Source organism: Bradyrhizobium cajani (assembly GCF_009759665.1).
Classification (GTDB): Bacteria; Pseudomonadota; Alphaproteobacteria; order Rhizobiales; family Xanthobacteraceae; genus Bradyrhizobium; species Bradyrhizobium cajani.
The window spans coordinates 1-112,489 of sequence record NZ_WQNE01000008.1 but is presented as its reverse complement, the minus strand read 5'-3'; the positions used below and the strand labels follow the sequence as shown (position 1 = coordinate 112,489).

Below are 112,489 nucleotides of genomic sequence, written 5' to 3'. Positions count from 1 at the left end.
GCCGCCGCCGATCACGACGATGCGGCCCGCCGATTGCGCGCGCAGGATCGAAGGTGCAGCGAGCGATGTGGCCGCGGCGGTGATGCCGAGGATGGCATTCCGCCGTGTCACCGGCGCATTCATGGGCCTTGTCCGGAAAATGCCGCGGCGGCCGTGCGGCCGCCGCGGTCTTTGTCAGGCGAAGGTGATGTTCTGGTCGCGCAGCGGCACCGAGCGGATGCGCCTGCCGGTGGCCGCAAAATAGGCGTTGAGCACCGCCGGCGCCGCGACGCCGATGGTCGGCTCACCGACACCGCCCCAGAACCCGCCACTCGGCACCATCACCGTCTCCACCTTCGGCATCTCATTGATGCGCATCGAGTTGTAGGTGTCGAAGTTGGTCTGCTCGATCTTGCCGTCCTTGACGGTGCAGCCGCCGTAGAACAGCGCGGAGAGGCCATAGACGAAGGAGCCCGCGACCTGCCGCTCCACCTGCGCCGGATTGACGACGTAGCCGGGATCGGTGGAGGCGACGATGCGATGCATCTTGATCTTGCTGCCGTCGGTCACCGAGATCTCGGCGGCTCCGGCGACATAGCTGCCATAGCCCATGACCTGTGCGATGCCGCGATAGACGCCTTGCGGCGCCGGCGTGGTCCAGCCGATCTTCTCGGCAACGGCATTGAGCACCGCGAGGTGCTTGGGGTGGTTGCCCATCAGCTTGCGGCGGAATTCGAGCGGGTCCTGGCCTGCGGCCTGGGCCAGCTCGTCCATGAAGCACTCCATGTAGATCGCGTTGTGATTGACGTTGACGCCGCGCCAGAAGCCGGGCGGAACGTGCGGGTTGCGCATCGCATGCTCGATCAACAGGTTCGGCACCGAGTAGCCGAACGCAGCCTCGCCCGATTGGGCGACGCCCTGGAATGCGGCCGGGTCCATGCCGTTCTGGAGCGCGTCAGGACGCAGCGAGAACAGGATCGATTGCCCGGACAGGCGGTAGTGCAGCGCGACCAGATTGTTGTTGGCATCGAACGCGCCGGTCATCTTGCACTGGGTGATCGGGTGATACCGGCCGTGCGCCATGTCCTCTTCGCGCGACCACAACAGCTTGATCGGCGTGCCCGGCATCTGCTTGGCGATGATGACGGCCTGGCGGACATAGTCGGTCTGGCCGCGCCGGCCGAAGCCGCCGCCGGGCATCACCTTGTGCACGTCGCACTTTTCCGCCGGCAGGCCGGACGCCTCCAGCACCGCTGCGAACGCCGCCTCGCCATTCTGCGTGCCGCACCAGACCTCGCATTTGTCTGCCGTGTAGAGCGCGGTGGCGTTCATCGGCTCCATCGTGGCGTGGTTCTGGTAAGGGTAGCTGTAGACGGCTTCGACTTTCTTGGCGGCGCCGGCGATGGCCGCCTTCGCGTCGCCGTTCTTGTTGCCGACATAGGCCGGCTGGTCGTTGTTGAGGCCCTCGGCCAGCCACTTCGCGATCGACTCACTCGAGACCTTGGCGTTGTCGCCTTCGTCCCAGACGATCGGCAGCGCCTCCAGCGCGGTCTTGGCGTGCCACCAGGTGTCGGCAACGACCGCGACCGCGGTATCGCCGACCTTGACGACCTTCTTGACGCCCTTCATGCCGGTGATCTTGGCTTCGTCGAAGCTCTTCACCTTGCCGCCGAACACCGGGCAGTCCTTGATTGCGGCGTTCAGCATGCCCGGCAGCTTGACGTCGACGCCGTAGATCATGGTGCCGGTGGTCTTGTCGGCGGTGTCGAGCCGTTTCACGCCCTTGCCGATCAGCTTCCAGTCCTTCGGATCCTTCAGCTTGACGTCGGCGGGCGGCGTCAGCTTCGCCGCAGCCTCGGCGACCTTGCCATAGGTCGTGGTCCTGCCCGACGGCGTATGGGTGATGACGCTGTTGGCCGCCGTGCATTCAGACGCGGGCACTTTCCAGGCATCGGCGGCGGCCTGGATCAGCATCACGCGCGCGGTGGCGCCGCCCTTGCGGACATAGTCCTGCGAGGAGCGGATGCCGCGGCTGCCGCCGGTCGAGAAATCGCCCCAGACGCGCTTGCGGGCGACGCTTTGGCCGGGCGTCGGATATTCGGTCGTGACCTTGGTCCAGTCGCATTCGAGTTCCTCGGCGACGAGCTGGGCGAGGCCGGTCAGCGAGCCCTGACCCATCTCGGAGCGGGCAATGCGGATCACCACGGTATCGTCGGGCCTGACCACGACCCAGGCGCCGATCTCGGGCGAGCCGTCGGCGGCGCGGACCACGGCGGGGCCGCCGAAGGGAATGTCGAGGCCGATCGCAAGACCGGCACCGACCGCGGCCGTACCGATGACGAAGGCACGGCGATTCATCTTGGGAGAAACATGCTGATTCATGTGGCGGCTCCTCAGGCGCTTGCGATCGTGTGGATCGCCTCGCGCACCTGCTGGAAGGTGCCGCAGCGGCAGATGTTGGTGATGGCCTCGTCGATGTCGGCGTCGGTCGGCTTCGGCTTCTCGTTCAGCAGCGCCGCCACCGCCATGATCATGCCGCTCTGACAATAGCCGCATTGCGGCACGTCCTGCGCGATCCAGGCTTCCTGCACCCTGTGCAGCGAATCCCCGGATGCGAGCCCCTCGATCGTGGTGATCTTCTTGCCCTCGGCCTCGCTGACCGAGACACCGCAGGAGCGAATCGCGGCGCCGTCCATGTGAACGGTGCAGGCGCCGCATTGTGCAATGCCGCAACCGTATTTGGTGCCGGTCAGGCCGGCATTCTCGCGGATCGCCCAGAGCAGCGGCGTGTCCGGCTCGACGTCGAGTGTGAAGTTTTTTCCGTTGATTGTTAGGTTTGCCATCGCAGTCCCCTGATTGGCCCAATCCACCGATTGAACTCAGGGGCGCAATGTGTCCGGCAAACTGGAACCATTCAAATCAACAGTCCGAGGGGTGATTGCCGAAGATTGTGGCGGCCGCGGGAAGATTTTGGATCGGGCGGTGTTGTGAGCCGTCCTGAAATCGCCGCAACTAGGCTCCGCACCCCCTCCCTGAACGCCGCCATGTGGCCTGGCGCGACGGTTCCGTCCGGCGACAGTTTGTCCATTTTGCCGGGGTGCAAGACTCGGACGCTTTGGTACACTGGACCGAGTCAACAGGAGTTCCATGAACGTGCCGAGTCCCTGCAACGTGCTGATGCTCTACCCGCTATTCTCGGCAGAGTCCTTCTGGACCTTTGGCGAATCCTGCAAAGTGCTGGGCGTCAAGCGACCTGCGGCCCCTTTGGGGCTGATCACCGTTGCCGCGATGCTGCCCGAGAGCTGGACGGTCCGGCTGATCGATTGCAACACCGCAGCGGCACCCGTCAGCGATGACGATCTCGCCTGGGCCGACGTCGTCTTCACCGGCGGCATGCTGCCGCAGCAGGCCGACACGCTACACCTGATCGAGCTCTGCCGCGCGGCGGGCAAGCCGGTTGTCGTCGGCGGGCCCGATCCAACATCCAGCCCCCACATCTATGAGAGGGCCGACTTCCGGGTGCTTGGCGAGGCCGAGAGCGTCATTGACGAATTCATCGCGGCCTGGGACAGCGGCGCACGGTCCGGCGTCTTCACCGCGCCGAAATTCCAGGCCGACGTCACCAAGACGCCGGTGCCGCGCTTCGACCTGCTCAAGTTCGAGGACTATCTCTATCTCGGCGTGCAGTATTCTCGTGGATGTCCGTTTACCTGCGAGTTCTGCGACATCATCGAGCTCTACGGACGCGTGCCGCGGACCAAGACGAACGAGCAGATCCTGCGCGAGCTCGATACGCTCTACGGGATGGGCTATCGCGGCCATCTCGACTTCGTCGACGATAATTTCATCGGCAACAAGAAGTCGCTGCGGCTGTTCCTGCCCCAGCTCGCCGAGTGGCAGCGCTCCCACGGTTACCCGTTCGAGTTCTCCACCGAAGCCTCGGTCAACCTCGCCGACGATCCGGAACTGCTGGAGCTGATGGGGGCGGCCAATTTCTTCGGCATCTTCGTCGGCATCGAAAGTCCGGATCCGGCGACCCTGGTCGCGATGCGGAAGAAGCAGAACACGCGGCGCAACATCGCCGAGAGCATCCACAAGATCTACGCCGCCGGCATCCTCGTCACTGCGGGCTTCATCGTCGGCTTCGACAATGAGAAGGTCTCGATGGCTGAGGCCATGATCGACTTCATCGAGGAGGCGGCGATCCCCGTCAGCATGGTCGGCCTGCTCTATGCCTTGCCGAACACGCAGCTCACGCGCCGCCTGGAGCGCGAAGGCCGGCTTCACCCGGGCCACGATGTGGCGCCGACCATCGGGGCCGATCAATGCACGGCCGGCATCAATTTCGATCCGGTGCGCCCGCTGCGCGACATCCTGATGGACTACAGGCGGGTGCTGGAGCACGTCTACAGTCCGGCTGCCTATGCGGGACGCGTCGACCGCTTGATGACGCTGCTCGACCGTTCGCGGCAGCGCCACGAGCTCGCGGAAGGCGACATCCGCGCCAAACTCGGCGCGATGGAGACGGTGCACAAGGTGGTCACGGCCCTTCCCGAAGCGCGCGGGCCGCTGTGGCAGACCTTCATGAATTGCGCCAAGCGCGACACGTCATCGGCGCGCATCGCCGTGCAGATGATCGCCGCCTATGCCCATCTCGGGCCGTTCTCGCGCAAGGTCATCGCTGCCATCGATACGCGACTGGCGGCGCTGGACAACGAAACCGTCACTGCAGCGACTGTCGATGTGACGGCGGCTTGACACTGGCCTGAGGGGCTACTTCACCGCCAGCCGCAGGAAGCTCATCACGCTGCCGAGCGCGGCAAAGCCGGCGCCGAGCGCCAGCGCCAATGTCGCGCCGTCGTGGCCCGCGAGTGCGAAGCAGGCCGCGGCGAGTGCCGCGCCCGTGGTCTGTCCCGTCAGGCGCGCCGTCGCGACGATCCCTGAGGCGCTGCCGCTCCTGTGCGGCGGCGCGCTTGACATCACCGCCTTCATGTTCGGCGCCTGGAAGAAGCCGAACCCCATGCCGCAGATCACCATCCGCCAGATGATGTCGGCGATGGCCGGATTGGCCGGCAGCATTGCGAGCAGCGCCATGCCGAGGCCGAGCAGCACGAGCCCGATGCCGCCGAGCAGGCCGACCGCATGGCGGTCGGACAGGCGTCCCGCGATCGGCGCCATGATGCCGACCACCAGCGGCCACGGCGTCATGAAGAACCCGGTCTCGACCTGCGAACGTCCCAGCACGTCCTCGAAATAGAACGGCAGCGAGACGAAGGCGAGGCCCTGCACCGCGAAGGAGCAGACCGCGGTTGCCGCCGACAGCGCGAACATCGGTCGGCTGAACAGATCGATCGGCAGCATCGGTGCCGGATGGTCGGCATGGCGGCGCGTCAGGATGAAGCCGAGCGCGAGGGCCGAGACCAGCTCGATGCCCACGACAACCGGCGACAGGTTGTGTGCCGCGCTGCCGATGCCCGTGATGAACAGGCCGAGGCAGGCTGCGGCGAGCAGCGCGCCGAGAAAGTCAAAGCCATGATCGGCGCGCGGTGTCTTCGGCAGCATCGCAAAGCCGATGCCGATCGCCACGAGACCGAAGGGAATGTTGACGGCGAACAGCCACGGCCACGGGCCGATCGCGAGGATGGCGGAGGCGATCGAGGGCCCGAGGGTGAAGGCGGTCGCGACCACGAGCGCGTTGTGGCCGAAGCCGCGGCCCTGCATCCGGCCGGGATAGACGAAGCGCACCAGCGCCGTGTTGACGCTCATGATGCCGCTGGCGCCGAGGCCTTGCAGCACGCGCGCCACCAGCAGGCTCGGCAGCGACCACGCCACCGCGCAAAGCAGCGAGGCGATGGTGAACAGGATCAGGCCGCCGAGATAGATGCGCTGGTGCCCGACGATCTCGCCGAGCGCGCCCAGCGGCAGCAGCGTCGCGACCAGCGCGATCTGATAGACGTTGACCACCCAGACCGACTGCTCCGGCGTGACATGCAGGTCGGCGGCGATGGCGGGCAGGGCGATGTTGGCGATCGCGGTGTCGAGCGAGGCCATCGCCAGCGCGGTGAAGATGGCGGCGATCGCCCAGCGCCGCTGCGCGGCCGGAAGGCCGTCGGCGATGGGGCGGTCAGGCTCGCGCGCGGCGGCAGGTAACGTGATTGTCATTGCCTTGCGCGGCGCTCCGGCGGTGTGGCTACAGGGACTTTCGGCATGTACTACGGCCGGGCGCGCTGCCACAGGCATATGCTTGCATGCTGTGTATGCGCGAAGCTCAGGCGATGATGCCGTGCGCTGGCGTATGATCGCGCGAGCGGCTGCAATGTCAGGGGATCGCCATGCAAATCGTCGTTCTGCCCGGTGACGGCATCGGACCGGAGATCACTGCCGCGACGTCGGGCGTGCTGCGCGCGGCCTCCGAGCGCTTCCAGCTCGATCTGCGCCTCGAGGAGCACGCGGTCGGGCATGCGAGCCTAAAACAGTTCGGCATCACCGTGCGTCCCGAGCTGCTCGACATCGTCCGCGCCGCCGACGGGCTGATCCTGGGGCCGACCGCAACTTTCGACTTCAAGGACGAGGCGCGTGGCGAGATCAACCCGTCGCGGCATTTCCGCAAGACGCTCGACCTCTACGCCAACATCAGGCCCGCGCGCACCTATCCAGGGCGGCCCGGCCGCCTCGGCGATTTCGACCTCGTCGTGGTGCGCGAGAACACCGAAGGGTTTTATGCCGACCGCAACATGGAGCAGGGCAATGGCGAGATGCTGGTCACGCCTGACGTCGCGATCTCGCTGCGCCGGATCACGCGGGCGTGCTGCGAGCGCATCGCGCACGCCGCCTGCCGTCTGGCGATGAAGCGGCGCAAGCATCTGACCATCGTGCACAAGGCCAATGTGCTGAAGATCGGCGACGGCATGTTCCTCGACATCTGCCGCGAGGCGGCCAGGGCCTATCCCGGCCTCGCGGTCGACGACGTGCTGGTCGACGCCATGATGGCGCATGTGGTGCGCAACCCCGACCGCTTCGACGTCATCGTCGCCACCAACATGTTCGGCGACATCCTGTCCGATCTCACCGCCGAGCTCTCGGGCAGCCTCGGCCTCGGCGGCTCACTCAACGTCGGTGACAGCTACGCCATGGCTCAGGCCGCGCACGGCTCGGCGCCCGATATCGCCGGGCAGGACGTCGCCAATCCGGTGTCGCTGATCCTGTCGACGGCGTTGCTGCTGGCCTGGTACGGCGAGAAGAGCGGGGCGGTGCGCTTTGAGGAGGCCGCGCGCGCGATCGAGGCGGCGGTGGCGAGAGCGATCGGCGAGGGCAGGGCGACGCGCGACGTCGGCGGCAGGCTCGGCACCATCGCGGCGGGTGCGGCGATCGCGGAGATCTTGCAGGCGGAGTGATGTGCCTCTCCCCGCGAGTCCGTCTGTCACCGTGAACGCGGAAGCTGCCCCTCACCCCAACCCTCTCCCCGTAAGAACGGGGCGAGGGAGCACTGCTGTCGCAGTTAGGTCCAAAACAAAAAGTCGAAAAACAACCCCATGCACAGTAGAAAGCCCCTTGATCGATAAGGTGTTTTCGAGCCGCGTCGGCGGCGGCAATCCCGGACGTGATCACGTTGACACGTCGGGCAAAACACCAGCAAGATGACACCCTGGCACCGATCCGCGAAGAGACCCAGCGTGCGCGCCGATATGGCGCGACGGACGCTTCAGCGATGGTCGTCGTCCTTGCCCGACGGATCGTCGGATGACCGCTCGCCGTACTCAGCCCTGAGCTTCGTAAGGATCGACGGCAACGTGTCTTGCTCTGTCGCGGTCGCGTCGTCTCTCTGCCCCCGGAGGCGCCGTAGCTTGCTGCGGAGCACGTCATAGGCTTCCAGAAGGGGCGGGGTCAGTGAGAAGAAGGCGCCGAGCGCGATCGCGATGATCACATGGCGAAGCGAGACGGGGGGATCCTGGTCGGGCGTAGCGTCATTGCGGCGAACCGGCACCGGCGCGAGACCGCCCGTCCTGCGGTCGGTGCCGGACGGCCGCGACTTCCGCGGCGGGATCATGACGATGACAAAAAGGATGTTGAGCAACAGCCAGATGCCCAGAATGATAAGCAGCGTACGCATGAATGATCCCGGGGTAGCACGGCCCGACCAATGGCAATGTGGTTTCGAAACAATGCATTTACAAAGGTAAGGACGCGGCATCGCGGCCTGGTCTCGTCGTCTGCGAAGCCCGCTACGCGACGTTTATCTCAACAAGGTGAGTTAGGCCGGTCTGGTCCCGCTGAATGGATAAATCGAGGGTATCGAATCCCGCCGCCGCCGTGATCCTGCGAAGATCCGCGGCAGAGCGATGAATCAGCTTCCAGTCTGCGATGGCTTCCATCCACACACGAAATGGATTCCCCGAGGCGATATTCGTGAAGACGATCGACCCACCCACCCTGAGAAGGCGGCGACGCAATTCCCCCAGAATGGCAATGATCGTTCGATCATCGAGATATTCGAACAGATAGCCGCAGACGATGACATCGAACGGTCCTTCGTCCTGGACCCGTCGAATCGCCTGCCTCGCGTCTCCGCAGAAGATGTGAACATCGCAATGGCGGCTCAGTCGCTCTTCAGCGAGGGCCAGGGCTTGCTTGTCGGGATCCACGAGAACGACCGTGGATCCCGTAAATCGATGTGGTGCGATCCGGAAGTCGGGACCTCCGCCACAGCCAATTGACAGGATGCGCCCCGGCGTCGTCGCGCACATCTTGAGGTACTGCCACCAGATCCTGTTTCGATGCTGTTGTGCAATGGCGGTGTTGAGTGCGTACCATTGGATCCAGTCGCCGGGATCGGCAGTGGTCGGCAGGCTCGAGCCGGCCGCGAGCAATTCGACTGTTTCGAAATCACCGGGATAGCCCCGTGGCCACTCCTGAAGTCTGCGGACAAACGAGGAGCGGGCGTGGATACGAAGGGCCGGTGCCAGAAGCCTTTGAACATTCGGTGAGTTCCAGGCCGGAGCCGGGAGCTTGGCCAGGGCGCAGCAAAGCGCGTGCATCTGAGAGATCGTTCCGTGCATCGCCGCCGCTGGATCTCTCGGCACCAGCTCAAAAAAACGGCAGAAGTCACCCACCGCCCGATCAAGCTGCTCCAAATCAATTTCCCTGAGCGCTTCGTTCATTGTCGTCCCGATCTCCCATGGTTGGGACGAGAGTGACGAAGGTCGGCCATACGGGCATGACCCAGGTGGGTCATGCCCGCGGAATTGCTTGAGAATTCAACGCCCGCAGGACGTCAACTTGGCCCCGGTGGCAATTGACAGCGGCAGGCAAGTATCAAAGGATTGTTCGAATTTGGAGGATGTTTTTCCCGGGTGATTGGTTTTGATGCGTCTTGATTTCGAACAGTTGGAGCGATCGAAAGCCCGGTTGGGCGAAGCGGTGCTGGACCCCGGCCAGTGGATATCGGTCCTGGAAGACATTTGCTCCGCGGCCGCGACATCAGGTGCGGGCCTGCTCCAGAGTGATGTGCGGACCTCCGATGTCCCCGTGACGCCGTCGGTGAAGGAGGCTTTCCAGGGTTACTTCGCCGCCAACCTTCACGTGGAGGACGTTCGCGCCATCAGAGGTGTTCCGCTGTTGCTGTCCGGCAGGAAGGTTCTGCGCGATCAGGATCTTTTTTCCTGCGAGCGTGAGATGCTCGAAAATCCCCTTTACAGGCATCTTGGACAGCTCGGATTCCAATGGTGGTCTGCGATTTCCTTTCAGGCAGGGCCGGCATTGTGGGCCCTCGCTCTGCAGCGCAAGCGTGAGGAAGGAGCCTTCGAAGAACATGAGTTGAAGGCGTTTGCCTTGCTTTCGGAGGCGCTGACCGAAGCCGCCACGCTGTCCCATGCGGTGGGAAGGCAGGTCTTGTTGGGATCCCTAGGCGCTTTCGACTCGATCAACGAGCCGGCGCTGTCAATGACCAGCATGGGGCGGGTGCTGGAGCTCAATGCTGCGGCGACCGAAATCTTCGACACCGACTTTCGCGTCCATAACAACAGATTGTACATGCGGGACGGCAGGGCAACGCGCGCTCTCGATGCGCGGCTGGCCAACTCCGATCGGGAGCTCCGTCTTCGCCCTGGCAGCCGCATTGGCAACATCATCGTTGCACGGCGGGAGACCAAGCGTCCGATCGTCATCAAGCTATTGCCCGTGCCAGGGGCCGCTCGATCGCCATTTCTGGGGGCGAGGTTCATCCTGACGCTCACGGACCTTGAGGTCGTTCGCAAGTCTGAAATCGAGTTGCTCGCAGCAATCTTTGCGCTGACGGTCGCCGAGGCAAAGGTGGCGCGACTGATAGCGGCAGGATGGTCGCCAGAAATGATCGCAGATGATTTGGCATTGTCCCGGGAAACGGTCCGCAACCAGGTCAAGGCGGTCTTCAGCAAGACGGCGACGCATCGACAGAACGAGTTGGCGGCTCTGATCGGTCAAATGCGCAATCTCTAGCCGCGATGCTCCGCTGTCGACCTTTGGCCGGCGCGTCAGGGCGAACTGATGCCTCCTAGAACTGGTACCTCCGCAGCCCCCCATCCACCGGGATCACCGTGCCCGTGATGTACCGCGCCACGGGTGACGCCAGGAACACCGCTAGGGCGGCGAGATCCTCCGGCTCGCCCCAATAGCCGACGGGAATCTCTTCCTCCGCAAAGCGCTCGCGATAATCCGGCGGGTAGTTGCGGCGGATCTGTTCGCTCATGATGCGGCCGGGCGGGATGCAGTTGATGGTGATGCCGTGCTCGCCGATCTCGCGCGACAGGCCCTTGGCCCAGGCGTGCACGGCGGCCTTGGCAGCGAAGGCGGCGTTCAGGCCTTCCGGCTCGGACTTGCCGGTGATGTTGACGATGCGGCCCCATTTGCGTTCGATCATCTGCGGCAGCAGCGCATGCGCGATGCGGCGGTAGCTGGTGAAGTTCAGCGCGATCGCTTCGTCCCACTTGCTGTCGGGCGCATCGACCGGCAGCGGGCGGCTGCCGCCGGCATTGTTGACGAGGATGTCGACATGGCCGAGCTCCTTCAATGCGAAGGCTGCGATGTTCTCCGCGGCGTCCCCGGTCATCACGTCCTGCTCGAACGGGGTGATAAGCCCACCGCCGACCTCTTTCACCAGCTCGGCGAGCAAGTCGGTGCGTCGCGCCACGCCGACGACGCGCACGCCTTCGGCAGCCAGGCCCTTGGCGATGGCACGGCCGATGCCGATGCTCGCGCCCGTGACGACTGCGGTTTTCGATTTGAGCCCGAGATCCATGGTCAACGCTCTCTTGATTGCTTCTTTGCTTGTTGCTCGTTTCCCGCCCTGTCCCGCCGGCCTTGCGAATTGCCTGAGCGGGACGAGCAGTGGTAACCAAGAGCTTCGGCGAAGGAAACACGAAAAAGAAAAGGCGCGAGCGATGGTCTGGGATCCGCAGCAATATCTGAAGTTCTCTGGCCACCGGCTTCGGCCTGCCGTCGACTTGTTGATGCGGATTCCGGATTTCGCTCCCCGCGAGATCGCCGATCTCGGGGCGGGCGCCGGCAACGTCACGAAGCTGATCAAGGAGCGCTGGCCGGATGCGACCGTAACCGGCGTCGAGGGCTCGGCCGAGATGGTCGCGGCCGGCCGCAAGGCTGCTCCCGACGTGGAATGGACGCATGAAGACCTCGGCCAGTGGCGCCCGGCGAAGCAGTATGACCTGGTCTATTCCAATGCCGCACTGCACTGGTTGCCCAATCATGCGGCACTGTTTCCGTCGGTGATGGAGAAGGTGACGCCAGGCGGCATGCTCGCGGTGCAGATGCCGCGCAACTTCACCGCGCCGTCACATGTGCTGATCGGCGAGACCGCGCTGAACGGACCGTGGCGGACCAAGGTCGAGCATCTCGTGACGCCACCGCCGGTCGAGGGGCCGGCGTTCTATCACGACCTGCTGGCGCCGCTCTCGGCGAACATCGACATCTGGGAGACCGAGTATCTCCAGGTCCTCGAAGGCGAGAATCCCGTGAAGGAATGGACGAAGGGGACCTGGCTGACGCGCTATCTCGATGTCTTGCAGGGCGACGAGAGGGCCGCGTTCGAAGCGGCCTATGGGATGCGCGTCGCAAAGGCGTATCCGAAGAATGCGGCGGGGCAAACGCTGTTCCCGTTCCGGCGTCTCTTCATGGTTGCTCAGCGCAAAGGTTAGGTGCAGTGCCGCAATGCGGCATAAGTGCTCGCTCCCTTGGACTGAAGTGGATGCCGGGTTGCGCATGTCGCGCTCGTCAAGATAACTTGGCTAGCGCAAATTGGGCTTAGGTCTAGTTGTTCGGGTGGCGGATTGCTGCCACTACTGAAATCGGAAAACAAAAAGAACCCGGTTTTAGAGGTTGTTGGGAGGTACCTTCATGCGCAAGCTGCTTCTTGCGGTCGCCGCTGCGGCTGTTCTCTTAACCCCTGCCGTTGTCCAGGCTCAAAGTGCGATCGTCATCAAGTTCAGCCACGTCGTCGCCAACGATACGCCGAAGGGGAAGGGTGCGCTGAAGTTCAAGGAACTCGCCGAGAAATACACCGACGGCAAGGTCAAGGTCGAAGTCTACCCGAACTCCACGCTCTACAAGGACAAGGAGGAGATCGAGGCGCTCCAGCTCGGCTCGGTGCAGATGCTGGCGCCCTCGACCGCGAAATTCGCGCCGCTCGGCATCAAGGAGTTCGAAGCGCTCGACCTGCCCTGGCTGTTCAAGGACGACCAAACCTATTCCAACGCAATGAAGGGCACGGTCGGCAAGTGGCTGTTCCAGAAGCTCGAAGCCAAGGGTATCACCGGGCTCGCTTATTGGGACAACGGCTTCCACATGGTCTCCTCCAATCGTCCGCTGACGAAGCCGACGGATTTCCAGGGACTGAAATTCCGCATCTCGGGATCGAAGGTCGCCGACCAGTATTTCCGCCTCGTCGGCTCGATCCCGCAGATCATGGCGTTCTCCGAAGTCTACCAGGCGCTCCAGACCGGGGTGGTCGACGGTTGCGAGAACACCGCGTCCAACTATCTGACGCAGAAGTTCTACGAGGTGCAGAAGGACATCACCGTGTCCTATCACGCGCATCTGCAATATGCCGTCATCGTCAACTCGAAATTCTGGTCCGGACTGCCGCCCGATATCCGCACCCAGCTCGACAAGGCGATGGCGGAGGCGACCGACTACACCAATTCGATCGCGCGCCAGGAGAACGAGGATGCGCTGGCCGAGATCAAGAAGACGGGCAAGACCACGCTGCATTATCTGACCGATGCCGATCGCAAGGCCTGGCAGGAGGCGATGCAGCCGACTTACAAATGGGCAAAGGGCCGGGTCGGGCAGGAGGTGCTCGATCTCGTCGCCAAGGAACTCGACGTCAAGATGAATTGACGGCCGCGCCCTACCAAGAACATACCGACGGTCGGGGGTGGAACGCACTCCCGGCCGTTGCGCTTGAATGACGAGCCGATGCTGGGGGGACCAAGTTGCTGCGTGTGCTGAATCGGGTGCTCGATCATCTCGAGGAATGGCTGATCGCGACGATGATCGCGGCGGCAACGTCGCTCATCTTCGTCGCGGTGCTGCACCGCTACGGGGCCGGCCTGTCGATCGACATCGCCAAATGGGCGGAAGCCCGCAACCTGGCCTTTCTTGCCGTGCCCGCGCGCGCGGCGTTCAGCTGGCTTGCCTCGCTCGACCTGTCCTGGGCGCAAGAGCTCTGCATCTACATGTTCATCTGGATGGCGAAGTTCGGCGCCGCCTACGGCGTGCGCACCGGCATCCATGTCGGCGTCGACGTGCTCGTCAACATCCTTCCCGGCGGATCGCGCCGTCGCGTCATCACCTTCGGACTGTTGTGCGGTGCGCTCTTCACCGCCATCGTGGGCTATTTCGGCGCCGCCTTCGTCAGCCAGATGTGGCAGACCGGCCAGCAGTCCAACGACCTCGAAGCGCCGATGTGGATGGTGTATCTCACCATCCCGCTCGGCTCCGGCCTGATGTGCTTCCGCTTCCTGCAAGTGGCGTGGTCGTTCTACCGTACCGGCGAGCTGCCGCATCACGACATGGCGGGCGTCGAAGGCGTCGAGGCAGACCCGGTGCATCCGGCCCCGGTCACGCCCAGCCAGGTCGTGCGCGACGAGCGCAGTCCGCTCGGCTGGATCCTGATGCTGCTGCCGGTCCTTATCGTCGCCCTGTGCTTCGCGCATGCGGGCCACGTCATCACGCTGCCGCATGGCCTGCGCGTCTTCATCGTGTTCGCACTCCTGCTCTCGCTGATGCTGACGGGCATGCCGATCTCGATCGCGCTGGGTCTGACCGTGCTCAGCTTCATGTTCACGCTGACCGACGTGCGAACGGAATCGGTGGCGCTGAAGCTGTTCACCGGCATCGAGAATTTCGAGATCATGGCGATCCCGTTCTTCATCCTCGCCGGCAATTTCCTGACCCATGGCGGCGTGGCGCGCCGGATGATCACCTTCGCAACCTCGCTGGTCGGCCATTGGTACGGCGGCCTCGCCCTCTCGGGCGTGGTGGCCTGCGCGTTGTTTGCGGCAATTTCCGGCTCCTCGCCGGCAACCGTGGTGGCGATCGGCTCGGTGATCCTGCCGGCGATGGTCGCGCAGGGATTTCCGAAGCGGTTCGGGGCGGGTGTGATCACGACCTCGGGCTCGCTCGGAATCCTCATTCCGCCGTCGATCCCGATGGTGCTCTACGCGGTCTCGACCAACAGCTCGGTGGGCAAGCTGTTCATCGCCGGCATCGTGCCGGGGCTTGCGCTCGCCACGCTGCTCGGCATGACGACATTCTATCGTGCCTGGCGCAACGACTATCCGCGGATGCGCAAGGCGACGTTCCTCGAACGTCTCGATGCGTTCCGCAAGTCGATCTGGGGCATCCTGCTGATCGTGATAGTGATCGGTGGCATCTACAGCGGCCTGTTCACGCCGACGGAAGCGGCCGCCGTCAGCGCGGTCTATGCCTTCATCGTCGCGGTGTTCATCTACAAGGACCTGAAGCTGCGCGACGTGCCGCGGGTGCTGCTGTCATCGGCGAATCTTTCGGCGATGCTGCTCTACATCATCACCAACGCAGTGCTGTTCTCGTTCCTGATGACCTACGAGAATGTGCCGCAGGCGCTCGCGCAATGGATGATCGACCAGGGCCTGGGATGGATCGGCTTCCTGCTCGTCGTCAACCTGCTGCTGCTGCTGGCCGGCAACGTGATGGAGCCGTCCTCGATCATCCTGATCATGGCGCCGATCCTGTTTCCGGTCGCGATCAAGCTCGGCATCGATCCGATCCATTTCGGCATCCTGATGACGGTCAACATGGAGGTCGGGCTGTGCCATCCGCCCGTCGGCCTCAACCTCTATGTCGCCTCCGGCATCGCCAAGATGGGCATCACCGAGCTCACGGTCGCGGTGTGGCCGTGGCTGTTGACGATGCTGGCCTTCCTCGTGGTGGTGACCTATTGGCCGGGTCTGTCGTTGTGGCTGCCGCGATTGTTGGGGATGTAGCGGAAAGGGAACGTCGTAGCCCGGATGGAGCGCAAGCGTAATCCGGGACTTTCGGCGCCAGGATCGACATCCCCGGATTGCGCTGCGCTCCATCCGGGCTACGCATCGCTCCGCTTCACGCTGGCGCGGTCGACGCTCGACGAAGTGATCGCGAAACTGACGGGCTTTCCGGCAACCCGATGCGCCCCGCCGAGCTGATGGGCCTGATGGACGAATTCCCGAGGATGTTCGAGATCGTCGAGCCGAAGCGGGCGGCGGTGGTGTAGGGCTGCGCCGTTTCTCAGGTCTCCGTCATTGCGAGCGCAGCGAAGCAATCCAGAATCCCTCCGCGGGGACATGCTGGATTGCTTCGCTACGCAATGACGTGTTGATGGAGCGGGCGCTACACGCTCGCGCTGTCGTCCCGGATCTGCGTTTCGCTTGTCCGGGACGACAGTTGTGGTTGGGACCGGCTACTCCGCGCTGCTCACCAGCTTGATCCGCGGCGCCTGTTCCTCGGCGAGGCTGCGATAGGCCGCGAGATAATCCAGCGCCATCCGCCGCGCCGTGAAGCGCGTCTCGAACTGCTTGCGGATGGCGGCGCGATCCAGTTGCGACAGGCGCTTGACGACGCCGGCTGCACTGATGACGTCCTCGACCACGAAGCCGGTGAGGCCTTCGTCGATGATCTCCGGCACCGAGCCGCGGTTGAAGGCGACGACCGGCGTTCCGCAGGCCATGGCTTCGATCATCACGAGGCCGAACGGCTCCGGCCAGTCGATCGGCAGCAGAAGTCCGAGCGCGCCGCTCAGGAAGTCCGATTTCTCGTGATCGCTGATCTCACCGATGAACTCGACCAGAGGATTGTTCTGGATCATCGGCCGGATCAGCTCGTCATAATAATCCTGGTCGGCGCGATCGACCTTGGCCGCGATCTTCAGCGGGATACCGCAATGGGTGGCGATCTTGATGGCGCGGTCGACACCCTTCTCCGGCGCGATGCGGCCGAGCACGGCGAGATATTCCTGCTTCGCCGGCTTCGGCGTCAGCAGGTTCTCGGGCAGGCCGTGGTGGATCGTCGTGACCCAGTTCGCCTGCGGCACCGGCCGCCGCTGCGCGTTCGAGATCGAGATCACCGGCATCTTCGAGAAGGTATTGAACACCGGCTGATGTTCCGGCAGGTCGAGCCGGCCATGAAGAGTGGTCACGAACGGTGTCGGCTGCCGGTGGAACAGCGACCATGGATAGTAATCGAGATGGAAGTGGAGGAAGTCGAACTCCTCGTCGTCACATTTTTGCCGCACGCGCTCCAGGAGCACCATGTGCAGGGCATTGGGGTCGCGCACGGAACCGTCGAGACGGAGCGCCCGCGGCCACAATGCTTCCAGTTTTCCCGAGGTCTGCGAATCGCCGCTGGCGAACAGTGTGACATCGTGTCCAAGGGCCACCAGCTCTTCCGTCAACCAATGCACCACCCGCTCGGTGCCGCCATACAGCTTGGGTGGAACAGCCTCCGTCAACGGAGCAACCTGCGCGATGCGCATCTCACCATCTCCTCTTTGCGAACATGAACGTAAAAAGCCCCCGCGTGTACGGCACCGGCAATGCCAGCCAAGGGAACGTTCCCGCACTTGCGAAGTTCCTTCCCCCAAACGTTACTTATTGGACACGTCCGGTCGTCGTCTCGATGCTGCCATCTCCTCTTCTCACATCGTCCGCATCCGCATGTCGTGATCGCTGGCCGACGGAACCGAGGCGAAGCGGCCGATGTTCAGTCGGATCGGTAACAAAAACTCGAAACAATCTCGCGGGGTCGCAGCCATATGGATCAGCTTTCTGGATACGCGCGCAGGCCATTTGCCTTTGTCTTGCGCTATCTCCGGCGTCGTCTCGCGTCGCATTTGGTGATCCTGACCGCTGTCGTTGCGGCCGTTGCCTGCTCCGTAGGCACGCAGTATGGCGTCAAGTCGCTGGTCGACAGCTTGTCGGCCGGTCCCGCGCATGGCGGCAGCGTATGGCTGGCATTCATTTTCCTCATGTCGCTGATTGCGGCGGACAATTTCCTGTGGCGGGTCGCGAGCTGGACGGCGAGCTTCACCTTCGTCCGTGTCACGGGTGATTTACGCCGTGACATATTTCGTCATCTGACGGGACATTCGCCGAGCTACTTCTCGGACCGGATGCCGGGCATGCTGACGAGCCGGATCACGGCCACCTCGAACGCGGTGTTCACCGTCGAGAACATGTTCGTCTGGAATGTGTTGCCGCCCTGCATTGCCACAATTGCGGCAATCGCGCTGATTGGAACCGTCAGCCCTTACATGGCGCTTGGCCTGATCGTGATCGCCGGCGGCATGGTGATCGCGATGTTCCATCTGGCGGCCGCCGGCAAGCCGCTGCACGACGATTTCGCCGACAAGGCCGCCGTGGTCGATGGCGAGATGATCGACGTCATCAGCAACATGCCGCTGGTCCGCGCCTTTTGCGGCATCAGCCATGAGCACGAGCGGTTCGACACGACGGTGAACCGGGAGCTCACCGCGCGCGGCCGCAGCCTGCGCTATCTGGAGAAGTTGCGGCTCACGCATGCCGGCGTGACCGTGGTGTTGACGGTGGCGCTGATGGCCTGGGCGATCACGCTCTGGCAGCGGGGCGAGGCGACCACGGGCGACGTCGTGCTGGTCTGCACCCTCGGCCTCTCCATTCTCAATGCAACGCGCGATCTCGCGGTGGCGCTGGTCGACGTGACCCAGCACGTCGCGCGCCTGACGGAGGCGATCGCGACGCTCCTGGTGCCGCACGAGCTGCGCGATCATCCGGATGCCGAGCCGCTGGTGAAGAGCGGCGCTGCGATCGCCTTCAACAACGTCACCTTCGGCTATCCCGGCGGCGAGAAGATATTCGAGCGGTTCAGCCTGCGCCTCCAGCCCGGCCAGCGCGTCGGCCTGGTCGGCCAGTCCGGGGGCGGCAAGTCGACCCTGTTCACGCTGCTTCAGCGCTTCTACGACGTCGACGAGGGCAACATCACCGTCGACGGCCAGGACATCTCGATGGTGACGCAGCTGAGCCTGCGCGAGGCCATCTCGGTCGTGCCGCAGGACATTTCCTTGTTTCATCGCTCCATCCGTGAGAACATCCGCTACGGCCGCCCCAACGCGACCGACGACGAGGTGCTGCGCGCGGCGATCGCGGCGCGCTGCGATTTCGTCGAGAGCATGCCGGAGGGCCTCGACACCATGGTCGGCGACCGCGGTGTGAAGATGTCCGGTGGCCAGCGCCAGCGCATCGCGATCGCGCGCGCCTTCCTGAAGGACGCGCCGATCCTGTTGCTGGACGAGGCGACCGCGGCGCTCGACAGCGAGTCCGAGGAGGCGATCCGCGAGGCGCTGTCGCGCCTGATGCGCGGCCGCACCGTGGTCGCGATTGCGCACCGCCTCGCGACGCTGCGCAACTTCGATCGCGTCGTCGTGCTGAAGGCCGGCAAGATCATCGAGGACGGTGCGCCTGATCGCCTGATGCAGGGCCACGGTCCCTACCGTGAGCTGGTGACGCAGGAGATGAGCCGTCTCGCGAAGTTCGCCGCGTAAATCCAACAGTCGCGTGCGCGTTGGTTGCGTTTCGAAATAAGCCGCAGGGGAGCAGCTCATGGCTACGGAAGCCGTAACCCAGATCATTGCCGTGTCGCAGACGGTGGAGGCCGTCGCGGAGCAGGCGTTCTACATTCCGATGACGGGCCCTGCCGCACGGCCGCGGCGCTCGCTCAAGCATGACGACACCTTCATCGTGCTCGACAGCCACGGCGACATCGGCGCTTCGGCGGGTGGGCCGGACGGGCTGTTTCACTACGACACGCGCTATCTGGCGCGGCTGGAGCTCGTGCTCGACGATCTCCAGCCGCTGCTGCTCGGCTCGAACCTGCGTGACGACAATTCCGCGCTGACCGTCGATCTCACCAATCCCGACATCTATCGCCAGGGGCGCATCGTGCTTCAGAAGGATCTGCTGCACATCGTGCGCACGATCTTCCTGTGGCGCGGAACCGCCTATCAGCGCATCGGCGTGCAGAACCACGGCGAGCTGCGCGCCGGCGTCGAGCTGACGCTGCTGTTCGACAACGATTTTGCCGACCTGTTCGAGGTCCGCGGCGAGCGACGGCCGCGGCGCGGGACCGGCACCAGCCGGCTGCTCGGGCCGACCGACGTGCTGTTCGAATATCACGGCCTCGACGACGCCGAGCGCACCACCGCGCTGCATTTCGACCCGCGTCCGACCCGGCTCTCGGTCAATGCCGCCACCTGGCAGCTCGAGCTGGACCCGCACCAGGCGAAGTCGCTGTTCGTCGCCGTGTCCTGCAACCGGCCGGTGACGCAGAAGCCGGCGCGGTTCTTCGCGGGTCTGCTTGCTCATCGCCGCGAGATGCGCCGGTCGACGATGGGCGCGGCGAGCATCGAGACCTCCAACAACATCTTCAACGAGGTGCTGTGCCAGGCCATGGCCGACCTCAACATGCTGATGACGGAGACGCCGCAGGGGCGCTATCCCTATGCCGGCATACCCTGGTACTCGACGACCTTCGGCCGCGACGGGCTGATCACCGCGCTCCAGATGCTGTGGGTCGATCCGCGTGTCGCAAAGGGCGTCCTGCGGCGGCTCGCGCATTTCCAGGCGAAGACGATCGATCCGCTTGCCGACGCCGCGCCCGGAAAGATCCTGCACGAGATGCGCGGCGGCGAGATGGCGGCGCTGCGCGAGGTGCCGTTCGCGCAATATTACGGCAGCGTCGATTCGACCGCGCTGTTCGTCCTGCTCGCGGGAAGCTATTTCGAGCGCACCGGCGACGAGGCAACGCTGATCGAGCTGTGGCCGGCGATCGAGGCGGGGCTCGCCTGGATCGACGGTCCCGGCGATCCGGACCAGGACGGCTTCGTCGAATATCAGCGCGCCACCGAGAAGGGACTGGCCAACCAGGGCTGGAAGGATTCCTACGACGCGATCTTCCATGCCGACGGCCAGCTCGCGGAAGGCAATATCGCGCTGGCCGAAGTCCAGGGCTACGTCTACGCGGCCAAGCTGTCGGCGGCGCGCTGCGCGCTGCGGCTCGGCAAGCCGGACCGCATGCGCAAGCTCGAGGCCGACGCCAAGGCGCTGGCCGAGCGCTTCGAGCAGGCATTCTGGTGCGAGGAACTCGGCACCTATGCGCTCGCCCTCGACGGCAGGAAGCGGCCCTGCAAGGTGCGAACCTCGAATGCCGGGCAGGTGTTGTTCAGCGGCATGGTTCGCGAAGACCGCGCCCGCCTCGTCGCCGCCGATCTGATGCGGCCGCATTTCTTCTCGGGCTGGGGCATCCGCACCGTCGCGCAGGGCGAGGTACGCTACAATCCGATGTCCTATCATGACGGGTCGATCTGGCCGCACGACAACGCGCTGATCGCACTCGGGCTCGCGCGCTACGGGCTCAAGCATTCGGTGGCGCATGTCTTCAGGGGGCTGTTCGACGCTGCAACCTACATGGACCTGCGCCGGCTGCCCGAATTGTTCTGCGGCTTCCGGCGCGAGAAACGGCGCGGCCCGACGCTCTATCCCGTCGCCTGCGCGCCGCAGGCCTGGGCCAGCGCGACGCCGTTCACGCTGTTGGAGGCGGCGCTGGGCATCGAGTTCGATGTGGCGCGCGGCGAGATCCGGCTGCGCAACCCGCATCTGCCGTCGTTTCTGAACGAGATCATCCTGCACGATCTGCGCCTGGGCGATTCCAGCGTCGATCTGCGGGTCAGCCGCCACGGCGACGACGTGGCGCTGGAGGTGTTGCGCACGCGCGGCCAGATCCAGGTGTCGATCGTGCTGGCGCGCTAGCGGAACGCGGCGAGGAGGGTGTGATGCGTGCGATCGGAGCGTTGATCCTGGGCGTGGCGATCGTCGCGGGCCTGACGGCCGCGATTTCGCGCGCCGCGGAGGAGCCGCCCGCAGGCCAGAGCGAGGCCAATGCGCCGGCGACGGCTCCGCCGCCGGCCTCGACCGTGCCCGTCACGCCCAAGGATGCCGCCCCGCCGCCGTCGGTGACGATCATCGGGGCGAGCGAGGCCCATGGCGTGCTCGGCCGCGACGTGCGCAGCGCAGCCGACGAGGACATGGGCCACGTCGTCGACGTCATCGTCGACCGCACCGGCCATGTCCGTGCCGCCGTGATCGATTTCGGCGGATTTCTGGGCGTCGGCAGCCGCAAGATCGTGGTGGATTGGAACGCGATGCGGTTCGGCAAGATTGCCAACAAGAAGGACAGCATCACGCTGGAGCTGACCAAGGCGCAGGTTGCGGCCGCGCCGGAGTACAAGGAAGACACGCCGATCGTCGTGCTCGGCGCGTCCGGCAGCCTTCAACCGCTGCGAGCGATCCAGTGAGGTGCCGGGAGGGCTGACCGCCTGTGCTGTTGTCGAGAAAGCCGAACCCTGCAGATCGCGGTGGCCGCGTTGAGCAAGACGACGTCGCCGCCGCGCTGCCGGCCGGCCTGCCGGCGCCCTCGCGCCAGAGCCTGCGCGGCCTCGACTGGTTCATCTTCTTCCTCGCCGACGTGCAGACCGGGTTCGGGCCGTTCATCGCGGTCTACCTGACGACGCAGAAATGGACCCAGGTCGAGATCGGCCTCGTGCTGTCGATCGGCGGCATCGTCGCCCTGATCGGGCAGATGCCGGGCGGTGCGATCATCGATGCCGCGAAGTCCGAGCGGCTGGTCGCGGCGCTTGCGATCGTGACCATCGGCTTCTGCGCGCTCGCCTATGCGGCGATGCCGATCTTCCCCGTCGTGATCGCGGCGGCCACGCTGCACGCGGCGGCAAGCTGCGTGCTGGGCCCGGCGATCGCGGCGATCAGCCTCGGTCTCGTCGGCCCGCTCGCGATCGGTGAGCGCCTCGGCCGCAACGCCCGCTTTGCCTCGCTCGGCAACGGTGTCGCGGCGGCGGTGATGGGCACGGCCGGGTATCTGCTGTCCAGCCGTTCGGTGTTCCTGGTCACGTTCCTGCTCGCGATCCCGACCCTGATCGCGCTGTCGCGCATCCGCGAGGAGGAGGTCGACATCGCGCGCTGTCACGGCGAAATGCCGCGCGAAGCGCCGGTTCCCGGCGACACGAATATCTGGCACCTCATCCGGCAGCGGCCGCTCATCGTCTTCGCACTCAGCGTGTTGCTGCTGCAACTGGCCAATGCCGCGATGATGCCACTGATGGCGAGTGCGGTGACGGCGCGGTCGAGCCAGTGGGCGACCGTCCTCGTCGCCGCCTGCATCATCGTGCCGCAGGCGATCGTGGCCCTGCTGTCGCCGACGGTCGGGCGCAAGGCGCAGCTCTGGGGCCGGCGGCCATTGCTGTTGATCGGATTCGGTGCGCTGACGATTCGCGGCCTCCTGTTCGCGACCGTGCGCGATCCGTATCTGCTGGTGCTGGTGCAGGTGTTCGACGGCCTCACCGCCGCGGTGTTCGCAGTGATGATCCCGCTGATCGTGGCCGACGTCGCCTTCGGCAGCGGTCATTTCAATCTGGCGCAGGGGATCGTCGGCACCGCAACCGGGATCGGCGCATCGCTGAGCACCGCGCTCGGCGGCTATGTCAGCGACAAGTTCGGCAACGCCACTGCCTTCATCGGGCTGTCTGGCGTCGCGGCGACCGGGCTGTTGCTGATTCTTCTGATGATGCCCGAGACCCGGCGCACGGCATGACCACAAGAGAAAATGGCCGGTCGAAACGGGTTCGGCCGGCCAAGTCTGGCAGGGAGGAACTGAGAAGACGATCAGGCGTCCAGATTGTGCAGGCGCGCCCGGTTGCGCAGCACGATCTGGCGGGCGCCGGAGAAGCCCAGAATGCCCTGGGCGTGAAGCTGTGACAGCGCGCGCGAGACGGTCTCGAGCGTGAGGCCGAGATAGTCGCCGATGTCGCGGCGGCACATCGGCAGCGCCATCATGCCGGCAACGGCGAGGCGGCGGTCCATTTCCAGAAGGAAGGTCGCAACGCGCTCCATCGCGGTCTTGCGGCCCAGCAGCAGCATGTGGTCCTCGGCGTGACGCAGCTCGGAAGCCGTCATGGCCCAGAGCTTGCGGGCGACTTGCACGTCGGTACCGGCGGCCTTCTCGAGGCTGGCGCGCTTCACGAGACGTACGGTGGTGTCGATGATGGCCTCGGCGGCAAGGCGGTGGGTCGGGCCGGATTCGAGGCCGAACACGTCGCCGGGAAGATGGAAGGCGCCGATCTGGCGGCGGCCGTCGGAGAGGAGCTTGTAGCTGCGCACCGCGCCGGTGACGACCTGGTAGACGTACTCGGCCGGCTCGTCCTCACCGTAGATCTCCTCGTCCTTGCGGTAGGAGAACTCCGTGGCGACGAGGCCGACATGGCCGGTGATCGCGCCGAACTGGTCGGAGACGGGATGGACAGGGGCAATCTTGCCACCGATCTGGGTGTTGATCGCCTTGGTGTTGAGTGTCTGGGTCAGCATCTGCGCCATCTCCGTTGTGATGAAGCATTGCTACCGGCGATCGCGCAATCCGGAAATTTCGCGCGTTATCTTAAGGAGGTTTACCTACGTAGAATCCCGTAGGGAGAACATGATCCACAAAATGTGCACCGGTTTTCGGAAAAATGCATGCACAAACAATGACCTGAAGCGCGATCAGGATTGCTCAGTTGCCGCGCCGGTCCGTGATGGCCCGGCGGATGCGCTTGATCAGGTTCTCGTCGAGGAGCGGCTTCAGGATGACATCTTTTATGCCCGCCGCCGCCGCTCGGGCGGAAATGTTGCCGTCGGGATAGCCGGTGATGAGGACCACGGGCGTATCGTCGTGGGATTGGCGCAGGCGGCCGGCAAGGTCGATGCCGTTGATGTCAGGCATCTTGTAGTCGATCACGTAGCAGTCCGCTCCCGCAGCGCCGCTCGCGTTGAGCAGCGCCGTGCCATTGCGGAAGGTCCGCACGGCAAAGCCGTCGATTTCCAGCAGGAAACGCAGGGATCCCAGAACGGCTGCATCGTCGTCGACCACATAGACGGTCGGTTTTGCGGAGGACGACGGCCGCGTATGGTGTGAGCTGACCTCGATCATGCTGCTTGACTAGCACGGGGCCAGGCAAGGGCCTTGACCTGCCTCAATCCTTGAGCATGCCTGCGCGCATCGCCAGCCGCACCAGCTCCGACAGGCTGCCCGCCTGCATCTTGGTCATGACGTTGGCCCGGTACACCTCGATGGTGCGCGGGCTGATGTCGTATTCGCGGGCGATCAGCTTGTTGGAGAGGCCCGCGATCAGCCCCTCCATGACCTGGCGTTCCCTGGGACTCAAGGAGGCGACGCGGGCGGCGACGTCCTGCGCGATGGCATCGCTCTTGGCGGCCGGCTCGGCCTGGCGGATCGCCGTTTCAATCATGGTGATGAGACGATCGTCCTCGAACGGCTTTTCCAGGAAGTCGACCGCGCCGAGCTTCATCGCCTCGACCGCGAGCGGCACGTCGCCATGACCGGTCATGATCAGGATCGGAAAAGGGCTGTTCTGCGCCTTCATGCGCTTCAGAAGCTCGATCCCGTCGAGCCCGGGCATGCGCACGTCGGAGACGACGCAACCGAAGGCGAGGCCCGGCAGCGTGTCGAGGAAACCTTGCGCGGTGTCGAACAGAGTCACCTTGTAGCCCGAGGAATCGAGCAGGAAGTTCAGCGAATCCCGCATCGCCTCGTCGTCGTCGATGACGTAGACAGTTCCCTTGGTGGTCATGGGCTAATTCTCATCGGCTGCCGGCAGGGTGAAGCGGAATGTCGCTCCGCCCGATGCGTTGCTCTCGGCCCACATTCGGCCGCCGTGAGCCTCGATGATCGAGCGGCTGATCGACAGCCCCACGCCCATGCCGGTTTCCTTGGTGGTGAAGAAGGTCTGAAACAGGTTTGGAATGACATCGCTCTGGAAGCCGGAGCCGGTGTCGGAGACCTCCACTTCGATCATGTCGTCCGCGACGGGGGTGTTGGCAACGACGAGCTCGCGCCGCTGCGACTGCGCCATCGCTTCCAATGCGTTGCGGAACAGATTGACCAGCACCTGCTGGATCTGCACCCGGTCGGCGAGGACGAGATCGGCGCCCGGATCGAGTCTGAAGCGGAGCTGCACGTTCTGCTCGCGCGCGCCGGCGAGCCCGAGCGCGCCGGCCTCCTCGATCAGCTTGGACAGGCTCTCGACCCGCTTCTCCGATTCGCCGCGGGAGACGAAGTCGCGCAAGCGGCGGATGATCTGGCCGGCGCGCAAGGCCTGCTCCGAGGCGCGGTCCAGCGCGCTTTCGATCTTCGGCGTGTTCGGATCAGCGCTGCCGGCGAGCAGCCGCCGCGAACCGTTCATGTAATTGCTGATCGCCGCCAGCGGCTGGTTGAGCTCGTGGGCGAGCGCGGAGGCCATTTCGCCCATCGCGGTCAGCCGCGAAACGTGGACGAGCTCCGACTGCAGCTCCTGAAGCCGCGCCTGGGTCTGCTGGTGCTCGGTGAGGTCGCGGACGAAGCCGGTGAAATAGGGCTCGCCGCCCGACTGCATCTCGCCGATCGACAGGTGCATCGGAAAGGTGGTGCCGTCGCGACGCTTGCCGGTCACGATGCGGCCGATGCCGATGATGTGCGGATCGTTGGTGGTGCGGTAGCGGGCGATGTAGCCGTCGTGGCGGGAGCGGTCGGGCTCCGGCATCAGGATGCTGACGTTCTGGCCGATCGCCTCGTGCTCGGCCCAGCCGAACAGGCGTTCGGCGGCCGTGCTGAAGAGCTGCACGATGCCGTGGCCGTCGATGACGATCATGGCATCGGGGATGGTCTGGAGGATGGAGCGCAGGTGGGTCTCGCGCGTGCGCAGCGCTTCCTCGACCTGCTTCTCCTCGTCGATGTCGAGAAAGATGCCGCTGAGATGACGGGCCGTCCCGGCCTCGTCCCGAATGAGCCCCGCCCGGGCACGGATCCATTGACCCGTGCCGGAGCTGCCTGCGACCTTGAAGGACACGTCGAGGCCGCCGCCACGCTCGGAGACACGCTTGATCGCGCTCTCCACGCGCTCCCGGTCTCTGGGCTCGAGGCGCGACAGGAAGAGCTCATAGCTCGCCGGCTGGTCCCACGCGACGCCGAGCAGGCTCCTGGCGGTGTCCGACCAGTCCAGTTCGCGCGTTGTGAGGTCGAGATCCCAGGTGCCAACGCCGAACCCTTCGATCCGGACCCGAAAATGCTCACCCCGACCGTCGTCTGGCGGATGCGTTACGCGGGTCGGCGACAAGCGATGACTCCCATCTTCGTGCGGCGGGGCAGGCTGCCGCGAACAGGCCGGCAATTTCGCCCATGGCCGGGCCAGAGGCAAGTTCGGATGTCTGATTTCACTGGCGGATTTCCCGCGGCATGGCGCCATGCGATTTGATCTATCTCATCCTGCCTTGGCTCGGCCGGGCTAGATTTCGCGCCAGTTCATTGCCCCGGAGAGTCCCGATGACATACGCGACCGTGATGGTCAGCCTGGCGCTCGACCAGTCCAACGAGGCGCGTCTTCAGCTCGCGGGTGAACTCGCCGAGCGATTCGAGGCGGCCATCGTCGGTGTCGCCGCGGCGCAGTTCGCGCCGCCTCTTTATTTTACCGACGGCGCCGCCGCCCAGGGGCTGATCGACGAAGGCGAAGCTTCGGTCAAGCGGCGGCTTGCCGATCTGGAGGCGCAATTCCGCGCTGCCATGGCAAATCGCGGCGGTCGCGCGGAATGGCGTAGCGCCGTGGATTTTCCCGAACGATTCGTCCTGGCGCAGGCGCGCTGCGCCGACATCGTCGTCAGTGGTGGGCAGAGCCCGGCCTTCTCCGACGCGTTCGCGCTCGCAAGTCCCAAGGACCTGGTGATGCAGGCCGGCCGGCCGCTGCTGGTCGTGCCCGACAAGGCCCGCTGGCTCGACCTGCGCAGCGTGCTGGTGGCCTGGAAGGATACGCCAGAGGCACGGCGGGCGGTGGCGGACGCGCTGCCGATGCTGCGCAAGGTGAGGGACGTCACCGTCGTCGAAATTGCGGAGCAGGGCGACGACCGTTCGGTCGCAATGGCCGGCGTCACCGACGTGGCCGCCTGGCTCGCCCGTCACGGCGTCGCCGCGAGCGCGCGGGTCGCAGAGGCCGTTCGGAACGAAACCGCCGCGGCGCAATTGGAGAAGGTTGCCGGTAACGTTGAGGCCGGCCTGATCGTTGCGGGCGCCTATGGTCATTCGAGGTTTCGTGAGTTGATCCTGGGAGGCGTCACCCAGTATCTGATCACGCAATCCGCCCGTTGCGTGTTGCTGTCGCACTGACGGTCGCCAAAAAGACGAATCGAGGAGGACGCGCCGTGTACAGATTTCTTGAACAGACGGTCGACGGCTACATGACGCGCAACGTCAGGACGGTGCGGCGCGATCTCGACATGCTCGAGCTGAGCGAGATGTTCGAGCGCGACGATTTCAACTCCTATCCGGTCGAGGACGACGGACAGGTGGTCGGCATCGTCACCAAATTCGACATCCTGAAGTGCTTCGCCTTCACGCCGAGCCAGATGCTGCCGCGCTATCAGGACCTGATGAGCCGCACGGTCGGCGACGTCATGACGCCAGAATTCATCTATGTCAGCCCCGACACGCGGCTGACGCGCGTGCTCCAGATCATGGTCGAGCATCGCATCAGGAGCATCATCGTGCTCGACGGCGCCCAGAAGCTGGTCGGCATCATTGCCCGCGAGGACGTCATCAAGGCGCTGAAGGCGACGGCGACGGGCTGACGCTATTCGCGCGACAAGACCCACATTGCTCCCGTGCTTTACGGGAATCTTGTTTCTCTTCCCTTCTCTCCTTGCGGGAGAAGGTGGCGCCCTCTCCCGCAAGGGGAGAGGTCACTTCAACTGGCCCGCCTCGCTCACATTGACAGAAATCCATCCATCTTGATTTCAATCAATTCCCCGCGAGGGTGAATGTGGTTTCTGGCTGCGTGTTCTTTCGAAAGAGAATCCGCATGAGCCAGCCCTCCATCTCCAAATCCATGACCATCGGTGAAAGCGGCCTGGCTGTCGTGTTCGCAGTCACCGCCTTCCTTTGCGTGATCGCCGCGGCCAAGGCGCTCGATGCGCCCTTCGCCTTCCATGCCGCGCTCAGCGCAGCAGCGAGCCTCGCCGCGGTGTTCTGCATCGTCAACCGCTACTTCGATCGCCCTGCGATGCTGCCGCCGGCGGAGATCAACGGCCGCCCCAACTACAACATGGGCCCGATCAAGTTCTCCTCCTTCATGGCGATGTTCTGGGGTATTGCCGGATTCCTCGTCGGCCTCATCATCGCCTCGCAGCTGGCCTGGCCCGCGCTGAATTTCGACCTGCCATGGACCAGCTTCGGCCGCCTGCGTCCGCTGCACACCTCCGCGGTGATCTTCGCCTTCGGCGGCAACGTGCTGATCGCCTCGTCGTTCTACGTCGTGCAGAAGTCGTGCCGCGTGCGCCTTGCCGGCGATCTCGCGCCGTGGTTCGTCGTGGTCGGCTACAACTTCTTCATCCTGGTCGCCGGTACCGGCTATCTGCTCGGCGTCACCCAGTCGAAGGAATATGCCGAGCCGGAATGGTATGCCGACCTCTGGCTGACCATCGTCTGGGTCGCCTATCTGCTCGTCTTCCTCGCCACCATCATCAAGCGCAAGGAACCTCATATCTTCGTCGCGAACTGGTTCTATCTCGCCTTCATCGTGACGATCGCGGTGCTGCATCTCGGCAACAATCCGGCGCTTCCCGTTTCCGTGTTCGGTTCGAAGTCCTACATCGCCTGGGGCGGCATCCAGGACGCCATGTTCCAGTGGTGGTACGGCCACAACGCGGTCGGCTTCTTCCTGACCGCCGGCTTCCTCGCCATCATGTACTACTTCATTCCGAAGCGCGCGGAGCGGCCGATCTATTCCTATCGGCTGTCGATCATCCATTTCTGGGCGCTGATCTTCCTCTACATCTGGGCCGGCCCGCACCATCTGCACTACACGGCGCTGCCGGACTGGACGCAGACGCTCGGCATGACCTTCTCGATCATGCTCTGGATGCCCTCCTGGGGCGGCATGATCAACGGCCTGATGACGCTGTCCGGCGCCTGGGACAAGCTGCGCACCGATCCCGTGCTGCGCATGCTCGTTGTCTCCGTCGCCTTCTACGGCATGTCGACCTTCGAAGGCCCGATGATGTCGATCAAGGTGGTCAACTCGCTCAGCCACTACACCGACTGGACCATCGGCCACGTGCATTCCGGCGCGCTCGGCTGGGTCGGCTTCGTCTCCTTCGGCGCGCTGTACTGCCTGGTGCCGTGGGCCTGGAATCGCAAGGGGCTGTACAGCCTGAAGCTCGTCAACTGGCACTTCTGGATCGCGACCCTCGGCATCGTCCTCTACATCTCGGCGATGTGGGTGTCCGGCATCCTCCAGGGCCTGATGTGGCGCGCCTACACCTCGCTCGGCTTCCTCGAATATTCCTTCATCGAGACCGTCGAGGCGATGCATCCCTTCTACATCATCCGCGCGGCCGGCGGCGGCCTGTTCCTGATCGGCGCGCTGATCATGGCCTATAATCTCTGGATGACCGTTCGCGTCGGCGAACAGGAAGTCCAGATGCCCGTCGCTCTTCAGCCGGCGGAATGAGGAGCTTCCCCATGTCGTTCTGGTCACGCCACCAAATCTTCGAAAAGAACTCGATCATCCTGATCGTCGGCATTCTGCTGGTGATCGCGATCGGCGGTCTCGTCGAGATCACTCCGCTGTTCTACCTCAAGAGCACGATCGAGGCGGTCGACGGGGTCAGGCCCTACACGCCGCTGGAGCTGGCGGGGCGCAACGTCTACGTCCGTGAAGGCTGCTATCTCTGCCATTCGCAGATGATCCGGCCGCTGCGCGACGAGGTCGAACGTTACGGCCACTTCTCGCTCGCCGCCGAAAGCATGTTCGACCATCCGTTCCAGTGGGGCTCGAAGCGCACCGGTCCCGACCTTGCCCGCGTCGGCGCCAAATATTCCGACGACTGGCACGTCACCCACCTGACCAACCCGCGCGCGATCGTGCCGCAGTCGGTGATGCCGGGCTATCCGTTCCTGAGTCAGACCGAGGTCGATCCGGACTCGATCACCGACCACATGCGCACGCTGAAGGCCGTCGGCGTGCCCTACACGGACGACCAGATCGCGAGCGCAGGCGCCGATCTGAAGGCCCAGGCCGACCCGGACAATGCCGGCGGCGACGCCTTCAGCAAGCGCTACGCCAAGGCCGTCGTGCGCAACTTCGACGGCAAGACCGGCACGCCGACCGAGATGGACGCGCTGATCGCGTACCTGCAGATGCTCGGCACGCTGGTCGACTTCAAGCTCTACAACGAGAAAGCCAATCTTCGCTGAGAAGGCATGAACGATGAAAGCTATCCTGACAGTCCACAATCTTGCGTCCGAGCTGGTGACGACGATCTGGACGCCGGTGTTCGTCGCGATCTTTCTCGCGATCATCGCCTACGCATTTTGGCCCCGTAACAAGGCTGCGTTCGACGAGGCGGCAAGCCTGCCGTTGCGGGAGGAGTGAGAGACCATGACCGATCATAGCGAAGTCGATACCGTCACCGGCAAGTCCACGACCGGACATGAGTGGGACGGCATCAAGGAGCTCAACACGCCGCTACCGCGCTGGTGGGTGATCTGCTTCTACCTCACCATCATCTGGTCGATCGGCTATTGGATCGTCTATCCGGCCTGGCCGCTGATCCAAAGCAATACCACGGGCGTGTTCGGATATTCGTCGCGCGCCGACGTCGCGGTCGAGCTCGCCAATCTCGAGAAGATCCGCGGTGACAAGATGGTTGCGCTGGGCGCAGCCTCGCTCGCCGACATCGAAAAGGACCCGGCGCTGCTGGCGCTCGCCCGTGCCAAGGGCAGGACCGTGTTCGGCGACAATTGCGCGCCGTGCCACGGCTCCGGCGGCGCCGGCGCCAAGGGCTTCCCGAACCTGAACGACGACGACTGGCTGTGGGGCGGCACGCTCGACCAGATCATGCAGACCATCCAGTACGGCGCGCGTTCCGGCCACGCCAAGACGCATGAAGGCCAGATGCTCGCCTTCGGCAAGGACGGCGTGCTGAAGGGCGACGAGATCGTCACGGTCGCGAACTATGTGCGGTCGCTGTCGGGCCTCTCGACACGCAACGGTTACGACGCCGCCAAGGGCGAGAAGATCTTCGCCGAGAATTGCGTGGCCTGCCATGGCGACGGCGGCAAGGGCAATCCGGAGCTGGGCGCACCGAACCTGACCGACAAGATCTGGCTCTACGGCTCGGACGAGGCGAGCCTGATCGAGACCATCAGCCAGGGCCGCGCCGGCGTCATGCCGGCCTGGGAAGGGCGGCTCGATCTCGCCACCATCAAGGCGATGGCGGTCTACGTCCACTCTCTCGGCGGCGGCAAATAGCAGGCCCGCACTCAATGGGTATCTGCGGGGGCGAACAAAAATGCCCCCGCTTGCGCTGGATCAACTGACGCGGCGGCACCGGGTCTAGGTTTAATCGCACCTCTTCGAGAAGCCCCAAGCGATGAACAAGACCGTGAACCCGAAAGACCTCATATCGGAAGACAACAACGGGCCGCTCTACGCCGCGCGCAAGAAGGTCTATCCCCAGAGCGTCAACGGCACGTTTCGCCGGATCAAATGGGGCCTGATGGCGTTCTGCCTCGGCGTCTACTACTTCCTGCCGTTCGTGCGCTGGAATCGCGGCCTCGGCGCCCCGAGCCAGGCCGTGCTGATCGATCTCCCCAACAGCCGCTTCTACTTCTTCTTCATCGAGCTGTGGCCGCAGGAGGTCTACTACTTCACCGGCCTCTTGATCGTCGCCGCGGTGGCGCTGTTCCTGATGAACTCCATCGGCGGCCGGATCTGGTGCGGCTATCTCTGCCCGCAGACGGTATGGACCGATCTGTTCTACGCGGTCGAGCGCCTGGTCGAGGGCGACCGGCGCGAGCGGATGAAGAAGGACAAATCCTCCGACCCGATGAAGCTCGAGCGCATCTCCGAGATCGTGCTCAAGCATTCGATCTGGCTGCTGATCGCCTGGTGGACCGGCGGCGCCTGGGTGCTCTACTTCAACGACGCGCCGACCCTGGTGAAGGAGCTCGTCACCTTCCAGGGGCCGGTGATCGCCTATGTCTGGATCGGCATCCTCACCGCGACGACCTATCTGCTCGCCGGCTACATGCGCGAGCAGGTCTGCACCTACATGTGCCCGTGGCCGCGCATCCAGGCCGCGCTCACCGACGAATGGGCGCTCAATGTCACCTACCGCTATGACCGCGGCGAGAAGCGTACTTCGGTCAAGAAGGCCGCCGAGCTGCGCGCGCTCGGCCAGCAGGTCGGCGATTGCGTCGATTGCTACCAGTGCGTCGCGGTTTGTCCGACCGGCATCGACATCCGCAACGGACCGCAGATGGAATGCATCCAGTGCGGCCTCTGCATCGACGCCTGCGACAACGTGATGGCCAAGATCGGCCGGCCGAAGCGGCTGATCGGCTACGACAACGACATCAACATCCATCGCCGCCAGGAAGGCAAGGCGCCGATCTACCGCATCGTCCGGCCCCGCACCGTCGTCTACAGCGCGATCATCGCGGCCGTCGGCGGCTTCATGATCTATACGCTGGCGACGCGCAGCCTGCTCGACGTCAACGTGCTGCACGACCGCAATCCGGTCGCGGTCAAGCTCAGCGACGGCTCGATCCGCAATGCCTACACGGTGCGGCTGCTGAACAAGAGCGGCTATGACCGCGTCATCGCCATCGACGCGCACGGCCCCGCCAACGCGACCATTCACGTCATAGGCATCGATTCCGTGACGCCGGACCGGCCGATGATCGTGATCCCGCGCGACTCGACCAGCGAGCTGCGGCTGCTCGTCACCGCGCCGGCCGAGAACAATCCGGAGAAGTCGATCCCCGTCCGCTTCCACGTCACCGATATCGGGCTCGGCGAGGTCGCTTCCGCCACCGACAACTTCGTCTCGCCTTGAGGAGTGAGGAGACTGCCATGGCTTCCAAGCCGCTGACCGGAACCAAGGTCTTCCTGATGCTGGTCGCCTTCTTCGGCCTCGTGATCGGCGTCAACGTGACCATGATGAAGCTCGCGATCGCGACGCTGCCCGGCACCGACGTCGACAGCCCCTATGCGGCGGGCCTCACCTATGACCGCGAGATATCGGCGGCGCAGGACCAGGCCGCGCGCAAATGGAAGGTCAACGCCCATATCGAGCGCCGCAACGACGGCGGCGCATTGGTTCAGGTCGAAGCCCGCGATGCAAGCGGCCAGCCGATCGCCGGACTGAAATTCGGCGGCCGCCTGGAGCGGCCGACCGACAAGCGCGCCGATCTCGCCGTCGAGCTGTCCGAGGCGGGCATCGGCGTCTATCGCGGCAACGCCGCATCCGTCGCGCCGGGCCAGTGGGACCTGGTGATCGAGGGTGAGGCACGGGGGACGCGCGTGTTCCTGTCGCGCAACCGCGTGATCCTGAACTGAAGGAATTCGTCATGCACGTCACGCGGGATTTCTCGCATTACGTCCGGGCCGCGGGCGAAGGCGTCCAGCATATCGACCTCGCGGTCGAAGGCGTTCACTGCGCCGGCTGCATGGCCAAGATCGAGCGCGGATTGTCGGCCATTCCCGACGTCACGCTGGCGCGCGTGAACCTCACCGATCGCCGCGTCGCGCTGGAGTGGAAGGCGGGCACGCTCGATCCCTCCCGCTTCATCGATCGGCTCGAGGAGCTCGGCTACAAGGCCTATCCGTTCGAGACCGAGAGCGCGGAGGAGGCCGAGGTCGCCGAATCCCGCTTCCTGCTGCGCTGCCTCGGCGTCGCCGCGTTCGCCACCATGAACGTGATGATGCTGTCGATCCCGGTATGGTCCGGCAACGTCTCGGACATGCTGCCCGAGCAGCGCGACTTCTTCCACTGGCTGTCGGCGCTGATCGCATTGCCGGCTGCGGCCTATGCCGGCCAGCCGTTCTTCCGCTCGGCCTGGCGCGCGCTGTCGAACAAGACCACCAACATGGATGTCCCGATCTCGATCGGAGTGTGCCTTGCGCTCGGCATGTCCGTGGTCGAGACCATCCATCACGCCGAGCACGCCTATTTCGACGCCGCGATCATGCTGCTGACGTTCCTGCTGGTCGGTCGCTTCCTCGACCAGAACATGCGGCGGCGGACCCGCGCGGTCGCCGGCAATCTCGCCGCGCTGAAGGCGGAGACGGCGGCCAAGTTCGTCGGCCCCGATGAAATCTCGCAGGTGCCGGTGGCGGCGATCCATCCGGGCGACATCGTGCTGCTCAGGCCCGGCGAGCGCTGCGCGGTCGACGGCACCGTGATCGAGGGGCGTTCCGAGATCGACCAGAGCCTGATCACCGGCGAGACGCTCTATGTCACGGCCGAGCAGGGCACGCCGGTCTATGCGGGATCGATGAACGTCTCCGGCACGCTGCGGGTGCGGGTCTCGGCGGCCTCGGAGGCGACTCTGCTCGCCGAGATCACGCGGCTGCTCGACAACGCGCTCCAGGCCCGATCGCGCTACATGCGCCTCGCCGATCGCGCCTCGCGGCTCTACGCGCCGGTGGTGCATGCGACCGCGCTGATCACCATCCTCGGCTGGGTCATTGCCGGCGCGAGCTGGCACGATGCGATCGTCGTCGGCGTCGCCGTGCTGATCATCACCTGTCCCTGCGCGCTCGGTCTTGCGATCCCCACGGTGCAGACCGTGGCCTCGGGCGCGATGTTCAAGTCCGGCGTGCTGCTCAATTCCGGCGATGCCATCGAGCGTCTTGCTGAGGCCGACCACGTCATCTTCGACAAGACCGGCACGCTGACGCTGCCCGATCTCGAAGTGATGAACGCAGCCGACATTCCCGCCGACATCTTCGATCTCGCCGGCCGTCTTGCGCTGTCGAGCCATCACCCCGTCGCCGCTGCGGTGGCGCAGGCCGCCGGCGCCAAGTCTCCCATCGTCGGCGCGGTCGAGGAGGCCGGGCAGGGCGTGCGTGCAACCGTGGACGGCGCCGAGATCCGTCTCGGCCGGCTGTCCTTCTGTGGCGCGGAGGCGCTGGTCACTGATGTGACCTGCCTCGATCCCGAGGCCTCCATCGTGGCCTTCAGCAAGGGCGGCGAACGGTTCATCCTGTCGGTGCGTCAGGGCCTGCGTCCGGATGCGCAGGCCGTGATCGCGGCGCTGAAGGCGCGCAATATCGGCATCGAAATCCTCTCCGGCGACCGCGAGCCGGCGGTGAAGGCGGCGGCGCATGCGCTTGCCATCCCCGAATGGCGCGCCGGCGTCACGCCGGCCGACAAGATCGCGCGGATCGAGGAGCTGAAGCGGCGCGGCGTCAAGGTGCTGATGGTCGGCGACGGCATGAACGATGCGCCGTCGCTGGCGGCGGCCCATGTCTCGATGTCGCCGATCTCGGCCGCGCATCTCAGCCAGGCCACCGCCGATCTCGTCTTCCTCGGCCGGCCGCTCGCCCCGGTCGTCGCCGCCATCGATTCGGCGCGCAAGGCGCTGCATCTGATGCGGCAGAACCTCTGGCTTGCGATCGGCTACAATGTCCTCGCCGGGCCGGTCGCGATCAGCGGCGTCGTGACGCCCCTGATCGCGGCGGCGGCCATGAGCGGATCGTCGATCCTGGTCATGCTGAATTCGCTGCGGGCCCGCAGCGCCTCGCGGGAGATCGTGTGATGGAGATCCTCGTCATCCTGGTCCCACTGGCGCTGGCATTGGGTGGAGCCGGTCTCGTCGCCTTCCTCTGGTCGCTGCGAAGCGGCCAGTACGACGATCTCGACGGCGCCGCCTGGCGCGCGATTGCCGACGACGAGCCGCCGCAGGAAGCGCCGGCCAAGCGCTAGCGCGCGATGAGATTGGGATGAATCGTCATGGCGCTTTAGGTTATTTTTGAGCATGATCTTTCCGGAAAACCGCTGCGCGCTTTTCCGGATCATGCTTTGGGCGCCGTTCATCGAATTGCCACAGGCCTTCCGGATCGTGAGTGGTCCGCAGTCGAAAGGCCCCGCAAGTGGTGTCCGCGAACGATTTGGAATCCGCCCTTGATCGGGTCCGCGCTAACGCTGCGGGACCGGTCGCCGGCGTGTTCGGCCCGGCTTCGGTGACCTGGCGGATGGACCGGGAGGCCGTGATCTTTCTCGGTGCCGGCCGAGCGCTGTTGCTGCAACTGGCCCATCCCTGGGTCGCCGCCGCCATTGCCGAGCATTCGAAAACCCTTGCCGATCCGATCGGCCGCTTTCATCGCACCTTCGACATCGTGTTCGCGATGGTGTTTGGCTCGCTGGACCGGGCGCTGCTGTCGTCGCGGCAGCTGTACCGGCGCCACAGCATGATCGTCGGCGAGATGCCCGAGACCGTCGGTCCCTTCGCGGCCGGCTCGCGCTACTGCGCCAACGACATCCCCGCGCTGCGCTGGGTCCATGCGACGCTGGTCGACACCGCGCTCATGGCGCACGATCTGGTCCTTCCGCCGCTCTCGGCCGAGGAGCGCGAGCGCTACTGGGCCGAGAGCCGCCTGTTCGGCGCCCTGTTCGGATTGACGGGGGATGACTTGCCCGCGGACTGGTCGGGCTTCGCAGCCTACACTGCGGCGATGGGGCAGGCGGATACGCTGACCGTCAGCCCGGCGGCGCGCGAGGTCGCCGCACAGATCTTTGGCGGCGCGCGTCCGTGGCTGCGGCCGCCACGCTGGTATCGCGCGCTGACCGCGCGCATGCTGCCGGAGCGAATGCGCGCAGGCTTCGGGTTCGAGCTCGAGGCGCGGGACATCAGAGCCGCCGACAACGCGCTGAGATGGATACGGCGCGTCTATCCGAAATTGCCGGACCGGCTGCGTTATGTCGGTCCCTACCAGGAAGCGCAGGCCCGGCTGCGCGGCGAGCCGCGACCCGACTGGATGATACGGTGCCTGAACAGGGCCTGGATTGGCCGGTCGCAGATGGACGCGCGCGGGAAGGGGTGAAGGCCTCCGCTCTTGGCGCCGTCGCCCTTCGAGGGCCGCTGAAGAAGCGGCCACCTCAGGGTGTGATAGAGTGCCGTGCGGTGCTTCCACACCGTCATTGCGAGGAGCCCTTGCGACGAAGCAATCCAGATCCCTCCGCGGAGACAGTCTGGATTGCTTCGCTGCGCTCGCAATGACGGAGGATGTGGAAGCGGCGTCGCGTCTCAGACGGACGCGAGCTTCCGGTACAGTGCGCTGTAGCAGCCGGCCGAGATGCTCCAGGAGAACGATCGTCCCATGGCGCTGCGGCGCATGGTGTCGAGCTGGTCCTGCGTCATGAACGCCTCGAACGCCCGGCGGACGCCGCCGAGGAAGGAATCGTGCGAGGGTCTTGAGAACAGGAAGCCGGTCTCGCCGTCGGTGATGGTCTCGGCAAGGCCGCCGGTCTGGTGTCCGATCGGCAGCGAACCGAAGCGCTGGGCGTACATCTGGCTGAGCCCACAGGGCTCGAAGCGCGACGGCATCAGGGTGAAATCGCTGCCGGCAAAGATGCGCCGCGCCTGCGCGTCATTGAAGCCGATCGCAACCCCGATCGCGTCGGGGCGGCGGCGATGCGCGTCGATCAGCGCCTGTTCGAGCGCCGGCTCGCCGGAGCCGGTGACCACGATCTGCCCGCCGGCATCGACGATCTCGTCGGCCGCCGCCAGCACGAGGTCGATGCCCTTCTGGTGCACGAGCCGCGCGACGATGCCGAACATCGGGCCGCGCGATACCGCGAGCCCGAACTGCTTGCGGACATAGTCCGCATTGGCCTTCTTGCCGACCCAGTCGCCGGCGCCGAATTGCTGGGCGAGCTGGGCGCAATAGCGCGGGTCCCAGCTCTCGTCGATGCCGTTGAGGATGCCGGTGAGCTCGGCAGCGTCGGAGCGCAGCCGCAACAGGCCTTCCAGCCCGCAGCCGAATTCGGCCGTGGTGATCTCGCGCGCATAGGTGCCGCTGACGGTGGTGAGGTGCGAGGCATAGACCAGTCCCGCCTTGAGGAAGGAGAGCTGGTCGTAGAACTCGACGCCGTCGATATGGAAGGAGCTCTCCGGTGCGCCGATCCGCCGCAGCGACTCCTTCGGGAAGAGGCCCTGATAGGCGAGGTTGTGAATGGTCAGGATCGACGGCAGCTTGGCGCCGCGCCAGGCGAGGTAGGCCGGCACGAGCGAGGCCTGCCAGTCATTGGCATGGATCAGGTCTGCTGCCCAATTCTTGTCCAGCTTGCCCATGGCCAGCTCAGCGGCTGCCGAGGCGAAGCGCGCAAAACGGATGTCGTTGTCGGGCCAGTCGCGTCCGGACTCGTCGCCATAGGGATTGCCGGGCCGGTCATAGAGTTGGGAGCACAACAGCACATAGACCGGCAGGCCGTCCTTGGTCGCGGCCCGTCCGAGCGAGCAGGCCGGCATCTCCGCAAACGGCGGACAGCGGCCAACGATCTGAATATGCGTGAGTTGCTCGATGATATCGCGATAACCCGGAAGCATGATCCGGATATCGGCGAAGGGACGAAGCGCACGGGGGAGCGCCGCGGAAACGGCGCCGAGTCCGCCGACGCGGACGAAGTCGTCCATCTCTGTCGTGACGAACAAGACCCTCAAGAACAGATGCCCTCTTCCGATCCCTCTTGCTGCTATGCAAGAACGGGTCCAGTTGCTCCAAGCTTTCCAGGCCCGTCCACGAGACGCATCGGATCGGTAAAGACTTTCCTACTCAGCCGCCGCCCTCTAGGGTCGGCGCACCAACAAGAGAGAACGTTGATCGTTCCTAAGGGACCCGAGGACGCAGGCATGCAGGTAGCAGATAAGCATGAGGGGACGACGACAAAGGCCTTCTCGGGCCTGCGGGTCCTGGATTTTTCGACCACCATCGCCGGTCCCCATTGTGCGCGGATGCTCGCCGACATGGGGGCCGAGGTCATCAAGATCGAGACCGACGGCGGCGAGACGATGCGGACCCGGCCTCCGCTGCGCAAGGGATGCAGCACCGTGTTCGGCCAGCTCAATGTCGGCAAGCGGAGCGTCGTGCTCGACCTCAAGTCCGAGGACGGCAAGGAGGCGGTCCGCCGGCTGGCCGCGACCGCCGACATCCTGGTCGAGAACTTCCGCCCCGGCGTGATGGGCCGGCTGCGGCTCGACTACAACAGTCTGCGCCCGGTCAATCCCCGGCTGATCTATTGCTCGATCTCCGGCTATGGCCAGACCGGCCCCTCGGCCGAGCTGCCGGCCTATGCCCCGGTGATCCATGCGGCTTCCGGCTATGACATGGCGCATCTCGCCTACCAGCCCGGCCGCAACCGCCCGGACTATTGCGGCATCTACCACGCCGACGTCGTCACCGGCACCTACGGCTTCGGCGCGATTGCGTCTGCGCTCTATCAGCGCACGGTCACCGGCCTTGGCCAGCACATCGACGTCTCCATGCTGGAATCGATGCTGTCACTGACGCTGATCGAGTTGCAGAGCTCGCAATTCGCGGTGAAGCCGCCGCCGCGGCCGATGTTCGGCCCGACCGAGACGGCGAACGGCTACGTCATGATCACCGTCGCCAGCGAGAAGACGTTTCAGGGATTGATGGGCGTGATTGGCCGCCCCGAATGGATCTCCGATGTTCGCTTCTTCACCTACGCCGCGCGGCGCGAGAACTGGGCCGACCTGATGGACGGTGTCGAAGACTGGTCGCGGCCGCTCACGACCGATGCGTGCCTCGCTGCGCTCGGCGCGGCCGGTGTGCCGGCCTCGGCCTATCGCACCGTATCCGAGCGCTGGCTGATCCGCAGCTCGCCCACCGGCAGGCGCTCTCGGTCGTCGAGGACGAAGGCGGCTCGTTCCGGGTCCTCAACCTGCCGTTCCGGATGTCGGGCGCGGACACGGCGCCGGGCAAGACGATGGCGGTGCTCGGCGAGCACACGCATGAGCTGCGCGAGGAGGTCGGCCTCGCCGACGACGCGCCAATTCTGTCGGGCAGAACCGCCGTGCAACGCTGAAGCCGGCGCGTCGTGCGGCAAGCAATGCGGCCTTGCGTCCGGCCGGCTTGTCATCATCGGCCGGCGTCAACTAGACAGGTCGAGGTTTGTCTCGTGCCGCCGGCCATGGCATGCTGGCACGACAACAAGAAACATGCGGGAGGACGCCGATGAAGAGTTTCAAGGTCACCGATTTCAAGGCGCCGCTGCAGGAGTTCGACGAGGCCACGCCGCAGCCGTCCGGCACGCAGGTGCTGATCAAGGTAAAGGCCGCCGGCGTCTGCCACAGCGATCTCCACATCTGGGAAGGCGGCTACGATCTCGGCCACGGCCGCAAGCCGCTGTCGCTGAAGGACCGCGGCATCAATCTGCCGCTGACGATGGGGCACGAGACTGTCGGCGAAGTCCTCGCCTTCGGTCCCGACGTGAAGCCGACCGACCAGGGCGATCTGAAAGCGGGCGATGTCGGCCTCGTCTATCCCTGGATCGGCTGCGGCAAATGCCCCACCTGTCTCGGCGGCGACGAGAACATGTGCCTGACGCCGCGCTCGCTCGGCGTCTATTGCGACGGCGGCTATTCCGATCACATGCTGGTGCCGCATCCGCGCTACCTGCTCAACCTCAAGGGGCTCGATCCCGCGACGACTGCGCCCTATGCCTGCTCGGGCGTCACCACCTACAGCGCGCTGAAAAAGGTCGAGCAGCATTTCGACACGCCGATCGTGATGTTCGGCGCCGGCGGTCTCGGCCTGATGGCGCTGTCGCTCCTGAAGGCGATGGGCGGCAAGGGCGCGATCATGGTCGACATCGACGCCAGGAAGCGCGAGGCGGCTGAGAAGGCGGGCGCGCTCGCGACCGTCGATCCCAAGGCGCCGGACGCGCTGGAGCAGCTCGCCAGGAAGGCGGGCGGACCGATCCGCGCGGTGATCGACCTCGTCGGCAATGCCGCCACGACGCAGCTCGGCTTCGATTGCCTGACCAAGGGCGGCAAGCTCGTCATCGTCGGCCTGTTCGGTGGCGGCGCCACCTGGGCGCTGCCGCTGATCCCGATCAAGGCGGTGACGATCCAGGGCAGCTACGTCGGCAATCTGCGCGAGACGCAGGAGCTGCTCGAGCTCGTGCGAACCAAGAAGGTGCCGCCGATCCCGGTGACGCCGCTGCCGCTCGCCAAGGCCAACGACGCGCTGCTGCAATTGCAGCAGGGCGCGGTGGTCGGGCGCACGGTGCTGACGCCGTAACCAATCCTCTCTCCATCGTCATTGCGAGGAGCTCTTGCGACGAAGCAATCCAGAATGTCTCCGCAGACGCAGTTCTGGATTGCTTCGCTTCGCTCGCAATGACGGCTTGGCTGACTCCATCTCTTGAGGCCTTCGAAATGTCCGCAAACAACGCCTTCCACATTGCCGTGCTCGCCGGTGACGGCATCGGTCCCGAAGTCATGGCGCCGGCGATCGAGGTGCTGCGCAAGATCGAGCAGAAATCGGATTTGCGCTTCCGCTTCACCGAGGCGCCGGCCGGCGCCAACAACTATCTCGCGACCGGCAAGTCGATGCCGGACTCCACGATCAAGCTGTGCGAGGACGCCGACGCGATCCTGCTCGGGGCCTGCGGCCTGCCGTCGGTGCGCTACCCCGACAACACCGAGATCGCGCCGCAGATCGAGCTGCGCTTCATCTTCGATCTCTATGCCGGCGTGCGTCCGGCGCGGCTGATTCCGGGCGTGCCGAGCCCGATCGTCGGCGCCGACAAGCGCGGCATCGATCTCGTCGTCATCAGGGAGTCCACCGAAGGCCTGTTCGCCTCGATGGGCAAGGGCGTCGTCACCCATGAGGACGCGCGCGAGACCATGGTGATCACGCGCCGGACCTCGGAGCGCTTGTTCGAATTTTCGTTCCGCCTTGCCGCGCGGCGCAAGGCGCGCGGCAAGCCGGGCGCGCTGACCTGCGTCGACAAGGCGAACGTGTTCAAGGCGTTTGCCTTCTTCCGCGGCATTTTTGACGAGATCGAGAAGAAACATCCGAACGTGAAAACCGACCGGCTCTATGTCGACGCCTGCTCGGCGATGCTGGTGAAGCGGCCCTGGGATTTCGACGTGATGGTGATGGAGAACATGTTCGGCGACATCGTCTCCGACATCACGGCGAGCCTGATCGGCGGCCTCGGCATGGCGCCGTCGGCGGACATCGGCGACAAGTACGCCGTGTTCCAGCCCTGTCACGGCACCGCGCCCGACATCATGGGGCAGGGCAAGGCCAATCCCACCGGCATGATCCTGTCGGCGGCGATGATGCTGGACTGGCTCGCCGACAAGCACGGCGTCGAGGGCGCGGCTGAAGCCGGCGAGACGATCGAGCGCGCGGTGGATCAGGTCTATGCCGGCGGCATCAAGCCGATGGAGTTCGGCGGCAGCAACGGCACCGCCGATATCACCAAGGCAGTGCTCGCGGCGCTGTAGTCGAGCCACGCGTGTGAGAAAGGGGCCTCGAGGCCCCTTTGTCGTTACCAGCGACGCCAGTGGCGGTGGCCGTAGTAGCCATAAGGCCGGCCATAGAAGCGGCGCGGACCGCCGTAATAACCATAAGCGCCATAATAGTTCGGACGCCACCAGCAACGGCCCCACTGATTACAGACCATACGGACCTGATCGACGTCCACAGCCGGGCCGCTTGCAATCCGATCGGCCTGCGGGATGCCGTTCGGCATTGCCGCGAGCGCCGAGCCCGACGCGAGCGCCACGCCGCCGACGGCAGCCAGACCAAGAACAGCAAACCTGAGTTTCATCGCAATCTCCCTCATTGTTGGCGAGAGAACTTTCGACAGATCAACTAGTTGCTATCGCGTCGCAGGCGCGCAGGAATTTAATCTTCCTGAATGACGGTTCAGATTCAGCGCCCCTGGAACTGCGGCCTGCGCTTCTCCATGAAGGCCTGCCGGCCCTCGCGAAAATCAGCGGAGTCCATGCACGCATTGCCGATCGCCTTGATCGCGCCCATGTCGCGCGCGCTTTCGTCCTTCAGCACCTGCGCGATGGTGATCTTGGCCGCCTTGATCGCGAGCGGGGCGTTCTGCGAGATCGTCTCGGCGATTGCCATGGTCTCGCCCCAGAGCTGATCCTCCGGGAACACGCGCTCGACGAGGCCAATGCGCAGCGCCTCCGCGGAATCGATGCGCATGCCCGTGTACATCAGTAGCCGCGCCCAGGACGGGCCGACCAGCGACACCAGGTGCCGCAAGCCGTCAAAGCCGTAGGCGATGCCGAGCCTGGCGGCGGGAATGCCGAACTGGCTGTCGTGCGAAGCGATGCGGATGTCGGCGAGCATCGCGACCTGCATGCCGCCGCCGAGACAGAAGCCCTGGATGCAGGCGATCGTCGGCTTGGGATAGTCGGCGAGCAGCGCACGCTGCGCGGCGCTGCGCTTGGCATATTCCTCGGAGGCGGCTGCGTTGTGGCGGGTCTTCTCGAACTGGCTGATGTCGGCGCCCGACACGAACGCCTTGCCGCCGGCGCCGCGCAGGATCACGACGCGCACCGCCTCGTCGTCGCGCAGGCTCGTCAGCGCCTCGCCAAATCCCTCCCACATCTCCAGCGACATCGCGTTGCGCTTGTCGGGATTGTTGAAGGTGATCACACCGACGCCATCGGCGGCATGCTTGAGGATCTTGCCCTCGGCGTAAGGTGTTTCGGTCGTGCTGAAAATGTCGGGCATCGCGCGCTCGCTTGTCGTTGGCGAGGCGCAATGTGCTGCGGAGGCGCTGCCGCGGTCAACGGCGACAGAGCGGCTTGCATCCGCCTGTGCTGCGATTGCATGGCCCGGCACGGCGACGGGCGTGCAAAGCCGGGGGTGCATGACAGCCAAATGGGCAAGAAAAAGGGGCGGTCAGGCCGCCCCGAGAAGTACGGGCCGCGCGCGGAAGGCGCGCGTGCCAGGTCTGATCCAATGGGGCCTCGTTCAATCCGGCCACGCCCCCGCGACGCGGCGGATTGAACATCGGCCGTAAAGGCCAGACCCTCGATCGGCTCAGCTTTCGTTCGCTGCGATCGATTCCATCAGCGAGACGAGCTGACGCTGCACCGTCTGATCCTTGATCTTGCTGTAGGCGCGCAGCAGGCGGAGGCTGAAGGCCGAGTCGAGGAAGAGCAGGCTCTCGACCTCACGCGCCTTGTTGTCGCCGTCATAGAAGAAGGTCACGGGCACATCGAGGGCGGATGCGATCTGCTGAAGCCGAGCCGCGCCGACGCGATTGACGCCCTTCTCGTATTTCTGAACCTGCTGGAAGCTGACGCCAAGCTTCTCGCCGAGCTCGGCCTGCGAGATCTTCATCTCGACGCGCCGCAGACGGATCCGCTTGCCAAGCTCAATGTCGGGCTTGCCGGCACTGCGCTGCTTCATTCTTTTCGCCGCTGTTTTCATACTCGTTCTCACCGTTCTTCGGTTGAAAATCCCCCGAAGAGCTGGGTCAGGGGTTCGCCCATATACGACTCCTTGAATTCATGCGGGTGCACGAACTCTTCCTTAAACCACGGGAAGCGAGCCGGATTGAAAGCTTCGATCAGCCAGTCAATCATGTGCCGCACGCGTGGGATCCTGCCGCTGCCGGGATGGTAGGACAGCCAGATATCCAGCGGTCGGTTCAACTCGACCTCCAGTGGAATCAACTTCCCGCCAAGCGCAATAGCGTAGCTCGGGAATACGCCGATTCCGGCGCCATTCGCGACAGCCCAGTAGTTGGCGCTTGAGACGTTGGTCTTCATGACCAGAAGGTCACGTTCCGAAACGCCCGGGAAGAAGCTCTCGAATGATTCCTTGGCGGCGAGCTGGTCGGCGAATTGCAGCACCAGGCGATGCCTGATCAATTCCGCCGCCGTGCGCGGCGCGCCATGTTTTGCGATGTATTTCTCGGAGGCCCAGAACATCAGATGCATGCGGCCGAGCCGCACCAGCTTGACGTCGAGCGCCGAGGGACGCGACAGATGGATGGCGACGTCGGCTTCGTGGCGGGAGACGTCGGCCGAGCGCATCGCGCAATGCAGGTCGACCAGAATCTTGGGATAGGCCTGCTGGAATTCGACCAGGCGTGGGGCGAGCCAGAACGTACCCAATCCCTCGGTCACGGCGACGCGGACCTCGCCGGACAGGACGTTCGCCGTCGAATCACTGGTGCGCAGCACGTCGAATGCAGCCGCCTCCATTTGCTCGACGGCGGAGACCACCAGTGCGCCCTCATCGGTCAGATGCGTACCGTGGACGTCGCGGGTAAACAGCGTGGTGCCGGTCTGGCGCTCGAAATCGTCGATCCGGCGGCGCACCGCGTTGATCGACAGCGAGAGGCGTTCAGCCGCCGAGCGGAAACTTCCGCATCGAACGACTTCCAGGAAGATGCGGGCCGCATCCCAATCCGAGAGGCCGCTGATATTTGTCTTTGGGCGTTCTTCCAATGGAACGCCCCTTTCCGCCAAGGAGTGCATACAAGTCCCTTCGGATTGCTAAACTGGCAGAATCTGGCGCAAACCACAACCACGGCGGGTTGCGGGGTGGCGAGTTTTGAACGTCATCCTTACTGCTTCGGGAGCGGTATTTGAATGCTGCCAAGGGCTGGGAATCGGGCGGATTGTCGTCCGAATGAGGGGTGTCGCGTGAGTTCCGGTGCGAGCCTTGACATGGCTGCGGGATTGTCTGCGCTGTCCGTAACGGACATTCTTGCGGGCGAGCGCGCTCCGCTTTGCGGGCTGGATCAATCGCTGCACGTCAGACGTTTCGCCCATGACCGAATCGTAATGAAGCATCGGCGCGGTGGCGCGATGTTCGTCGGAACTGCGATTTCCGGCCAGAAACTCGCTGAAATCATGTTCGGGGACGCGCGTACCCCGTGCTATCTTCGTCTCTCTATGGGGGCCGAAGGGATCGTCACAAACACTTCTCGCAGGCCGAATTGACGGAAAGAACGCCGTGTCGCATTCAGACGAACAGTTGCAGTCGGTGTTGGAAACGCTTGAGGAGTGCCGCAGGGCCCTCAACGCGTGCAACAGCCGTGAATCGGCCGAGCTGCTATCCATTGTCATCCTCGACGTGCGGATGAAACTCAAAGGAATCGACAGTGCCGATCTCAAGGCATTGTGCGACGAAATGCTGCGGAGCGCTGCGAGCGAGCCGCCGTCCCCTTCCAAGCAGACGCAGGACCAGCCCCGGCGTCCGCTGCTCCGCGTGGTGAAGTAGCCGCGCCGCCTGGTCTCGCTTTTTGGCGAGATTTGTGCGCGTCCCGATGCCGCATCTGTGATCGCAGACGGCATCGGGAGGAGCCTGGGTTTTGTGCGCATCAGTTGCGCATTCGCGAGCATCCGCTACACCTGAGCCGGTTCGGCTCCGGGCCGCGCGCACTCCCCGCGCGCGGTACGGGCGCCCCGAGATGGCTCCGACCGCACCATGCAAAATGTTTCGATCCCGGCGGCTCTGATTGCCGGCCTCGTCAGCTTCCTCTCCCCTTGTGTCCTGCCGCTGGTTCCGCCCTACCTGATCTATCTCACGGGCGCCACGATCGAGCATGTCGAGAGCGACGAGCCGGCCGCGGCCTCCAAGCGCGCGATCATGATGTCGGCGCTTCTGTTCGTGCTCGGCTTCTCCACGGTGTTCGTGGCGCTCGGCGCCAGCGCCTCGCTGATCGGCGGGTTGATCCGCGCCTGGTCGGCCGAGCTCTCGATCCTTGCCGGCATCGTCATCATCGTCATGGGCCTGCACTTCCTGGGATTGACGCGGATCGGCCTGCTGATGCGCGAGGGACGGCTGCCGATCCCGAAGCCGGTCGGGCTCTGGGGGGCCTACATCATGGGGCTGGCCTTCGCCTTCGGCTGGACCCCCTGCATCGGCCCGATCCTCGCCGCGATCCTCTCGATCGCCGCGGCGGAAGCCACGGTGACGAAAGGGGCAGGCCTGCTCGCGGTCTATTCGGCGGGCCTCGGCATTCCCTTCCTGATCGCCGCCCTGATGATCGAACAATTCTCCGCCCTGTTCGCGCGGATGAAGGGCCAGCTCGTCAATGTCGAGCGCGCCATGGGTGTCCTGATGGTGATCACCGGCATCGGCTTTCTCACCGGCGCCGTCTCCAATGTGAGCATCTGGCTGCTCGAGACCTTTCCGGCGCTGCAGACAATCGGGTAGGGCCGATAACTCACCGGCTCAGGACCGCACGCCTCCTCTCACCGCATCCGACGTCGGCTCCGGGAACGGGGATTGATAGAGCCAGGCGAGATTCTCGCAGAAGCGTTCCAGGCTGATCTCGCGCATGAGCTGATTGCGCAGCAACGCATGGACGCCCGAGGGATGATAGACGTGATTGCCGAGCTCGCGCGCGCCCAGCTGAACCCGCGCGGTTCGCAGTAGCCGGGCATTCCTGTATTGCTCCAGCGCGTGGTCGAGGTCGCCTTGCGCCTTGTCGAGTTCGTCAGCCAGACAGACTGCGTCCTCCAGCGCCATACAGGCGCCTTGCGCAAAATATTGCAGCATGGGATGCGCGGCATCGCCCAGCAGCACGACGCGTCCGTCGATCCAGCGATCGGTCGGATCGCGATCGCACGTCACCCAGGCCTTCCAGTCCTTGCCGTGATGAATGATCGCCTTGGCGCGGGGATGCACGTCGCGAAAGCCTTCGAGGACCTCGTCGTGGCTCACGGGCCTGGCCGCGACGGCCTCCACGGGATCGTTGTGGCAGGTGATGGCGAGGTTGAACACCTTCCAGCCTGACAGCGGGTAGTGCACGAGGTGACATTTGGCGCCGGCCCACAGCGTCGCCGCGTTCCAGCGCAGATCCTCCGGCATCTGCTCGGTCGGGATCACCGAGCGATAGGTGGTGTGTCCCGCGATGCGCGGCGCGCCGTCGCCGACCACCTGCTGGCGAATGCGGGAACGCAGCCCGTCGGCGCCGATCAGCAGACACCCGCTGATGCGCTCGCCCGACTTCAGCAGCGCCGTGGCCCGCGCGCCATTCTGCTCGTATCCGACGACGTCGCAGTCGGTTCGCAGCGTGACATTCGCATTCGTTTCGCAGGCGCGGACGAGGATGCCGTGCAGATCGCCGCGATGGACCACGGCATAGGGGTTGCCGAAGCGCCGGCGGAAATAGTCGGTCAGATCGATATTGGTGATCTCTTCCGCCGAGATTGCATCCATCAGGCGGAGTTGATCGATGAAAACGGCGATCGAGCGCGCGGCATCGCCGAGCGCAAGGCGATCGAAGGCATGAAACGCGTTGGGACCGAGCTGAATGCCGGCGCCGATCTCCTGGTAGCGCGATGCGCGCTCGAGGACCGTGACCTGGAAATCCTTCTGCGCGAGCGCGATTGCGGCTGCAAGTCCGCCGATGCCGCCGCCTACAATGATGATGGGGGCCTGTCGCATGTCCTCTCCTGCTTATCTACTTCCTTGATGTCTTGCCGCGCGGCAGGCTCGCCTTGCCGCGCGTCTCCGCGCGCTCGTCGCGGACGTCCTTCGATCGCGCCGGCGGCGCGACGGTGATCAAGCCGGCTTCGACTTCCTGCTCGAGCCGGTCGATGTTGTGATAGAGCTCGACCAGCACGCGCTTCAGCTCGGCCGCTTCCTTCGCGGACATGCTGCCGGTCACGACCTCTTCATAATAGGCGGCAAGCGGCATCAGCCGGCCTGCCAGTTCAGCGCCCCTGGGCGTCAAGGCGACCTGGAGGCTGCGCTGGTCGTTCTCCGGCCGGTCGCGCGTCAACAGGCCGACGCGGCTCATCTCCGCGACGATGCGCGAAAGCGTGGATACATCGGCCGAGGTGAGCTCGGCGATCTCGCCGAGGCGCAACGGATGGCCTTGCTCCGATAGCGCGGCCAGCACGCGATACATCGGCAGCGTCAACTTCTCGTGACGGATCACGCGCGTGAAGAGGTCGCCCATGCGTACGCCCAGCCGGGCGAGCAGATAGGGAAGCGAATTCGAAAATCGATACATCAGTTTAGGTCCGGGCTTGAATCCAGGCGGGAGAACTCTGCCCGGATTAAGCGCCAACCTTCGCATGTGCAATATTTGCGTATCAATCATTTGCAAATGCAACTTTATCATTGACAAGTATTTGCGCCCGGTGCTTTGCTTTGTCAACGCCGAAAGCAAAGCCGAAGGAATGACGTCATGCAGGGAAAGATCGCGCTCGAGGAGCACTTCGCGCTTCCGGGGACAGTTCAGGACAGCGCGGGCTTCGCGCCGACCGACGACTGGCGCGAGCTCGAGGCGCGGCTGCTCGACATTCACGACCGCCGGCTCGCGGAGATGGACGCGCACGGGATCGAGATGATGCTGCTGTCGCTGAACGCGCCGGCCGTCCAGGCTGTTCCGGACCGTGGCCGTGCGCTGGAGCTGTCACGCCGCGCCAACGACTTCCTCGCCGAGCAGGTCGCGAAGCGGCCGGATCGTTTTCAGGGCCTTGCAGCGCTGCCGATGCAGGATCCCGACGCGGCCGCGCGCGAGCTCGATCGCAGCGTCGGCACGCTCGGATTCCGCGGGGCGCTCGTCAATGGCTTCAGCGAGCTCGCCGGCGCCGATCATGCGATCTATTACGACCGCAAGGAGTTCTGGCCGTTCTGGTCGGAAGTCGAACGCCTCGGGGTTCCCTTCTATCTGCACCCGCGCAATCCGCTCGCAAAGGACGCAGCGATCTATGAGGGGCATCGCTGGCTGCTGGGACCGACCTGGGCGTTCGGCCAGGAGACCGCGGTCCATGCTCTCCGCCTGATGGGCTCCGGACTGTTCGATGCGCATCCGCGGCTCCAGATCATAATCGGCCACATGGGGGAGGGGCTGCCGTACTCGATGTGGCGGGTCGACAATCACAACAAGTGGATGCGGACCCAGAATGCCTATCCGGCGCGACGCAAGATCGCCGACTATTTCCGGGAGAACTTCTACATCACCACGTCGGGCAACTTCCGCACCCAGACGCTGATCGACGCCATGCTGGAGATCGGTGCCGACCGCATTCTCTTCTCCGCCGACTGGCCGTTCGAGAACATCGATCACGCGGCCGACTGGTTCGACAGCGCGGCGATTTCCGAAGGCGACCGCATCAAGATCGGCCGCGACAACGCGCGCGCCCTGTTCGGGCTCGGCAATGCAACGACCCAATCTGCCGCAGAGCAGAACGTGTCAGCAATCTCAATGGAGGAAACCCGTGAGCATCTCGTCCGAAATCGACGTGCATGAGGAATTGTCCGGCGCTCCGATCGGCCCGTTCCACAAGCTGCTCGGCGTCCTGATCACGCTCATCACGCTGTTCGACGGCTATGACACATTCAATCCCGCCTATGTCATCCACTACGTGGTCCAGCCCTGGGGCCTCCTGCCAAGTCAGGCAGGGTTTCTTGTGAGTTCGGGCCTTGTCGGTTTTCTATTCGGCGCGATCGGTCACGGCAGCGTGGCGGACCGCTTCGGCCGGCGCGGCACGTTGCTCGCAGGCTTGTGGATCGTCAACGTCTTCACGTTGCTGACTGCGGTGCTGGCGAACGATTTCTGGAGCTACTGCGCCTTGCGTTTCGTCACCGGGCTCGGCCTCGGCGTGCTGCTGCCGCTCGGGACGACATTCATCAACGAGCTCGCGCCCAAGCGGGTCAGCAACACATTCTCGCTGTGGGGCGTGACGCTGGGCTGGTCGCTCGGCGGCGTCTGCGCCGGTCTCGTCGGCGTCTTCCTGACACCGCAACATGGCTGGCAGATCCTCTACTACATCGGCGCGCTGTCGATTCCCCTGACCTTCGTGGCGCACGCCATCCTGCCGGAAAGTCCACAATTTCTGGCGGCCCGGTCGCGGGTCCCCGAGTTGCGTGCGCTGCTCGCGCGGCTGCGGCCCGAACGGGCGGCCGTCTACCGGAATGCGACGTTCGCATCGGATGACGATATGCGGCCGCAGAGCAAGATCGGCGCGTTGCTAAGCCCGCGCTATCGCCGCGTTTCGCTGACCATCTGGATCACGGCGTTCCTCAGCCTGTTCGCGATCTTTGGTCTCACCGGCTGGATTCCGACGGTCATGCTCAAGCGCGGCGAGACCTTTGCGGCATCGTTCGGCTTCGGCGCTCTGATGCAGGCGATGTCGTTCATCGGCGGCCTCACGCTTGCAATGCTGGCCGACCGCAATTTCTCGCTGACGCCGCGCTATCTCGCGACCTGGTGGGTGACCGGCGGCATTGCCGTGCTGGCGCTCGTCTTCGTCAGCGGTCACGGCGTCAATCTCGCCATCGTGGCCGTCGCGGGCTTCTGCATCATTGGCGCGCAACACGTCCTCAACAATTTCACCGCCGGCTCGTACGAGACTTGTTTCCGCGCCAGCGGCGTCGGAATGGAATTGGGCATCGGCCGGGTCGGCGCGATCCTCGGCCCCTATGTCATCGGTCTATTGCAGCAGGTGACCGGCGGCCCTGACGCCGTGTTCTGGGCGATCGGTGGCGCGTCCTTCGTCGGGGCGCTGGCGATCGGATCGCTCGGCGCTGCCGTAGCAAATCGTTTGCCGCGCGCTGATATCGCACCCGCGGAGTGATGAGGCGCGAGCCGATCGTCACCGGTTGCGCCTTGACCGACCGGACTTCACAAGAGGAGACCCGAAATGCCGATGCCAACTCGTTCCTTTACGACCACAGGCCCGCTCGATGCCTGCGTGCTCCTGTTCGCACGCATTGCGATCGCACCCCTGTTTCTCTACAGCGGCGTCGGAAAGGTGCTGGCATTTGGCACGACGGCGAGCCGGCTTCCCGGTGGGGCCGACGGATTCGGCGCGGTGCTGGCCGCGGGCGCGATCGCGGTCGAGCTCGGATGCGGTGCGGCCCTGCTGCTCGGCCTGTTCGCGCGTCCGGCGGCGGCGGTCCTGATCCCGTTCACCATCGCTGCCACGCTGATGTTTCACAATTTTTGGGCGGCGCCAGACGCGCAGGTGGTCATGCAGACCATCAACTTCCTGAAGAATCTCGGCCTGCTCGGCGCCCTTGCGCTCATTGCCTGCTACGGGCCTGGCGCCTATGCCGTGCGGCCGCTATCGGGCTCGGCTCAAACGATCGGGTAGAGCCCGTCTGCGCGCGATGCGCCGTCGGAGATAAGACGGAAGTCGCCTCGTTCGCACGTGATCGGGGCGCGGTTGAAGCGAGACAGTCTTGCGCTAAGCGTCAAATCGGGCGGGTAACCCGCGCAAGCGACATCGGCTGCGGCGTGCCGTACATGAGCGTGCGCCATAACCATTCGACCGGGCCAAATCGGTAGCGGCTCAACCACCACGCGCTGAAAGCGACCTGGGCAACATAGACGGCGAGGCCGATAGCCAGTGCTTTGCCGGCGCCGAGGTGGCCGAACAGCCCAAGGCCGTATCCATAGAAAATCCAACCGAAGATCACGGATTGGGCGAGGTAGTTCGTGAACGCCATGCGGCCCAGCGGCGCCGCCCAGCCCAGCAACATCTTTCCGCTCGCCGAATTGGTGATCGCGATGATGATCGCACCGTAGCCAAGGGCCATTAGAATTGTGTCAACCGGATTGGCCAGTGCGTCGAAACTCGCGTTCGTTACCGCGCCGGCCGCCTTCAGGAGGATCAAGACGGCGCCAAGGGCGATGCAGCTGGCTCCTGATGAAAACAGGAAGGTCCGATTCGGCTTTCGCAGGGCGCCGCTGCGCCAGGCGAGCGCGCCAAACAGAAACAGTCCCAAGGTGCGGGGGAAGATGAAAATGTGCAAGGGAGCGATCAGAGGGATTTCGCGAAGCCGGAACGCCAGTACCTGGCCGAAGTCACCCGTTGCATAGATGCGGTTCGCCTCCTGTACATTGTGCTGGATGGAAGCAAAGCTGGGAAACAAGCCAGGCGGTGACCATACCTGCATCGCGAGATACAGCCCAAGAAATGTCGCCGCGCCGCAGGCTAATAGCCAGCGGGGACCAAACAGGAATGGCAGGACGATCAGACCTGCAAGCGCATATTCGGTGAGAATGTCGCCATTCCAGATCAGGCACAGGTGAATCAATCCGAACATCAGCAACACGATCAGCCTGCGAACCAAGAGAAGTGCGCGGCGCGGATTGGTCGAAAGATGCTCGAACTGAATTGCAAGTCCGATCCCGAACAAGAGCGAGAAGAGAGCGAATGCTTTCATCTCGACAGCCAGCATCAGAACGGTCTCGACAACCCGGTCCAGCGGCGACGTGGATCGTCCAGGGGGCAGGAACTGCTCGAATATCGAGATGCGGAATACAGTGACCACGTTGATGACGAGAACGCCGAGCAATGCGACGCCACGAAGCACATCGATACTCTCGATGCGATCGGACGGGTTTGTCGGACTCGATCGTTTCTCATGGATCGGGTCGTGGAGCATTTCGACTGTGCCCCTTAATTTGCTGCGAAACGCGCCAGCGCCTCGCGGTCGATCTCGATGCCCAGTCCCGGTCCATCCGGGACCCGCACGACACCTTTCGCATGTTCGATCGGCTCTTTCAAAATCGCCTGCCGGATCGGATGTTCGGTGCGGTCGAATTCGAGCATCGGCTCGAGCGGTGACAGCGAGGTCGGCGTGTGCGAGGGCAGCACGGCGAGGAGCTGGAGCGAGGCGGCGATCGCGATGCCGGTGCCCCAGACATGCGGATTGTAGCGGATACCGAACGCGTCGCTCATGTCGGCGATCTTCTTGCATTCGGTGAGGCCGCCGGCCGCGCAGGTGTCGGGCTGGGCGATGTCGAGCGCGTGGGAGGTGAACAGGTCGCGGAAGCCGAAGCGCGTGAACTCGCACTCGCCGCCGGCGATCGGAATCGTGAGCGCGGATTTCACCGCGCGATAGCCCGCGACGTCCTCCGGCGGCACCGGCTCCTCGAACCATCCGATGTCGTGGCGCTCGATCATGCGGCCGAGCCGGATCGCCGCAACCGCGTCATAGGCGTGGTTTGCGTCGACCATCAGCGCGACATCGGGACCGATCGCCTCGCGGACCGCACGCGTGACCGCGGCATCCTCCGCGATTCCGAAGCCGACCTTCAGCTTCACGGCGCGGAATCCTTCCGCGACATAGCCGGCCGCTTCCTCCGGCAGGTATTTCAGCGGGTCGCCTGATTTGCGCCGGTAGAGCCCGGTCGCATAGGCCGCAACCTCCTTGCGCGCCGCGCCGCCGAGAAGCTGGTGCACGGGCACGCCAAAATGCCTGCCCTTGATGTCCCACAGCGCGATGTCGATGCCGCTCAGCCCCTGGATCACGACGCCTTTCTGGCCGTGGTCGCGCAAGCGCGCGTAGACCATCTGCCACAGCACGTCAGTGCGCAGCGGATCCTCGCCGATCAGCCATGGCGCAACGCTGGCAACCACCGCCGCCGTCATCCGTGCCGGCCCATAGCATTCGCCCAATCCGGTCAGGCCGTCATCTGTCTCGATCTCGACCAGCATCGCAGTGCGCGTATCATACCAGGCGCGGGAATAGGCGAAGGGCTGCGAGAGTTTCGCCTCGAGGATATGCGTGCGCACATTGGTGATCTTCATTCGCCGTTTTCCTTCCGTCCGGTCAGCGCGTCTCGTCCAGCGTGCAACTGACCGTACAGACCACGCCGCGCGGCAGGAAGTCGACGGTTGCCTCGCCGCCGAGCTGGTCGCGCGCGCTGCGCTCGATCAGGCGCGAGCCGAAACCGCGCCGCACCGGGGCCGTCACCGGCGGTCCGCCGATCTCGGTCCAGATCAGCCGCAGCCGCGGTTTGGACGGCTCGTCGATGACCTCCCAGTCCAGCGTCACCCGGCCGGTCTCGTTGGACAGTGCGCCGTATTTCGCGGCGTTGGTGGCGATCTCGTGCACGATCATCGAGAGCACGACGGCAAGCCGCGGCGACAGCGGCACCGCCGGGCCGGCCATCCGGATGCGCTCGGGACTGGCGAGCAGGAATGGCTGAAGCACGCGTGCAATCACCTCCTTCAGCTCGGAGCCCTGCCATTTCTCCTGGCTCAGGAGATTATGCGCCTCGGCGAGCGCGCCGAGCCGCCCCTCGAACTTGGTCCGCTCGTCGCGGCTGGCGCTGCGGAAGGTCTGCACCGCGATCGCCTGCATCAAGGCCAGCGTATTCTTGACGCGGTGGTTGAGCTCCTCGATCAGCAGATCATGCAGCATCTCGCCGCGCGCGATCGTGGTGGCCATCCGCACCGCGAAGGTCAGGCCGGTCAGCAGCAGCACGCCGCCGATCAGGCTGGCGATCGCGATGTCGCGCCAAAGCGGGGCGATCAGCGAGCTCTCGCTGACGCCAGCCACGACCGTCCAGCCGGTCAGGCGCGACCTGGCGAAGGCAGTGGACAGCGCGACGCCGTCGAGCGAAACGGTCGAGAGCGTTGCCTCCGGCGTGCGAGACATCGCATCGTACAGCGCGCCGGAAGCCTGCTTGCCGAACGTTTCGGCAGGGTTGGGCGCGCGCGCGAACACGCGCGCCTTGGTGTCCAGCAGCGATACCGTCCATTGGTCGTTCGGCCGTTGCTGCTCGACCAGTCTCTGGAATATCGCGATCGGCGGACTGAAGGAGAGCGCATAGGCGACTTCGCCATTGCGCAGGACCGGGACCTCGACGGTCACGATCGGCCGCTTCTTGGTCGATCCGACGAACAGGTCGGAATATTGCGGCGTCCTGCTTGCAAACACGCGCTCGACGATCTCCCGATTGTTGCGCAATGGCAGGTTCGCTGTTTCGGCCGTGACGGTCGAAAACAGCTGTTGGCCGGACCTGTCGGCCAGCAGCAGGACGCTGTCGTCGCCATACTGGCTGATGAAGCCGGCCGCCTGCTGGCGGAAGCCGTCGAAGTCACCGCTGCGCAGGGAGTCGCTGAGCGCGAGCACCTGCAAGCCGCCTGTCATCCGCTGCACTTCGGAATCGAGCACGAGCCGCATGCTTCGCACCGTCTCCAGCACTCGGCGCGTCGCGTCGCTGCGATCCTGGCGATAATTGGAATAGGCAAGGCCGACGGCGAAGACGATCAGCGGCAGCATCGTCCCCGCGACCAGGAGCGCGAGCCGAACCGGCAGGGTGAGCTTTGACAAGCGCGGACGTCCCGGTTCCAGCGCGGCGGCGCCGGATTATGATTTTGGAAGGACCATACGGGCGGAGCCTGCACTGCGCCACGATTTTCGTATCCGGCCGAGCAGTGCAAAACGAGCATTTTGCAGTGCAGTCCGGGACGCTCCCCGGCGCGTCAGCTCATGCCGATTGCGGTCAGGAGCAGACACATGGCGTAGACAGCCGCCAGGCTGAGCCCGACGATCCGTGCCTCGCGATGCGATGTCATGCGGGTGCCTCCGAGGGCGACCGCCTCACGCCTTGATCAATCGATTTCCTGAACGACGGTGCGCGAGCCGGGGTCGACCAGCATCACGCGATCGCCGGAGTAGACGTAACGATACTTCGTGAGCGACGGACCCCAGTCCGTCGGAACGGCCTCGAGCTCGACCTCGCTCGGCACCGTTGCGCCGACGATGATCTTCTCCTTCGTCACGACCGGCCGGACGCGGTGCTCTGTGACGTAGGATTTGATCCTGGTGCGGTATTCCGGCTCGATCTGAACCACGGCTGCGTGGCCGGTTCCGGTGGTCGTCACCGTGGATTGCGCGAAAGCGCCGGTCGAGATCAGGACCGCAGCGGCGGATAGCAGGAACAGCTTCTTCATCTTGTCCTCCTCTCGTGAATAGCGCCGCACCAACATCTCATCGTGGCTGACGTTCCTGGGGGAATAGGAACAAATTGCCATTTTTTCCCGTTCTTGAACCAGCCGGGCGGCAAACCCGGCAATCGGAGGAGGAGTACATGAAGCTGAGAATGGCGACAGCAGCCTTGATGGTTGCTGCAGTGACCCTGCCGGCGTTCGCGGCCGACGAGTTCTACGTCGTCCAGGACGTCAAGACGAAGAAGTGCACCATCGTCGACAAGAAGCCGACGGACACGTCCGTGACCGTCGTCAGCCCGTCGGGCATGATCTACAAGTCGCGCACCGAGGCTGAGAGCGGCATGAAGACCGTCAAGGTCTGCACCTCGAACTGAGCGCCAGGCCGTTGACGGCGAGCGGGTCTGTGCGTGCAGCGCACAGGTCCGCAAGTCTTCCATCTCCTGCAAGGTTGGGAGTCCACATGCGGCTTGCCGCGCGCCAGCGGGAGCTGCGAGTTGCAGTGCAACAGGTGGTGCGGGAGTAGCCCTGCGACGAAGAATACCTCCGGCGCACGCAAAATGACTTCCGTCCCGCCGACGTTTTTCATACGCTTCCCTCTCGCAAGCCGCATACCGGCTGCGCTCACGGCCCGGCGACAGGGGCGGAGCATCAAAGGGAGGGGAGACGATGAAGCGAAGATCATTTCTCGCTGGTATCGGTGCGACCACTGCGGCGGCCGTGATTGGCATGCCGTCGATCCTCAGGGCGCAAGCGCCGATCACGCTGAACGGCGCGGTCCAGTTCAACGACGACCATGCCTTCAACCGGGCGCTGATCCGGTTCGAGGAGCTGGTGAAGAAGTACTACGGCAAGCCCGTCAACTTCACGCTGCACAAGAACTCCTCGCTCGGCCTCGAGAAGCAGTATTTCGAGTACATGTCGCAGGGCAAGGCGGTCGACTACGGCATCGTCTCGCCGGCTCACATGTCGACCTTCGCCAAGGCGGCCCCGTTCATCGACGCCCCCTTCGTGTTCAAGGGCATCGAGCACATGAACAAGGTCGTCGAGGCCAACATCCTGGCGCCGGTCGCCGATGAGGTCGCGGCGAAGGCCGAGGTCGTCCTGATCGGATATGCCGGCGGCGGCATCCGCAATATCTTCGCCAACAAGCCGCTGAAGAATCTCGCCGATCTCAAGGGCCTCAAGGTCCGCGTGCAGGGCGCGCCTATCTGGTCGAAGACCTTCGCGGCCGTCGGCATGAGTCCGACGGTGATCGCCTATAACGAGATCTACAACGCGATCCAGAACGGCGTGATATCGGCCGGCGAAAACGAGGCGGCCGGCGTCGAGGCGATGAAATTCTACGAAGTGGCCCCGCATCTCAGCCTGACCCAGCACGCGGTATCGATCCGGCCGATCTGCTTCTCGGTGAAGACGCTGAAGACCTTGCCGAAGGATTTGCAGGACGCGATCATGAAAGCCGGCAAGGAGGCCGGCGACTACGGCCGTCAGCTCGAGTCGAGCGAAGAGGTGGTCAAGCTCGACACGCTCGAGAAGGCCGGCAAGCTCAAGCGCGTTCCGTTCGAGGAGCGGGACGCCATGAAGAAGCTCGCCGACCCCGTGATGGCCAGCTACGCCAAGGAAATTGGTGCGGAAGGCATTTTCGAGAAGATCAACGTCGTCTGAGGTCGCTCGGTCCGCCGATCATATTCCGGGCAGGCCCCGCTTCCTGCCCGGACCTGGCGGATCAGCTGCCGCACGGAGCCCCAATGTCTGACATGCCCGTCCCGTCCACACCGTCGCTGTGGCGTCGCGTCACGGTGGCCTATGCGAAATTGCTGCAATTCATGCTAGCCGCCTGCGTCGGCATCCTGGTTATTCCGGTCACGCTGCAAATCATCTCGCGCTACACGCCCTTCATTCCGTCCTACATCTGGACGGAGGAAATGGCGCGATTCCTGTTCATCTGGACGATCATGATCGGCGCCATGGTCGGTGTGCGGGAAGCGCAGCATTTCGAGGTCGACGTGTGGCCCGACCTGTCGCGGCGGTCGGAGGCCGCGGTGCGGATCCTCGCGCGGCTCGGCGTGCTGGCACTGGCGCTGGTGTTCGTATCAGCCGGCCTGGAGTTCACCCGCTTTGCCTGGAACAGAACCTCGGAACTGGCCGACCTGCCGCTTTGGCTGATCCACGTCGCCTGGCCGGTCACCGGCGCGACATGGATCGTCTTTGCCGGTGAACAGATCGTCGATGAAATGCGCATTCTGGTTGGGGCAGGGCGATGAGCGGCAATGTACTCTCCGCCGGACAGGCCGCGATGGTGCTGTTCGGGGTCTTCATCGGCCTGCTCATCGTGCGCGTGCCGGTCGCCTTCGCGCTCGGCCTTGCCTGCGTGCCGATCCTGCTGATCGAGCCGCGTCTGTCGCTGATGACGCTCGCGCAGGAGACCTTCAATGCCTACAATTCATTCATCCTGCTGGCGGTGCCGTTCTTCCTGCTGACGGCGAACCTGATGAGCATCGGCGGCATCACCGACCGCCTGGTGGCGCTGTCGCGCTCGATGGTCGGGCACTGGCCGGGATCCCTTGCGCAGATCAACGTCGTGCTGTCGGTGTTCTTTGCCGGCATCTCGGGCTCCTCCACCGCCGATGCGGCGAGCCAGTCCAAGATCTTCATCGATGCGCAGACCAAGGAGGGCTACGATCTCTCGTTTTCCATCGCCATCACGGCGGTGTCGGCGGTTCTGGCGGTCATCATCCCGCCGTCGATCCTCATGATCGTGTGGGGCGGGCTGATCTCGACCTCGATTGCGGCGATGTATCTGGCCGGCATCGTGCCGGGCCTGCTGATCGCGGGCGCGCAGATGGCGACGGTGCACGTCTATGTGGTGCGCCGCGGCTACCCGACCTATCCGAAGTCGACCTGGGTCGAGATGCGACGCGCCATCTGGCGGTCGCTACCGGCGCTGATGACGCCGCTCATCATCGTTGGCGGCATTCTGCTCGGGTGGTTCACCGCGACCGAGTCCGCCTGCGTCGCGGTGCTCTATTCTGTCGCGCTCTCGGCGTTCTTCTACCGCGAGACGGGCCTGCGCGAATTGTACAAGGCCTTGCTCGACACCGGGCGTCTTGCCGGCGTCGCGCTGTTCTGTGTCGGCACCGCAAGTGCGTTTGGCTGGCTGCTCGCCTACTACAAGATCCCGCAGGAGCTGCTGGCCAACGTCTCGACATGGGGCATGGGTACCGTCGCGGCCGGCTTCTTCATCTCGTTCTGCTTTCTGGTGGTGGGCTGCTTCCTCGACGCCATTCCGGCGATCATCATCGTCGGCACCGTGCTGGAGCCGCTCGCCAAGTCCGTCGATCTCCATCCGGTCCAGTTTGCGATCATTTCCATCGTATCGCTGGCCTTCGGCCTGGTGACGCCGCCCTATGGCTTGTGTCTGATGATCGCCTGTTCGATCGCCGGCGTGCGGCTGCGTTATGCCCTGAAGGACACGGTGATCATGCTGATTCCGATGCTGCTCGTGCTGGCGGCGGTCATCGTCTGGCCAAGCGTGTCGTTGCTCTTGCCGCGCCTGATCGTGCCGGCGATGCTCAAATGAGCGTCTGATATGGCGATCCCGCGGCCGACGGCTGCGGGATCCGATTTCAATGGCTTACAGATTGCTCTCGGTGATCGCGGCGTAGACCATGCTGCGCAGCTCGCGGCGGAGCGGGTAGGCGCTCGACGGCAGCACCTGCGTCATGAAGATGGTGACCAGCTCCTCGGCCGGATCGATCCAGAACGAGGTGGTGGCCGCGCCGCCCCAATTGTACTCGCCGGGGCTGCCGGCGATCAGCGTCTCGGCCGGACGCATGGTGACGGCGAAGCCGAGACCGAAGCCGATGCCGTTGTAGGTCGCTTCCGAGAACAGCGAACGCGATACCTCCGGCAGCGCCCGGCCGCCCGGGATGTGGTTCGTCGTCATCAGCGCCAGGGTCTTCGGTCCGATCAGCCTGACACCGCCGAGCTCGCCGCCGTTGAGCAGCGCGCGGCAGAAGGTGAGGTAGTCCGCGACCGTCGAGCAGAGGCCGCCGCCGCCGGAGATGAAGGAGGGAGGCGACAGGAACGAGCTCGTCGCCGGATCGTCCTGGAGCGTCAGGCCCTCGCGCCGCTGGCCGGCATGGAAGGTCATTCCGCCGCCCGGATCGGCGGAATAGCAGGCCGCGAAGCGATGCGCCTTGGAGGCCGGCACGTGGAAGTCGGTGTCGGTCATGCCGAGCGGGTCGAGGATGCGCTGCTTCAGGAACTGCTCGAACGGCATCCCCGAGATCTTGCCGACGAGGTAGCCGATCACATCGGTGGCAACGGAGTAGTTCCAGGAATCGCCCGGCGAGAACTCCAGCGGAATTTTTGCCAGGCCCTCGATCATGGTCTGGAGCGTGCCGGATTTCTCGACCTCGCCGATCTTTTCGGTGCGATAGGCGGCATCGACATTGGAGCGCTGCTGGAAGCCGTAGGTGAGGCCGGCGGTGTGGCGCAAGAGGTCGACGATCAGCATCGGCCGGGACGGCGGCCGCGTCAGGAACGCCGGCGCCGTGCCGGCGACGAACACGCCGAGATCCTTCCATTCCGGAATGTATTTGGCGACGGGCTCGTCGATCGCGACGAGGCCTTCCTCGACCAGCATCATGAAGGCGACGCTGGTGAGCGGCTTGGTCATGGAATAGATGCGGTAGATAGTGTCGTCCTTGACCGGCACCTTGCGCTCGACGTCGGCAAAGCCCTGCACCGAGCTGTGCGCGACCTTGCCGCGGCGGTAGACCAGGAGATGCGTGCCCGGAAAGCGGCCGGCGTCGATGTACCGGCGCTTCAGATGCGCGTCGACGCGGTCGAGCGCAGCCTTGGACATGCCGACGGATTCGGGCGAGGCGGGGGTGGGGGCGAGCATCAGTTCCTCCGGGCAGTTTTGTCAGGCGTTGATAGCCGAAATGGCAGGCTCATTCCAAGGGCGGTCGCGCTTACGCGGCCGGGTCGGCTGGTGTAGGCTGCACCTTGGAACGCCTCCAAGGAACCCCAAGGATACCTGATGGGGCCAACGAAAAAACTCAGGGCAAACCCACCATGACCCAGTTCAACGAGACCGAACTCACCGAAGCCGTGATCGCGAGCTTCGACAACACGCCGAATCCGCGTGCGAAATTCCTGCTCCAGGAATTGGTGAAGTCGCTGCACGATTACGTGAGCAAGACCGGTCTCACCTTCGAGGAATGGGAATATGCCATCGACTTCCTGACCCGCACCGGCCAGAAATGCAGCGACACCCGCCAGGAATTCATCCTGCTGTCCGACGTGCTCGGCGTCTCCATGCTGGTCGACGCCGTCAATCACCGCGACCGCGACGGCGCTACCGAGACCACGGTGCTCGGGCCCTTCTATGTCGGCGAGCACAAGGTGATGCCGCACGGGACCGACATCTCGCCAAACAATCTCAGCGGCGAGAAGATGTTCGTGCAGAGCCGTGTTACCGATCTCGATGGCAAGCCGCTGGCAAACGTCCCGGTCGACGTGTGGCACGCCGATGACGACGGCCTCTACGATTCACAGAAGCCGAACTACGACGCGGTCGGCGCTTCTGCGCGGGCGCGCTTCATCACCGATGGCGACGGGCGTTTCTTCTTCCGCACCATCCTGCCGTGCAGCTACCCGATACCGACCGACGGCCCGGTCGGCGAGATGATCATGCAGACCCGGCGCCATCCGATGCGCCCGGCGCATGTGCACTTCCTGGTCAATGCAAGGGGCTTCGAGCCGCTGATCACCCACGTCTTCATGGACGGCGATAAATATCTCGATTCCGATGTCGTGTTCGGGGTCAAGGACGACCTCGTCGCCAAGGTCGAGCCGCGCAACGATACGGCGATGCCCGACGGCACCAAGGCGAACGGGCGGTGGCATCTGATGAGCTACGAATTCCACCTCAAGCCGGGCGGCGGAATGGCGCCGAAGCCGCTCGGGGTGAAGGCCGGGGAGCCGGCCTGACGGCCCGTTGGGAGGACGCGGCAGTCTGCGCGCGTACGACGTCCGCTGTGTTTCCCAGAGCGGCGCGATCATCGGCGTCAGCGAGTTTCCGAGTTACGCCAACGCTGCCATCCCTGCCCCTCGGGCGACGTCTGAGACCCTATCGCGTCGTATCGGCGCCGTTTTCCTGATGCTAGGTTTCTCAATGGCAGGGAGCACCTGCTTCCTGCTCCAGACCGAACAGGAGGACGGCATGTCTGACAGCGTCTACAAGGTCATTGAACTGGTCGGTACCAGCAGCGACTCATGGGAGAGGGCGGCCGCCAATGCGGTCGAGCAAGCTGCAAAATCTCTCCGGGATCTTCGCGTTGCAGAGGTCGTCAAACTAGATATGCAACTGGATGCCAAGGGAAAAGTAGAGGCCTATCGCGCCAAGCTCAGCGTATCGTTCAAATTCGAGGGGTCCTGAGCCCTGAGCACCTCGCTCCGCGTTCGGGGCGAGGTGTCTCACTGAAGAAGGGCGCGTCGCGCGGCCCGCCGACCGGCGTTTGTGACCCATCTCGGAAGTAGTGCACTGGGCCCCGATATGCTTTGATGCCTGGGGACGGGAACTGCGACGCGTGGTGGCCCCATGTACATAGTCATTCGCAAGTACACCAAAGTACGTTCGGTTGCCGACGCTGCTCGCCGCGCCAAGAGCGGCATCGGTGAGATCCTGAGGCAATCGCACGGATTCAGATCCTACTATGTGCTGGATGGGGGCCACGGCGTTGGCGTCGCCGTGATGATCTTCGAGGACCGGGAAAGCGCCAATGCGGCGAACGCCAAGATATTGGAGTTTGTTCAGGCAAGTCTGCATGACCTCGACCTTGGAGATCCCGAAATCATTAGCGGCGAAGTTTTGCTGAATATGGAACCTGATGCGTCCTCGGGCATAAGGTTTTCGTAAGCGCCGCCAGTTGCGTGGGGTGCCGCTCCTTGCCGCCGCAGTCGATCTGATCGCCGTTGCATTGGAGCGATCGCGCCCTGGACATCCGGATGTCGTCCGTTGGGACTATTGAACTGCGATGCTTTTCGAGGAGTAACAACATGAAGCAACCCGCCTTCGAAACGTTTTTCGCCGCGGCGATCCGCTGGATGCCGCTCATGCGTATGGGCGCCGTGATGCCGCCCCGAGATCCTGATGAAGACGAGGAGGACGACGAAGACGACGAAGACGAGGAGGATGACGCTGACGAACCGGCAGTGGTGCGCGAGCCTGACGAAGACTAGACTAGCCGCCGTGTGGCAGTCGGCGTTATAATATCTTCCATGGGCTGGGATACGAAAGACGTAGCGCTGCTCAAAAGGCTCTGGTCCGCAGGACAGAGCGCGGGACAGATTGCGGGCCGTCTCGGGTGTAGCCGTAACGCGGTCTGCGGCATGCTAACCCGTTTGGGCCTGAAGCGTGGCCACAAGCCGCCGACAGCAAGACCCAAGATAAGACCGCCCCCGAAGCTGAGGCAGGCATCGTCGGCCGCCTCCGCCCGTCCAGCAGCAAAGAAGGTGTCGCGGATCACGGCGAAGAGGCAGCAGCCCAAGGAATTCAGTAAGCAGCAGCTTTACGCCATTCTGGCTGAGGCGGTCCGGAACACCGGCTAGGAGCTCACGCGAACGCCGTTACGCTCCGCGTCCGAGCGTAGTCCATCAACTGAAGACGCCAACCTACCTGCAATTAAACTGGCACTTGGTCGACTGATCCCGATTCCCCGGCCCAAATCTACCTAGGTATGGTCACTCCATACCTGCGCGCGATGGCGCCGACCAAGCGCTTGGTGCTACCGATACATCCAGGGTGAATGGCAACGGAACCGGCCCGCGAGCCGGCAGTTGCGTGACAAGGCCGGCGGCGTAGCGCCCGCCGGCCCTTCTTCTAGCGGCGCTTTGCCGCTCAACTGATGCTTACCGCCATGGTTGGTGCAGAGAGTACGCCATGAGAAACATCGCCGATCTCCTGATGCGGTTCTGGCAGGGCAGCCAACCCGCGTCCAATGCTCAGGTTGCGGTTATGGCTGACAACCGAGATCGATCCAGCATGGCTGATTTTGTCCGGATCCTGCAGGCCTACGATCAAGCCCGGTAGGCAGGAGCTAAAGGCGACCGCGTCAGTCCGTGACACGGACGTCCGAGCCAACCAAAGCCAAGATCTGAGACCGCGCCGCGTTCAGGTCTTCGCCCCATCCATTCATGGGCATTCGCGTCGATCGCGACGGCATCCACGGCCTGCGCCACGCACAATGCGATGCACGATCACCGATCGTGGTTGGGGACCCATTCTTCCGCGGTTGAGTCCCAATGATGGGTGTCGTCGAAGTGTTTCCAGGGTGGCCGCCTTGGCTTGCTTTCATCCTTCTGCCGGTTTGCATTCGGTGTGCGGAGTTGGACGACCAGCGCCCCGGCCATCATCACCCATTCGCGAGGGTTATATCGGGAGTTCCATTTGATTGCCGCGAGCATTGGATGCCTCCTACGAAGGAAGACGCCTTCCCGACATTAGCACGGGCCACGAACACTGGGGTGTAAACTACTTCACAGTCGGTCAATATCTTCGACATGGCCGCGGGCGATCGCTGCGCGGCGCTTGGCGGCCAGAAGCTGACGGTTCCGCCCTTAGGCGCTAACGCGCGTGCAGCAGCGCGAGCAGCACGACGACCGCGCAGGCGAGCACCGCGGAGGTCAGCTTCCAGAACATCAGCGGGCTGCGCTCCAAAAGGGGCGTGATCCGCGTGTTGAGATAAGCCGGATTGGGCGTGCGAAGCTCGAAGATGAATTCGGATAGATCCTCGTGCCGCTTGTAGGGATCGGGATGGAGCGCCCGCCTAAGCGCGCCGTCGACCCAGGAAGGCACATTGCGGTCGTCGTCGGCCGGGCGGTACTGAAGTCGCCGCACGTCCGTCTTGCGCCGGATCCTGGCAACCTGGGTGCCATAGGGCAGCTTTCCTGTCAGCATCTGGTAGCAAATCACGGCCAGGGAAAACATGTCGGACCGCGGCGAGCCGCCTTGCCCAAGAAAATACTCCGGCGCCGTATACTGGACCGTGCCCAGGATCTCGTCGGCGTCGTCGCGCGGCGCGGCCTCTGCGACGCCTGCCACCCTGACCGATCCGAAGTCGATGATCTTCGCGGTGCCCGTCTTGTCGATCAGGATGTTGTCGGGCCTGAGATCCTGATGCAGCATCTCCATGCGGTGGAAGGCGCGCAGACCGGCGGCGATCTGCTCGACCAGCCCGCGGACGGTTTCGAGATCGGGGCGCGGATTGTCGATCATCCACTGCTTCAGGGTCTGCCCCTCGACGAATTCGGTCGCAACGTAGAGGTAGCTGCGCCGTTTCGACTGTGACAGCGGCTTCAGCACGTGCGGGCTGTCGATCCGGCGCGCGATCCACTCCTCCATCAGGAAACGCTTGAGATAGGCGGAATTGTCGCGCAGGTCGATCGACGGCAGCTTGAGCGCGACCGACTCCTCGGTCTCGGCGTCGACGGCAAGGTAGATATGACTGCGGCTGCTGCCGTGGATCTCCCGGACGATCCTGTAGCCGTCGAACATCGCCCGCGGTTCCGGCAGCGGCGGTAGCGGCAATTGTGATGTCTGACTGAAGATGCCGGCCGGCTCGCGCTGCGGCACCGCGTCGATGCGGAGGATCTGGACGGTGATATTGTCGTCGCTGCCGCGCCGGTAGGCTTCCTCGACGATGGCTTTCGCCGCCCCGTCGAGCTCGCCTGCATGCTCGTTCAGCGCACTTGTGATGAAACGGGCGTCGACGAATTCGTAGGCGCCGTCGGTCGCCAGCAGGAACGTGTCGCCGGCCTCGACTTCGAACGCCTGGTAGTCGATCTCGAGTTGCGGATTGATGCCGAGCGCGCGGCCGAGATAGGTCTGCTCCGACGACACGATGATCCGGTGGTCGTCGGTCAGCTGCTCGAGTGCCTTGCCGGCGACGCGGTAGACGCGGCAGTCGCCGACATGGAAGATGTGCGCCGTGGTCGCCTTGATGACCATGGCGGTTAGCGTGCAGACATAGCCCTTGTCGCGGTCATAGGCGTATTGGCTCTTGCGCGTCTGCGCGTGCAGCCAGGAATTGGTGGCGTCCAGCACGCGGCGGGCGGACGTCTTCACCGTCCAGGACTCCGACGTGCAGTAATAGTCCATCAGGAAGCTCTTGACCGCCGACTCACTGGCGATCTGGCTTACCGTGCTGCTCGAGATACCGTCGGCGAGAACGGCCGAGATGCCCTTCAGGCTGAGCAGCGGCTCCTCCGGAATGAGGACGCCGTGAAAATCCTGGTTGATGGGCTTGCGACCCTTGTCGGAATGCTGGCCGACCGAAATCAGGAGACCGGGGGGCATCGTCATCACCAGGAAAGATGGGCTATCGCATCTGGCTTCTTGGCGACGGCCTGAGCGCACGCCTCGTCCTTCGAGACGACCGCTTCGCGGTCTCCTCAGGATGAGGCTAATCAACATCGGTGCCCGTTGAAACTGCTGCCGCGCACTCCGCCCTCATCCTGAGGAGCCCGCCAAAGGCGGGCGTCTCGAAGGATGGGCCGCAGGAACCGCGATAGCCCTGCTGGCAAAGCGGAGCCTCACCCTGGCTGGGCGAGGCTCCTCTGTCGAGACGTATTCGATCAGGCCGCGACGCGGGGCGCCGTCGCCTTGCCGGCCTGGCGCTTCGGCAGGGTCATGACGTGGGTGGTGTAGAGGGTCATGCCGGTGAAGGCGAGGCCGCCGACGAGGTTGCCGAGCACCGTCGGGATCTCGTTCCAGATCAGGTAATCCATGATCGAGAACTTGGCGCCGAGCAGCAGCCCGGACGGGAACAGGAACATGTTCACGACGGAATGCTCGAACACCATGTAGAAGAACACCAGGATCGGCATCCACATCGCAATGACCTTGCCGGGCACCGAGGTCGAGATCATCGCACCGACCACGCCGGTCGAGACCATCCAGTTGCAGAGCATGCCGCGCAGGAACAGCGTCGCCATGCCTGCCGCACCGTGTGCGGCATAGCCCAGCGTTCGGCCTTCGCCGATGTTTCCGATCGCCGCGCCGACCTTGTCCGGTGCCTGCGTGAAGCCGAACGTCGTGACGAAGGCCATCATGAAGGCCACGGTGAAGGCGCCGGCGAAGTTGCCGACGAAGACGAGACCCCAGTTGCGCAGTACGCCGCCGAGCGTGACGCCCGGGCGCTTGTCGATCAGGGCGAGCGGCGAGAGCACGAACACGCCCGTCAGCAGATCGAAGCCCAGGAGATAGAGCATGACGAAGCCGACCGGAAACAGCAGCGCGCCGACCAGCGGCTGGCCGGTGTTCACGTTGATCGTGACGGCGAACCATGCCGCCAGCGCGAGAATGGCGCCGGCCATGTAGGCCCGGATGACGGTATCCCTGGTGGACATGAAGATCTTGGACTCGCCCGCATCCACCATCTTGGTGACGAATTCCGAAGGCGCGAGATACGACATCAATGGTTCCTTTTGCTTCGTAAGTGAGATCGAGAGCGCGGCTAAACGTCATTGGCCGTGCGGGTTGCCTGCCGCGCAGCTGGGCCTGGAGAGGTTCAAAAGCTTTGGGAATCGCGTCACGATGACTTGGCCGAGAAGGGCCGTGAAGCACGTGAGCTTCCCGTTGCGGCCGTCAGAGGCTGCAACAATGCGGCAAGCCGCAGTCTTCGTTGACACCTGGGGATATGCAACTTGCGTGCCGCTAAGATGATTGGAAATTAATGAGGAATATCAATCACATTTGGTTCGGCGCGATTTGCCCCTTGTGCGCTCTGCGGCATCTTGCACAAGCGGATGCACAAGCTTTGTGCGCCGCACAAGGATTGAGCAAATCGCAAGTTTCGCATGCGGAACGTGCCTGCGACAGTCTGGCGCGGTCTCTCTAACAGGCTGATTATTCGTCGTTTTTCCACGTGTCGGGCTTGGCATGAAGCTTGAATAGTTCCAGGCCGACGCCATTGAAGCCGTCCCGCGAGACTTCTCATCCGATTTGCTGACGCCACCCGAACGGGGGTCTCCCCGTCGTGCGTTCGCATGCGCCAAAGCCGGCGCCACGGACGGACGGGCCGCTCGCGTGCACTGACGCCATCAATTCTGCAACGACGCAAAGGACGACACTGCCTATGACCAAGCGCATTCGCCGGCCCTCCGAGACCCCTGGCCTGAGCCGCCGTCAATTGTTGAAAGCCACCGGCTCGACCGCCGCACTTCTCGCCGCAGCAAAACTGAATTTCCCCGCCGGCGCCTTCGCGCAGGATGCAGGCCCCGAGGTCAAGGGCGCCAAGCTCGGCTTCATCGCGCTGAGCGATGCCGGCCCGCTCTTCGTCGCCAAGGACAAGGGCCTGTTCGCCAAATACGGCATGCCCGACGTCGACGTACAGAAGCAGGCGTCCTGGGGCACCACGCGCGACAACCTCGTGCTCGGCTCCGAAGGCAACGGCATCGACGGCGCGCATATCCTCACCCCGATGCCGTACCTGATCTCGGCCGGCAAGGTGACGCAGAACAACCAGCCGACGCCGATGTACATCCTGGCGCGGCTCAATCTCGACAGCCAGTGCATCTCGGTCGCCAACGAATATGCCGACCTCAAGCTCGGCGTCGATGCATCGCCCTTCAAGGCGGCGCTGGAGAAGAAGAAGGCGTCCGGCAAGGCCGTGAAGGCGGCGATGACCTTCCCCGGCGGCACGCACGACCTCTGGATCCGCTACTGGCTCGCCGCCGGCGGCATCGACCCCGACAAGGACATCGAGACCATCGTGGTGCCGCCGCCGCAGATGGTGGCCAACATGAAGGTCGGGACCATGGACTGCTTCTGCGTCGGCGAGCCCTGGAATCTGCAGCTGATCCATCAGAACATCGGCTACACCGCGGTCAACACCGGCGAACTCTGGAACAAGCATCCGGAAAAATCCTTCGGCATGCGCGCGGCCTTTGTCGACAAATACCCGAAGGCTGCCAAGGCGCTGCTGATGGCGGTGATGGAAGCCCAGCAATGGGCCGATAAGGCCGAGAACAAGGCCGAGCTCGCTGCCATCATGGGCAAGCGGCAGTGGATGAACTGCCCGGTCGAGGACGTGCTCGACCGCACCGCGGGCAAGTTCGACTACGGCATTCCCGGCAAGGTGGTCGAGAACTCGCCGCATATCATGAAGTACTGGCGCGACTTCGCCTCTTATCCCTTCCAGAGCCACGATCTCTGGTTCCTCACCGAGGACATCCGCTGGGGCAAGTACGAGGCGAATTTCGACACCAAGGCGTTGATCGCCAAGGTCAACCGCGAGGACATGTGGCGCGATGCGGCCAAGACGCTCGGCGTCGCGGCTTCCGAGATTCCAGCCTCGACCTCGCGCGGCAAGGAGACCTTCTTCGACGGCAAGGTGTTCGACCCCGAAAATCCGGCTGCCTATCTGAAGTCGCTCGCGATCAAGCGCGTCGAAGTCTGATGGAGCCCAGCGGCCGCCGTCAGGGCGGCCGCATCGCCCTTTGCAGCCGGAGAGATATTGCGATGAACATGCCTGCCACGAAAATTGAGGTTGAGACCGCAACGCCTGCGGCGATCGCCGCACCGGTCGTAACTATGACGCCGAAGCGCCCGCCGCGTGCCGAGGCCTACGCGCGCATGGCGAGGGAGACCGCCGTGCGCGTGATCCCGCCGCTGGTCGTGATCGCGCTGCTCACGCTGGTGTGGGAGCTGGTCTGCCGCCGCGCCGGCTCGGCACTGCCGCCGCCGTCAAGAGTGTTCAAGGACACCAAGGAGCTGATCCTCGATCCGTTCTTCGACCATGGCGGCATCGACAAGGGTCTGTTCTGGCATCTGTCCGCCAGTCTCCAGCGCGTCGCGCTCGGCTATTCGCTGTCCGCGGTCGCGGGCATCGCGCTCGGCGTGCTGGTCGGACAGTCGGTCTGGGCGATGCGCGGGCTCGATCCGCTGTTCCAGGTGCTGCGCACCATCCCGCCGCTGGCCTGGCTGCCGCTCTCGCTCGCAGCCTTCCGCGACGGCCAGCCGTCGGCGATCTTCGTGATCTTCATCACCTCGATCTGGCCGATCATCATCAATACCGCGGTCGGCATCCGCAACATTCCGCAGGATTACCGCAACGTCGCAGCGGTGGTGCAGCTCAACCCGCTCGAGTTCTTCTCCAAGATCATGATCCCGGCGGCCGCGCCCTACATCTTCACGGGCCTACGCATCGGCATCGGCCTGTCGTGGCTCGCCATCGTCGCCGCGGAAATGCTGATCGGCGGCGTCGGCATCGGCTTCTTCATCTGGGACGCCTGGAACTCCTCGCATATCAGCGAGATCATCCTGGCGCTGTTCTATGTCGGCATCGTCGGCTTCGTGCTCGACCGCCTGATCGCGGGCCTCGGCAAGTTCGTCACCCGCGGCACCGCGCAGAATTGAGGGAGAAGAGCACATGACCGCCTATCTGAAGCTCGACCACATCGACAAGATTTTTACCCGCGGCACGGCATCGACCGAAGTGCTGAAGGACATCAATCTGACGATCGAGAAGGGTGAATACGTCTCCATCATCGGCCATTCCGGCTGCGGCAAGTCTACCCTGCTCAACATCATCGCAGGCCTGACCGGCGCGACCACCGGCGGCGTGCTGCTGGAGAACCGCGAGGTGAACTCGCCGGGGCCCGATCGCGCCGTGGTGTTCCAGAACCACAGCCTGCTGCCGTGGCTGACCGTCTATGAGAACGTCAAGCTCGGCGTCGACAAGGTCTTCGCCAGGACCAAGTCCCGCGCCGAGCGTGATGCCTGGGTCATGCACAATCTGAACCTTGTGCAGATGGCCCATGCCAGGGACAAGCGTCCCTCGGAAATCTCCGGCGGCATGAAGCAGCGCGTCGGCATCGCCCGGGCGCTCGCGATGGAGCCGAAGGTGCTGCTGCTGGATGAGCCGTTCGGCGCGCTCGACGCGCTGACCCGCGCCCACTTGCAGGATTCGGTGATGGCACTGCATCAGAAGCTCGGCAACACCATTTTGATGATCACCCACGACGTCGACGAGGCCGTGCTCCTGTCAGACCGCATCGTGATGATGACGAACGGGCCGAGTGCGCGCATCGGCGAGGTGCTGGAGGTGCCGCTGGCGCGGCCGCGCAAGCGGCTCGAGCTTGCGGCCAACTCCACCTATCTGAAGTGCCGGCAGCGCGTGCTCGAATTCCTCTATGAGCGTCATCGCTTCGTCGAGGCCGCGTAAACGAAGGTTTAATGCGGAGGATATTCACGCCTAAATAATCGACATTCAGCTCAATCCTTGTGCGGCGCACAAGGATTGAGCGAATCGCAAAATTTACGTGCGAAATCGCCCTGCGAATATTTCGGGCAATTCGAATAACGTCCTGAAATCCCTGTATTTCCAGCGTGCGCGCAACTGGCACGGAAATTGAAACGTCTTTGCGCGACGCCAACGACGACGTCCCTCAACATCATCAATCAGCATCGTGAACTCGCCACCGGGGTGAAGCCTCGGAGCGTGCCTCCGTGGCCGGAGGCTGAGCCTGCAACGACGCAGCGGTGAGCCTGGAAGGGATACTCAATGACGAAGAATCCGACTTGGATTTCAGACTGGCGCCCCGAAGACGAGGCGTTCTGGAATGCGACTGGCAAGACTATCGCGCGACGCAACCTGATCTGGTCGATCGTGGCCGAGCATATCGGTTTCTCGGTGTGGCTGATCTGGAGCATCGTCACCACCAAGCTGCCGCAGGCAGGCTTCCACTACACCACCGACCAGCTGTTCCAGCTCGTCGCGGTGCCGGGGCTGATCGGCGCATTGATGCGCTTTCCCTATACTTTCGCAGTGACGACCTTTGGCGGCCGCAACTGGACCATCTTCAGCGCGGCGATCCTGTTCATCCCGACGCTGTCGCTCGCCTATTTCGTCAGCCATCCCGATACGCCGTTCTGGCTGATGCTGCTGGTTGCCTCGACCGCCGGTCTCGGCGGCGGCAATTTCGCCTCCAGCATGACCAACATCTCGTTCTTCTTCCCCGACCGGATGAAGGGCTGGGCGCTCGGCCTCAACGCGGCGGGTGGCAATATCGGCGTCTCCAGCGTGCAGCTCCTGACCCCGATCCTGATGACGCTCGCCGTCTTCAACCTGTTCCAGGCAACGCCCGTCGACGGCATCTTCCTGCAGAACGCCGGCCTGATGTGGGTGTTGCCGATCGCGATCGCGGTGTTCGGGGCGGTGTTCTACATGAACAACCTCACCTCGGCGAAATCGTCGGTGAAGAACCAGCTCGCGATCGTGAAGCGCAAGCACACCTGGATCATGGCGTATCTTTATATCGGCACGTTCGGATCCTTTATCGGCTACTCCGCGGCGTTCCCGCTGCTGATCAAGACGCAGTTTCCGCAAGTCACGATTGCGATCGCCTTCCTGGGACCGCTGGTCGGCTCGCTGTCGCGTCCGCTCGGCGGCTGGCTTGCCGACAAGATCGGCGGCTCGATCATCACCTTCTGGAATTTCATCGTGATGGCGGGTGCCACGGTCGGCGTGCTCTACTTCGTCGGACAGAAGGATTTCATCGGCTTTCTGTCGATGTTCCTGATCCTGTTCGTGACGACCGGCATCGGCAACGGCTCGACCTATCGCATGATCCCCTCGATCTTCCGCGAGGAGAACCTGTTCAAGGTGCGCGGCAAGGGTGATGCGGCGCGCGCGCTCGCACTGAAGACGGCCAGCATCGAGAGCGGCGCGGCAGTCGGCTTCATCGGCGCGATCGGTGCCGTCGGCGGCTATCTGATCCCGACCGGTTTCGGCAAGTCGATCGCCATGACTGGTGGCCCGCAGCTCGCGCTCGCGATTTATCTCGCCTTCTACGCCTCCTGCCTCGCTTTGACGTGGTGGTTCTATCTGCGTCGCAGCCCGCAGGGCGAAGGCGCGGCAAGCCTCGCCGAAGCAAGGGTGTGACACTTGGTACGAATCTCGCTTCTCCCCGTACGCGGGGAGAAGCATTGGCCGGAAAGTTTGACCATGAACTTTTTCCGCAATGGCGCGGACAAAGGCGGACTGTAACAGCCAGGAGATCATCATGACGCCCGAACAGATCACCCTCATCCAGCAGAGCTTTGCCAAGGTCGCGCCGATGTCCGAAGCGGCTTCCGTGCTGTTCTACGACCGCCTGTTCGAGGTGGCGCCGCCGGTGCGCGCGATGTTTCCCGAGGACATGACCGAGCAGCGCAAGAAGCTGATGGGCATGCTCGCCGCCGTCGTCGGCGGCCTGTCGAACCTGGAGACGATTCTTCCCGCGGCCTCCGCCCTCGCCAAGCGTCACGTCGCCTATGGCGCCAAGGCCGAGCATTACCCGGTGGTCGGTGCAACCCTGCTGTGGACCCTGGAGAAGGGCCTTGGCGAAGCCTGGACGCCCGAACTCGCCACGGCCTGGACCGACGCCTATGGCGTGCTGTCCGGTTACATGATGTCCGAGGCCTATGGCGCTCAGGCGCAGGCCGCCGAATAGGAGATGCTCTGTGAGTGAGCCACTTGTCATCGTCGGTAACGGTATGGCGGCTGCGCGGCTGGTCGACGAACTCGCCAAGACCGCACTCGGCCGCTACGCGGTTGCCGTCATCGGCGATGAGCCGCGGCTCGCTTACAACCGCGTGCTGCTCTCCTCCGTGCTGGCCGGCGAGACCGGGTCGCACGAGATCGAGCTCCGGCCGGCCGACTGGTGGCGCCATCGCGGCGTCACGGTACGCTACGGCTATCGCGTTGCCGAGATCGACACCGGTCGCCGCGAGCTGAAGATCGCCGGCGAGGAGAGCATGGAATATTCCAAGCTCGTGCTCGCCACCGGATCGACGCCGCTGCGGCTCAACGTTCCCGGCGCCGATCTTGCCGGCGTGCATACCTTCCGCGATACCCGCGACGTCGACCTGCTGCTGACGCTCGCCGCGGCGAAGAAGCGCGTCGTCGTGGTCGGCGGCGGCCTGCTCGGGCTCGAAGCGGCTTACGGTCTCGCCAAGGCCGGCGCGCCGGTGACGCTGCTGCACCTGATGGATCGGCTGATGGAACGGCAGCTCGATGCACCCGCAGCCGATCTGCTCAAGACGCTGGTCGAACGCAAGGGCATCCGCATCCTGCTCAACGCCTCGACCGCGCGCATCCATGGCGCGGGCCATGTCGAGGCCGTCGAGCTCGCCGACGGCAGCCGCATCGAGGCTGATGCCGTGATCTTCGCCGCCGGCATCAAGCCGAGCGCGGCGCTGGCGAAAGAGGCGGGGATCGCGGTCAACCGCGGCATCGTCGTCAACGACGTGATGCAGACGTCCTCGCCCGACATCTACGCGCTCGGCGAATGCGCCGAGCATCGCGGCACCTGCTATGGCCTGGTCGAGCCGGCCTATGAGCAGGCACGCGTGCTGGCGCGGCACCTGGCCGGCCGGCCCGCGGCCTATCAGGGCAGCGTGGTCTCGACCAATCTGAAGGTCTCCGGCGTCAGCGTGTTCTCCGCCGGCGACTTCATGGGCGGCGAGGGCAGCGAGAGCCTCGTGCTGAGCGACCGCAGGCGCGGCACCTACAAGAAGCTCGTCATCGCCGACGGCCGGCTCACCGGCGCCGTGCTGATCGGCGATACCGTCGATGCGCTCTGGTATCTCGAGCTGATCCGCAATCGCGACAAGGTCGCGGCGATCCGCACCGACATGATGTTCGGCCGCGCGCTGGCGCGTCCTTCCAAAGCGGCTTGAGAGAGCCGGCTTGATAAGGCAGCTTGATATGACGGCGATCGATCCAACCCTCCGCACCACCAAGACGACCTGTCCCTATTGCGGCGTCGGCTGCGGCGTGCTGGCGACGCCGGACGGCAAGGGCGGCGCGGCGATCGCCGGCGACCCCGAGCATCCCGCCAATTTCGGCCGGCTGTGCTCCAAGGGCTCCGCTCTCGGCGAGACCGTCGGGCTGGAAAGCCGGCTGCTCTATCCGATGATCCGCTGCAAGGGCGTGCTCGAGCGCGTCGCCTGGAGCGATGCGCTCGACCACGTCGCTCACCGCATGCAGCACATCGTAGCACGCGACGGCGCCGACGCGGTGGCGTTCTATCTCTCCGGTCAGCTTCTGACCGAGGATTATTACGTCGCCAACAAGCTGATGAAGGGTTTTGTCGGCACCGCCAATGTCGATACCAATTCGCGGCTCTGCATGTCGTCCTCGGTCGCCGGCCACCGCCGCGCCTTCGGCGCCGACACCGTGCCGGGCTGCTACGAGGATCTCGACCAGGCGGATCTGCTCGTCTTCGTCGGCTCGAATGCCGCCTGGTGCCATCCGGTGCTGTTCCAGCGCATGCTGAAAAACCGGCAGGAGCGCGGCGCGCGAATGATCGTGATCGATCCGCGCCGCACCGACACCGCAAGCGATGTCGACCTGTTCCTCGGCCTCAAGCCCGGCACCGACACCGCGCTGTTCTCCGGTCTGTTCGTCCATCTCGCCGACAATGGCGCGCTCGATGAGGATTACATCGCGAACAACACGTCGGGTTTCGACGACGCGCTGGCGCGCGCGCGCAACATCGCCGGCAGCGTCGCCGCGACCGCGCTGGCGACGGGCCTGTCCGAACAGGACGTCGCCACCTTCTTCAGGATGTTCCGCGACACCGAGCGCGTCGTCACGCTCTATTCGCAGGGCGTCAACCAGTCGGCGCAGGGCACCGACAAGGTCAACGCGATCCTGAACTGCCATCTCGCCACGGGGCGCATCGGCAAGCCGGGAGCTTCGCCGTTCTCGCTCACCGGCCAGCCCAATGCGATGGGCGGCCGCGAGGTCGGTGGCCTCGCCAACATGCTCGCCGCGCATATGGGCTTCACGCCGCCCGACATCGATCGCGTCAGGCGGTTCTGGAAGGCGCCGCGCATCGCCACCCATGAGGGGTTGAAGGCGGTGCAGCTGTTCGAGGCCATCAACCGCGGCGAGGTCAAGGCACTCTGGGTGATGGGCACCAATCCCGCGGTGTCGCTGCCCGATGCGGACATGGTGCGCGAGGCGCTGAAGAAGCTCGAGCTGTTCGTGGTGTCCGAGAACGTGCTCTCCAACGACACGGTCGAGGCGGGGGCGCATGTGCTGCTGCCCGCACTGGCCTGGGGTGAGAAGACGGGCACGGTGACCAACTCCGAGCGCCGCATCTCGCGGCAGCGCTCGTTCCTGCCGGCGCCCGGTGAGGCGCGCCCCGATTGGTGGATCCTCAGCGAGACCGCAAAGCGCCTCGGTTTCGGTGACAGCTTCAACTACAAATCCGCCGCCGACATCTTCCGCGAGCACGCCGCGCTCTCGGCGTTCGAGAACGATGGCAGCCGCGATTTCGACATCGGCGCGCTGACTTCGCTGACGGACGAAGCCTTCGATGCACTCGAGCCGGTGCAATGGCCGGCCCGCGAAGGCGAAGCGCCCGGCGAGCGATTCTTCGCGAAGGGCGGCTTCTTCACCAATGACGGCAAGGGCCGCTTCGTCGCGCCGGAGGTGCCGTCGTTGCGCGGCGAGACCGGCGCATCGCGTCCCTTGCGGCTCAACACCGGCCGCATCCGCGACCAGTGGCACACCATGACGCGCACGGGGCTCAGCCAGCGGCTGGGCGCGCATCTGCCCGAGCCGTTTGTCGAGATCCACCCCGATGACGCCAGCAAATTCGGCATCGTCCATGACGGCTATGCCCGCATCACCACCGATTACGGCCAGTGCATCCTGAAGGTCGTCGTCAGCGAGCGTCAGCAGCGCGGCACATTGTTCGTGCCGATCCACTGGAGTGCGATGAACGCCTCGCACGGCCGCATCGGCGCGCTGGTGCAGTCGTTCACCGATCCGTTTTCGGGCCAGCCGGAGTCCAAGGCGACGCCGGCGGCGATCGCGCCATACGAATACGTCTTTCGCGGTTTTGCGCTGTCGCGAAAACCGCTCGATCTGCCGCAGAACTTGTTGTGGACCCGTGTCACGGTCGCCGGCGGCTTCGGCTATCTGTTCGCCGACAATGCGGATCTGTCGCGCTGGCCGGCCTGGCTCGACGGCGTCGCCGGTGAGGACGTCGCCGAATACCGCGATTTCGGCGGCGGGGTCTATCGCGCCGCGTCGTTCGCCGGCGACCGCATCGAGACCTGCCTGTTCGTCGGCCCCGCGCATGATGCGGGCGACTGGGAGGTGGTGAAGAGCCTGTTCGCTGCCGACCACGTCAGCGACGAGCAGCGCCGCATGCTGCTGTCCGGCAAGTCCAGCGAAGGCGCCGCCGCGACCGGTCCGATCGTCTGCGCCTGCTTCGGCGTCGGCCGCGGCACCATCTGCGACAGCATCGTCGCCGGTGCACGCACGGCCGCGGAGATCGGCGCAAAGCTCAAGGCCGGCACCAATTGCGGCTCCTGCATCCCCGAGTTGAAGCGTCTGATTGCGACGACGGAAGCGGCGCCGGCCAAGCAAGCCAAGCTCGCAGGCGTGGCGGGGTAGAAGTACTCTCCCTTGTAGCCCGGATGGAGCGCAGCGAAATCCGGAACCACCGTGCCAGCAGGCGCGAACCCCGGATTGCGCTGCGCTCCATCCGGGCTACAAGCTCCCTCCGCCGTCATTGCGAGCGCAGCGAAGCAATCCAGGCTGTCTCCGCGGAAAGACTCTGGATTGCTTCGCTGCGCTCGCAATGACGGCGTTGATGGAGTTGTGCGCGACGGTTCTCCATGACCGTCCTGGCGCCAACGCAGCCATGTCGTCCGCAGCAATCGACGTTCCCGCCATTGTGCCCTATGCTGCCCACTCTTCCCGCAACACGCATAAAAACAATGATGTACTTGGAAACGCCGCCGCGCCTGATCGAAACGGCAATCTTCTCCGCAATGCCCGACACGTTCCGCCGCAAGGGCGTGCGGACCGACTGGGCCGATGCCAACCGGCCGGGTGTGCCGACCGACAGCTTCATCGAAGGGCCGGCCTTCGACAAGGACGGCAATCTCTACATCGTCGACATTCCCTTCGGCCGCATCTTCCGCATCGCGCCCGATGGGGAGTGGTCACTGGTCATCGAATATGAGGGCTGGTCAAACGGGCTGAAGATCGCGGCCGACGGCCGCATCCTGATCGCCGACTACATGCACGGCATCATGGAGCTCGATGCCGGGGCCGGCCGCGTCAAGCCGGTGCTGACAGCGCGCAACTCGGAATCCTTCCGCGGCTGCAACGATCTGCATCTCGCCTCCAACGGCGACATCTTTTTCACCGATCAGGGCCAGACCGGCCTGCATGATCCGAGCGGCCGGGTCTATCGCCTGTCGTCGAGCGGCCGGCTCGATTGCCTGATCGATGCCGGCATCAGCCCGAACGGCCTCGTGCTCGATCCAACCGAGACCGTGCTGTTCGTCGCCATGACGCGCGACAATGCGGTGTGGCGGCTGCCGTTCATGAAGGACGGCAGCGTCTCGAAGGTCGGCCGCTTCTGCTCGCTGTTCGGCACCAGCGGTCCCGATGGCATGACGATGGACGCCAAGGGGCGCCTGTTCGTCGGCCACGCCTCGCTCGGCCATGTCTTCGTGTTCGCGCCGAACGGCGAGCTGATCGCGCGAGTCAAATCGTGCGCGGGGCCGAATTGCACCAATGTCGCGATCGGTGGCGCAAACAGGGATCGCCTCTATATCACGGAGTCGTCGACTGGCAGCGTGCTGGTCGCGGATATAAGTGAACTGTAGCTCTTCGCCTCTCCCCGCGCGCGGGGAGAGGCCGACGCGCAAAGCGCGGCGGGTGAGGGGGAGTATCCGCGAGTCTAACTGTCAGCGAATTTGCTGAAGCAGGCCCCTCACCCCAACCCTCTCCCCGTAAGAACGGGAGAGGGGGAAGAGACATCGAGATCGGAGCGAACATGAACGTAAAACCCTTCGGCAAGACCGGCGCGAGCGTCGCCGTCATCGGACAGGGCACATGGTATCTCGACCATGGCGATCGCAAGCGCGCGATCGCCGCGCTCCAGCGCGGGCTCGATCTCGGCATGACGCACATCGACACCGCCGAGATGTACGGCGATGCCGAGCTCGTCATTGCCGATGCGATCGCGGGCCGTCGCGATGAGGTGTTCCTGGTCTCGAAGGTGCTGCCGAGCAACGCCTCGCGCCGCGGCACCATCACCGCCTGCGAACGTTCGCTGAAGCGGCTGAAGACCGATCGGCTCGATTGCTATCTCCTGCACTGGCGCGGCTCCTATCCGCTCGAGGACACCGTTGCCGCATTCGAGGAGCTGGTGAAGGCCGGCAAGATCAAATCCTGGGGCGTCTCCAATTTCGACGCCGACGATCTCGACGAGATGCTGGATGTCGCCGGCGAAGGCCGGATCGCCTGCAACCAGGTGCTCTATCATCTCAAGGAACGCGCGATCGAGCACGCGGTGATCCCGTGGTGCGAGCGGCATGGCGTTGCGGTGGTGGCCTATTCGCCGTTCGGCCACGACGATTTTCCGGCAAGCAGCAGCAAGGGCGGCGCGGTGCTCGCGCGCATCGCCGAGGCGCGTCGCGCGACGCCGCGGCAGGTCGCGCTGAGCTTCCTCACCCGTGCAACTACGGTGTTCGCGATCCCGAAGGCGTCGTCCGCGGAACATGCCGGCGAAAATGCAGCGGCTGGCGATCTCGTGTTGACGCAGGAGGAGGTTGCCGCGCTCGATGCGGCGTTTCCGCGCGGGCCGAAGCCGCGCAGCCTGCCCATGCTGTAGTGCACAACGTCCAATATTAATGGAGCATTGACGCGCGCGGCGGTCAGCGCATATCGGCATCCTGTTTTCGGAAGTTGTGAACGCGGCGCATTTGGCGTTTTTTACGAGTGCACTCGATTCGTATTATTTTTCCCAGGTTCCAGCCGTGACACCGCCGCCCGCCGCAGCCGCAAGGCTCGACAGTATTCCCATGCCCGCGCCGGAGAAGAAGCAGGAGGTTCGCCGCGCGCCAGCACGCGTCGATCATCCCTTCAAGGGCATCGCGCTGGTGCTGCTGTCGACGATCTTTCTCGGCTGCTCCGACGTCACCGCGAAATATCTCTCGACCAGCCTGCCGTCGATCGAGATCACCTGGATCCGCTTCGTCACGTTCGCGCTGATGTTCACGCCGGTGATGCTGCCGGGCTCGCCTCTGCACGCGATGCACACCGAGCGGCTCGGCCTGCAACTGATGCGCGGCGCGGCCTTGCTCGGCTCCTCGCTGTTCTTCATCACCGGCCTGCGTTTCCTTCCCATCGCGGAAGCCTCCGCCACCGGCTTCGTCTCGCCGCTGTTCGTCACCGCGCTGTCGATCGTCTTCCTGAGCGAGAAGGTCGGAATGCGCCGCTGGATCGCCACCGCGATCGGCCTGACGGGCGTGATGATCATCCTGCGCCCGGGCTCGAGCGCGTTTCACGTCGCCGCGTTCTTCCCGATCATCTCGGCGTTCTGCTGGGCCGCCGCGCTGATCCTGACACGGATGATGAGCGGGCGGGAAGCTGTGCTGACCACCATGGCCTATTCCGCGCTCACCGGCGTTGCGATCCTCAGCGTCATGGTACCGTTCGTTTGGGTCACGCCGAGCTGGACCGCGATCGGGCTCGGCATCGTGATCGGCGTTGCCTCAACCGTTGGCCAGTGGATCATCGTGCTGGCCTATCGCTATGGCGATGCCTCGGTGCTGGCGCCGTTCTCCTACACGCAGCTGCTGTGGGTCAGCATTTTGGGCTTCTTCATCTTCGGCGAGGTGCCCGACGTCTGGACCGTCGTCGGCGCCGCCTTCATCGTCGCAAGCGGCCTCTATATCGCCCATCGCGAGCGCATCCGCCGCGCCCAGCTCCTGGTGCTGGAAGAGCGCTCGCCGAACGCCTGACGCAAGTTCGCGCGTCTTGCTTCGTGGTATCAGCGGCTCCAACAACATGGGAGGAGCCCGGATGCGCGCCGCGATTTTCAGGAACGGTGAGATCATCGTCGACCGCATGGCGGAGCCGACGCCCGGCCCCGGCCAGGTGCTGGTCAAGACGCTCGCCTGCGGCATCTGCGGTTCCGACCTGCACGCGCGCCAACACGCCCACCGCATGGTGGAGATGGCGAAGAAGGTCGGGCGCAAGCCGATGGATCTCACCCGCGACGTCGTGTTCGGCCACGAGTTCTGCTGCGAGGTCGTCGACTACGGCCCGGGCACCGCGCGCAGGCTCAAGCCGGGCACGCGCGTCTGCTCGCTGCCGGCCCTCGTGACGCCGCAGGGCATCGAGGGCATCGGCTATTCCAACGACAATATCGGCGGCTATGCCGAGGCGATGCTGCTGAGCGAAGCGCTGCTGCTCGAAGTGCCCAACGGGCTTGCGCCGGAACATGCCGCGCTGACCGAGCCGCTCGCCGTGGGTGTTCACGCCGTCGCCAAGGCCAACATCAGCGGCGGCGAGGTGCCGCTCGTGATCGGCTGCGGCCCGGTCGGGCTCGCGGTCATCGCGGCGCTGAAGCTCAAGGCCTTGCATCCGATCGTCGCCGCCGACTATTCGCCGGCGCGCCGTGCGCTTGCAACAAAGCTCGGCGCCGACATCGTCGTCGATCCCAGGGTATCGCAGCCCTATGCAACCTGGGCTGAGCATGCGCAGATGTCGGAGGCCGAGAAGGCGGCGCGGCCGCCGTTCCAGGCCATGCTGCCGGCGCTGAAGCCCGCGATCATCTTCGAATGCGTCGGTGTGCCTGGCCTGTTGCAGCAGGTGTTCGAGGGTGCACCGCGCGATGCCAGGATCGTCGTGGTCGGGGTCTGCATGGAGACGGACAGGAGCGAACCCATGCTCGGCATCATGAAGGAGCTCAATGTCCAGTACGTGCTCGGCTACACGCCGGACGAGTTTGCGGCGTCGCTGCGCCTGATCGCGGAAGGGCAGGTGGATGCCGCGGCGATGGTGACGGCCGAAGTCGGCATCGACGGCGTCGCAAAGGCGTTCGCCGATCTCGCCAATCCCGAGGCGAACACCAAGATCATCGTGCAGCCGTGGAGATAGCAGCGTCGTAGGGTGGGTAAAGGCGCGCAGCGCCGTGTTCACTGTCGAACGCCATGCTCGTCATCGTGGGCGCGTTTGCGCTTTACCCACCCTGCGAGACCTGAGTTTGCGGCCAGCCTTCGAGACGCCCGCTTTGCGGGCTCCTCAGGATGAGGTCCCGACCTGCGGCGAAAACGCCAGACCCTCATGGTGAGGAGCCCGCGAAGCGGGCGTCTCGAACCATGAAGGCCGAGCTAGTTCGTCTTCGTCAGTACTTCGAAGGCACGTACATCTCCTGCGGAATCGGACCGCGGTGATAGTCGGGATTGCGGACGCGCGGCGGCAGCACCACCGGCACGCGCGAGACCTCCTGGTAGGGGATCTGGGCCAGGAGATGCGCGATGCAGTTGAGCCGGGCGCGCTTCTTGTCCACGGCATCGACGATCCACCAGGGCGAGTCCGGCAGGTGGGTGTGCTCCAGCATCATCTCCTTGGCCTTGGTGTACGCCTCCCAGCGGCTGCGGGCCTCGACGTCCATCGGGCTCAGCTTCCACTGCTTGAGCGGATCCTTGATGCGCATGGTGAAGCGGAACTGCTGCTCGTCGTCGGTGATCGAGAACCAGTATTTGACCAGGATGATGCCGGAGCGGATCAGCATCCGCTCGAACTCCGGCACCGTCTTGAAGAATTCCTGATACTGCTCGTCGGTGCAGAAGCCCATGACGCGCTCGACGCCGGCGCGGTTGTACCAGCTGCGGTCGAACAGCACCATCTCGCCGCCGGCCGGCAGATGCGCGACGTAGCGCTGGAAATACCATTGCGAACGCTCGCGCTCGCTCGGCGCCGGAAGCGCCGCGACGCGGCAGATGCGGGGATTGAGCCGCTGGGTGATGCGCTTGATGACGCCGCCCTTGCCGGCGGAGTCGCGGCCCTCGAACAGCACCACGACCTTCTTCTTCTCGCCCTGCACCCAGTCCTGGAGCTTGACCAGTTCGCCCTGGAGGCGGAGCAGCTCCCGGAAGTAGAGCTTGCGATCGACCGTCGGGTTCAGCGCGTCGGTCTCGTCCAGCAGCTCGTCGAGCCTGCTGTCGTCGAGTTCCATCTCCAGTTCCTCGTCGAGATCGTCGGCCATTTCCTGGATGATGCGCTCGCGCTTGGCGGCTTGAGAGGTGCGGTCGGATGCAGTCATGGCTCTGGCTCCCGGGTGGGGACGGTTATCAAATGACCATCGGTGCCCTTTGTTTCATCCATGTGACAGCGTCGCCTGTCGCCACCCCGGAACGAAGTGCCGGGAACTGCTCCCCAGCCGTCATTGCGAGCGAAGCGATCTCCTCCGCGGAGGCGGCCTGGATCGCTTCGTCGCAAGGGTTCCTCGCAATGACAGACCGTCAGACCGGAAGCGCGATCGAATATTTCACCTGGCTGAGTGCAAAGCTCGACTCGATCGAGGCGATGCCGTCGAGCCGGGTCAGCTTGGTCTTCAGGAAGGTCTCGTAGGAGGCGAGGTCGGCCGCCACCACGCGCAGCAGGTAGTCGCGATTGCCGGTCATCAGATAGCACTCCAGCACCTCGTCCCATTTGGAGATCGCGCGGGCGAAGCGATTGAGGTCCTCCTCCTTCTGCCGCGCCAGCTTGATCGAGATGAACACGCTGACGTGCAGCCCCAGCGCCTTCTGGTCGACGGTCGCGACGTAGCGCGAGATGACGCCGCGCTCCTCCAGCAGCTTGACGCGGCGGTGGCAGGGCGAAACCGAGAGCCCGACCTTGTCGGCGAGCTCCTGCATGGTCAGCCGGCTGTCGGTCTGGAGCAGGGCGAGGATTTTTCGGTCGATGGCGTCGAGCTCGGGCATTGGGATGAAACCTATGATTTAAGCCGTTCAATTGGTAAACTATCCCAATATTGGCGGGTATGGCGCGAAAAATTGAGAAGTCTGGCGCCGCTGGCAGGCGTATCATCGACCGACCTGTTTCCGGGAGCATTGCCATGCCCGTCGATTCCGCCCGTCTCGACACATTGAACGCTCTGGCCCGCAAGGCGCTGTGGCTGTCGTCGTGGACGATCCATCACGCCAACCACATCCGCTCCAACGCGGACGGCCTGAAGGTCGGCGGCCACCAGGCCTCGTCCGCTTCGCTCGCGACCATTATGTCGGCGCTGTATTTCCACGTGCTGAAACCTGAGGATCGCATCGCGGTGAAGCCGCATGCGAGCCCGGTGTTCCACGCCATCCAGTATCTGTTCGGCCGGCAGAGCCGCGAGAAGCTGGAGAATTTCCGCGGCTTCAAGGGCGCGCAGTCCTATCCCTCGCGCACCAAGGATGTCGACGACGTCGATTTCTCGACCGGCTCGGTCGGCCTCGGCGTCGCGCAGACGCTGTTCGCCTCGCTGGTGCAGGACTATGTCAAGGCGCATGGCTGGATGAAGGATCGCCGCGAAGGGCGCATGATCGCGCTGGTCGGCGATGCCGAGATGGACGAGGGCAACATCTTCGAGGCACTCGCGGAAGGCTGGAAGCACGGCCTGCGCAACACCTGGTGGGTGGTCGACTACAACAGGCAGTCGCTCGACGCCGTCGTGCGCGAAGGGCTCTGGGAAAAGTTCGAGACCATGTTCCGCAATTTCGGCTGGGACGTCGTCATCGTGAAATACGGCCGCCTGATGCGCGAAGCCTTCGCCGAGCCAGGGGGCGAGGCGCTCAAGCGCTGGATCGACAATTGCCCCAACGCCCTCTATGCCGCGCTGTGCTTCCAGGGCGGCGCGGCCTTCCGCAAGCACCTGCACGACGAGATCGGCGACCAGGGCCCGATCACCAGACTGATCGACAAGCGCAGTGACGACGAGCTGCTGGCGCTGATGTCGAACCTCGGAGGCCACGACATGGCGAGCATGCTGGAGGCGTTCGAAAGGATCGATCACGACCGCCCGGTCTGCTTCATCGCCTACACCATCAAGGGCGTCGGCCTGCCGTTCCAGGGCCACAAGGACAACCATGCTGGCCTGATGACGGTGGCGCAGATGGAGAAGTATCGCGACAGCCAGAACATCCGGTCCGGACACGAATGGGACAAGTTCGAAGGGCTCACGCAGGACGCGGCCGAGTTAGAGGCGTTCCTCGCGCGCGTTCCGTTCAACCAGGATGGCCGCCGGCTGAGCGCGCCGGTCGTCGAGGTGCCCCAGCAACTCGCGTTCAAGCCGTCGCCACAGATGTCGACCCAGCAAGGCTTTGGCCTCGTGCTGAACGAGATCGCACGCGGCGACAGCGAGCTGGCAAAACGCATCGTCACGACCTCGCCGGACGTGACCGTGTCGACCAATCTCGGCCCCTGGGTGAATCGCCGCGGCCTGTTCGCGCGCGCCGAGAAGGCGGACCTATTCCGCAGCGAGAAAATTCCATCGACCTACAATTGGGACGCTTCCCCCAAGGGGCAGCATCTCGAGCTCGGCATCGCCGAGATGAACCTGTTCATCATGCTCTCGGCGCTCGGCCTGTCGCACCAGATCAACGGCGAGCGGCTGCTGCCAGTCGGCACGCTCTACGATCCCTTCATCGAGCGCGGCCTCGATGCGCTGAACTACGCCTGCTACCAGGACGCGCGCTTCATGGTGGCAGCGACGCCGTCGGGCCTCACGCTCGCGCCGGAAGGCGGCGCGCACCAGTCGATCGCGACGCCGCTGATCGGCATGGCGCAGGATGGGCTCGCCTCGTTCGAGCCGGCCTTCGTCGACGAGCTCGCTATGATCATGGGCTGGGGTTTCCAGCACATGCAACGCGATCCGGGCGAGGGCGGCTCGGTGTACTTACGACTCTCGACGCGCAGCATCGAGCAGGCCCAGCGGATCATGACGCCCGAACTGGAGAAGGGCATCACCGACGGCGCCTATTGGCTGCGCAAGCCTGGGCCCAATGCCGAGGTCGTGATCGCCTATACCGGCGCGGTTGCGCCGGAAGCGATCGAGGCGACGGGCTTCATCGGCGAGAGCCGGCGCGATGTCGGCCTGCTCGCGATCACCTCGGCTGACCGCCTCCATTCGGGGTGGACCGCCGCGCGGAAATTGCGACGCGACCGCCGTGGCGTGCAGCATCTCAGCCATATCGAAAAGCTGCTGGCGCCGCTGCCGCGCGATTGCGGCATCGTGACCGTGATCGACGGCCATCCCTCCGCCCTCGGCTGGCTCGGCAGTGTCCGCGGCCATCGCGTCGAGGCGCTCGGCGTCGAGCAGTTCGGCCAGACCGGAACGATCGCCGACCTTTATCGGCACTACGGCATCGATGCCAACGCCATCATCGATGCGGCCGAAAGCCTCACTACCGGCGCGCCGGTGCTGCATCGGAAGATGGCGGTGTAATTGAGGTAACTCCCTGTCATTCCGGGGCGACGCGTAGCGTCGAGCCCGGAATCCATACTCCCGATCGTGGTTATGGATTCTCGGATGCGCAATTGCGCATCCTAGCTCGCGGCTTTGCCGCGCCCCGGAATGACGGCGCTGTGCCACCTTGCCACGTTCCCGCCATCGGCTCATATAACCTCCGTCCGCCGCAACGCTGGCCCCGCATATGGCGGGTTCAACTGCCGGCGCTTTCGTGCAAGGATGCCTGCCGAAACGCCCCCTCCAAGCCCCCAAGAAGAGGTTAACGATGGTCAATCGCATGCAATTCTACATCGACGGCGCCTGGGTCGATCCCGCCGTCAAGAAGTCCACCGCCGTGGTCAACCCCGCGACGGAAGAGGCGATGTACGAGGTTGCGCTGGGCTCCAAGGCCGACGTGGACAAGGCGGTCGCCGCCGCCAAGCGCGCCTTTGCCACCTTCTCCCAGACCAGCCGCGAGGAGCGCGTCGCGCTGCTTTCGAAAATCATCGAGATCTACAAGGGCCGTCTCAAGGAGATCGGCGCTGCCGTCTCCGACGAGATGGGCGCGCCGCTGCCGATGGCGGAGAAGCTCCAGGCCGGCGCCGGTCTCGGCCATCTCATGACCACGCTCGACGTGCTCAAGAACTATCATTTCGAGGAGCCGGTCGGCACCGCCATGGTGCTGCGCGAGCCGATCGGCGTGGTCGGCATGATCACGCCCTGGAACTGGCCGCTCAACCAGATCGCCTGCAAGGTCGCGCCCGCGCTCGCCGCCGGCTGCACCATGATCCTGAAGCCGTCGGAGTTCACCCCGACCTCGGCGCTGATCTTCGCGGAAATCCTCCATGAAGCCGGTGTGCCGAAGGGCGTGTTCAACCTCGTCAACGGCCTCGGCCCCGAGGTCGGCGCCGCCATGAGCGAGCACCCGGATATCGACATGATCTCGTTCACCGGCTCGACCCGCGCCGGCATCGACGTGGCGAAGCGCGCAGCGCCGACCGTGAAGCGCGTCAGCCAGGAGCTCGGCGGCAAGTCGCCGAACGTCATCCTCGAAGGCGCCGACCTCACGAAGGCGGTGACCGGCGGCGTGATGCACATGTTCAACAACTCCGGCCAGTCCTGCAACGCGCCCTCGCGCATGATCGTGCCGGCCTCGAAGATGAAGGAAGTCGCCGCGATCGCGAAGGCGGTCGCCGACAAGACCAAGGCGGGCGATCCGCGTGGCGAAGGCACTACCATCGGCCCTGTCGTCAATCGCGGCCAGTGGGACAAGATCCAGGCCTTGATCAAGAAGGGCATCGACGAGGGCGCTACCCTCGTCGCCGGCGGCCCGGGCCTGCCCGAGGGCGTCAACAAGGGCTTCTATGTCCGTCCGACCATCTTCGCCGACGTCACCCCTGAGATGACCATCGCGCGCGAAGAGATCTTCGGACCGGTGCTGACCATCCTCGGTGCCAAGGACGAAGCCGACGCCGTGAAGATCGCCAACGACACGCCCTATGGCCTCGCCGGCTACGTCTCGGCCGATACGGTGGAGAGCGCCAAGCGCGTTGCCCGCCAGATCCGCGCCGGCAACGTCAACCTCCAGGGCGTGCCCAACGACCGCACCGCGCCGTTCGGCGGCTACAAGCAGTCGGGCAACGGCCGCGAGTGGGGCAAGTACGGCCTCGAGGACTTCCTCGAAGTGAAGGCCGTCGCCGGCTTCAACGCGGCGTAAGCGCAGCGTCGTCATTGCGAGCGAAGCGAAGCAATCCAGGATCCGTCCGCGGGGACAGTCTGGATTGCTTCGTCGCAAGAGCTCCTCGCAATGACGGCGGAAAGACCGTCCGCGCATTTCGTAGGGTGGGCAAAGGCGCGCTTCTTGCGCGCCGTGTCCACCATTGCGTGACAAACGCAAATTGGTGGGCACGCTGCGCTTTGCCCACCCTACGGGACTGACACACAAAGCGCCGGAGCGGGAAACCGCTCCGGCGTTTTTCGTTTCGTCATTCCGGGGCGTCGCGAAAGCGACGAGCCCGGAATCCATTCCTCTCCGAACTCTGTCGCACGATGGATTCCGGGCTCGCGCCGAAGACGGCGCGCCCCGGAATGACGGTGGAGAGAGGAGCGCCTATCCCCCCAGCGCGCCCTGCGTGTTCACATACAGCGCGTAGATCGACTGGCTCGCTGCCATGAACAGGCGGTTGCGCTTGACGCCGCCGAAGCAGAGATTGGCGCAGCGCTCGGGCAGCGCGATGCGGCCGATCATGACGCCGTCTGGCGCGAACACGACGACGCCGTCGAGTTCGGGATCGCCCATGCCCCAGCCGCACCAGAGATTGCCGTCGATGTCGCAGCGCATGCCGTCGGGCGTGCCGGGACCGGCATCGATATGAACGCGCTTATTTGAGATCGTGGTGCCATCAGGCGAAACGTCATAGGCGAGGATCTTGCGGTTCGGTTGCCCACGCGATTCCACGACGTAGAGGATTTTCTCGTCCGGCGAGAAGCACAGCCCGTTCGGACCGAGCACGCCTTCGGCGACGATGGCGGCCTCGCGGCTGACGGGATCGAGCCGGTAGACGTTCGGCTCGATCTCGGGCTCGGCCTTGTAGCCCTCGTAATTGCCGAGCAGGCCGAAGGTGGGATCGGTGAACCAGATCGAGCCGTCGGATTTCACCACGACGTCGTTCGGCGAGTTCAGCCGCTTGCCGTTGAATGAATCCATCAGCACAGTGATGCTGCCGTCATACTCGGTTCGCACCACGCGACGCCCGCCATGCTCGCAGGTGATCAGCCGACCCTGGCGGTCGCGGGTGTTGCCGTTGGCGAAATTCGACGGTTTGCGGAACACGGAGACGGCGCCGGTCTCCTCCTCCCATTTGATGATGCGCTGGTTGGGGATGTCGCTGCACAAGAGGTAGCGCCCGTCGCCGAACCAGACCGGGCCCTCGGCCCAGCGCAGGCCGGTCGCCAGCCGCTCCACCGCCGAAAGTTTTAGCCAGTACTTTTCGAAGCGGGGATCGAGTGCCCTGATCGCCGGATCGGGATAATATGTCGCCGGCCGCCAGCCTTGAGCTTGGGACGATGCATCGTTCATGTGCAGGTCTCGTTGTTGCGTTCCCTCTGTCCAAGTCTGCTAGCATCAGATATCTACGGCCGCAAATCGGTGGCCAACGACGAGGAAAGACATGCCGCGCATTTTGATGACGGGAGCTTCAGGCGGGATCGGAACGCGCCTGCGTAAACTGCTGCCGCCGATCTATCCGGACCTGCTGCTCAGCGATATCCGCCCCCCTGCGGATCTCGGGGCGAACGAGCAGTTCAAGGCGGCGGACCTCTCCGACCTCGCGCAGTGCGAGGCGATCTGCGAGGGCGTCGACGGCATCATCCATTTCGGCGGCTATTCGGTCGAGGGTCCCTGGAACGACATCCTCCAGGCCAACATCATCGGCGGCTACAATCTGTTCGAGGCCGCATATCGCAAGGGCGTCAAGCGTGTGGTGTTCGCCTCGTCCAACCACGCCGTCGGATTCTATCCGCGCCACCACAAGATCGGCACCGATGTCACCCCGCGCCCCGACGGCCGCTATGGCGTCAGCAAGGTGTTCGGCGAGGCGGTCGGCGCGCTCTACGCCGACAAGCACGGCCTCAAGGTCACCTGCCTGCGCATCGGCAATTTCGGCGACATGCCGCTCGACCAGCGCCGGCTCGCGATCTGGCTGAAGCCCGAGGATCTCGTTCAACTCTGCCAGATCGGGCTCGAACATCCCGACATTCATTTCGAGATCTTCTACGGCGCCTCCCTGAACGAGCGTGCCTGGTGGGACAACCACCGCGCCTACGAGTTCGGCTATCGCCCGACCGGCCGTTCGGAAGATCATGTGGCGCACGCGATGGCGGAGCAGGCCAAGCTGAAGCCGGATCCGGTCGGCGACCACTATCAGGGCGGCGCGTTTTGCAGCGCCGAGTTCGACGGAGATGCGAGCCGCATCATCGACTGGAATAAGCGGTAGCGTCGCTGCTTGCAGGCATGTAGCTGCGCTTCCGGCTCCGCGCGGAGCCGGAAGAGATTCGCTCGCGCGAAAGGAGCGGTCGGATTCTCGGTGAGGGCGTGTCGGGCCAGACACCCTCGCGCGGAGTTCAGGCGCATACGATTGTAGTGACGGCGGAGGTTCGAACGGCGCCCTTGCGTCTAACGTCTGGGTCCACACCGTAGAGTTCCGGATTTCCGTTTTAGGAAATAGGCGTTCTATTGTCGGAACACGCCAACGTTTCTTCTATGCATTGCGTTGCGGGGAAGTGACCGCCTTTTCATTCTAGCGATTGTGGTAGCAAGATGCGCAAGATGGTTCTGTCAGGGGCCGCGGTGTTGACCGTCGCCCTCGTTGCGGCAGCGTCCTGGCCAACGCCACGCCCGGATGTGGGACGATTCGGGGACAGCGTCTACGAAACAATCTGGTTCTGGCGTATCCCGGCTTACGCCTATAATCCAGCCTGGCGCGTGCGCTGGATGTGGAGTGATCCGCTTCGCGCACAGGCAAGATGCTGCCGGCTCACGCCGCAGCCGATCTCCGAACCGGGCTCGCAGGTTCCTCCGGCAAGTCAGGCGGTCGCGCGCCTGGCAGGCAAGTAGAAGGGCCGCGCGTCAGTTCCTCCTTGGAGGCCTCCGGCATGTCGCGCCCGCTGCCGAGTGGAGGTGCACGGTTCCGGAGATTGCTGGCATTTAGTTCAAACAAGTTCCTTGCTTTAAGCTTAACCAGAAACCTAATCCTCGATTTACAGCTGCAATCGACAGTTTACCTTGTTCTTGAATCAGCAGTTCAAGGACACCAACAATGCGCCGCTTCGCGCCCAATGCATGTCTCGTAATTGTTCTGGCGGCATCGGGTGTCTGCGCACGAGCCGACGAGAACAAGACGGATGGCGGCAGCTCGGCCTCGCTTGCTCCCCGTGCCAGGATCGAATGTTCGATCAAGCGCAAGTCTGGTGAACCCGTCGATCCGCCGTCGACGGCCGCCATTCCCCGTAACGAATCCTTCGTTGCAAGCGAGCATTTCAAAGAGGGCATCGCACCGACTGCGCCTGTCAAGATTTCGTGGCTTGGGGCGACCTTTGTGCGTCGGTTCGCCGTCAAGGCCGAACCAGTGGACGATACGTCCTTGCAGACCCACGTCTTGAACAAGTCCTCGAATGCTGCGGAGATCCTGGGCCAGCTGGGCGTTCGCGCCGAGAGCAGGCTTGCCGATATCTGGTGTCTCTTGACGCTGCAGGCCAACGGCGAAACCGGCGCGCTGCAGACCAGCTCCGCTCCGAACATCTTCTTTGTCCGTGACGGCGTCGGCGAGCTGGGCGTGGTTGACGCCCTGTGGGGCGGCGCGGGCTGGGAAATTGGGGCCAGTCCAGTTGGTAACCAACGGGCATGGACTTCCGGCACGCGCGTCTTCTCTCGCTGATATGGATTTGACCTGATCCGGCTCTTCCCGGTTATCGCCGAAATTCGAAGAACGGCCGCGCGGCGGAGGGCGTAGCTGCTTCATTGCGTCCACATGCGCCTTCCGCCGAGCTCGGTGTTGCTCTTGTCCGTTGATCTGGATCAACGCTGTGCTGGGGGCGTCTGGCTCTACCTCAAACGTCTGATCGATCCAATCGGCGTGCAAGCCGAAAGGAGAGGCGCTGCAATGTCAATCAAGCTGCCTGCCGTCGTCATGCTCGCGATGATCGTGCCAGGATTCGTACCAGGGCCGGCGCAGGCCGCAGCGCTCACCGACGCCGAGGCGACGTTCCTCGACCAGCTCGTCACCGCATCCGCGGTGCTCGAACAGCGATGCGACGGCTACGAGGTCGACGGTAGCGGCGGTGTTCAACTCGGCGCCCGGCTGCTCGGCAGCCCCGATGCGGCGATGGCAATGATCGACGCTTATGCTGCGGCCATCAAGGCCCGCGACGGGGAAAGCTACGATCCCGCTAAATTCCGCCCCGAGGTGTTCGAGACGGCCAACAAGACGTTCAGGCGCGTCAAGGCGGACTTGATCAAGAACCCGAAGGGAGCCTGCGCCGCCTATGGTGATACCAGCGCCGAGCGCGGCCTGTTGAGACGGTACTGAACGCACGTTTTGGCCTGCCTCGGCCGTATGTCATTTTGCAACGCGCGCCTCCTGTTTCCTGGTCACATGCCAGAGCACCACATGATAATGCGGCACATCCACGCCGGGGTGACCGGGATTGAAGTACAGGCTGACGTGGTCAACTGATCCTGCTGACCCCGCCGTCTCCAATGTCTTGTGATCGTCGATGTCCTTGTTCGGGACCATGTACACGGTCGCCACGAGACGATCCCTGCGATCGAAGCACAGGAATGGCCCCAGCGGCAAAGTGTCGGGCTTGACGAAGATGATGCCAAGGCCCGGAAAGAACTTCGGGAAGTTCACGAGATCGCTGACCCGCTTGTATCCGTTTCTTTCCGCGACCTGCCGCTGATTTGGCGGCTGACGAACGATTTCGTGCTTCCTGTGCGCCTTGCTGCTTCGATGACGGGCTGTCCTGGCTTGCTCGACCTTGTCGGCCGGTGGCGCGGTGGCCGGTGGCGTGGCGGCCGGGGGGAGCAACTGCGGCGCTTGTGGCCAGAAGGGAGCAAATTGGGCGGCGGGACGCCTCACATCGGCGAACAAGGTGAGCAACGCAACCAAGGCTGCGCTTACCAGCGCTTTGCGCATCGACACCTCCCGAGGTTTGTTTGCCAAGGTTTGCTCACTTGGCCGGATTGCGTTCTCTCCAGCGCAGGAAATCCTGGAACAATTCTTCGCGGTCGGGCGGTTTGGCGGTTGGCTTTCCCTCGAGGAACCGGCCGAACGCCTTGCGAAGCGCGGCCTCGCCTCCCGATTGCTGCTGGAGCCAGCGCTCTGCCGGTCGGAATCGTCGCCATCCCGGGAGCAGCGCGGCCAGGTTGACCTCGCGCCATTTGGGGTGATGTACGTCACCAAGAAATTCAGGAAAGCGCGTGAACAATGTCTGGACAAACAATTCCAGCAACCGATATCGCTCGCTGCCGATCGGCCAGTTGTAGGCGAACAGAGCGGATTTAATCGCGATCGTGTCGACGCTTGCTTCGGCTGCGATGATATTCGGGTAGTCCTGATGGCGAAGCGTCGATGGCAGATAATCTTGTTGCAACAGCTCTTTGAAGTAGGGGATGGGCAGGAGATGAATACCATCGAGTTGCGAGACCTGCGTCAGGAAGCTGACCGGCTTTCCTGAGACCAACAGAGCGGCGGAGAGATCTCCCTTCCTCAGACCATCCAGCGCGGCCTCCGGCCCCAGGTTCGACTCGCTGATCTTGATGCCCAGACGGTTCAGCACCTCGCGGCCAAGCACGGCACCGGCACTACCGTCCTCGCCGAGATTGACCCTCTTTCCCGCAAGATCCGTCAGCCTTGCGATCTCCGGCCGCGCAAGGAGATGGAATTCTTCGACATGGAGCGGGGCAATGTAGGCAAGCTTGTCAGAGATGTCTCCGAACGTCTTTGCGTCCCGGAGCCGGTCAACCAGGATGACGGGTGCGATCGCCACGTCGGCACCTGCCAAGGTGAGCACGTCCAGGACGCCGCGGACGCCGCCGTTTCCGACGATTGGCACGACCCGCAAAGCGACTTCGCCGTGAGGACCCGTCTCCTGGCCACTGGCCAGTGTGGTCGCAATGTCCCGAGCTATTGCGAATTCAGTGCATTGCGGCGTGCCGGTTACGAATCCCACCGTAAATGGGTCCGCAGATCGTCGCGTTTCTTTCCTGGGGGCGCTTTCTTTTCGCGGAGACGCTTTCCTGGATTCACCTGGAGAAGCGGAAGGTTGCGTTTGTGCGAGGGCCTCCTGGACCTGTCCGCCGCCGAGCCAGGCCGCTGCAATCAATGCGATGAACAAACCGGCCCGCATCGCCGCAGACCCTCATTGTTCAAACCTGTGCGCTAGCCAGCCCTCCCTTGGGCTGACATTGTTGCTCCGCCACGTCCGAAGCACGACGCGCGAATGGATCTCGCTCAAGCCTTCCAACGCCGTTGGGCTAGCGCCGTTCCGTCTCGGACGCATACGGCTCGTTTCGCGGCAGGAATCTGCCCACCTAGAGTTCCGCCTGATCCTCAGCGATGCGCTTGAGATAATCCTTCTTGCTGAACTGCATGTGGTCGACGCAGAGCTGCGCCAGCGCCCAGCCGTCGCGGCCTCTGAGCAACTCGATCATCAACTCGTGCTGGCGCCGTGACTGCGCGAGCCCGTCGCGGTCGGCGAGATTCTTCGCGCGCATCGGCAGCGTCAGATTCATGTAGTCCTGGAGCGAGCGCACCAGATAGGGATTGCCGCAGGCGGAGAACAGCGCGAGGTGGAAGGCGTCGTTGGCCTCGTGAATGCCGCGCAGATCCTGCGCCTCGGCTCTCGCGCAATATCGCCGTTGCAACGCGGAGAGCTCGTCGATCAGGCCTTGCGGTGCGGGCAGGGAGATCATCAGCGCGGCCTGCCGCGTCAGCATCTCCCGGACCTCGTAGATCTGCCGCACCTCCTCGGCCGAGTAGAACCGCACGGTGGCGCCGACATTCTTTTCGCGGCGGACGATGCCGCGCCGCTCGGCATCCACCAGCGCCTGCCGCACGAAGTGCCGCGAGGTGCCGTAGCGCGACATCAGGGCGTCTTCGGTGAGGCGCGCTCCCGGCGCGAGACGACCGAAGATGATGTCCTCCTCCAGCCGCGCGACCACATCGTCCGGGTCGTCGCGCCGGACCGGCATGCTGTCTACGGTGCGGATGTCGGACATGCCCTCGGCCTCCCGGCGCCTGGGCCGGTTCGCCCTGTGGAGCAGGGAAGGGGCAGATTGTCAATAATCCGTGTCTTGGTTGGCTCTCTAACCAACAAACTGCGGCGATATGGACCAATCTTATTGACAATCGAGGGGCGGGCTGTACCACAATGGCTCCCGTGGAAGGAGTGGCATGATGACGAGTGGCTTGCGCAAGGGTCTGACGAGCTATGGCGATGCCGGCTTCTCGCTGTTCCTGCGCAAGGCGTTCATCAAGGCCATGGGCTATTCCGACGACGCGCTGGAGCGCCCGATCGTCGGCATCACCAATACCTATAGCGACTACAATCCCTGCCACGGCAACGTCCCTGAGATCATCGAGGCCGCCAAGCGCGGCGTGATGCTGTCGGGCGCGATGCCGTTCGTATTCCCGACCATCTCGATCGCCGAGAGTTTTGCGCATCCGACCTCGATGTATCTGCGCAATCTGATGGCGATGGACACCGAGGAGATGATCCGCGCGCAGCCGATGGATGCGGTGATCGTGATCGGCGGCTGCGACAAGACTCTTCCTGCACAAGTGATGGCGGCGATCAGCGCCGACCTGCCGACCGTGGTCATTCCCGTGGGACCGATGGTGGTCGGCCATCACAAGGGCGAGGTGCTCGGCGCCTGCACGGACTGCCGCCGGCTGTGGGCGAAATATCGCGCCGGTGACATGGACGATGCCGAGATCGAGGCGGTGAACGGGCGCCTGGCGCCCTCCGTCGGCACCTGCATGGTGATGGGCACCGCCTCCACAATGGCCTGCATGATCGAGGCCATGGGCCTGTCGCTGCCGATGAGCGCGACGATCCCCGCGCCGCATGCCGAGCGCTTCCGTCTCGCGGAGGCGAGCGGCAAGGTGGCGGCCGAGATGGCGAAAGCGAAGGGACCGAAGCCGAGCGAAGTGCTGACGCCGGCCTCATTCAGGAACGCGCAGGTCGTGCTTCAGGCGATCGGCGGCTCGACCAATGGCCTGATCCACCTGACGGCGATGGCGCATCGCTCGCCGCACCGGCTGGATCTCGAGGCCTTCGACCAGATCGGCCGCGAGGTGCCCGTGCTGGTCGATCTCAAGCCGTCCGGCGAGCACTATATGGAGCATTTCCATCACGCCGGCGGCGTGCCAAAGCTGCTGGCGCAGCTTGGCGATCTCATCGATCTCGATGCCAGGACCATCGCAGGCCAGACGTTGCGCGACGTCGTTGCGAATGCGGAAGACGTGCCCGGCCAGGATGCGATCCGTTCGCGCGACAATCCGATCAAGAAGGAAGGCGGCCTCGCCATCCTGCACGGCAATCTCGCGCCGCGCGGTGCGGTGATCAAGCAGTCGGCGGCGAGCTCGAAACTGTTGCAGCACACCGGGCGCGCCGTTGTGTTCGAATCCGTCGAGGACATGACCTTGCGGGTCGACGATCCCGATCTCGACGTGAACTCCGATGACGTGCTGGTGCTGCGCAATGCCGGCCCGAAGGGCGCTCCGGGTATGCCCGAGGCGGGTTATCTGCCGATCCCGAAGAAGCTCGCGCGCGGCGGCACCAAGGACATGGTGCGCATTTCGGACGCGCGCATGAGCGGCACGGCGTTCGGCACCATCGTGCTGCACATCACGCCGGAGTCCGCCGTCGGCGGGCCGCTGGCGCTGGTCAAGAACGGCGACATGATCAGCCTGGATGTCGCCAGGCGCAGCATCGAGCTGCTGGTCGATGCCGCCGAGTTGGATCGCAGGCGCGCTGCGTTGAAGCCGGCCGCGGCACCCGAGCAAGCACGGCGCGGCTACGCCTGGCTGTTCAACGAAACCATCATGCAGGCCGACGAGGGCTGCGATTTCGATTTCATGCAGAGGACTGGACCAAAGACCGAGAAGGGGTGAGCGACCACCCGATGTAACTCAGATCGGTGTTGGTCGGCGCTACTTGCCCTTGCTCGTGAACTTCTTCACGGCGGCGCGAAACGCCTCCGTGTTCATCGCCATGATGATCCTGTGCTCCTCGGCGTCGAGCTGCTGCTTCACCGGCGTGGTGGCGGCCTGGTAGACCAGCGATTTGGTGCCGGCGATCGCGGCCGGCGGGTTCTGCGCCAGCCGTTCGGCGAGTTGTCGCGTGGCCGCCTTCAACTCGGCGGCGGGAACGGCCTTGGCGACCAGACCCCAGTCATACGCCTGCTGCGCGGTAAAATTGTCCTCGGACAGGAAGATCTGGAGCGCGCGGCGGGAGCCGACCGTGCCGACGATGCCGACGGTCGAGCCGCCGTCCGGCGACACGCCGATCTTGGCATAGGCCGGCGTGAATTTGGCATCATCAGCGGCGATGCAGAGGTCGGTCACGAAGGCGAGGCCCATGCCGGCGCCGGCGGCCGAGCCATGGACGCTCGACAGCGAGATTTTCGGCATGCGCCTGATGATCTCGATGAAGGCGTGATAGTGCTTCAGGAGCTCGCCGACGACCGGCGTCACCGTGCCCGCTTCGGCCGCGGCTCCAATCGTCTGCAGATCGCCGCCGGCCGAGAAGGCGCGGCCCTCGCCCTCGATCACCACCACCCTGATTGCGTCGTCGCCTTCGATATAGGCGGCGAGCTGCTCGAGCTTCTGCGCGATGGCGAGATTGATCGAGTTGAACGCGGCGGGGCGGTTGAGCGTGATGGTCGCGATCGGGCCGTCGACCCGCAGCAGCGCGGGATCGTCGGGCTTTGAGATTGGAGCAGGCATCTTAAAATCCCCGGCAAGAGGTCAAGGCTCGAACTAAATCGCAGAAGGCGAAGGGAGACAATCCCCGCCCGTCGCCCTTGCGCTGGGCGGAACGATAGGCTCAAATGGGCCCGCCTTCGCCAAGGGACGGACACGAGCGCCGGCTCCTCGTAAGGCCAGCAAACCAAAATCAGCGAGAGAGGAGACGACATGGGTCACGCTCGTGTCTCCGGAAGTGGGCTGTTCCAATGACGGATGGTCCGGTGGTCATTGTCGGGGCCGGCCATGGCGGCTACCAGGTCGCGGCATCCCTGCGCCAGGCGGGTTTTTCCGAGCGCGTCTGCCTGATCAACGACGAGGCGCATCTGCCCTATCAGCGGCCGCCGCTGTCCAAGGGCTACATCAAGAGCTCCGCCGGGCCGGAGAGCCTGATGTTCCGGCCGGAGAAGTTTTACCAGGACCAGAAGATCGAGCTGATCGCGGGCCGCGCCGTCTCGATCGACCGCGCCGGCCGCAAGGTGCTTCTCGCTTCGGGCGAGACCTTGCCCTACGGCCACCTCGTCCTGGCCACGGGCGCGCGCAACCGGCTGCTCGACCTGCCCAATGCCAACCTGCCTGACGTGAAGTATTTGCGCATCCTCGACGAGAGCGAGGCGCTGCGCAAGATCATGCCGTCGAAGACGCGTGTCGTGGTCATCGGGGCCGGCTTCATTGGCCTCGAATTCGCGGCCACTGCGCGGATCAAGGGCCTTGAGGTCGACGTGCTCGAGCTTGCCCCGCGCGTGATGGCGCGCGCGGTGACGGCGGAGGTCTCGGAGTATTTTCAGGCGCGGCATCGCGAGGCCGGCATCCGCATCCACCTCGGCGTGCAGGCGACCGCGATCGAGGCCGAAGGCGGCAAGGTCACCGGCGTCTCCTTGAGCGACGGACGGCACCTGCCCGCCGACCTCGTCGTGGTCGGCGTCGGCGTGCTGCCGAACATCGAGCTTGCGGCGGAGGCGGGGCTTCCCGTTGCCGCCGGCATCATCGTTGATGAGTATCTTTCGACGGCTGATGCCAATATCTCCGCGATCGGCGACTGCGCGCTGTTCGCCAGCCCCCGCTTCGGCGGCTCGCTGCGGCTGGAATCGGTGCAGAACGCCACCGACCACGCCCGCTGCCTCGCGGCGCGGCTGACCGGCGACAGGAAGGTCTATGACAGCCATCCCTGGTTCTGGAGCGACCAGGGCGACGACAAGCTCCAGATCGCCGGCCTCACCACCGGCTACGACCGCGTCGTGCTGCGCGGCGATCCCGCCAAGAAGGCGTTCTCGGCCTTCTGCTACAAGGGCGACAGTCTGCTCGGCATCGAATCCATCAACCGCGCCGGTGACCACATGTTCGGCCGCCGATTGCAGGCCATGGACCGCTCGATCACGCCGGAGCAGGCCGCCGATGAAAGCTTCGATCTGAAGAGCGCGCTGGCGTGATCTTCTCCCTCGCCCCGCTTGCGGGGAGAGGGTCGGGGTGAGGGGACTCTCCGCGGGGACGGTGATAGTCGGACTCGCGGAGGCTCCCCCTCACCCGCCACGCTTCGCTTGTCCGCCTCTCCCCGCAGGCGGGGAGAGGCGAAGAAGAAGCTCCGTCTTACAAAACCGCCTTAACTTCCTTTGCCGTCGGCATCGACGGCCCGGCGCCCATGCGCTGCACGCTGATCGAGGCGGCGGCGTTGGCGAAGGCGAGCGCGGCGGGCAAGGCGGCGCCATCGGCGAGGCACGCTGCAAGTGCGCCGACGAAGCAGTCGCCGGCGCCCGTGGTGTCGACAGCGTTCACCGCGCGGCCGGGTACCGCGATCTCCTCGCGCCCCGCCAGCGCGAGCACGCCGCGCGTGCCGAGGGTGACGCAGATGGTCTGGTCCGCACGCGCCTGACGTTTTCGCGCGACGTCGATGATCCGGGCGGCCTCGTCGCCGTCGGCGAGCTCGGTGCCGGCGAGGAAGCCGAGCTCAGTCTCGTTCAGCACGAGGATGTCGACCAGCGCGAGCAGCTCGCCGGACATTTTTTGTGCGGGCGCCGGGTTGAGCAGTGTCGTGACCCCGGCTGCACGCGCGCGCTGGAAAAACGCGGCAATGGTCGGCAGCGGAATTTCGAACTGGCTGACGGCGACGTCGCCCTTCAGCAGCGGCACGACGCCGACATCATCCGCGCTGACAAGTGCGTTGGCCCCCGGGATGACGACAATGGTATTGTCGGCCTCCGCGACCGTAATGATGGCGGTGCCGGTGTGCGCATCGGCCGTCTCCTGGACGTAGCCGAGATCGATGCCCTGTTCGCCCAGGAATGTCCGGAGCTCAGCGCCGAACGAATCCTTGCCCAGCCGGCCGATCAGCGTGGTCCCGGCACCAAGCCGCGCCGCGGCGACCGCCTGGTTCGCACCCTTGCCGCCTGGAAAATACAGCACCTGCCGGCCGGCGACGGTCTCGCCGACCTTGGGATGGCGATCGGCTGTCGCCACCACATCCATGTTGATGCTGCCGGCGACGAAGACGCGCCCCATGATGACCTCGACGAATGCTAGACCCTGACCTCGAACTCGTGCCTGACCTTGGCGATGTCGACAAGCGTCGGCAGGCCGGCCTCGTTGCCGAGGCGCTGGATCTTGAAGGTCGAAGCGGCGCGGGCAAAATCAAAATGCTCGCGCCAGCTTTTGCCGGGATGGGCGAGGTAGGAATAGACATAGGCGCCGTGGAAGACGTCGCCGGCGCCATTGGTGTCGATCACGCGCTCGCGCGGGATCGGCATCGCCGGCATCACCTGGACCGTCCCGGTCTCGTCGTACCAGAGCAGGCCCTTCTCGCCCATGGTGACGCCGCCGATCTTGCAGCCGCGGCCCTTGAGGTAGTCGAGCATCTTCTCCGGCGTCAGGTCCATCTGCTCGCATAGCCGCTCCGCGACGATCGCGACGTCGATGAATTCCAGCAGCTCATGCGTGTTGGTGCGCAGGCCGCCGCCGTCGAGCGAGGTCAAAATTCCGGCCTCGCGGCAGACCTTGGCGTAGTGGATCGCCGCGTCGGGCTGATGGCCGTCGACATGCAGCGCGCGGCAGCCGCCGAGATTGAGCATCGGGAACGGATGGATGTGCTCGTCGTCGCGGCAGCGGACGATGGCGCGCTTGCCGTCCTTGGGCATGATGAAGGAGAGCGACGACTGATTGACCTTCCGCCCGTGCAGCGAGATCGCGTATTTCGCGCACATGTCCTGGAACATGCGGCCCAGCCAGTCATTGGCCGCCGTGGCGATCAGGTCGGGCACGATGCCGAGCTTGGCGCAGCAGAACGCCGCCGTCACCGCATTGCCGCCGAAGGAGACCGCGTAATCCGAGGCCACGTGCTTTTCGTCGCCGGTCGGCATGTGGTCGGTGATGAAGACGACGTCGATATAGGTCTGTCCGATGAAGAGAGCCTGCATTGCTTGTCCGTGATGCGCTGGGTGATCCCGGCGGGCGCGCTTACTCTAGCACCGGTTCCGCGGATGGACCGCTGAAATTATTCGCAAAACTGCCGCCCGAAGCGCTTGAGGTCAGCATGGTGCCGGAATACGACCATCACCGGGTAATGCCAAGCCCGGCAAATGCCGTATTTCGGCCCGCGGTTCCAGGTCGACAATGGTCGATCAATCGGTCGACCAAGAGGGGGAAAGATGATCACCGGCCTCGATCACGTCGTCGCTCTGGTGAGGGATATCGCTGCGGCCAAGGCTGCCTATCAGAGGTTGCTCGCCCGCGCGCCGGCCTGGCAGAACTCCGGCGAGGGCGCTGACCGGGTGCTGTTCACCCTCGAGAACATGACGATCGAGCTGATGGCGCCGAGCGGCTTCAGCGTGACCGCCGACCGGATGCGCGCGCTGCTCGACGACCAGGAGGGCGTGCTCGCCAGCCTGTGCTTTCGCGTCGCAGACATCGGCAAGATGCACCGGCGGCTGGAGCGGGTGGCCTTGAGACCGGACCCGGTCGCTGAGGTCGAAAGCAGCGATGCGGACTCCGATGCTGTCCTGCACTGGAAGCGCACGCGCGCCGCCACGGAACTCACGCGCGGCGTGCGCATGTTCTTCCTCGAGCTCGCCGAGGAGCGCCCCAAATCGGCCGTGACCGCCATCGCGCCGATCGACGCGCTCGACCACGTCGTGGTCACCACCGAGGATTCCGACCGCGCCGCCGCGCTCTATGGCGCGCGGCTCGGGCTCGATCTGGCGCTCGACCGTTCGCACCAGGATTGGGGCCAGCTGATGTTCTTCCGCTGCGGCGACCTCATCGTCGAGGTGGTGCGCCGTCCCGTGGCCGGCGGCGACGCCCTGCGTGACCGTCTCTGGGGCCTGAGCTGGCGCGTCGCCGACATCGACGCGACGCGTGCCCGCCTGATCGCTGGCGGCCTCGACGTCACCGAGGTCCGCAACGGCCGCAAGCCGGGCACGCGGATCATGACGGTCAGGACCGGCACCTGCGGCATCCCGACCGTGTTGCTGGAGCGCTCGCCGAAGCCGGTGGAGTGACGGGGCGGTCTCTCCACTCGTCATTGCGAGCGCAGCGAAGCAATCCAGAATCTTCCCGCGGAGGCCGTCTGGATTGCTTCGCTGCGCTCGCAATGACGGGTTGAGGCAGGCGCCTGCCTCTCCTACGTCCCGACGAGCCTGCAATGACGAAACTATGCGGCGCGCCGCGCCCGTGATAAATGCGATCTGGACGGTCACCCAGCGAGCAACCGGTTTGGCGAAGGCAAAGCGAACTCTGAAATGGCAGCGCGACCCCGAGGGGATGCGGCTGCGCATTCTCGAAGCCGCCAAGCAGGAGTTTTCCACCCACGGTCTCGCCGGCGCGCGCGTCGACAGGATCGCGGCCAAGGCCGGCGCCAACAAGCGCATGCTCTACTATCACGTCGGCAACAAGGACGAGCTTTATCTTGCGGTGCTCGAAGGCGCCTATGACAAGATCCGCAGCGAGGAGCGCGGGCTCGATCTCGAACATCTCGATCCGCCCGAGGCGATCCGCCGCCTGATCGAGTTCACCTGGAATTACTTCCTGCGCAATCCCGAATTCCTGTCGCTGCTCCAGACCGAGAACCTCGCGCGCGCAAAACACCTGAAGCGCTCGACCAAGGTCAAGTCGATGCACTCGCCCTTCGTCGAGATGATCCGCACCGTGGTGCGGCGCGGCGTCGACAGCGGCGACTTTCAGGTCGCGGTCGATCCGGTGCAGCTCTACATCTCCATCGCGGGACTCTGCTTCTTCTACCTCTCGAACTCGGCGACGCTCAGCGTGATCTTCGGCCGGGACCTGCTCGCCAGGGAGGCCAAGGACGAGCGGCTGGCGCACATGGTCGGCCTCGTGCTCGCCGCGCTGACGGGACGATCGGCGGAGCTGTTCGAGATCGCCAAAGCGCCAAAGTCGCGCGCTGCGGTGGCGCAGACGGTTTAGTCTTCCAAACTTTCCGCATTCGTCATGGCCGGGCTTGTCCCGGCCATCCACGTGCGTCCAAGCGCAGGAGAGACGTGGATGCCCGGGACAAGCCCGGGCATGACGGGGAACCCAGCACAAAACGTCACAGGGAAAGCTCTGGACAGTATTTATCCAACGGGTTAATTTCTCGCCCGAACAACAAGACTGCCGGGAGTGAGACGTGGCTGAACTGAAGCCGCAAAGCGCGCTGTCCAAGATGCTGAATGCGGCCTGGGTGCGGCCGTTTCTGTTCCTGGTCTGCATCGTCGTCGTCTGGGATCTGTCGATCCGCCTGTTCCGGATCCCCGCCTATCAGATCCCGTCCCCCCTCGACGTCGTCGCCGTGCTGCGTACCGAATGGCCGGAGCTGCTGCGCCAGTCGTGGCCGACCACCTATGCGACCGTCTGCGGCTTCCTGCTGTCGGCACTGTTCGGCATCCCCGTCGCGATGCTGATCGCAGGCTCGAAGACGGTGGAGAGCTACGTCTATCCGCTGCTGGTGTTCTCCCAGTCCGTGCCCAAGATCGCGATCGCGCCGCTGTTCGTGGTCTGGTTTGGCTTCGGCATCATCCCTAAGGTGATCTCGGCGTTCCTGCTCGGCTTCTTCCCCGTCGTGGTCTCCGCCGTGCAGGGCTTCAAGTCCGTCGACCCCGACATGGTCGATCTCGCTCGCGCCATGCAGGGCAGCCGCTTCCAGGTGTTCCGCGCGGTGAACCTGCCGCACGCGCTGCCGGCGATCTTCTCCGGTCTCAAAGTGTCGGTGACGCTCGCCGTGGTCGGCGCCGTCGTCGGTGAGTTCGTCGGCTCCAATTCCGGCATCGGCTACGTGATGCAGCGCTCGATCGGCACCTTCGACCTGCCGACCATGTTCGCGGCCCTCGTGATCCTTGCGCTGCTCGGCGTGATCCTGTTCTGGATCGTGGACCGGATCGAGAAGCTGATCATTCCCTGGCACGTCAGCCAGCGCGAAGACGTGATTTTCGCATCCTAAACTGAAGCCAATGAACGGCCACCAACGGCCGTCGCAACAACGACAAGGGAGAGCAATGATGAAGCGGTGGATAGGGGCTGTCGCAGCGGCGCTGATGGTGTTTGCGGCCATGCCGGCGCAGGCAGCCGACAAGGTCGTGCTGATGCTCAACTGGTACGTCTATGGCGAGCACGCGCCGTTCTATTACGGCAAGGCCAAGGGCATCTACGCGGCCGAGGGCATCGACCTCGAGATCCAGGAAGGCCGCGGCTCGGCTGCGACCACCCAGGCGGTTGCCGCCAAGACCGCCGACTTCGGCTACGTCGACGTTCCCACCATGATGCGCGCCGCGATCAAGGGCGCGCCCGTGGTCGCGACCGGCGTGCTGCTCCAGACCAGCCCGATGTCCGCCATGGGCTTCGTCGACAAGAACATCAGGAAGCCCGAGGACATCAAGGGCAAGACGGTGGCGATCACGCCGGCCGATTCCATGACCCAGATCTGGCCGCTGTTCCTGAAGAAGACGGGCCTCAAGGAGAGCGACTTTCAGACCGTGGCCGGCGACGGCCAGACCAAGCTCAACGCCGTCATCAACGGCCAGGCCGACCTGCTGCTCGGCTACGTCATGGACCAGTCGATGAAGATCAAGGACGCCACCGGCAAGGACGTCTATCCGATCAAGTTCGCCGACTACGGCATCAACATGGTGTCCTCCGGCATCATCGCCAACGCCGACTATGTGAAGGCGAATGCCGACCTCGTTCGCCGCTTCATGTCGGCGACGACCAAGGCGGTCGAAGCCGCCGAGAAGGAGCCGAGGGCTGCGGCGCAGTCGATCCTCGATGCCAACCCCAAGGGCGGCAAGATCGACACGCTGACGCAGGGCTTCGAGCTGACCATTCCGCTCTACCGGACCGCGGAGACCAAGAGCAAGCGGCCGTTCCAGGTCACCGACCAGAACATGACCGAGACCGTCAATCTGCTGGTCGAATATGGCGGGCTCGATGCCAAGGCCAAGGACAACCCGAAGGCCTTCTACACCAACGACTATCTGCCGAAGAGCGGCTCGTGAGTCACAAGCACTGTCATTCCGGGATGGTCCGAAGGACCAGACCCGGAATCTCGAGATTCCGGGTTCGCCCTTAGGGCGCCCCGGAATGACGGTTCCTATCGAGTGGACTAGATGAGATGACCCCAGCAACGAAGGTGGTAGGTGACGTGCAGCCGGCCGCGCATCTGAGACTGGTGAGCGACCGGGCTGCCGGCGATGCGTCGGGCATCAAGCTGTCGGGCGTGTCGAAGACCTACCGGACGCGCGACGGCGATGTGCCGTCGCTGCGGCCGCTCGACTTCCACATCAATGACGGCGAGTTCTTCGTCGTGGTCGGCCCAAGCGGCTGCGGCAAGTCCACGTTGCTCAAGTTGATCTCGGGCTTGCTGCCGCCGACCACGGGCGAGATCCTGGTCGAGGGCGAGAAGGTGACGACGCCGCACGGCAATGTCGGCATCGTCTTCCAGAACGCGCTGCTGCTGCCATGGCGCAACATCCTCAACAACGTCATGCTGCCGATCGACATGAAGCGGCTGCCGCGGCAGGAATATCTCGATCGTGCCAAGTCGCTGTTGAAGCTGGTCGGGCTCGAAGGTTTCGAGAAGAAGCTCCCCTGGCAGCTCTCCGGCGGCATGCAGCAGCGCGCCTCGATCTGCCGCGCGCTGGTGCACGACCCCAGGATCATGCTGATGGACGAGCCGTTCGGCGCGCTCGATGCGTTGACGCGCGAGCGTATGAATGTCGAGCTGATGCGGATCCAGCGCGAGACGAAGAAGACGGTGCTGCTGATCACGCATTCGATTCCGGAGGCCGTATTCCTCGCCGACCGCGTGCTGGTCATGACCGAGCGGCCCGGCGCAGTCGCCGCGATCTACGACGTGCCGCTGCCGCGCCCGCGCTCGCTCGACGTGATGGCGGATCCGGTGTTCACGGAATTGGTGCAACGCATCCGCAAGCATTTCTTCTCGCAAGGTTCGCTGGACTAAAACCATGGCGCCGCGCCTGAAGCTGCGAGACATCGCATTCTTCGAACGTCCCGTGCATTTCGCGCGGCCGTTCCGCTTTGGCGCTGTGACCATCAATGCGACGCCGCAGCTGTTCGTGCGGGTCGAGATCGAGGTCGAGGGCAGAGGGACCGCCGTCGGCGCCAGCGCCGAGCTGCTGGTGCCGAAATGGTTCGACAAGCGGCCGGAGCTGTCGCCGCAGCAGACGGTGGACGGGTTGCGACGGTCGCTGGAGATCGCGCGCGGCCTCTATCTGGCGCGGACCGGATTTCTGACGGCGTTCGATCTGCATGCCTCGTGCATCGGCGCCCAGGTCGCGACCTGCGCGAAAAAGAACATTCCGGCGCTTGCTGCGGCTTATGGCCCCGCAGAAATCGACAAGGCGATCCTCGATGCGCTGCTCCGCGCCGCCGGGACCAGCTTCTTCGACGGAATGGCCGGCAACATCGCCGGCATCGATGCGCGGCTTTCGCCCGATCTGAAGGACGCGGAGCTCACGACGTTTCTTTCCGGCCGCAAGCCGCTGCCGCGCGTTGCCATCAGGCATACCGTCGGCCTCGATGATGCCGTCGAAGGCGAGGGCGGTGTCGCCGATCCACGCGAGAACGCCGGCGCGCATTATTTCAAGCTGAAGCTGTCGGGCGATCCCGCAGCCGATGCGGCGCGGCTGGCCCGCATCGGCAAGCAGCTCGACACGCTGGGGCGCGACTACAAGGTGACGCTCGACGCCAACGAGCAATACGCCGATCTGGCGGCGTTGCGCGCGCTGATGGACCGGATCGACCATGATTCCGCATTGCGGCCGATCGCCTCGCGATTGCTGTATGTCGAACAGCCGATGCCGCGCGATATCACGCGGCAATCGCCGCTGGACTCGCTGTCCGCGCACGGCTTCATCATCGACGAGGCCGATGATTCCTACGATGCATTCCCCGCGGCGCGGGCGCTCGGCTATTGCGGCATTTCCTCGAAGTCCTGCAAGGGGCTCTACAAATCCATCGTCAACGCGACGCGCGCGGCGAAATGGAGCGCGGGCGGCGAGCGGTTCTTCGTGACCGGCGAGGATCTGACCTGCCAGGCTGGCCTCGCCGTGCAGCAGGACCTCGCGCTCGGGGCTTTCATCGGCGTGACCCATGCCGAGCGCAACGGCCATCACTATGTCGACGGCTTTGCCGAGGTGCCGGCTGCTGAAGCTGCGGCCTTCGCGGCCGCGCATCCCGATCTCTATGCCGATGCCGGGCAGGGCATCCGGCTTTCCATTCACAACGGCGATCTCCTGACGGGATCGCTTCACGCAACGGGCTTTGCGACCTCGGTCCATCCGGACTGGTCTGCACTCCGCCCGCTCGAACAGCCAAGATCAGTTCAGGAGCAATTGGCATGACCACCCAACGCCTCGGCCTCATCATGAACGGCGTCACCGGCCGCATGGGGCTCAACCAGCATCTGATCCGCTCGATCGTCGCGATCCGCGACCAGGGCGGTGTCCGCTTGAAGAACGGCGACCGCGTGATGCCCGACCCGATCCTGGTCGGCCGCAGTGCCGACAAGGTCGAGGCGCTCGCCAAACGCTACAACATCACGCGCTGGACCACCGACCTCGATGCGGCGCTCGCCGACACGAACGACACCATGTTCTTCGACGCCGCGACCACGCAGGCGCGGCCGGGCCTGCTGACCCAGGCGATCAATGCCGGCAAGCACGTCTACTGCGAGAAGCCGATCGCAACGAATTTCGAGGAAGCCGTCGAGGTCGTGAAGCTCGCCAACGCCAGGGGCGTCAAGCACGGCACGGTGCAGGACAAGCTGTTCCTGCCCGGCCTGAAGAAGATCGCCTTCCTGCGCGACTCCGGCTTCTTCGGCCGCATCCTCTCGGTGCGCGGCGAGTTCGGCTATTGGGTGTTCGAGGGCGGCTGGCAGGAGGCGCAGCGGCCGTCGTGGAACTACCGCGACGAGGACGGCGGCGGCATCATTCTGGATATGGTCTGTCATTGGCGCTACGTGCTCGACAACCTCTTCGGCGAGGTCGAGAGCGTGAGCTGCATCGGCAACACCGACATTCTCGAGCGCTATGACGAGCAGGGCAAGAAGTACAAGGCGACCGCCGACGACTCGGCCTACGCGACTTTCCAGCTCAAGGGCGGCGTCATCGCCCACATCAACATGTCCTGGGTCACGCGCGTCTACCGCGACGACCTCGTCACGTTCCAGGTCGACGGCACCCACGGCTCGGCGGTCGCAGGGCTCACCGACTGCATGATCCAGGCCCGGCAGGCGACGCCCCGCCCGGTCTGGAATCCCGACGAGAAGCGGCTGCACGATTTTTACGGCGACTGGCAGAAGCTGCCGGACAACGTCACCTACGACAACGGCTTCAAGGAGCAGTGGGAGATGTTCATCCGCCACGTCTACGAGGACGCGCCCTACAAGTTCACGCTGCTCGAAGGCGCCAAGGGCGTGCAGCTCGCGGAATGCGCGCTGAAGAGCTGGAAGGAGCGGCGCTGGATCGACGTCGCCCCGATCAAGGCCTGAAGTTGATTGGATAAGCCCCGATGTTTACCAAGCCGTCATTGCGAGGAGCGAAGCGACGAAGCAATCCAGACTGTTGCCGCGGAGGCATTCTGGATTGCTTCGCTTCGCTCGCAATGACGGGGAGAGGTCTGAAATCATGAACAAGCCCGTCCAGCCGATGTCTTCATTGTCGCTCAAGCTGCCGAAGGCCGATCGCTCGATCGAGACCTATCGGCTCGCGGCCTCGCGCACGTTCCCGGCGAAGCTCGAGGGACCGCTCAACCGCATTGCGTTCTCGGCCGTGCACACGGTCGCCGATCCCTTCGCCGACAACGATCCCTGGCTTTCGGTTGCCGTCGACTGGGACAAGACCATCGCCTTCCGCGAGCACGTCTGGGACCTTGGCCTCGGCGTTGCCGAAGCCATGGATACCGCGCAGCGCGGCATGGGGCTGGACTGGCCGACCTCGCTGGAGCTGATCACGCGTTCGGTCGCCGCCGCCAAGCGCCGCAACGCGCTGGTGTTCTCCGGCGCTGGCACGGACCATCTCGCGGTCGAGGATGCCAAGAGTCTCGACGATGTGATCCGCGCCTATCAGGAGCAGATCTCGGCGGTCGAAAAGGTCGGCGGCCGCATCATCCTGATGGCCTCGCGCGCGCTCGCCAAGCTCGGCCGCAACGCCGACGACTACGCCAAGGTCTACGACCGGGTGCTGTCGGGGGTAGCGCAGCCCGTGATCATCCATTGGCTCGGCGACATGTTCGATCCGGCACTGGCGGGCTATTGGGGCACCAAAGATCTCGACAAGGCGATGGACACCGCCGTCGCCATCATCAATGGCAACGCCGCCAAGGTCGATGGCGTCAAGGTCTCGCTGCTCGACAAACAGCGCGAGATCGACATGCGCCGGCGGCTCGACAAGCGCATCAAGATGTATACCGGCGATGATTTCAATTATGCCGAGCTGATCGCCGGCGACAGCGAAGGCTTCTCGCACGCGCTGCTCGGCATCTTCGATGCCATTGCACCGGCGGCCTCCTACGCGCTGTCGCGGCTGGCGGCCGGCGATGAAGCCGGCTTCCACGACGTACTCGGACCGACGGTGCCGCTGTCGCGGCACATCTTCAAGGCGCCGACGCGCTTCTACAAGACCGGCGTCGTGTTCATGGCGTATCTCAACGGTCACCAGGACCATTTCACCATGGTCGGCGGTCAGGAGAGCACGCGCTCCACGCTGCATCTGGCCGAGCTGTTCCGTCTGGCTGACAAGGCCGGCCTGCTCGCCAATCCTGAACTCGCGACGCAGCGGATGAAGACCGTGCTCGCCACCCATGGTATCGAATCCTGATGCGCGATTTCTCGTCCGACCACCGCTGGCTGTCGCTGAACACGGCGACCGTCCGCAAGCAGGGTGATCTGGTGGAAATCATCGATGCCTGCGCCAGACATGGCATCCGCGCCATCGATCCCTGGCGCGACCAAGTCGCCGCCGTCGGGCTCGAGCGCGCTGCGCGCGCGGTGCGCGAGGCCGGCCTCGATCTCTCGGGTTATTGCCGCGGCGGCATGTTCACATCCGACGCAGCGCGCCGGAGCGAGGTGCGCGACGACAACCGGCGCTGTGTGGACGAGGCCAAGGCGCTGGGCGCGCCCTGCATCGTTCTCGTCGTCGGTGGCCTGCCGCAATATTCGCGGCCGGGCAGCGAGGCCTCGAAGGACATCGCCGGCGCGCGGACGCAAGTCGAGGAAGCGCTGGCCGAGATGCTCGACTACGCCAAACAGGCAAAGCTGCCGCTGGCCATCGAACCGCTGCATCCGGCCTACGCGGCCGACCGTGCCTGCGTGAACACCACAAAACAGGCGCTCGACATCTGCGACCGGCTCGACCCCGGCCGCAGCGGCATGCTCGGTGTCGCGCTCGACGTCTATCACATCTGGTGGGATCCGGAGCTGATGGGCCAGATCGCGCGTGCCGGGAGGGATCGCCTGCTCGCCTTCCACGTCTGCGACTGGCTGGTGCCGACCAGGGACATCCTCAACGACCGCGGCATGATGGGCGACGGTGTCATCGACATCAAATCGGTGCGCACCGCGGTCGAGGCGCAGGGCTTTGCCGGCTATTCCGAGATCGAGATCTTCTCGACCGACTGGTGGGGCAAGCCGATGGACGAGGTGCTCCGCACCTGCATCGCGCGGCACAAGACGGTGGTCTAGAGCATGATCCGGAAAAGTGTGAAGCGGTTTTCCGAAAAGATCATGCTCAAACAATAACCTAAAGCGCGATGACGATTCGTCCCAATCTCATCGCGCTTTAGTCTTACTGAGTCAGAAAATCGCAATCCGATCGAACTGAGAATCGAGGTATTAGAGCAGATTCACTCAGATCGAGAGGAACTGAGATGGGTCGCCGAGGGAAAGGAACCAGCGAAACGCGGTTTACGGCTTACGTTGATGGTCTTGTCAGCGTGATCGGACATGCCGATCGAGCGCGACCGCTTCGGGATTATTGCACCGGGCTGTTGTTGCCCTGCGAACGCAAGAGCGTCGAGCCGATGGCGGCGGTGAC

The 112,489-nt window shown here is 64.5% G+C and carries 104 protein-coding genes and 2 pseudogenes (1 of these 106 cut by a window edge); 69 read left to right on the top strand and 37 right to left on the bottom strand.

What is annotated here, in order from left to right; all coding sequences use genetic code 11:
* The 3 genes in view from GPL20_RS12765 to GPL20_RS12755 are tightly spaced (at most 51 nt apart) and all read right to left on the bottom strand, a layout consistent with a single transcriptional unit that may run on beyond the window.
* A protein-coding gene (locus tag GPL20_RS12765; protein ID WP_157329820.1) for an NAD(P)/FAD-dependent oxidoreductase crosses the window boundary here: on the bottom strand, window positions 1-123 show its beginning. 1,149 nt of this gene lie to the left of the window's left edge; the window shows 123 of its 1,272 coding nt (coding positions 1-123); the start codon lies at window positions 121-123; the stop codon falls past the left edge of the window.
* A gap of 51 nt (window positions 124-174) precedes the next feature.
* Window positions 175-2,361 (bottom strand): xanthine dehydrogenase family protein molybdopterin-binding subunit, encoded by a 2,187-nt coding sequence (locus GPL20_RS12760; RefSeq protein WP_157329819.1) that lies wholly within the window; start codon window positions 2,359-2,361, stop codon window positions 175-177.
* 11 nt (window positions 2,362-2,372) lie between these two features.
* Window positions 2,373-2,822 carry a (2Fe-2S)-binding protein gene (locus GPL20_RS12755; RefSeq protein WP_157329818.1) on the bottom strand — a complete coding sequence of 150 codons (450 nt, stop codon included), beginning with the start codon at window positions 2,820-2,822 and terminating at the stop codon, window positions 2,373-2,375.
* Between the two features lie 304 nt (window positions 2,823-3,126).
* On the opposite strand from GPL20_RS12755, the gene GPL20_RS12750 reads away from it, so the two are divergent.
* Complete coding sequence (locus GPL20_RS12750; protein WP_157329817.1) at window positions 3,127-4,737, top strand: B12-binding domain-containing radical SAM protein; 1,611 nt, start codon at window positions 3,127-3,129, stop codon at window positions 4,735-4,737.
* Window positions 4,738-4,752: 15 nt separating this feature from the next.
* On the opposite strand, the gene GPL20_RS12745 is transcribed toward GPL20_RS12750, so the two are convergent.
* Window positions 4,753-6,141, bottom strand: coding sequence for an MFS transporter (locus tag GPL20_RS12745; RefSeq protein WP_157329816.1), 1,389 nt, complete (start codon window positions 6,139-6,141; stop codon window positions 4,753-4,755).
* A gap of 170 nt (window positions 6,142-6,311) precedes the next feature.
* Here GPL20_RS12745 and GPL20_RS12740 point away from each other — a divergent pair, with 170 nt between their 5' ends.
* Window positions 6,312-7,373, top strand: a complete 1,062-nt coding sequence (locus GPL20_RS12740) for an isocitrate/isopropylmalate dehydrogenase family protein (protein WP_157329815.1) — start codon at window positions 6,312-6,314, stop codon at window positions 7,371-7,373.
* Between the two features lie 308 nt (window positions 7,374-7,681).
* On the opposite strand, the gene GPL20_RS12735 is transcribed toward GPL20_RS12740, so the two are convergent.
* Window positions 7,682-8,089 (bottom strand): hypothetical protein, encoded by a 408-nt coding sequence (locus GPL20_RS12735; protein WP_157329814.1) that lies wholly within the window; start codon window positions 8,087-8,089, stop codon window positions 7,682-7,684.
* Between the two features lie 112 nt (window positions 8,090-8,201).
* Entirely contained in the window at window positions 8,202-9,137 is a 936-nt protein-coding gene (locus tag GPL20_RS12730; protein WP_157329813.1) for a class I SAM-dependent methyltransferase, read from the bottom strand.
* A gap of 205 nt (window positions 9,138-9,342) precedes the next feature.
* Here GPL20_RS12730 and GPL20_RS12725 point away from each other — a divergent pair, with 205 nt between their 5' ends.
* On the top strand, window positions 9,343-10,452 hold the full coding sequence (locus GPL20_RS12725) for a helix-turn-helix transcriptional regulator (protein WP_157329812.1): 1,110 nt from the start codon (window positions 9,343-9,345) through the stop codon (window positions 10,450-10,452).
* A 55-nt stretch (window positions 10,453-10,507) separates the two neighbouring features.
* Here GPL20_RS12725 and GPL20_RS12720 read toward each other — a convergent pair whose 3' ends face one another.
* Window positions 10,508-11,251: an SDR family NAD(P)-dependent oxidoreductase gene (locus tag GPL20_RS12720; RefSeq protein WP_157329811.1), complete on the bottom strand. Its 744-nt coding sequence runs from the start codon at window positions 11,249-11,251 to the stop codon at window positions 10,508-10,510.
* Window positions 11,252-11,393: 142 nt separating this feature from the next.
* Between GPL20_RS12720 and GPL20_RS12715 the strand changes: the two genes are divergently transcribed.
* The 4 genes and pseudogenes from GPL20_RS12715 to GPL20_RS40140 all read left to right on the top strand — a co-directional run bounded on the left by GPL20_RS12715 (window position 11,394) and on the right by GPL20_RS40140 (window position 15,494).
* On the top strand, window positions 11,394-12,164 hold the full coding sequence (locus GPL20_RS12715; RefSeq protein ID WP_157329810.1) for a methyltransferase domain-containing protein: 771 nt from the start codon (window positions 11,394-11,396) through the stop codon (window positions 12,162-12,164).
* A 199-nt stretch (window positions 12,165-12,363) separates the two neighbouring features.
* Window positions 12,364-13,365, top strand: a complete 1,002-nt coding sequence (locus tag GPL20_RS12710) for a DctP family TRAP transporter solute-binding subunit (RefSeq protein ID WP_157329809.1) — start codon at window positions 12,364-12,366, stop codon at window positions 13,363-13,365.
* A 152-nt stretch (window positions 13,366-13,517) separates the two neighbouring features.
* A pseudogene (locus GPL20_RS40145) lies at window positions 13,518-13,997 on the top strand (TRAP transporter small permease); the annotation flags it as partial.
* 216 nt (window positions 13,998-14,213) lie between these two features.
* Window positions 14,214-15,494, top strand: a complete 1,281-nt coding sequence (locus tag GPL20_RS40140; RefSeq protein WP_246250457.1) for a TRAP transporter large permease — start codon at window positions 14,214-14,216, stop codon at window positions 15,492-15,494.
* Between the two features lie 452 nt (window positions 15,495-15,946).
* Here GPL20_RS40140 and GPL20_RS12700 read toward each other — a convergent pair whose 3' ends face one another.
* Both GPL20_RS12700 and GPL20_RS38785 read right to left on the bottom strand, forming a co-directional pair.
* Window positions 15,947-17,017, bottom strand: coding sequence for a glycosyltransferase family 4 protein (locus tag GPL20_RS12700; protein WP_157329807.1), 1,071 nt, complete (start codon window positions 17,015-17,017; stop codon window positions 15,947-15,949).
* Between the two features lie 162 nt (window positions 17,018-17,179).
* Window positions 17,180-17,374 (bottom strand): hypothetical protein, encoded by a 195-nt coding sequence (locus tag GPL20_RS38785; protein WP_167532998.1) that lies wholly within the window; start codon window positions 17,372-17,374, stop codon window positions 17,180-17,182.
* Between GPL20_RS38785 and GPL20_RS12695 the strand changes: the two genes are divergently transcribed.
* From GPL20_RS12695 to GPL20_RS12680, 4 genes are read left to right on the top strand one after another with little or no spacing between them, the layout of a single operon-like run.
* Complete coding sequence (locus tag GPL20_RS12695) at window positions 17,297-19,060, top strand: ABC transporter ATP-binding protein (protein WP_157329806.1); 1,764 nt, start codon at window positions 17,297-17,299, stop codon at window positions 19,058-19,060. The genes GPL20_RS38785 and GPL20_RS12695 overlap by 78 nt on opposite strands.
* 58 nt (window positions 19,061-19,118) lie before the next feature.
* Window positions 19,119-21,323 (top strand): amylo-alpha-1,6-glucosidase, encoded by a 2,205-nt coding sequence (locus tag GPL20_RS12690; protein ID WP_157329805.1) that lies wholly within the window; start codon window positions 19,119-19,121, stop codon window positions 21,321-21,323.
* A 23-nt stretch (window positions 21,324-21,346) separates the two neighbouring features.
* Window positions 21,347-21,868, top strand: a complete 522-nt coding sequence (locus GPL20_RS12685) for a PRC-barrel domain-containing protein (protein WP_157329804.1) — start codon at window positions 21,347-21,349, stop codon at window positions 21,866-21,868.
* 23 nt (window positions 21,869-21,891) lie between these two features.
* Window positions 21,892-23,178, top strand: a complete 1,287-nt coding sequence (locus tag GPL20_RS12680) for an MFS transporter (RefSeq protein ID WP_347340031.1) — start codon at window positions 21,892-21,894, stop codon at window positions 23,176-23,178.
* A gap of 71 nt (window positions 23,179-23,249) precedes the next feature.
* Here the strand turns inward: GPL20_RS12680 and GPL20_RS12675 are convergent, their stop codons facing one another.
* From GPL20_RS12675 to fixL, 4 genes are all read right to left on the bottom strand, one after another.
* On the bottom strand, window positions 23,250-23,948 hold the full coding sequence (locus GPL20_RS12675) for a helix-turn-helix domain-containing protein (protein WP_167533003.1): 699 nt from the start codon (window positions 23,946-23,948) through the stop codon (window positions 23,250-23,252).
* Window positions 23,949-24,132: 184 nt separating this feature from the next.
* Entirely contained in the window at window positions 24,133-24,549 is a 417-nt protein-coding gene (locus GPL20_RS12670; RefSeq protein ID WP_157329802.1) for a response regulator, read from the bottom strand.
* A gap of 43 nt (window positions 24,550-24,592) precedes the next feature.
* Window positions 24,593-25,210 (bottom strand): response regulator FixJ, encoded by a 618-nt coding sequence (fixJ, locus tag GPL20_RS12665; RefSeq protein ID WP_157329801.1) that lies wholly within the window; start codon window positions 25,208-25,210, stop codon window positions 24,593-24,595.
* Window positions 25,211-25,213: 3 nt separating this feature from the next.
* The gene (fixL, locus tag GPL20_RS12660; protein WP_157329800.1) at window positions 25,214-26,731 is read right to left on the bottom strand and encodes a sensor protein FixL; all 1,518 of its coding nucleotides are present in this window, start codon (window positions 26,729-26,731) and stop codon (window positions 25,214-25,216) included.
* 206 nt (window positions 26,732-26,937) lie between these two features.
* Between fixL and GPL20_RS12655 the strand changes: the two genes are divergently transcribed.
* The 11 genes from GPL20_RS12655 (at window position 26,938) to GPL20_RS12605 (ending at window position 37,495) form a co-directional block, all read left to right on the top strand.
* Window positions 26,938-27,771 carry a universal stress protein gene (locus GPL20_RS12655; RefSeq protein WP_157329915.1) on the top strand — a complete coding sequence of 278 codons (834 nt, stop codon included), beginning with the start codon at window positions 26,938-26,940 and terminating at the stop codon, window positions 27,769-27,771.
* Window positions 27,772-27,806: 35 nt separating this feature from the next.
* A complete protein-coding gene (locus tag GPL20_RS12650; RefSeq protein WP_254126212.1) occupies window positions 27,807-28,232 on the top strand; it encodes a CBS domain-containing protein in 426 nt (141 codons plus the stop codon).
* Between the two features lie 230 nt (window positions 28,233-28,462).
* The gene (gene ccoN / locus GPL20_RS12645; protein ID WP_157329799.1) at window positions 28,463-30,112 is read left to right on the top strand and encodes a cytochrome-c oxidase, cbb3-type subunit I; all 1,650 of its coding nucleotides are present in this window, start codon (window positions 28,463-28,465) and stop codon (window positions 30,110-30,112) included.
* An 11-nt stretch (window positions 30,113-30,123) separates the two neighbouring features.
* Entirely contained in the window at window positions 30,124-30,858 is a 735-nt protein-coding gene (gene ccoO / locus GPL20_RS12640) for a cytochrome-c oxidase, cbb3-type subunit II (RefSeq protein ID WP_157329798.1), read from the top strand.
* A 13-nt stretch (window positions 30,859-30,871) separates the two neighbouring features.
* Window positions 30,872-31,036, top strand: coding sequence for a cbb3-type cytochrome oxidase subunit 3 (locus GPL20_RS12635; protein WP_157329797.1), 165 nt, complete (start codon window positions 30,872-30,874; stop codon window positions 31,034-31,036).
* Between the two features lie 6 nt (window positions 31,037-31,042).
* Window positions 31,043-31,915, top strand: a complete 873-nt coding sequence (gene ccoP / locus GPL20_RS12630; protein WP_157329796.1) for a cytochrome-c oxidase, cbb3-type subunit III — start codon at window positions 31,043-31,045, stop codon at window positions 31,913-31,915.
* A 121-nt stretch (window positions 31,916-32,036) separates the two neighbouring features.
* The gene (gene ccoG, locus GPL20_RS12625) at window positions 32,037-33,503 is read left to right on the top strand and encodes a cytochrome c oxidase accessory protein CcoG (protein ID WP_157329795.1); all 1,467 of its coding nucleotides are present in this window, start codon (window positions 32,037-32,039) and stop codon (window positions 33,501-33,503) included.
* 17 nt (window positions 33,504-33,520) lie between these two features.
* Entirely contained in the window at window positions 33,521-34,006 is a 486-nt protein-coding gene (locus tag GPL20_RS12620) for a FixH family protein (RefSeq protein WP_157329794.1), read from the top strand.
* An 11-nt stretch (window positions 34,007-34,017) separates the two neighbouring features.
* Window positions 34,018-36,210, top strand: a complete 2,193-nt coding sequence (locus GPL20_RS12615) for a cation-translocating P-type ATPase (protein ID WP_157329793.1) — start codon at window positions 34,018-34,020, stop codon at window positions 36,208-36,210.
* A complete protein-coding gene (ccoS, locus tag GPL20_RS12610) occupies window positions 36,210-36,377 on the top strand; it encodes a cbb3-type cytochrome oxidase assembly protein CcoS (protein ID WP_092185865.1) in 168 nt (55 codons plus the stop codon). Before GPL20_RS12615 ends, ccoS begins: the two co-directional genes overlap by 1 nt.
* A gap of 167 nt (window positions 36,378-36,544) precedes the next feature.
* Window positions 36,545-37,495 carry an oxygenase MpaB family protein gene (locus GPL20_RS12605; protein ID WP_254126223.1) on the top strand — a complete coding sequence of 317 codons (951 nt, stop codon included), beginning with the start codon at window positions 36,545-36,547 and terminating at the stop codon, window positions 37,493-37,495.
* 203 nt (window positions 37,496-37,698) lie between these two features.
* On the opposite strand, the gene glgA is transcribed toward GPL20_RS12605, so the two are convergent.
* Window positions 37,699-39,114, bottom strand: a complete 1,416-nt coding sequence (gene glgA / locus GPL20_RS12600; protein ID WP_157329792.1) for a glycogen synthase GlgA — start codon at window positions 39,112-39,114, stop codon at window positions 37,699-37,701.
* 189 nt (window positions 39,115-39,303) lie between these two features.
* On the opposite strand from glgA, the pseudogene GPL20_RS12595 reads away from it, so the two are divergent.
* The 3 genes and pseudogenes from GPL20_RS12595 (at window position 39,304) to GPL20_RS12585 (ending at window position 42,933) form a co-directional block, all read left to right on the top strand.
* Window positions 39,304-40,499, top strand: a pseudogene (locus GPL20_RS12595) (CaiB/BaiF CoA transferase family protein).
* A 149-nt stretch (window positions 40,500-40,648) separates the two neighbouring features.
* A complete protein-coding gene (locus GPL20_RS12590; RefSeq protein ID WP_157329791.1) occupies window positions 40,649-41,716 on the top strand; it encodes an alcohol dehydrogenase in 1,068 nt (355 codons plus the stop codon).
* 137 nt (window positions 41,717-41,853) lie between these two features.
* A complete protein-coding gene (locus tag GPL20_RS12585; RefSeq protein ID WP_157329790.1) occupies window positions 41,854-42,933 on the top strand; it encodes an isocitrate/isopropylmalate dehydrogenase family protein in 1,080 nt (359 codons plus the stop codon).
* Window positions 42,934-42,977: 44 nt separating this feature from the next.
* Here the strand turns inward: GPL20_RS12585 and GPL20_RS12580 are convergent, their stop codons facing one another.
* The 4 genes from GPL20_RS12580 to GPL20_RS12565 all read right to left on the bottom strand — a co-directional run bounded on the left by GPL20_RS12580 (window position 42,978) and on the right by GPL20_RS12565 (window position 45,945).
* Complete coding sequence (locus GPL20_RS12580) at window positions 42,978-43,259, bottom strand: hypothetical protein (RefSeq protein ID WP_157329789.1); 282 nt, start codon at window positions 43,257-43,259, stop codon at window positions 42,978-42,980.
* 104 nt (window positions 43,260-43,363) lie between these two features.
* Complete coding sequence (locus tag GPL20_RS12575; protein WP_157329788.1) at window positions 43,364-44,185, bottom strand: enoyl-CoA hydratase; 822 nt, start codon at window positions 44,183-44,185, stop codon at window positions 43,364-43,366.
* A 312-nt stretch (window positions 44,186-44,497) separates the two neighbouring features.
* Entirely contained in the window at window positions 44,498-44,869 is a 372-nt protein-coding gene (locus tag GPL20_RS12570; protein ID WP_020608151.1) for a helix-turn-helix domain-containing protein, read from the bottom strand.
* Between the two features lie 29 nt (window positions 44,870-44,898).
* Entirely contained in the window at window positions 44,899-45,945 is a 1,047-nt protein-coding gene (locus GPL20_RS12565) for a LysR family transcriptional regulator (protein WP_157329787.1), read from the bottom strand.
* Window positions 45,946-46,137: 192 nt separating this feature from the next.
* On the opposite strand from GPL20_RS12565, the gene GPL20_RS12560 reads away from it, so the two are divergent.
* The 3 genes from GPL20_RS12560 (at window position 46,138) to GPL20_RS12550 (ending at window position 47,632) form a co-directional block, all read left to right on the top strand.
* A complete protein-coding gene (locus tag GPL20_RS12560; protein ID WP_167533001.1) occupies window positions 46,138-46,413 on the top strand; it encodes a hypothetical protein in 276 nt (91 codons plus the stop codon).
* A 13-nt stretch (window positions 46,414-46,426) separates the two neighbouring features.
* Entirely contained in the window at window positions 46,427-46,693 is a 267-nt protein-coding gene (locus GPL20_RS12555) for a hypothetical protein (protein WP_254126217.1), read from the top strand.
* Between the two features lie 207 nt (window positions 46,694-46,900).
* On the top strand, window positions 46,901-47,632 hold the full coding sequence (locus GPL20_RS12550) for a cytochrome c biogenesis CcdA family protein (protein WP_157329785.1): 732 nt from the start codon (window positions 46,901-46,903) through the stop codon (window positions 47,630-47,632).
* A gap of 18 nt (window positions 47,633-47,650) precedes the next feature.
* Here the strand turns inward: GPL20_RS12550 and GPL20_RS12545 are convergent, their stop codons facing one another.
* Complete coding sequence (locus GPL20_RS12545) at window positions 47,651-48,868, bottom strand: 3-hydroxybenzoate 6-monooxygenase (protein ID WP_157329784.1); 1,218 nt, start codon at window positions 48,866-48,868, stop codon at window positions 47,651-47,653.
* A 16-nt stretch (window positions 48,869-48,884) separates the two neighbouring features.
* On the bottom strand, window positions 48,885-49,439 hold the full coding sequence (locus GPL20_RS12540) for a MarR family winged helix-turn-helix transcriptional regulator (protein ID WP_157329783.1): 555 nt from the start codon (window positions 49,437-49,439) through the stop codon (window positions 48,885-48,887).
* A gap of 177 nt (window positions 49,440-49,616) precedes the next feature.
* On the opposite strand from GPL20_RS12540, the gene GPL20_RS12535 reads away from it, so the two are divergent.
* The 3 genes from GPL20_RS12535 (at window position 49,617) to GPL20_RS12525 (ending at window position 52,530) form a co-directional block, all read left to right on the top strand.
* On the top strand, window positions 49,617-50,684 hold the full coding sequence (locus GPL20_RS12535; RefSeq protein WP_157329782.1) for an amidohydrolase family protein: 1,068 nt from the start codon (window positions 49,617-49,619) through the stop codon (window positions 50,682-50,684).
* Window positions 50,653-52,011 (top strand): MFS transporter, encoded by a 1,359-nt coding sequence (locus tag GPL20_RS12530; RefSeq protein ID WP_254126219.1) that lies wholly within the window; start codon window positions 50,653-50,655, stop codon window positions 52,009-52,011. Before GPL20_RS12535 ends, GPL20_RS12530 begins: the two co-directional genes overlap by 32 nt.
* 66 nt (window positions 52,012-52,077) lie before the next feature.
* Entirely contained in the window at window positions 52,078-52,530 is a 453-nt protein-coding gene (locus GPL20_RS12525; RefSeq protein WP_157329780.1) for a DoxX family protein, read from the top strand.
* A 100-nt stretch (window positions 52,531-52,630) separates the two neighbouring features.
* Here the strand turns inward: GPL20_RS12525 and GPL20_RS12520 are convergent, their stop codons facing one another.
* From GPL20_RS12520 to GPL20_RS12505, 4 genes are all read right to left on the bottom strand, one after another.
* Window positions 52,631-53,827 (bottom strand): DUF418 domain-containing protein, encoded by a 1,197-nt coding sequence (locus GPL20_RS12520; RefSeq protein WP_157329779.1) that lies wholly within the window; start codon window positions 53,825-53,827, stop codon window positions 52,631-52,633.
* Between the two features lie 14 nt (window positions 53,828-53,841).
* Complete coding sequence (locus tag GPL20_RS12515) at window positions 53,842-54,975, bottom strand: mandelate racemase/muconate lactonizing enzyme family protein (RefSeq protein ID WP_157329778.1); 1,134 nt, start codon at window positions 54,973-54,975, stop codon at window positions 53,842-53,844.
* A gap of 22 nt (window positions 54,976-54,997) precedes the next feature.
* Entirely contained in the window at window positions 54,998-56,455 is a 1,458-nt protein-coding gene (locus tag GPL20_RS12510; protein WP_157329911.1) for a sensor histidine kinase, read from the bottom strand.
* A gap of 332 nt (window positions 56,456-56,787) precedes the next feature.
* Window positions 56,788-57,129, bottom strand: a complete 342-nt coding sequence (locus tag GPL20_RS12505; protein ID WP_157329777.1) for a DUF1236 domain-containing protein — start codon at window positions 57,127-57,129, stop codon at window positions 56,788-56,790.
* A 137-nt stretch (window positions 57,130-57,266) separates the two neighbouring features.
* Between GPL20_RS12505 and GPL20_RS12500 the strand changes: the two genes are divergently transcribed.
* From GPL20_RS12500 to GPL20_RS12485, 4 genes are all read left to right on the top strand, one after another.
* Window positions 57,267-57,500, top strand: a complete 234-nt coding sequence (locus tag GPL20_RS12500; protein WP_157329776.1) for a hypothetical protein — start codon at window positions 57,267-57,269, stop codon at window positions 57,498-57,500.
* A 292-nt stretch (window positions 57,501-57,792) separates the two neighbouring features.
* On the top strand, window positions 57,793-58,791 hold the full coding sequence (locus GPL20_RS12495) for a TRAP transporter substrate-binding protein (RefSeq protein WP_157329775.1): 999 nt from the start codon (window positions 57,793-57,795) through the stop codon (window positions 58,789-58,791).
* Between the two features lie 83 nt (window positions 58,792-58,874).
* On the top strand, window positions 58,875-59,390 hold the full coding sequence (locus tag GPL20_RS12490; RefSeq protein ID WP_157329774.1) for a TRAP transporter small permease: 516 nt from the start codon (window positions 58,875-58,877) through the stop codon (window positions 59,388-59,390).
* Window positions 59,387-60,706: a TRAP transporter large permease gene (locus GPL20_RS12485; protein WP_157329773.1), complete on the top strand. Its 1,320-nt coding sequence runs from the start codon at window positions 59,387-59,389 to the stop codon at window positions 60,704-60,706. Before GPL20_RS12490 ends, GPL20_RS12485 begins: the two co-directional genes overlap by 4 nt.
* Before the next feature lie 54 nt (window positions 60,707-60,760).
* Here the strand turns inward: GPL20_RS12485 and GPL20_RS12480 are convergent, their stop codons facing one another.
* Complete coding sequence (locus GPL20_RS12480) at window positions 60,761-62,035, bottom strand: serine hydrolase domain-containing protein (RefSeq protein WP_157329772.1); 1,275 nt, start codon at window positions 62,033-62,035, stop codon at window positions 60,761-60,763.
* A gap of 173 nt (window positions 62,036-62,208) precedes the next feature.
* On the opposite strand from GPL20_RS12480, the gene GPL20_RS12475 reads away from it, so the two are divergent.
* The 6 genes from GPL20_RS12475 to GPL20_RS38780 all read left to right on the top strand — a co-directional run bounded on the left by GPL20_RS12475 (window position 62,209) and on the right by GPL20_RS38780 (window position 65,227).
* Complete coding sequence (locus GPL20_RS12475) at window positions 62,209-63,126, top strand: intradiol ring-cleavage dioxygenase (protein WP_157329771.1); 918 nt, start codon at window positions 62,209-62,211, stop codon at window positions 63,124-63,126.
* A 232-nt stretch (window positions 63,127-63,358) separates the two neighbouring features.
* Window positions 63,359-63,574: a dodecin family protein gene (locus GPL20_RS12470; RefSeq protein WP_157329770.1), complete on the top strand. Its 216-nt coding sequence runs from the start codon at window positions 63,359-63,361 to the stop codon at window positions 63,572-63,574.
* A gap of 162 nt (window positions 63,575-63,736) precedes the next feature.
* A complete protein-coding gene (locus tag GPL20_RS12465) occupies window positions 63,737-64,054 on the top strand; it encodes a hypothetical protein (protein WP_157329769.1) in 318 nt (105 codons plus the stop codon).
* 140 nt (window positions 64,055-64,194) lie between these two features.
* Entirely contained in the window at window positions 64,195-64,377 is a 183-nt protein-coding gene (locus GPL20_RS12460) for a hypothetical protein (RefSeq protein ID WP_157329768.1), read from the top strand.
* Between the two features lie 39 nt (window positions 64,378-64,416).
* Complete coding sequence (locus GPL20_RS12455) at window positions 64,417-64,746, top strand: GcrA family cell cycle regulator (protein WP_157329767.1); 330 nt, start codon at window positions 64,417-64,419, stop codon at window positions 64,744-64,746.
* 331 nt (window positions 64,747-65,077) lie between these two features.
* A complete protein-coding gene (locus GPL20_RS38780; protein WP_167533000.1) occupies window positions 65,078-65,227 on the top strand; it encodes a hypothetical protein in 150 nt (49 codons plus the stop codon).
* A gap of 167 nt (window positions 65,228-65,394) precedes the next feature.
* Here the strand turns inward: GPL20_RS38780 and GPL20_RS12450 are convergent, their stop codons facing one another.
* From GPL20_RS12450 to GPL20_RS12440, 3 genes are all read right to left on the bottom strand, one after another.
* A complete protein-coding gene (locus tag GPL20_RS12450; protein WP_157329766.1) occupies window positions 65,395-65,601 on the bottom strand; it encodes a hypothetical protein in 207 nt (68 codons plus the stop codon).
* A 160-nt stretch (window positions 65,602-65,761) separates the two neighbouring features.
* Window positions 65,762-67,498: a bifunctional protein-serine/threonine kinase/phosphatase gene (locus tag GPL20_RS12445; protein WP_157329910.1), complete on the bottom strand. Its 1,737-nt coding sequence runs from the start codon at window positions 67,496-67,498 to the stop codon at window positions 65,762-65,764.
* 272 nt (window positions 67,499-67,770) lie between these two features.
* Window positions 67,771-68,610, bottom strand: a complete 840-nt coding sequence (locus tag GPL20_RS12440) for a formate/nitrite transporter family protein (RefSeq protein ID WP_157329765.1) — start codon at window positions 68,608-68,610, stop codon at window positions 67,771-67,773.
* Window positions 68,611-69,272: 662 nt separating this feature from the next.
* Between GPL20_RS12440 and GPL20_RS12435 the strand changes: the two genes are divergently transcribed.
* The 11 genes from GPL20_RS12435 to GPL20_RS12385 all read left to right on the top strand — a co-directional run bounded on the left by GPL20_RS12435 (window position 69,273) and on the right by GPL20_RS12385 (window position 83,102).
* Window positions 69,273-70,595, top strand: a complete 1,323-nt coding sequence (locus GPL20_RS12435) for a CmpA/NrtA family ABC transporter substrate-binding protein (RefSeq protein WP_157329764.1) — start codon at window positions 69,273-69,275, stop codon at window positions 70,593-70,595.
* 62 nt (window positions 70,596-70,657) lie between these two features.
* Window positions 70,658-71,554 carry a nitrate ABC transporter permease gene (gene ntrB / locus GPL20_RS12430; RefSeq protein ID WP_157329763.1) on the top strand — a complete coding sequence of 299 codons (897 nt, stop codon included), beginning with the start codon at window positions 70,658-70,660 and terminating at the stop codon, window positions 71,552-71,554.
* A 13-nt stretch (window positions 71,555-71,567) separates the two neighbouring features.
* The gene (locus GPL20_RS12425) at window positions 71,568-72,362 is read left to right on the top strand and encodes an ABC transporter ATP-binding protein (RefSeq protein ID WP_157329762.1); all 795 of its coding nucleotides are present in this window, start codon (window positions 71,568-71,570) and stop codon (window positions 72,360-72,362) included.
* A gap of 339 nt (window positions 72,363-72,701) precedes the next feature.
* A complete protein-coding gene (locus tag GPL20_RS12420) occupies window positions 72,702-74,081 on the top strand; it encodes an MFS transporter (RefSeq protein WP_157329761.1) in 1,380 nt (459 codons plus the stop codon).
* 121 nt (window positions 74,082-74,202) lie between these two features.
* Entirely contained in the window at window positions 74,203-74,631 is a 429-nt protein-coding gene (locus GPL20_RS12415) for a globin family protein (RefSeq protein WP_157329760.1), read from the top strand.
* Between the two features lie 10 nt (window positions 74,632-74,641).
* A complete protein-coding gene (locus GPL20_RS12410; RefSeq protein WP_347340030.1) occupies window positions 74,642-75,859 on the top strand; it encodes an NAD(P)/FAD-dependent oxidoreductase in 1,218 nt (405 codons plus the stop codon).
* Between the two features lie 28 nt (window positions 75,860-75,887).
* Entirely contained in the window at window positions 75,888-78,593 is a 2,706-nt protein-coding gene (locus GPL20_RS12405) for a nitrate reductase (protein WP_157329758.1), read from the top strand.
* A 329-nt stretch (window positions 78,594-78,922) separates the two neighbouring features.
* Window positions 78,923-79,819 carry an SMP-30/gluconolactonase/LRE family protein gene (locus GPL20_RS12400; protein ID WP_157329909.1) on the top strand — a complete coding sequence of 299 codons (897 nt, stop codon included), beginning with the start codon at window positions 78,923-78,925 and terminating at the stop codon, window positions 79,817-79,819.
* Window positions 79,820-79,989: 170 nt separating this feature from the next.
* Window positions 79,990-80,829 carry an aldo/keto reductase gene (locus GPL20_RS12395; RefSeq protein ID WP_157329757.1) on the top strand — a complete coding sequence of 280 codons (840 nt, stop codon included), beginning with the start codon at window positions 79,990-79,992 and terminating at the stop codon, window positions 80,827-80,829.
* 190 nt (window positions 80,830-81,019) lie between these two features.
* Window positions 81,020-81,961 (top strand): DMT family transporter, encoded by a 942-nt coding sequence (locus tag GPL20_RS12390; protein WP_157329908.1) that lies wholly within the window; start codon window positions 81,020-81,022, stop codon window positions 81,959-81,961.
* Between the two features lie 61 nt (window positions 81,962-82,022).
* A complete protein-coding gene (locus GPL20_RS12385) occupies window positions 82,023-83,102 on the top strand; it encodes a zinc-binding dehydrogenase (RefSeq protein WP_157329756.1) in 1,080 nt (359 codons plus the stop codon).
* A 247-nt stretch (window positions 83,103-83,349) separates the two neighbouring features.
* Here the strand turns inward: GPL20_RS12385 and ppk2 are convergent, their stop codons facing one another.
* Complete coding sequence (ppk2, locus tag GPL20_RS12380) at window positions 83,350-84,270, bottom strand: polyphosphate kinase 2 (protein WP_157329755.1); 921 nt, start codon at window positions 84,268-84,270, stop codon at window positions 83,350-83,352.
* Between the two features lie 199 nt (window positions 84,271-84,469).
* Window positions 84,470-84,931 carry an Lrp/AsnC family transcriptional regulator gene (locus tag GPL20_RS12375; protein ID WP_130221031.1) on the bottom strand — a complete coding sequence of 154 codons (462 nt, stop codon included), beginning with the start codon at window positions 84,929-84,931 and terminating at the stop codon, window positions 84,470-84,472.
* Window positions 84,932-85,065: 134 nt separating this feature from the next.
* Here GPL20_RS12375 and GPL20_RS12370 point away from each other — a divergent pair, with 134 nt between their 5' ends.
* The gene (locus GPL20_RS12370; RefSeq protein ID WP_157329754.1) at window positions 85,066-87,429 is read left to right on the top strand and encodes a transketolase; all 2,364 of its coding nucleotides are present in this window, start codon (window positions 85,066-85,068) and stop codon (window positions 87,427-87,429) included.
* A gap of 289 nt (window positions 87,430-87,718) precedes the next feature.
* Entirely contained in the window at window positions 87,719-89,149 is a 1,431-nt protein-coding gene (locus GPL20_RS12365; protein WP_157329753.1) for an aldehyde dehydrogenase family protein, read from the top strand.
* 393 nt (window positions 89,150-89,542) lie between these two features.
* Here GPL20_RS12365 and GPL20_RS12360 read toward each other — a convergent pair whose 3' ends face one another.
* Window positions 89,543-90,511, bottom strand: a complete 969-nt coding sequence (locus GPL20_RS12360) for an SMP-30/gluconolactonase/LRE family protein (RefSeq protein ID WP_157329752.1) — start codon at window positions 90,509-90,511, stop codon at window positions 89,543-89,545.
* Between the two features lie 91 nt (window positions 90,512-90,602).
* Between GPL20_RS12360 and GPL20_RS12355 the strand changes: the two genes are divergently transcribed.
* The 3 genes from GPL20_RS12355 (at window position 90,603) to GPL20_RS12340 (ending at window position 93,518) form a co-directional block, all read left to right on the top strand.
* Window positions 90,603-91,427: an NAD-dependent epimerase/dehydratase family protein gene (locus tag GPL20_RS12355; protein WP_157329751.1), complete on the top strand. Its 825-nt coding sequence runs from the start codon at window positions 90,603-90,605 to the stop codon at window positions 91,425-91,427.
* 822 nt (window positions 91,428-92,249) lie between these two features.
* Window positions 92,250-92,867, top strand: a complete 618-nt coding sequence (locus GPL20_RS12345; protein WP_167532999.1) for a hypothetical protein — start codon at window positions 92,250-92,252, stop codon at window positions 92,865-92,867.
* A gap of 225 nt (window positions 92,868-93,092) precedes the next feature.
* Entirely contained in the window at window positions 93,093-93,518 is a 426-nt protein-coding gene (locus tag GPL20_RS12340; RefSeq protein ID WP_157329906.1) for a hypothetical protein, read from the top strand.
* Window positions 93,519-93,548: 30 nt separating this feature from the next.
* Here GPL20_RS12340 and GPL20_RS12335 read toward each other — a convergent pair whose 3' ends face one another.
* The 3 genes from GPL20_RS12335 to GPL20_RS12325 form a co-directional block, all read right to left on the bottom strand.
* Window positions 93,549-94,127 (bottom strand): hypothetical protein, encoded by a 579-nt coding sequence (locus GPL20_RS12335; protein WP_157329750.1) that lies wholly within the window; start codon window positions 94,125-94,127, stop codon window positions 93,549-93,551.
* A 34-nt stretch (window positions 94,128-94,161) separates the two neighbouring features.
* Complete coding sequence (locus tag GPL20_RS12330; RefSeq protein WP_246250442.1) at window positions 94,162-95,328, bottom strand: TAXI family TRAP transporter solute-binding subunit; 1,167 nt, start codon at window positions 95,326-95,328, stop codon at window positions 94,162-94,164.
* A 196-nt stretch (window positions 95,329-95,524) separates the two neighbouring features.
* Window positions 95,525-96,211 (bottom strand): GntR family transcriptional regulator, encoded by a 687-nt coding sequence (locus tag GPL20_RS12325; RefSeq protein WP_157329748.1) that lies wholly within the window; start codon window positions 96,209-96,211, stop codon window positions 95,525-95,527.
* 178 nt (window positions 96,212-96,389) lie between these two features.
* On the opposite strand from GPL20_RS12325, the gene GPL20_RS12320 reads away from it, so the two are divergent.
* On the top strand, window positions 96,390-98,108 hold the full coding sequence (locus GPL20_RS12320) for an IlvD/Edd family dehydratase (protein ID WP_167533006.1): 1,719 nt from the start codon (window positions 96,390-96,392) through the stop codon (window positions 98,106-98,108).
* A gap of 39 nt (window positions 98,109-98,147) precedes the next feature.
* Here GPL20_RS12320 and GPL20_RS12315 read toward each other — a convergent pair whose 3' ends face one another.
* Window positions 98,148-98,942: an enoyl-CoA hydratase/isomerase family protein gene (locus tag GPL20_RS12315; RefSeq protein ID WP_157329746.1), complete on the bottom strand. Its 795-nt coding sequence runs from the start codon at window positions 98,940-98,942 to the stop codon at window positions 98,148-98,150.
* A 227-nt stretch (window positions 98,943-99,169) separates the two neighbouring features.
* On the opposite strand from GPL20_RS12315, the gene GPL20_RS12310 reads away from it, so the two are divergent.
* Window positions 99,170-100,390 carry an NAD(P)/FAD-dependent oxidoreductase gene (locus GPL20_RS12310; protein WP_157329745.1) on the top strand — a complete coding sequence of 407 codons (1,221 nt, stop codon included), beginning with the start codon at window positions 99,170-99,172 and terminating at the stop codon, window positions 100,388-100,390.
* Between the two features lie 157 nt (window positions 100,391-100,547).
* Here the strand turns inward: GPL20_RS12310 and rbsK are convergent, their stop codons facing one another.
* On the bottom strand, window positions 100,548-101,456 hold the full coding sequence (gene rbsK, locus GPL20_RS12305) for a ribokinase (RefSeq protein ID WP_157329744.1): 909 nt from the start codon (window positions 101,454-101,456) through the stop codon (window positions 100,548-100,550).
* Window positions 101,457-101,473: 17 nt separating this feature from the next.
* Window positions 101,474-102,367 carry a sugar kinase gene (locus GPL20_RS12300; protein WP_157329743.1) on the bottom strand — a complete coding sequence of 298 codons (894 nt, stop codon included), beginning with the start codon at window positions 102,365-102,367 and terminating at the stop codon, window positions 101,474-101,476.
* Window positions 102,368-102,598: 231 nt separating this feature from the next.
* Between GPL20_RS12300 and GPL20_RS12295 the strand changes: the two genes are divergently transcribed.
* From GPL20_RS12295 to GPL20_RS12250, 10 genes are all read left to right on the top strand, one after another.
* Window positions 102,599-103,447 (top strand): VOC family protein, encoded by an 849-nt coding sequence (locus tag GPL20_RS12295; protein ID WP_157329742.1) that lies wholly within the window; start codon window positions 102,599-102,601, stop codon window positions 103,445-103,447.
* Between the two features lie 214 nt (window positions 103,448-103,661).
* Window positions 103,662-104,369: a TetR/AcrR family transcriptional regulator gene (locus GPL20_RS12290; protein ID WP_205751162.1), complete on the top strand. Its 708-nt coding sequence runs from the start codon at window positions 103,662-103,664 to the stop codon at window positions 104,367-104,369.
* Between the two features lie 202 nt (window positions 104,370-104,571).
* Window positions 104,572-105,381, top strand: coding sequence for an ABC transporter permease (locus GPL20_RS12285; protein ID WP_254126519.1), 810 nt, complete (start codon window positions 104,572-104,574; stop codon window positions 105,379-105,381).
* A 58-nt stretch (window positions 105,382-105,439) separates the two neighbouring features.
* Window positions 105,440-106,432 (top strand): ABC transporter substrate-binding protein, encoded by a 993-nt coding sequence (locus tag GPL20_RS12280; RefSeq protein ID WP_157329903.1) that lies wholly within the window; start codon window positions 105,440-105,442, stop codon window positions 106,430-106,432.
* Between the two features lie 116 nt (window positions 106,433-106,548).
* Window positions 106,549-107,397: an ABC transporter ATP-binding protein gene (locus tag GPL20_RS12275; RefSeq protein WP_157329741.1), complete on the top strand. Its 849-nt coding sequence runs from the start codon at window positions 106,549-106,551 to the stop codon at window positions 107,395-107,397.
* Window positions 107,398-107,401: 4 nt separating this feature from the next.
* Window positions 107,402-108,799 carry a hypothetical protein gene (locus GPL20_RS12270; protein WP_157329740.1) on the top strand — a complete coding sequence of 466 codons (1,398 nt, stop codon included), beginning with the start codon at window positions 107,402-107,404 and terminating at the stop codon, window positions 108,797-108,799.
* On the top strand, window positions 108,796-109,947 hold the full coding sequence (locus GPL20_RS12265; protein WP_157329739.1) for a Gfo/Idh/MocA family protein: 1,152 nt from the start codon (window positions 108,796-108,798) through the stop codon (window positions 109,945-109,947). The genes GPL20_RS12270 and GPL20_RS12265 overlap by 4 nt, the downstream gene beginning before the upstream one ends.
* 136 nt (window positions 109,948-110,083) lie before the next feature.
* Entirely contained in the window at window positions 110,084-111,274 is a 1,191-nt protein-coding gene (locus tag GPL20_RS12260) for a dihydrodipicolinate synthase family protein (protein WP_157329738.1), read from the top strand.
* Entirely contained in the window at window positions 111,274-112,137 is an 864-nt protein-coding gene (locus tag GPL20_RS12255; RefSeq protein ID WP_157329737.1) for a sugar phosphate isomerase/epimerase family protein, read from the top strand. Before GPL20_RS12260 ends, GPL20_RS12255 begins: the two co-directional genes overlap by 1 nt.
* 185 nt (window positions 112,138-112,322) lie before the next feature.
* Window positions 112,323-112,489: transposase (locus GPL20_RS12250; protein ID WP_205751163.1), on the top strand; the 167-nt coding region annotated here is incomplete at its 3' end.

What these genes read in the sequence shown, in the direction of transcription:
- ccoS (WP_092185865.1), top strand. Translation starts at nt 36,210, where the DNA reads ATGGAGATCCTCGTCATCCTGGTCCCACTGGCGCTGGCATTGGGTGGA.
- GPL20_RS12275 (WP_157329741.1), top strand. Translation starts at nt 106,549, where the DNA reads ATGACCCCAGCAACGAAGGTGGTAGGTGACGTGCAGCCGGCCGCGCAT.
- GPL20_RS12315 (WP_157329746.1), bottom strand. Translation starts at nt 98,942, where the DNA reads ATGCCTGCTCCAATCTCAAAGCCCGACGATCCCGCGCTGCTGCGGGTC.
- GPL20_RS12420 (WP_157329761.1), top strand. Translation starts at nt 72,702, where the DNA reads ATGACGAAGAATCCGACTTGGATTTCAGACTGGCGCCCCGAAGACGAG.
- GPL20_RS12485 (WP_157329773.1), top strand. Translation starts at nt 59,387, where the DNA reads ATGAGCGGCAATGTACTCTCCGCCGGACAGGCCGCGATGGTGCTGTTC.
- ccoN (WP_157329799.1), top strand. Translation starts at nt 28,463, where the DNA reads ATGAGCCAGCCCTCCATCTCCAAATCCATGACCATCGGTGAAAGCGGC.
- GPL20_RS12455 (WP_157329767.1), top strand. Translation starts at nt 64,417, where the DNA reads ATGGGCTGGGATACGAAAGACGTAGCGCTGCTCAAAAGGCTCTGGTCC.
- GPL20_RS12545 (WP_157329784.1), bottom strand. Translation starts at nt 48,868, where the DNA reads ATGCGACAGGCCCCCATCATCATTGTAGGCGGCGGCATCGGCGGACTT.
- GPL20_RS12440 (WP_157329765.1), bottom strand. Translation starts at nt 68,610, where the DNA reads ATGTCGTATCTCGCGCCTTCGGAATTCGTCACCAAGATGGTGGATGCG.
- ccoP (WP_157329796.1), top strand. Translation starts at nt 31,043, where the DNA reads ATGACCGATCATAGCGAAGTCGATACCGTCACCGGCAAGTCCACGACC.
- GPL20_RS12615 (WP_157329793.1), top strand. Translation starts at nt 34,018, where the DNA reads ATGCACGTCACGCGGGATTTCTCGCATTACGTCCGGGCCGCGGGCGAA.
- GPL20_RS12435 (WP_157329764.1), top strand. Translation starts at nt 69,273, where the DNA reads ATGACCAAGCGCATTCGCCGGCCCTCCGAGACCCCTGGCCTGAGCCGC.
- GPL20_RS12480 (WP_157329772.1), bottom strand. Translation starts at nt 62,035, where the DNA reads ATGCTCGCCCCCACCCCCGCCTCGCCCGAATCCGTCGGCATGTCCAAG.
- GPL20_RS12580 (WP_157329789.1), bottom strand. Translation starts at nt 43,259, where the DNA reads ATGAAACTCAGGTTTGCTGTTCTTGGTCTGGCTGCCGTCGGCGGCGTG.
- GPL20_RS12760 (WP_157329819.1), bottom strand. Translation starts at nt 2,361, where the DNA reads ATGAATCAGCATGTTTCTCCCAAGATGAATCGCCGTGCCTTCGTCATC.
- GPL20_RS12635 (WP_157329797.1), top strand. Translation starts at nt 30,872, where the DNA reads ATGAAAGCTATCCTGACAGTCCACAATCTTGCGTCCGAGCTGGTGACG.
- GPL20_RS12335 (WP_157329750.1), bottom strand. Translation starts at nt 94,127, where the DNA reads ATGCGCAAAGCGCTGGTAAGCGCAGCCTTGGTTGCGTTGCTCACCTTG.
- GPL20_RS12560 (WP_167533001.1), top strand. Translation starts at nt 46,138, where the DNA reads ATGGCTGCGGGATTGTCTGCGCTGTCCGTAACGGACATTCTTGCGGGC.
- GPL20_RS12255 (WP_157329737.1), top strand. Translation starts at nt 111,274, where the DNA reads ATGCGCGATTTCTCGTCCGACCACCGCTGGCTGTCGCTGAACACGGCG.
- GPL20_RS12320 (WP_167533006.1), top strand. Translation starts at nt 96,390, where the DNA reads ATGACGAGTGGCTTGCGCAAGGGTCTGACGAGCTATGGCGATGCCGGC.
- GPL20_RS12700 (WP_157329807.1), bottom strand. Translation starts at nt 17,017, where the DNA reads ATGCGCATCGCGCAGGTTGCTCCGTTGACGGAGGCTGTTCCACCCAAG.
- GPL20_RS12575 (WP_157329788.1), bottom strand. Translation starts at nt 44,185, where the DNA reads ATGCCCGACATTTTCAGCACGACCGAAACACCTTACGCCGAGGGCAAG.
- GPL20_RS12745 (WP_157329816.1), bottom strand. Translation starts at nt 6,141, where the DNA reads ATGACAATCACGTTACCTGCCGCCGCGCGCGAGCCTGACCGCCCCATC.
- GPL20_RS12720 (WP_157329811.1), bottom strand. Translation starts at nt 11,251, where the DNA reads ATGGATCTCGGGCTCAAATCGAAAACCGCAGTCGTCACGGGCGCGAGC.
- GPL20_RS12395 (WP_157329757.1), top strand. Translation starts at nt 79,990, where the DNA reads ATGAACGTAAAACCCTTCGGCAAGACCGGCGCGAGCGTCGCCGTCATC.
- GPL20_RS12340 (WP_157329906.1), top strand. Translation starts at nt 93,093, where the DNA reads ATGTCAATCAAGCTGCCTGCCGTCGTCATGCTCGCGATGATCGTGCCA.
- GPL20_RS12260 (WP_157329738.1), top strand. Translation starts at nt 110,084, where the DNA reads ATGAACAAGCCCGTCCAGCCGATGTCTTCATTGTCGCTCAAGCTGCCG.
- GPL20_RS12565 (WP_157329787.1), bottom strand. Translation starts at nt 45,945, where the DNA reads ATGCACTCCTTGGCGGAAAGGGGCGTTCCATTGGAAGAACGCCCAAAG.
- GPL20_RS12360 (WP_157329752.1), bottom strand. Translation starts at nt 90,511, where the DNA reads ATGAACGATGCATCGTCCCAAGCTCAAGGCTGGCGGCCGGCGACATAT.
- GPL20_RS12385 (WP_157329756.1), top strand. Translation starts at nt 82,023, where the DNA reads ATGCGCGCCGCGATTTTCAGGAACGGTGAGATCATCGTCGACCGCATG.
- GPL20_RS12495 (WP_157329775.1), top strand. Translation starts at nt 57,793, where the DNA reads ATGAAGCGAAGATCATTTCTCGCTGGTATCGGTGCGACCACTGCGGCG.
- GPL20_RS12540 (WP_157329783.1), bottom strand. Translation starts at nt 49,439, where the DNA reads ATGTATCGATTTTCGAATTCGCTTCCCTATCTGCTCGCCCGGCTGGGC.
- GPL20_RS12325 (WP_157329748.1), bottom strand. Translation starts at nt 96,211, where the DNA reads ATGTCCGACATCCGCACCGTAGACAGCATGCCGGTCCGGCGCGACGAC.
- ntrB (WP_157329763.1), top strand. Translation starts at nt 70,658, where the DNA reads ATGAACATGCCTGCCACGAAAATTGAGGTTGAGACCGCAACGCCTGCG.
- GPL20_RS12465 (WP_157329769.1), top strand. Translation starts at nt 63,737, where the DNA reads ATGTACATAGTCATTCGCAAGTACACCAAAGTACGTTCGGTTGCCGAC.
- GPL20_RS12725 (WP_157329812.1), top strand. Translation starts at nt 9,343, where the DNA reads ATGCGTCTTGATTTCGAACAGTTGGAGCGATCGAAAGCCCGGTTGGGC.
- GPL20_RS12510 (WP_157329911.1), bottom strand. Translation starts at nt 56,455, where the DNA reads ATGCTGCCGCTGATCGTCTTCGCCGTCGGCCTTGCCTATTCCAATTAT.
- rbsK (WP_157329744.1), bottom strand. Translation starts at nt 101,456, where the DNA reads ATGGGGCGCGTCTTCGTCGCCGGCAGCATCAACATGGATGTGGTGGCG.
- GPL20_RS12475 (WP_157329771.1), top strand. Translation starts at nt 62,209, where the DNA reads ATGACCCAGTTCAACGAGACCGAACTCACCGAAGCCGTGATCGCGAGC.
- GPL20_RS12460 (WP_157329768.1), top strand. Translation starts at nt 64,195, where the DNA reads ATGAAGCAACCCGCCTTCGAAACGTTTTTCGCCGCGGCGATCCGCTGG.
- GPL20_RS12585 (WP_157329790.1), top strand. Translation starts at nt 41,854, where the DNA reads ATGTCCGCAAACAACGCCTTCCACATTGCCGTGCTCGCCGGTGACGGC.
- GPL20_RS12690 (WP_157329805.1), top strand. Translation starts at nt 19,119, where the DNA reads ATGGCTACGGAAGCCGTAACCCAGATCATTGCCGTGTCGCAGACGGTG.
- GPL20_RS12365 (WP_157329753.1), top strand. Translation starts at nt 87,719, where the DNA reads ATGGTCAATCGCATGCAATTCTACATCGACGGCGCCTGGGTCGATCCC.
- GPL20_RS12655 (WP_157329915.1), top strand. Translation starts at nt 26,938, where the DNA reads ATGACATACGCGACCGTGATGGTCAGCCTGGCGCTCGACCAGTCCAAC.
- GPL20_RS12415 (WP_157329760.1), top strand. Translation starts at nt 74,203, where the DNA reads ATGACGCCCGAACAGATCACCCTCATCCAGCAGAGCTTTGCCAAGGTC.
- GPL20_RS12390 (WP_157329908.1), top strand. Translation starts at nt 81,020, where the DNA reads ATGCCCGCGCCGGAGAAGAAGCAGGAGGTTCGCCGCGCGCCAGCACGC.
- fixJ (WP_157329801.1), bottom strand. Translation starts at nt 25,210, where the DNA reads ATGACCACCAAGGGAACTGTCTACGTCATCGACGACGACGAGGCGATG.
- GPL20_RS12500 (WP_157329776.1), top strand. Translation starts at nt 57,267, where the DNA reads ATGAAGCTGAGAATGGCGACAGCAGCCTTGATGGTTGCTGCAGTGACC.
- GPL20_RS12730 (WP_157329813.1), bottom strand. Translation starts at nt 9,137, where the DNA reads ATGAACGAAGCGCTCAGGGAAATTGATTTGGAGCAGCTTGATCGGGCG.
- GPL20_RS12425 (WP_157329762.1), top strand. Translation starts at nt 71,568, where the DNA reads ATGACCGCCTATCTGAAGCTCGACCACATCGACAAGATTTTTACCCGC.
- GPL20_RS12750 (WP_157329817.1), top strand. Translation starts at nt 3,127, where the DNA reads ATGAACGTGCCGAGTCCCTGCAACGTGCTGATGCTCTACCCGCTATTC.
- GPL20_RS12490 (WP_157329774.1), top strand. Translation starts at nt 58,875, where the DNA reads ATGTCTGACATGCCCGTCCCGTCCACACCGTCGCTGTGGCGTCGCGTC.
- GPL20_RS12590 (WP_157329791.1), top strand. Translation starts at nt 40,649, where the DNA reads ATGAAGAGTTTCAAGGTCACCGATTTCAAGGCGCCGCTGCAGGAGTTC.
- GPL20_RS12715 (WP_157329810.1), top strand. Translation starts at nt 11,394, where the DNA reads ATGGTCTGGGATCCGCAGCAATATCTGAAGTTCTCTGGCCACCGGCTT.
- GPL20_RS12515 (WP_157329778.1), bottom strand. Translation starts at nt 54,975, where the DNA reads ATGAAGATCACCAATGTGCGCACGCATATCCTCGAGGCGAAACTCTCG.
- GPL20_RS12535 (WP_157329782.1), top strand. Translation starts at nt 49,617, where the DNA reads ATGCAGGGAAAGATCGCGCTCGAGGAGCACTTCGCGCTTCCGGGGACA.
- GPL20_RS12405 (WP_157329758.1), top strand. Translation starts at nt 75,888, where the DNA reads ATGACGGCGATCGATCCAACCCTCCGCACCACCAAGACGACCTGTCCC.
- GPL20_RS12710 (WP_157329809.1), top strand. Translation starts at nt 12,364, where the DNA reads ATGCGCAAGCTGCTTCTTGCGGTCGCCGCTGCGGCTGTTCTCTTAACC.
- GPL20_RS12370 (WP_157329754.1), top strand. Translation starts at nt 85,066, where the DNA reads ATGCCCGTCGATTCCGCCCGTCTCGACACATTGAACGCTCTGGCCCGC.
- ccoO (WP_157329798.1), top strand. Translation starts at nt 30,124, where the DNA reads ATGTCGTTCTGGTCACGCCACCAAATCTTCGAAAAGAACTCGATCATC.
- GPL20_RS38785 (WP_167532998.1), bottom strand. Translation starts at nt 17,374, where the DNA reads ATGCGACGCGAGACGACGCCGGAGATAGCGCAAGACAAAGGCAAATGG.
- ppk2 (WP_157329755.1), bottom strand. Translation starts at nt 84,270, where the DNA reads ATGACTGCATCCGACCGCACCTCTCAAGCCGCCAAGCGCGAGCGCATC.
- GPL20_RS12295 (WP_157329742.1), top strand. Translation starts at nt 102,599, where the DNA reads ATGATCACCGGCCTCGATCACGTCGTCGCTCTGGTGAGGGATATCGCT.
- GPL20_RS12740 (WP_157329815.1), top strand. Translation starts at nt 6,312, where the DNA reads ATGCAAATCGTCGTTCTGCCCGGTGACGGCATCGGACCGGAGATCACT.
- GPL20_RS12450 (WP_157329766.1), bottom strand. Translation starts at nt 65,601, where the DNA reads ATGCTCGCGGCAATCAAATGGAACTCCCGATATAACCCTCGCGAATGG.
- GPL20_RS12755 (WP_157329818.1), bottom strand. Translation starts at nt 2,822, where the DNA reads ATGGCAAACCTAACAATCAACGGAAAAAACTTCACACTCGACGTCGAG.
- GPL20_RS12270 (WP_157329740.1), top strand. Translation starts at nt 107,402, where the DNA reads ATGGCGCCGCGCCTGAAGCTGCGAGACATCGCATTCTTCGAACGTCCC.
- GPL20_RS12570 (WP_020608151.1), bottom strand. Translation starts at nt 44,869, where the DNA reads ATGAAGCAGCGCAGTGCCGGCAAGCCCGACATTGAGCTTGGCAAGCGG.
- GPL20_RS12265 (WP_157329739.1), top strand. Translation starts at nt 108,796, where the DNA reads ATGACCACCCAACGCCTCGGCCTCATCATGAACGGCGTCACCGGCCGC.
- GPL20_RS12345 (WP_167532999.1), top strand. Translation starts at nt 92,250, where the DNA reads ATGCGCCGCTTCGCGCCCAATGCATGTCTCGTAATTGTTCTGGCGGCA.
- GPL20_RS12550 (WP_157329785.1), top strand. Translation starts at nt 46,901, where the DNA reads ATGCAAAATGTTTCGATCCCGGCGGCTCTGATTGCCGGCCTCGTCAGC.
- GPL20_RS12280 (WP_157329903.1), top strand. Translation starts at nt 105,440, where the DNA reads ATGAAGCGGTGGATAGGGGCTGTCGCAGCGGCGCTGATGGTGTTTGCG.
- GPL20_RS12400 (WP_157329909.1), top strand. Translation starts at nt 78,923, where the DNA reads ATGTACTTGGAAACGCCGCCGCGCCTGATCGAAACGGCAATCTTCTCC.
- GPL20_RS12670 (WP_157329802.1), bottom strand. Translation starts at nt 24,549, where the DNA reads ATGATCGAGGTCAGCTCACACCATACGCGGCCGTCGTCCTCCGCAAAA.
- GPL20_RS12505 (WP_157329777.1), bottom strand. Translation starts at nt 57,129, where the DNA reads ATGAAGAAGCTGTTCCTGCTATCCGCCGCTGCGGTCCTGATCTCGACC.
- GPL20_RS12525 (WP_157329780.1), top strand. Translation starts at nt 52,078, where the DNA reads ATGCCGATGCCAACTCGTTCCTTTACGACCACAGGCCCGCTCGATGCC.
- GPL20_RS12310 (WP_157329745.1), top strand. Translation starts at nt 99,170, where the DNA reads ATGACGGATGGTCCGGTGGTCATTGTCGGGGCCGGCCATGGCGGCTAC.
- GPL20_RS12300 (WP_157329743.1), bottom strand. Translation starts at nt 102,367, where the DNA reads ATGCAGGCTCTCTTCATCGGACAGACCTATATCGACGTCGTCTTCATC.
- GPL20_RS38780 (WP_167533000.1), top strand. Translation starts at nt 65,078, where the DNA reads ATGAGAAACATCGCCGATCTCCTGATGCGGTTCTGGCAGGGCAGCCAA.
- GPL20_RS12735 (WP_157329814.1), bottom strand. Translation starts at nt 8,089, where the DNA reads ATGCGTACGCTGCTTATCATTCTGGGCATCTGGCTGTTGCTCAACATC.
- ccoG (WP_157329795.1), top strand. Translation starts at nt 32,037, where the DNA reads ATGAACAAGACCGTGAACCCGAAAGACCTCATATCGGAAGACAACAAC.
- GPL20_RS12470 (WP_157329770.1), top strand. Translation starts at nt 63,359, where the DNA reads ATGTCTGACAGCGTCTACAAGGTCATTGAACTGGTCGGTACCAGCAGC.
- GPL20_RS12375 (WP_130221031.1), bottom strand. Translation starts at nt 84,931, where the DNA reads ATGCCCGAGCTCGACGCCATCGACCGAAAAATCCTCGCCCTGCTCCAG.
- GPL20_RS12445 (WP_157329910.1), bottom strand. Translation starts at nt 67,498, where the DNA reads ATGACGATGCCCCCCGGTCTCCTGATTTCGGTCGGCCAGCATTCCGAC.
- GPL20_RS12620 (WP_157329794.1), top strand. Translation starts at nt 33,521, where the DNA reads ATGGCTTCCAAGCCGCTGACCGGAACCAAGGTCTTCCTGATGCTGGTC.
- GPL20_RS12685 (WP_157329804.1), top strand. Translation starts at nt 21,347, where the DNA reads ATGCGTGCGATCGGAGCGTTGATCCTGGGCGTGGCGATCGTCGCGGGC.
- GPL20_RS12520 (WP_157329779.1), bottom strand. Translation starts at nt 53,827, where the DNA reads ATGCTCCACGACCCGATCCATGAGAAACGATCGAGTCCGACAAACCCG.
- GPL20_RS12355 (WP_157329751.1), top strand. Translation starts at nt 90,603, where the DNA reads ATGCCGCGCATTTTGATGACGGGAGCTTCAGGCGGGATCGGAACGCGC.
- GPL20_RS12675 (WP_167533003.1), bottom strand. Translation starts at nt 23,948, where the DNA reads ATGCTGACCCAGACACTCAACACCAAGGCGATCAACACCCAGATCGGT.
- GPL20_RS12695 (WP_157329806.1), top strand. Translation starts at nt 17,297, where the DNA reads ATGGATCAGCTTTCTGGATACGCGCGCAGGCCATTTGCCTTTGTCTTG.